This window comes from Azospirillum sp. HJ39, from assembly GCF_041507355.1.
GTDB classification, from domain to species: Bacteria; Pseudomonadota; Alphaproteobacteria; order Azospirillales; family Azospirillaceae; genus Azospirillum; species Azospirillum thiophilum.
The window spans coordinates 2,860,902-2,969,927 of the sequence record NZ_CP167911.1; the positions used below are offsets into that span (position 1 = coordinate 2,860,902).

Annotated in this window: 112 protein-coding genes, 1 tRNA gene and 2 pseudogenes (2 of these 115 running past the window's edge); 44 read left to right on the forward strand and 71 right to left on the reverse strand. The window is 67.9% G+C overall.

All coding sequences use genetic code 11. The features are described from left to right. Nucleotides 1-525, forward strand: the end of a protein-coding gene (locus tag ABMY26_RS26930) for a helicase HerA domain-containing protein (RefSeq protein WP_372397629.1). It extends 1,032 nt beyond the left edge of the window; only the last 525 of its 1,557 coding nucleotides appear in the window; the start codon falls outside the window, past its left edge; the stop codon is at nt 523-525. A 7-nt stretch (nt 526-532) separates the two neighbouring features. Here ABMY26_RS26930 and ABMY26_RS26935 read toward each other — a convergent pair whose 3' ends face one another. Next, nucleotides 533-1,054 carry a substrate-binding domain-containing protein gene (locus ABMY26_RS26935; protein ID WP_372397630.1) on the reverse strand — a complete coding sequence of 174 codons (522 nt, stop codon included), beginning with the start codon at nt 1,052-1,054 and terminating at the stop codon, nt 533-535. Nucleotides 1,055-1,234: 180 nt separating this feature from the next. Between ABMY26_RS26935 and ABMY26_RS26940 the strand changes: the two genes are divergently transcribed. Next, nucleotides 1,235-2,146 (forward strand): LysR substrate-binding domain-containing protein, encoded by a 912-nt coding sequence (locus ABMY26_RS26940; RefSeq protein ID WP_372397632.1) that lies wholly within the window; start codon nt 1,235-1,237, stop codon nt 2,144-2,146. A gap of 26 nt (nt 2,147-2,172) precedes the next feature. Here ABMY26_RS26940 and ABMY26_RS26945 read toward each other — a convergent pair whose 3' ends face one another. Both ABMY26_RS26945 and ABMY26_RS26950 read right to left on the reverse strand, forming a co-directional pair. After that, complete coding sequence (locus ABMY26_RS26945; RefSeq protein ID WP_372397634.1) at nt 2,173-3,198, reverse strand: zinc-binding alcohol dehydrogenase family protein; 1,026 nt, start codon at nt 3,196-3,198, stop codon at nt 2,173-2,175. Continuing rightward, on the reverse strand, nt 3,195-3,416 hold the full coding sequence (locus ABMY26_RS26950; RefSeq protein ID WP_372397636.1) for a hypothetical protein: 222 nt from the start codon (nt 3,414-3,416) through the stop codon (nt 3,195-3,197). The genes ABMY26_RS26945 and ABMY26_RS26950 overlap by 4 nt, the downstream gene beginning before the upstream one ends. On the opposite strand from ABMY26_RS26950, the gene ABMY26_RS26955 reads away from it, so the two are divergent. Beyond that, the gene (locus ABMY26_RS26955) at nt 3,415-3,732 is read left to right on the forward strand and encodes a hypothetical protein (protein WP_372397638.1); all 318 of its coding nucleotides are present in this window, start codon (nt 3,415-3,417) and stop codon (nt 3,730-3,732) included. The two genes, ABMY26_RS26950 and ABMY26_RS26955, sit on opposite strands and share 2 nt — an antisense overlap. 7 nt (nt 3,733-3,739) lie before the next feature. Here the strand turns inward: ABMY26_RS26955 and ABMY26_RS26960 are convergent, their stop codons facing one another. The 6 genes from ABMY26_RS26960 to groES form a co-directional block, all read right to left on the reverse strand. Beyond that, nucleotides 3,740-4,918: a hypothetical protein gene (locus ABMY26_RS26960; RefSeq protein WP_372397640.1), complete on the reverse strand. Its 1,179-nt coding sequence runs from the start codon at nt 4,916-4,918 to the stop codon at nt 3,740-3,742. A 154-nt stretch (nt 4,919-5,072) separates the two neighbouring features. Beyond that, nucleotides 5,073-5,759, reverse strand: a complete 687-nt coding sequence (locus ABMY26_RS26965; RefSeq protein ID WP_372397642.1) for a response regulator transcription factor — start codon at nt 5,757-5,759, stop codon at nt 5,073-5,075. Between the two features lie 451 nt (nt 5,760-6,210). Continuing rightward, the gene (locus ABMY26_RS26970; protein WP_372397644.1) at nt 6,211-7,128 is read right to left on the reverse strand and encodes a DMT family transporter; all 918 of its coding nucleotides are present in this window, start codon (nt 7,126-7,128) and stop codon (nt 6,211-6,213) included. Between the two features lie 14 nt (nt 7,129-7,142). Next, a complete protein-coding gene (locus ABMY26_RS26975) occupies nt 7,143-7,487 on the reverse strand; it encodes a hypothetical protein (protein ID WP_045581144.1) in 345 nt (114 codons plus the stop codon). Nucleotides 7,488-7,757: 270 nt separating this feature from the next. Then, nucleotides 7,758-9,401 carry a chaperonin GroEL gene (gene groL, locus ABMY26_RS26980; RefSeq protein ID WP_045581145.1) on the reverse strand — a complete coding sequence of 548 codons (1,644 nt, stop codon included), beginning with the start codon at nt 9,399-9,401 and terminating at the stop codon, nt 7,758-7,760. A gap of 50 nt (nt 9,402-9,451) precedes the next feature. Further along, the gene (groES, locus tag ABMY26_RS26985; RefSeq protein WP_045581146.1) at nt 9,452-9,742 is read right to left on the reverse strand and encodes a co-chaperone GroES; all 291 of its coding nucleotides are present in this window, start codon (nt 9,740-9,742) and stop codon (nt 9,452-9,454) included. A gap of 410 nt (nt 9,743-10,152) precedes the next feature. Here groES and ABMY26_RS26990 point away from each other — a divergent pair, with 410 nt between their 5' ends. The 3 genes from ABMY26_RS26990 (at nt 10,153) to ABMY26_RS27000 (ending at nt 12,294) form a co-directional block, all read left to right on the forward strand. Beyond that, nucleotides 10,153-10,347 carry a hypothetical protein gene (locus ABMY26_RS26990; RefSeq protein ID WP_372397648.1) on the forward strand — a complete coding sequence of 65 codons (195 nt, stop codon included), beginning with the start codon at nt 10,153-10,155 and terminating at the stop codon, nt 10,345-10,347. 160 nt (nt 10,348-10,507) lie between these two features. Continuing rightward, nucleotides 10,508-11,002, forward strand: a complete 495-nt coding sequence (locus tag ABMY26_RS26995) for a lysozyme (protein WP_372397650.1) — start codon at nt 10,508-10,510, stop codon at nt 11,000-11,002. Nucleotides 11,003-11,220: 218 nt separating this feature from the next. Continuing rightward, nucleotides 11,221-12,294, forward strand: a complete 1,074-nt coding sequence (locus ABMY26_RS27000; RefSeq protein WP_372397652.1) for a COX15/CtaA family protein — start codon at nt 11,221-11,223, stop codon at nt 12,292-12,294. A 46-nt stretch (nt 12,295-12,340) separates the two neighbouring features. On the opposite strand, the gene ABMY26_RS27005 is transcribed toward ABMY26_RS27000, so the two are convergent. From ABMY26_RS27005 to ccoN, 8 genes are all read right to left on the reverse strand, one after another. Continuing rightward, entirely contained in the window at nt 12,341-13,003 is a 663-nt protein-coding gene (locus tag ABMY26_RS27005) for a cyclic nucleotide-binding domain-containing protein (RefSeq protein ID WP_082108967.1), read from the reverse strand. Between the two features lie 182 nt (nt 13,004-13,185). After that, entirely contained in the window at nt 13,186-13,389 is a 204-nt protein-coding gene (gene ccoS / locus ABMY26_RS27010; RefSeq protein ID WP_082108843.1) for a cbb3-type cytochrome oxidase assembly protein CcoS, read from the reverse strand. Continuing rightward, nucleotides 13,295-15,817 (reverse strand): heavy metal translocating P-type ATPase metal-binding domain-containing protein, encoded by a 2,523-nt coding sequence (locus ABMY26_RS27015; protein WP_372397655.1) that lies wholly within the window; start codon nt 15,815-15,817, stop codon nt 13,295-13,297. Before ABMY26_RS27015 ends, ccoS begins: the two co-directional genes overlap by 95 nt. A 42-nt stretch (nt 15,818-15,859) precedes the next feature. Next, nucleotides 15,860-16,390, reverse strand: a complete 531-nt coding sequence (locus ABMY26_RS27020) for a FixH family protein (protein ID WP_372397657.1) — start codon at nt 16,388-16,390, stop codon at nt 15,860-15,862. A 342-nt stretch (nt 16,391-16,732) separates the two neighbouring features. After that, entirely contained in the window at nt 16,733-17,623 is an 891-nt protein-coding gene (ccoP, locus tag ABMY26_RS27025) for a cytochrome-c oxidase, cbb3-type subunit III (RefSeq protein WP_372397659.1), read from the reverse strand. Nucleotides 17,624-17,626: 3 nt separating this feature from the next. Next, complete coding sequence (locus tag ABMY26_RS27030) at nt 17,627-17,788, reverse strand: cbb3-type cytochrome c oxidase subunit 3 (RefSeq protein WP_045581154.1); 162 nt, start codon at nt 17,786-17,788, stop codon at nt 17,627-17,629. A gap of 15 nt (nt 17,789-17,803) precedes the next feature. After that, the gene (gene ccoO / locus ABMY26_RS27035) at nt 17,804-18,544 is read right to left on the reverse strand and encodes a cytochrome-c oxidase, cbb3-type subunit II (RefSeq protein WP_372397661.1); all 741 of its coding nucleotides are present in this window, start codon (nt 18,542-18,544) and stop codon (nt 17,804-17,806) included. Nucleotides 18,545-18,565: 21 nt separating this feature from the next. After that, nucleotides 18,566-20,062, reverse strand: coding sequence for a cytochrome-c oxidase, cbb3-type subunit I (gene ccoN, locus ABMY26_RS27040; RefSeq protein WP_372397662.1), 1,497 nt, complete (start codon nt 20,060-20,062; stop codon nt 18,566-18,568). A 409-nt stretch (nt 20,063-20,471) separates the two neighbouring features. Here ccoN and ABMY26_RS27045 point away from each other — a divergent pair, with 409 nt between their 5' ends. Beyond that, on the forward strand, nt 20,472-20,855 hold the full coding sequence (locus ABMY26_RS27045) for a hypothetical protein (protein WP_372397663.1): 384 nt from the start codon (nt 20,472-20,474) through the stop codon (nt 20,853-20,855). A 59-nt stretch (nt 20,856-20,914) separates the two neighbouring features. Next, complete coding sequence (locus tag ABMY26_RS27050; RefSeq protein ID WP_045581158.1) at nt 20,915-22,126, forward strand: class I SAM-dependent rRNA methyltransferase; 1,212 nt, start codon at nt 20,915-20,917, stop codon at nt 22,124-22,126. Nucleotides 22,127-22,153: 27 nt separating this feature from the next. Here ABMY26_RS27050 and ABMY26_RS27055 read toward each other — a convergent pair whose 3' ends face one another. Both ABMY26_RS27055 and ABMY26_RS27060 read right to left on the reverse strand, forming a co-directional pair. After that, nucleotides 22,154-23,509 (reverse strand): class I SAM-dependent RNA methyltransferase, encoded by a 1,356-nt coding sequence (locus ABMY26_RS27055; RefSeq protein ID WP_372397664.1) that lies wholly within the window; start codon nt 23,507-23,509, stop codon nt 22,154-22,156. 36 nt (nt 23,510-23,545) lie between these two features. Continuing rightward, nucleotides 23,546-23,968: an acyl-CoA thioesterase gene (locus ABMY26_RS27060; protein WP_372397665.1), complete on the reverse strand. Its 423-nt coding sequence runs from the start codon at nt 23,966-23,968 to the stop codon at nt 23,546-23,548. Nucleotides 23,969-24,148: 180 nt separating this feature from the next. Between ABMY26_RS27060 and ABMY26_RS27065 the strand changes: the two genes are divergently transcribed. Beyond that, nucleotides 24,149-24,394 (forward strand): hypothetical protein, encoded by a 246-nt coding sequence (locus tag ABMY26_RS27065; RefSeq protein WP_045581161.1) that lies wholly within the window; start codon nt 24,149-24,151, stop codon nt 24,392-24,394. 2 nt (nt 24,395-24,396) lie between these two features. Here ABMY26_RS27065 and ABMY26_RS27070 read toward each other — a convergent pair whose 3' ends face one another. From ABMY26_RS27070 to hemA, 5 genes are all read right to left on the reverse strand, one after another. Continuing rightward, the gene (locus tag ABMY26_RS27070) at nt 24,397-25,224 is read right to left on the reverse strand and encodes an ABC transporter permease (protein ID WP_372397666.1); all 828 of its coding nucleotides are present in this window, start codon (nt 25,222-25,224) and stop codon (nt 24,397-24,399) included. A gap of 10 nt (nt 25,225-25,234) precedes the next feature. Next, nucleotides 25,235-26,119, reverse strand: a complete 885-nt coding sequence (locus ABMY26_RS27075) for an ABC transporter permease (RefSeq protein ID WP_372397667.1) — start codon at nt 26,117-26,119, stop codon at nt 25,235-25,237. 131 nt (nt 26,120-26,250) lie between these two features. Then, nucleotides 26,251-27,027 carry an Hpt domain-containing protein gene (locus ABMY26_RS27080; protein WP_045581163.1) on the reverse strand — a complete coding sequence of 259 codons (777 nt, stop codon included), beginning with the start codon at nt 27,025-27,027 and terminating at the stop codon, nt 26,251-26,253. Nucleotides 27,028-27,154: 127 nt separating this feature from the next. Continuing rightward, complete coding sequence (locus tag ABMY26_RS27085; RefSeq protein ID WP_045581164.1) at nt 27,155-27,700, reverse strand: transcriptional regulator; 546 nt, start codon at nt 27,698-27,700, stop codon at nt 27,155-27,157. 178 nt (nt 27,701-27,878) lie between these two features. Further along, a complete protein-coding gene (hemA, locus tag ABMY26_RS27090; protein ID WP_372397669.1) occupies nt 27,879-29,093 on the reverse strand; it encodes a 5-aminolevulinate synthase in 1,215 nt (404 codons plus the stop codon). Nucleotides 29,094-29,577: 484 nt separating this feature from the next. Here hemA and ABMY26_RS27095 point away from each other — a divergent pair, with 484 nt between their 5' ends. Next, complete coding sequence (locus ABMY26_RS27095) at nt 29,578-30,687, forward strand: DUF2235 domain-containing protein (RefSeq protein ID WP_372397670.1); 1,110 nt, start codon at nt 29,578-29,580, stop codon at nt 30,685-30,687. A gap of 74 nt (nt 30,688-30,761) precedes the next feature. On the opposite strand, the gene upp is transcribed toward ABMY26_RS27095, so the two are convergent. From upp to ABMY26_RS27125, 6 genes are all read right to left on the reverse strand, one after another. Beyond that, nucleotides 30,762-31,412, reverse strand: coding sequence for a uracil phosphoribosyltransferase (gene upp, locus ABMY26_RS27100; RefSeq protein ID WP_045581166.1), 651 nt, complete (start codon nt 31,410-31,412; stop codon nt 30,762-30,764). A gap of 113 nt (nt 31,413-31,525) precedes the next feature. Then, on the reverse strand, nt 31,526-32,434 hold the full coding sequence (locus ABMY26_RS27105; protein WP_045581167.1) for a diguanylate cyclase: 909 nt from the start codon (nt 32,432-32,434) through the stop codon (nt 31,526-31,528). 105 nt (nt 32,435-32,539) lie between these two features. Continuing rightward, nucleotides 32,540-33,184, reverse strand: coding sequence for a phosphoribosylanthranilate isomerase (locus tag ABMY26_RS27110; protein WP_372397671.1), 645 nt, complete (start codon nt 33,182-33,184; stop codon nt 32,540-32,542). Then, nucleotides 33,181-33,906, reverse strand: a complete 726-nt coding sequence (gene pyrF / locus ABMY26_RS27115; protein WP_372397672.1) for an orotidine-5'-phosphate decarboxylase — start codon at nt 33,904-33,906, stop codon at nt 33,181-33,183. Before pyrF ends, ABMY26_RS27110 begins: the two co-directional genes overlap by 4 nt. Before the next feature lie 110 nt (nt 33,907-34,016). Further along, nucleotides 34,017-34,586 carry a biliverdin-producing heme oxygenase gene (locus ABMY26_RS27120; protein WP_372397673.1) on the reverse strand — a complete coding sequence of 190 codons (570 nt, stop codon included), beginning with the start codon at nt 34,584-34,586 and terminating at the stop codon, nt 34,017-34,019. 16 nt (nt 34,587-34,602) lie between these two features. After that, nucleotides 34,603-36,471 carry an ABC transporter ATP-binding protein/permease gene (locus tag ABMY26_RS27125; protein WP_372397674.1) on the reverse strand — a complete coding sequence of 623 codons (1,869 nt, stop codon included), beginning with the start codon at nt 36,469-36,471 and terminating at the stop codon, nt 34,603-34,605. Nucleotides 36,472-36,742: 271 nt separating this feature from the next. Here ABMY26_RS27125 and ABMY26_RS27130 point away from each other — a divergent pair, with 271 nt between their 5' ends. After that, nucleotides 36,743-39,253, forward strand: a complete 2,511-nt coding sequence (locus ABMY26_RS27130; RefSeq protein ID WP_372397675.1) for a methyl-accepting chemotaxis protein — start codon at nt 36,743-36,745, stop codon at nt 39,251-39,253. A gap of 105 nt (nt 39,254-39,358) precedes the next feature. Next, on the forward strand, nt 39,359-39,538 hold the full coding sequence (locus tag ABMY26_RS27135) for a hypothetical protein (protein WP_045581172.1): 180 nt from the start codon (nt 39,359-39,361) through the stop codon (nt 39,536-39,538). A 26-nt stretch (nt 39,539-39,564) separates the two neighbouring features. On the opposite strand, the gene ABMY26_RS27140 is transcribed toward ABMY26_RS27135, so the two are convergent. Together ABMY26_RS27140 and ABMY26_RS27145 are read right to left on the reverse strand one after the other, a co-directional pair. Beyond that, entirely contained in the window at nt 39,565-40,143 is a 579-nt protein-coding gene (locus ABMY26_RS27140; protein ID WP_045581173.1) for a tyrosine phosphatase family protein, read from the reverse strand. 344 nt (nt 40,144-40,487) lie between these two features. Continuing rightward, nucleotides 40,488-41,195: a tRNA-uridine aminocarboxypropyltransferase gene (locus ABMY26_RS27145; protein ID WP_372397676.1), complete on the reverse strand. Its 708-nt coding sequence runs from the start codon at nt 41,193-41,195 to the stop codon at nt 40,488-40,490. Nucleotides 41,196-41,544: 349 nt separating this feature from the next. On the opposite strand from ABMY26_RS27145, the gene ABMY26_RS27150 reads away from it, so the two are divergent. Further along, nucleotides 41,545-41,715 (forward strand): hypothetical protein, encoded by a 171-nt coding sequence (locus tag ABMY26_RS27150; protein ID WP_167543365.1) that lies wholly within the window; start codon nt 41,545-41,547, stop codon nt 41,713-41,715. 7 nt (nt 41,716-41,722) lie between these two features. On the opposite strand, the gene ABMY26_RS27155 is transcribed toward ABMY26_RS27150, so the two are convergent. Continuing rightward, entirely contained in the window at nt 41,723-42,616 is an 894-nt protein-coding gene (locus ABMY26_RS27155; RefSeq protein WP_372397677.1) for an ImuA family protein, read from the reverse strand. Between the two features lie 123 nt (nt 42,617-42,739). Continuing rightward, nucleotides 42,740-43,180, reverse strand: a complete 441-nt coding sequence (locus ABMY26_RS27160; protein WP_372397678.1) for an SH3 domain-containing protein — start codon at nt 43,178-43,180, stop codon at nt 42,740-42,742. Nucleotides 43,181-43,509: 329 nt separating this feature from the next. Between ABMY26_RS27160 and ABMY26_RS27165 the strand changes: the two genes are divergently transcribed. After that, a complete protein-coding gene (locus ABMY26_RS27165) occupies nt 43,510-44,334 on the forward strand; it encodes an EF-hand domain-containing protein (protein WP_372397679.1) in 825 nt (274 codons plus the stop codon). 114 nt (nt 44,335-44,448) lie between these two features. Here ABMY26_RS27165 and hemN read toward each other — a convergent pair whose 3' ends face one another. The 3 genes from hemN to nhaA all read right to left on the reverse strand — a co-directional run bounded on the left by hemN (nt 44,449) and on the right by nhaA (nt 47,743). Beyond that, nucleotides 44,449-45,876 (reverse strand): oxygen-independent coproporphyrinogen III oxidase, encoded by a 1,428-nt coding sequence (gene hemN / locus ABMY26_RS27170; protein WP_372397680.1) that lies wholly within the window; start codon nt 45,874-45,876, stop codon nt 44,449-44,451. Nucleotides 45,877-45,944: 68 nt separating this feature from the next. Next, on the reverse strand, nt 45,945-46,382 hold the full coding sequence (locus ABMY26_RS27175) for a DUF4112 domain-containing protein (RefSeq protein ID WP_372397681.1): 438 nt from the start codon (nt 46,380-46,382) through the stop codon (nt 45,945-45,947). 140 nt (nt 46,383-46,522) lie between these two features. Then, the gene (gene nhaA / locus ABMY26_RS27180) at nt 46,523-47,743 is read right to left on the reverse strand and encodes a Na+/H+ antiporter NhaA (protein WP_372397682.1); all 1,221 of its coding nucleotides are present in this window, start codon (nt 47,741-47,743) and stop codon (nt 46,523-46,525) included. Between the two features lie 305 nt (nt 47,744-48,048). On the opposite strand from nhaA, the gene ABMY26_RS27185 reads away from it, so the two are divergent. Together ABMY26_RS27185 and ABMY26_RS27190 are read left to right on the forward strand one after the other, a co-directional pair. Next, nucleotides 48,049-48,258, forward strand: a complete 210-nt coding sequence (locus tag ABMY26_RS27185; protein ID WP_372397683.1) for a hypothetical protein — start codon at nt 48,049-48,051, stop codon at nt 48,256-48,258. A gap of 183 nt (nt 48,259-48,441) precedes the next feature. Beyond that, on the forward strand, nt 48,442-49,161 hold the full coding sequence (locus ABMY26_RS27190; RefSeq protein ID WP_372397684.1) for a TerC family protein: 720 nt from the start codon (nt 48,442-48,444) through the stop codon (nt 49,159-49,161). Between the two features lie 59 nt (nt 49,162-49,220). On the opposite strand, the gene ABMY26_RS27195 is transcribed toward ABMY26_RS27190, so the two are convergent. Together ABMY26_RS27195 and ABMY26_RS27200 are read right to left on the reverse strand one after the other, a co-directional pair. Continuing rightward, complete coding sequence (locus tag ABMY26_RS27195; RefSeq protein WP_372397685.1) at nt 49,221-49,631, reverse strand: cyclic nucleotide-binding/CBS domain-containing protein; 411 nt, start codon at nt 49,629-49,631, stop codon at nt 49,221-49,223. Nucleotides 49,632-49,767: 136 nt separating this feature from the next. Further along, nucleotides 49,768-50,997, reverse strand: coding sequence for a YbfB/YjiJ family MFS transporter (locus ABMY26_RS27200; protein WP_372397686.1), 1,230 nt, complete (start codon nt 50,995-50,997; stop codon nt 49,768-49,770). A gap of 180 nt (nt 50,998-51,177) precedes the next feature. On the opposite strand from ABMY26_RS27200, the gene ABMY26_RS27205 reads away from it, so the two are divergent. The 5 genes from ABMY26_RS27205 (at nt 51,178) to ABMY26_RS27225 (ending at nt 55,762) form a co-directional block, all read left to right on the forward strand. Next, complete coding sequence (locus ABMY26_RS27205; RefSeq protein ID WP_372397687.1) at nt 51,178-52,146, forward strand: LysR substrate-binding domain-containing protein; 969 nt, start codon at nt 51,178-51,180, stop codon at nt 52,144-52,146. Nucleotides 52,147-52,273: 127 nt separating this feature from the next. Next, nucleotides 52,274-52,612 (forward strand): ferredoxin FdxA, encoded by a 339-nt coding sequence (gene fdxA / locus ABMY26_RS27210; RefSeq protein WP_045581181.1) that lies wholly within the window; start codon nt 52,274-52,276, stop codon nt 52,610-52,612. A gap of 368 nt (nt 52,613-52,980) precedes the next feature. Beyond that, on the forward strand, nt 52,981-53,481 hold the full coding sequence (locus tag ABMY26_RS27215; RefSeq protein ID WP_014248912.1) for a CarD family transcriptional regulator: 501 nt from the start codon (nt 52,981-52,983) through the stop codon (nt 53,479-53,481). A 187-nt stretch (nt 53,482-53,668) separates the two neighbouring features. Next, nucleotides 53,669-54,589, forward strand: a complete 921-nt coding sequence (locus ABMY26_RS27220; protein WP_372397688.1) for a hypothetical protein — start codon at nt 53,669-53,671, stop codon at nt 54,587-54,589. Between the two features lie 276 nt (nt 54,590-54,865). Further along, on the forward strand, nt 54,866-55,762 hold the full coding sequence (locus tag ABMY26_RS27225; protein ID WP_372397689.1) for an RNA polymerase factor sigma-32: 897 nt from the start codon (nt 54,866-54,868) through the stop codon (nt 55,760-55,762). 194 nt (nt 55,763-55,956) lie between these two features. Here the strand turns inward: ABMY26_RS27225 and purH are convergent, their stop codons facing one another. The 4 genes from purH to ABMY26_RS27245 form a co-directional block, all read right to left on the reverse strand. Then, entirely contained in the window at nt 55,957-57,561 is a 1,605-nt protein-coding gene (gene purH, locus ABMY26_RS27230) for a bifunctional phosphoribosylaminoimidazolecarboxamide formyltransferase/IMP cyclohydrolase (RefSeq protein ID WP_372397690.1), read from the reverse strand. Between the two features lie 275 nt (nt 57,562-57,836). Then, nucleotides 57,837-59,489, reverse strand: coding sequence for a heparinase II/III family protein (locus ABMY26_RS27235; protein ID WP_372397691.1), 1,653 nt, complete (start codon nt 59,487-59,489; stop codon nt 57,837-57,839). A gap of 200 nt (nt 59,490-59,689) precedes the next feature. Beyond that, nucleotides 59,690-60,985, reverse strand: coding sequence for a 16S rRNA (cytosine(967)-C(5))-methyltransferase RsmB (rsmB, locus tag ABMY26_RS27240; RefSeq protein ID WP_372397692.1), 1,296 nt, complete (start codon nt 60,983-60,985; stop codon nt 59,690-59,692). Nucleotides 60,986-61,157: 172 nt separating this feature from the next. Further along, nucleotides 61,158-61,232 (reverse strand) — tRNA-Gly (locus ABMY26_RS27245). Between the two features lie 208 nt (nt 61,233-61,440). Here ABMY26_RS27245 and ABMY26_RS27250 point away from each other — a divergent pair. From ABMY26_RS27250 to ABMY26_RS27260, 3 genes are all read left to right on the forward strand, one after another. After that, nucleotides 61,441-62,256 (forward strand): enoyl-CoA hydratase-related protein, encoded by an 816-nt coding sequence (locus tag ABMY26_RS27250; protein ID WP_372397693.1) that lies wholly within the window; start codon nt 61,441-61,443, stop codon nt 62,254-62,256. A 182-nt stretch (nt 62,257-62,438) separates the two neighbouring features. After that, complete coding sequence (locus ABMY26_RS27255; protein WP_372397694.1) at nt 62,439-63,896, forward strand: DHA2 family efflux MFS transporter permease subunit; 1,458 nt, start codon at nt 62,439-62,441, stop codon at nt 63,894-63,896. A 269-nt stretch (nt 63,897-64,165) separates the two neighbouring features. Next, the gene (locus tag ABMY26_RS27260; protein WP_045581189.1) at nt 64,166-65,056 is read left to right on the forward strand and encodes a LysR family transcriptional regulator; all 891 of its coding nucleotides are present in this window, start codon (nt 64,166-64,168) and stop codon (nt 65,054-65,056) included. A gap of 335 nt (nt 65,057-65,391) precedes the next feature. On the opposite strand, the gene ABMY26_RS27265 is transcribed toward ABMY26_RS27260, so the two are convergent. Beyond that, nucleotides 65,392-65,580 (reverse strand): hypothetical protein, encoded by a 189-nt coding sequence (locus ABMY26_RS27265; protein ID WP_372397695.1) that lies wholly within the window; start codon nt 65,578-65,580, stop codon nt 65,392-65,394. Between the two features lie 106 nt (nt 65,581-65,686). Here ABMY26_RS27265 and ABMY26_RS27270 point away from each other — a divergent pair, with 106 nt between their 5' ends. The 4 genes from ABMY26_RS27270 to ABMY26_RS27285 all read left to right on the forward strand — a co-directional run bounded on the left by ABMY26_RS27270 (nt 65,687) and on the right by ABMY26_RS27285 (nt 69,003). Next, on the forward strand, nt 65,687-65,953 hold the full coding sequence (locus ABMY26_RS27270) for a ribbon-helix-helix domain-containing protein (RefSeq protein WP_372397696.1): 267 nt from the start codon (nt 65,687-65,689) through the stop codon (nt 65,951-65,953). Between the two features lie 123 nt (nt 65,954-66,076). Further along, complete coding sequence (locus tag ABMY26_RS27275; RefSeq protein WP_372397697.1) at nt 66,077-66,724, forward strand: hemolysin III family protein; 648 nt, start codon at nt 66,077-66,079, stop codon at nt 66,722-66,724. An 87-nt stretch (nt 66,725-66,811) separates the two neighbouring features. Beyond that, entirely contained in the window at nt 66,812-68,347 is a 1,536-nt protein-coding gene (locus ABMY26_RS27280; RefSeq protein ID WP_372397698.1) for a lysozyme inhibitor LprI family protein, read from the forward strand. 167 nt (nt 68,348-68,514) lie between these two features. After that, nucleotides 68,515-69,003, forward strand: a complete 489-nt coding sequence (locus tag ABMY26_RS27285) for a MarR family transcriptional regulator (RefSeq protein WP_372397699.1) — start codon at nt 68,515-68,517, stop codon at nt 69,001-69,003. Nucleotides 69,004-69,068: 65 nt separating this feature from the next. Here ABMY26_RS27285 and ABMY26_RS27290 read toward each other — a convergent pair whose 3' ends face one another. Further along, nucleotides 69,069-70,058, reverse strand: coding sequence for a 2-hydroxyacid dehydrogenase (locus tag ABMY26_RS27290; RefSeq protein ID WP_372397700.1), 990 nt, complete (start codon nt 70,056-70,058; stop codon nt 69,069-69,071). A 251-nt stretch (nt 70,059-70,309) separates the two neighbouring features. Between ABMY26_RS27290 and ABMY26_RS27295 the strand changes: the two are divergent. The 3 genes and pseudogenes from ABMY26_RS27295 to ABMY26_RS27305 all read left to right on the forward strand — a co-directional run. Further along, nucleotides 70,310-70,615, forward strand: a pseudogene (locus tag ABMY26_RS27295) (SH3 domain-containing protein); the annotation flags it as partial. A 63-nt stretch (nt 70,616-70,678) separates the two neighbouring features. Further along, a pseudogene (locus ABMY26_RS27300) lies at nt 70,679-70,837 on the forward strand (SH3 domain-containing protein); the annotation flags it as partial. Nucleotides 70,838-70,931: 94 nt separating this feature from the next. After that, entirely contained in the window at nt 70,932-72,167 is a 1,236-nt protein-coding gene (locus ABMY26_RS27305) for an argininosuccinate synthase (RefSeq protein ID WP_045581196.1), read from the forward strand. Between the two features lie 81 nt (nt 72,168-72,248). Here ABMY26_RS27305 and ABMY26_RS27310 read toward each other — a convergent pair whose 3' ends face one another. Continuing rightward, nucleotides 72,249-72,803 carry an NADPH-dependent FMN reductase gene (locus ABMY26_RS27310; RefSeq protein ID WP_372397701.1) on the reverse strand — a complete coding sequence of 185 codons (555 nt, stop codon included), beginning with the start codon at nt 72,801-72,803 and terminating at the stop codon, nt 72,249-72,251. A gap of 297 nt (nt 72,804-73,100) precedes the next feature. On the opposite strand from ABMY26_RS27310, the gene ABMY26_RS27315 reads away from it, so the two are divergent. Beyond that, the gene (locus ABMY26_RS27315) at nt 73,101-73,298 is read left to right on the forward strand and encodes a hypothetical protein (protein ID WP_045581198.1); all 198 of its coding nucleotides are present in this window, start codon (nt 73,101-73,103) and stop codon (nt 73,296-73,298) included. Between the two features lie 154 nt (nt 73,299-73,452). On the opposite strand, the gene ABMY26_RS27320 is transcribed toward ABMY26_RS27315, so the two are convergent. After that, entirely contained in the window at nt 73,453-74,214 is a 762-nt protein-coding gene (locus ABMY26_RS27320; RefSeq protein ID WP_372397702.1) for an SDR family NAD(P)-dependent oxidoreductase, read from the reverse strand. Between the two features lie 195 nt (nt 74,215-74,409). Here ABMY26_RS27320 and ABMY26_RS27325 point away from each other — a divergent pair, with 195 nt between their 5' ends. Beyond that, on the forward strand, nt 74,410-74,868 hold the full coding sequence (locus ABMY26_RS27325) for a YkvA family protein (protein ID WP_372397703.1): 459 nt from the start codon (nt 74,410-74,412) through the stop codon (nt 74,866-74,868). Between the two features lie 98 nt (nt 74,869-74,966). Here ABMY26_RS27325 and ABMY26_RS27330 read toward each other — a convergent pair whose 3' ends face one another. The 7 genes from ABMY26_RS27330 to ABMY26_RS27360 all read right to left on the reverse strand — a co-directional run bounded on the left by ABMY26_RS27330 (nt 74,967) and on the right by ABMY26_RS27360 (nt 82,349). Continuing rightward, a complete protein-coding gene (locus tag ABMY26_RS27330) occupies nt 74,967-75,920 on the reverse strand; it encodes a DMT family transporter (RefSeq protein WP_372397704.1) in 954 nt (317 codons plus the stop codon). Nucleotides 75,921-76,085: 165 nt separating this feature from the next. Next, a complete protein-coding gene (locus ABMY26_RS27335) occupies nt 76,086-77,867 on the reverse strand; it encodes a sensor histidine kinase (protein ID WP_372397705.1) in 1,782 nt (593 codons plus the stop codon). 190 nt (nt 77,868-78,057) lie between these two features. Next, the gene (locus ABMY26_RS27340; RefSeq protein ID WP_372397706.1) at nt 78,058-79,017 is read right to left on the reverse strand and encodes an ornithine cyclodeaminase family protein; all 960 of its coding nucleotides are present in this window, start codon (nt 79,015-79,017) and stop codon (nt 78,058-78,060) included. A 55-nt stretch (nt 79,018-79,072) separates the two neighbouring features. Then, complete coding sequence (locus ABMY26_RS27345; RefSeq protein WP_045581202.1) at nt 79,073-79,468, reverse strand: lipopolysaccharide assembly protein LapA domain-containing protein; 396 nt, start codon at nt 79,466-79,468, stop codon at nt 79,073-79,075. A 70-nt stretch (nt 79,469-79,538) separates the two neighbouring features. After that, the gene (ihfB, locus tag ABMY26_RS27350; protein WP_012972825.1) at nt 79,539-79,820 is read right to left on the reverse strand and encodes an integration host factor subunit beta; all 282 of its coding nucleotides are present in this window, start codon (nt 79,818-79,820) and stop codon (nt 79,539-79,541) included. A 288-nt stretch (nt 79,821-80,108) separates the two neighbouring features. Continuing rightward, nucleotides 80,109-81,377: a pentapeptide repeat-containing protein gene (locus ABMY26_RS27355; RefSeq protein ID WP_372397707.1), complete on the reverse strand. Its 1,269-nt coding sequence runs from the start codon at nt 81,375-81,377 to the stop codon at nt 80,109-80,111. Nucleotides 81,378-81,383: 6 nt separating this feature from the next. Continuing rightward, the gene (locus ABMY26_RS27360; protein ID WP_372397708.1) at nt 81,384-82,349 is read right to left on the reverse strand and encodes a hypothetical protein; all 966 of its coding nucleotides are present in this window, start codon (nt 82,347-82,349) and stop codon (nt 81,384-81,386) included. A 257-nt stretch (nt 82,350-82,606) separates the two neighbouring features. On the opposite strand from ABMY26_RS27360, the gene ABMY26_RS27365 reads away from it, so the two are divergent. After that, nucleotides 82,607-83,728: a Do family serine endopeptidase gene (locus ABMY26_RS27365; protein ID WP_372397709.1), complete on the forward strand. Its 1,122-nt coding sequence runs from the start codon at nt 82,607-82,609 to the stop codon at nt 83,726-83,728. A gap of 88 nt (nt 83,729-83,816) precedes the next feature. Next, nucleotides 83,817-84,578 (forward strand): hypothetical protein, encoded by a 762-nt coding sequence (locus ABMY26_RS27370; RefSeq protein ID WP_372397710.1) that lies wholly within the window; start codon nt 83,817-83,819, stop codon nt 84,576-84,578. An 18-nt stretch (nt 84,579-84,596) separates the two neighbouring features. Here the strand turns inward: ABMY26_RS27370 and ABMY26_RS27375 are convergent, their stop codons facing one another. Continuing rightward, entirely contained in the window at nt 84,597-84,848 is a 252-nt protein-coding gene (locus ABMY26_RS27375) for a hypothetical protein (protein WP_082108848.1), read from the reverse strand. A 174-nt stretch (nt 84,849-85,022) separates the two neighbouring features. Then, the gene (locus ABMY26_RS27380) at nt 85,023-85,256 is read right to left on the reverse strand and encodes a hypothetical protein (RefSeq protein WP_372397711.1); all 234 of its coding nucleotides are present in this window, start codon (nt 85,254-85,256) and stop codon (nt 85,023-85,025) included. A gap of 341 nt (nt 85,257-85,597) precedes the next feature. Between ABMY26_RS27380 and ABMY26_RS27385 the strand changes: the two genes are divergently transcribed. Together ABMY26_RS27385 and ABMY26_RS27390 are read left to right on the forward strand one after the other, a co-directional pair. Continuing rightward, nucleotides 85,598-85,888, forward strand: a complete 291-nt coding sequence (locus ABMY26_RS27385) for a hypothetical protein (RefSeq protein WP_372397712.1) — start codon at nt 85,598-85,600, stop codon at nt 85,886-85,888. A 138-nt stretch (nt 85,889-86,026) separates the two neighbouring features. Further along, nucleotides 86,027-86,233: a hypothetical protein gene (locus tag ABMY26_RS27390; protein ID WP_372397713.1), complete on the forward strand. Its 207-nt coding sequence runs from the start codon at nt 86,027-86,029 to the stop codon at nt 86,231-86,233. Between the two features lie 10 nt (nt 86,234-86,243). On the opposite strand, the gene mtnA is transcribed toward ABMY26_RS27390, so the two are convergent. Beyond that, the gene (mtnA, locus tag ABMY26_RS27395) at nt 86,244-87,341 is read right to left on the reverse strand and encodes an S-methyl-5-thioribose-1-phosphate isomerase (protein ID WP_372397714.1); all 1,098 of its coding nucleotides are present in this window, start codon (nt 87,339-87,341) and stop codon (nt 86,244-86,246) included. Between the two features lie 174 nt (nt 87,342-87,515). Between mtnA and ABMY26_RS27400 the strand changes: the two genes are divergently transcribed. Next, complete coding sequence (locus ABMY26_RS27400) at nt 87,516-89,159, forward strand: sensor histidine kinase (RefSeq protein WP_372397715.1); 1,644 nt, start codon at nt 87,516-87,518, stop codon at nt 89,157-89,159. Nucleotides 89,160-89,253: 94 nt separating this feature from the next. Here the strand turns inward: ABMY26_RS27400 and ABMY26_RS27405 are convergent, their stop codons facing one another. The 3 genes from ABMY26_RS27405 to ABMY26_RS27415 form a co-directional block, all read right to left on the reverse strand. After that, entirely contained in the window at nt 89,254-89,721 is a 468-nt protein-coding gene (locus ABMY26_RS27405) for a Dps family protein (protein ID WP_045581209.1), read from the reverse strand. A 174-nt stretch (nt 89,722-89,895) separates the two neighbouring features. Beyond that, on the reverse strand, nt 89,896-91,608 hold the full coding sequence (locus ABMY26_RS27410; protein WP_372397716.1) for a methyl-accepting chemotaxis protein: 1,713 nt from the start codon (nt 91,606-91,608) through the stop codon (nt 89,896-89,898). A gap of 79 nt (nt 91,609-91,687) precedes the next feature. Then, on the reverse strand, nt 91,688-92,167 hold the full coding sequence (locus ABMY26_RS27415) for a cache domain-containing protein (protein ID WP_372397717.1): 480 nt from the start codon (nt 92,165-92,167) through the stop codon (nt 91,688-91,690). A 662-nt stretch (nt 92,168-92,829) separates the two neighbouring features. On the opposite strand from ABMY26_RS27415, the gene ABMY26_RS27420 reads away from it, so the two are divergent. Next, the gene (locus tag ABMY26_RS27420; RefSeq protein ID WP_372397718.1) at nt 92,830-94,869 is read left to right on the forward strand and encodes an elongation factor G; all 2,040 of its coding nucleotides are present in this window, start codon (nt 92,830-92,832) and stop codon (nt 94,867-94,869) included. 146 nt (nt 94,870-95,015) lie between these two features. After that, nucleotides 95,016-95,222, forward strand: a complete 207-nt coding sequence (locus tag ABMY26_RS27425) for a molybdopterin-binding protein (protein ID WP_372397719.1) — start codon at nt 95,016-95,018, stop codon at nt 95,220-95,222. Between the two features lie 84 nt (nt 95,223-95,306). Here ABMY26_RS27425 and ABMY26_RS27430 read toward each other — a convergent pair whose 3' ends face one another. Further along, on the reverse strand, nt 95,307-96,512 hold the full coding sequence (locus ABMY26_RS27430; protein ID WP_372397720.1) for an aspartate transaminase: 1,206 nt from the start codon (nt 96,510-96,512) through the stop codon (nt 95,307-95,309). A 389-nt stretch (nt 96,513-96,901) separates the two neighbouring features. Here ABMY26_RS27430 and ABMY26_RS27435 point away from each other — a divergent pair, with 389 nt between their 5' ends. After that, nucleotides 96,902-97,339 (forward strand): cytochrome c, encoded by a 438-nt coding sequence (locus tag ABMY26_RS27435; protein ID WP_372397721.1) that lies wholly within the window; start codon nt 96,902-96,904, stop codon nt 97,337-97,339. A 65-nt stretch (nt 97,340-97,404) separates the two neighbouring features. On the opposite strand, the gene ABMY26_RS27440 is transcribed toward ABMY26_RS27435, so the two are convergent. Continuing rightward, on the reverse strand, nt 97,405-98,505 hold the full coding sequence (locus tag ABMY26_RS27440; protein WP_372397722.1) for a cytochrome-c peroxidase: 1,101 nt from the start codon (nt 98,503-98,505) through the stop codon (nt 97,405-97,407). Between the two features lie 220 nt (nt 98,506-98,725). Continuing rightward, on the reverse strand, nt 98,726-99,436 hold the full coding sequence (locus ABMY26_RS27445; protein WP_372397723.1) for a cytochrome b/b6 domain-containing protein: 711 nt from the start codon (nt 99,434-99,436) through the stop codon (nt 98,726-98,728). 237 nt (nt 99,437-99,673) lie between these two features. Here ABMY26_RS27445 and ABMY26_RS27450 point away from each other — a divergent pair, with 237 nt between their 5' ends. Then, on the forward strand, nt 99,674-99,910 hold the full coding sequence (locus ABMY26_RS27450) for a DUF4170 domain-containing protein (RefSeq protein ID WP_045581218.1): 237 nt from the start codon (nt 99,674-99,676) through the stop codon (nt 99,908-99,910). 154 nt (nt 99,911-100,064) lie between these two features. Here the strand turns inward: ABMY26_RS27450 and ABMY26_RS27455 are convergent, their stop codons facing one another. The 7 genes from ABMY26_RS27455 to ABMY26_RS27485 all read right to left on the reverse strand — a co-directional run bounded on the left by ABMY26_RS27455 (nt 100,065) and on the right by ABMY26_RS27485 (nt 107,516). Next, nucleotides 100,065-101,252, reverse strand: a complete 1,188-nt coding sequence (locus ABMY26_RS27455) for a glycosyltransferase family 9 protein (protein WP_372397724.1) — start codon at nt 101,250-101,252, stop codon at nt 100,065-100,067. Between the two features lie 193 nt (nt 101,253-101,445). After that, nucleotides 101,446-103,776 carry a putative bifunctional diguanylate cyclase/phosphodiesterase gene (locus ABMY26_RS27460; RefSeq protein ID WP_372397725.1) on the reverse strand — a complete coding sequence of 777 codons (2,331 nt, stop codon included), beginning with the start codon at nt 103,774-103,776 and terminating at the stop codon, nt 101,446-101,448. Between the two features lie 240 nt (nt 103,777-104,016). Further along, nucleotides 104,017-104,811 (reverse strand): hypothetical protein, encoded by a 795-nt coding sequence (locus ABMY26_RS27465; RefSeq protein WP_372397726.1) that lies wholly within the window; start codon nt 104,809-104,811, stop codon nt 104,017-104,019. A 42-nt stretch (nt 104,812-104,853) separates the two neighbouring features. After that, nucleotides 104,854-105,132, reverse strand: a complete 279-nt coding sequence (locus ABMY26_RS27470; RefSeq protein ID WP_372397727.1) for a hypothetical protein — start codon at nt 105,130-105,132, stop codon at nt 104,854-104,856. Beyond that, on the reverse strand, nt 105,125-106,681 hold the full coding sequence (locus ABMY26_RS27475; protein ID WP_372397728.1) for a portal protein: 1,557 nt from the start codon (nt 106,679-106,681) through the stop codon (nt 105,125-105,127). The genes ABMY26_RS27470 and ABMY26_RS27475 overlap by 8 nt, the downstream gene beginning before the upstream one ends. Before the next feature lie 14 nt (nt 106,682-106,695). After that, nucleotides 106,696-107,103 (reverse strand): hypothetical protein, encoded by a 408-nt coding sequence (locus ABMY26_RS27480; RefSeq protein WP_372397729.1) that lies wholly within the window; start codon nt 107,101-107,103, stop codon nt 106,696-106,698. Then, nucleotides 107,100-107,516: a hypothetical protein gene (locus tag ABMY26_RS27485; RefSeq protein ID WP_372397730.1), complete on the reverse strand. Its 417-nt coding sequence runs from the start codon at nt 107,514-107,516 to the stop codon at nt 107,100-107,102. The genes ABMY26_RS27480 and ABMY26_RS27485 overlap by 4 nt, the downstream gene beginning before the upstream one ends. 170 nt (nt 107,517-107,686) lie before the next feature. Between ABMY26_RS27485 and ABMY26_RS27490 the strand changes: the two genes are divergently transcribed. Beyond that, entirely contained in the window at nt 107,687-108,319 is a 633-nt protein-coding gene (locus ABMY26_RS27490; RefSeq protein WP_045581224.1) for a helix-turn-helix transcriptional regulator, read from the forward strand. Between the two features lie 139 nt (nt 108,320-108,458). After that, nucleotides 108,459-108,764, forward strand: coding sequence for a hypothetical protein (locus tag ABMY26_RS27495; RefSeq protein ID WP_372397731.1), 306 nt, complete (start codon nt 108,459-108,461; stop codon nt 108,762-108,764). On the opposite strand, the gene ABMY26_RS27500 is transcribed toward ABMY26_RS27495, so the two are convergent. Next, nucleotides 108,740-109,026, reverse strand: partial view of a branched-chain amino acid aminotransferase gene (locus tag ABMY26_RS27500; RefSeq protein WP_045581226.1) — the final stretch only. 562 nt of this gene lie beyond the right edge of the window; the window shows 287 of its 849 coding nt (coding positions 563-849); its start codon lies beyond the right edge, outside the window; it ends in the stop codon at nt 108,740-108,742. The two genes, ABMY26_RS27495 and ABMY26_RS27500, sit on opposite strands and share 25 nt — an antisense overlap.

Genomic DNA, 109,026 nt, shown 5'->3' on the forward strand with positions numbered 1-109,026 from the left:
CGCGAAGCGCACTATGAAGCGGTGCTGGCCGAGGTGCTGGCCGATCCGGAGGCGTCCTACCGCTCGCTGGCCGTTCTGTACCAGGATTTCCTGGTGCGTTGCCGCGGCCACGGGGTGGACGGCGATCGGCTGACCCTCTCCGCCTTCCGCCGCCGGCTGGCCACCGCCCGCGCCGGAGCCGGCAGCGGCGACGATCCCGCCTGGCAGCGCGCGACCGAGGTCGCCGCCACGCTGGCCGAGGACATCCAGCCGGTCTTCCTGCTGCTGGCCCGCGCCGCGCTCGACCATGCCCCGTGCCCGTCCGACGCCGACGTCGCGCGCGCCTGCGGCAGCCGGTCCAAGGGCCGCGGCCGCAGGCTGCTGACCTATATGGAACAGCGCGGCTTCATCGCCAGCCGCAGCGGCCTGGGCAACACCCGCGCCATCGGCCTGCCCGCCTTGGGATGGGAAACCGCGCTGGGCGACCCGAACGCCGACGATGCGGCGGATGCCCCCGAGCCGGGCGGGCTGTTCGCCGCCGGCTGAGCGGCCGTCAGCTTCCGGCGGTGGGTGCGCTCACCGGCTTGCCCCTCCGGCCCCAGCTGTCGACGAACTCGCTCACGCCGGGGACCGCCATCATGTGGGAGTCCTTCACGTAGACGAAGCGCTTCGGACCGAAGCCGTATTCCGTCAGCGTGATGCCGCCGCTGCGGCAGCGCTGGTATTCGGCGGCGCCGATCGGACGGTCGGATGCCACCATGTCGGGATGGTCCAGCCCCACCCCGGCGCAGAAGGCCCGGAAGCCGGCGGCGGTGCCACGGGCGTCGAGATGCGGCTTGCTGTCGGGGCCGCCGTCGAATTTGGCCGCCGCCTGTTCGATGGAGCCTCGCAGCGCCGAACTTCCGACGATCCAGATGCCCCGTGTCTCCGGCGGCGGCTTGGGCAGTGCCGGCGGCGGCAGGGTGGCGGTCTGGGTCGGCGGTGGCGTGAAGCCCGGCATCTGGCAGCCGGCGAGCAGCGCCGCGGCAGCCAATGCAAGGACCAGGGTGCCGGCCGGTGCGAAGGAACGGGTCATCGGGCGTGTCTCTCCAAGGTTCATCCGGCATCCGGGCCGCAAGGCCCGGAGGCGTGACAATGAGAACGCCCCCGCCCCAGTTCAACGGCCCGGCCGACGCTTGTCCCAATGGGCCACTGGCCATCCATAACGGCATGCGATAGGATTGTGGAAATCAATCGATATCCGGAATGCTTCACCGTGTCATTGCCCGATCTGGAGATCGACGCGCTCCGTGCCTTCGTCACCGTTGCGGATGCCGGCGGCTTCACCGCGGCGGCCGAGCGGCTGGGCCGCACCCAGTCGGCGATCAGTGTGAAGATCAAGAAGCTGGAGGATCTTCTGGGGCGCCGGGTGTTCGAGCGCACCAGCCGCTCGCTGGCGCTCACCCATGACGGTGAGTTGCTGATGGGCTATGCCCGCCGCCTGCTGGACCTGAACGACGAGACGGTGCGCCGATTCGCCGAGCCGGCGGCGGAAGGCGACTTGCGGCTGGGCGTGGCGGAATATTTCCTGACCGACCATCTGCCCCATGTGCTGGGCCGCTTCGCCAAGCTGCACCCGCGCCTGCACATCGATGTGCGGGTCGGCCTGTGCAACGATCTGGTGACGGCGCTGGACGGCGGCGAACTCGACCTCGTCATCTCCCGCCGCGATGCCGGGGACAGCCGGGGCCGCGGCATCTGGACCGAGCCGATGCGCTGGGTGGCAGCCCCCGGGCTGGAGATCCCCACCGAAGGCTCCCTGCCCTTCTGCACCCTGCCGGCACCCTGCGTCTTCCGCAACCGCGGCCTGGCGGCCCTGGGCGAGGCCGGGCGGGCATGGCGGGTGGTCTACACCAGCGGCAGCGTCATGGGGGTGCAGGCCGCCGTCCGCGCCGGACTGGGAGTCGCGGTGCTCAGCGAGTCGTCGGTGCCCGAAGGCGTGCGGCGGCTGGGGGTGGAGGACGGGCTGCCTGAACTGGGCGACGTCGAAATGGCGATTTTCGGCGAGACGCCGCGCAACCGCCGCCTCGCCGAACCGCTGGTCGGCTTCATCCTCGACAGCCTGTCGGCGATGCGCCCGCTCCGCCCGCCGCTTGCGCTGGCGGGCGGGACGCGGGACGCGGCCTGACCCAAGCGGTCGAACCGGACGACAGGTCAGAAGCCCTCCAGCACGATCTTGCCGCGGGCCTTGCCCGACTCGATCAGGGCATGGGCCTTGCGCAGGGTGGCGGCGTCGATGCGGCCGAGGGTTTCCGTCAGGGTGGTGCGCAGGGTGCCGGCATCGACCAGCCGCGACACCTCGTTCAGCAACTCGTGCTGGGCGATCATGTCGGCGGTCTGGTAGAGCGGCCGGGTGAACATCAGCTCCCAATGGAGCGAGACGCTCTTGCGCTTCAGCAGGCGGATGTCGATCGGCTCCGGATCGTCGATCAGGCCGATGCGGCCCTGCGGCGCCACCAGCTCGACCAGATCCAGGAAATGGCGGTCGGTCGCGGTGGTGGAGAAGACATAATCGACCCCCGCCACGCCCAGCGCCTTCACCTGCTCCGCCATCGGGCGGCTGTGGTCGATCACGTCATGGGCGCCCAGTTCGCGCACCCAGTCGGCCGTCTCGGGGCGCGACGCGGTGGCCAGCACGCGGACCCCGGTCAGCTGCCGGGCCAACTGGATGGCGATGGAGCCGACGCCGCCGGCCCCGCCGACGATCAGCAGCGACCTGCCCTCGCCCCCCTTCCGGCCATCGGCATCCAGCGGCAGGCCCAGTCGGTGGAACAGCATCTCCCACGCGGTGATGGCGGTCAGCGGCAGGGCGGCGGCCTCGGCGACGTTGAGGCTGGCCGGACGGGCGCCGACGATGCGCTCATCCACCAGATGGAACTCGGCATTGGTGCCGGGACGGTCGATGCAGCCGGCGTAGAAGACTGCGTCGCCGGGACGGAACAGGGTCGCGTCGGGACCGACCGCCTCGACCACGCCGGCGGCGTCGAAGCCCAGCACGCGCAGCGCGCCATCGGCCGGCGCGGCGTTGCGGCGCAGCTTGGTGTCGACCGGGTTGACCGACACAGCCTCCACCCGGACCAGCAGGTCGCGGCCCACGGGGACCGGGCGGTCGATCTCGACGTCGACCAGCGAGTCGGCGTCGGCGATGGGCAGGGATTTGCGGTAACCGATGGCTTTCATGATGGCTTCGCCTTCAGGATCTTGAGGAAGTCGAAACACAGGATGGCGCCACCGCCTGGATTTTTGAAATTCATAGTTCTTGTTTCATCCATCCCGATTGGTGATGAATCGGCGCGGCTGCCGGATGACACCAAAGGGGTATGGAATAGCCGGGCAGGCTGGGGTGTTTCTACCGATGAGCGTTTCCGCCGTCCGCCAGCCAGGAAGTCGAAGGCCATGAGCACCAGCCGCCCCGCCATCCTGACCGCCCTGCTCCTGGCCGCGGCCGGCGCCGCACTGTCGGGCTGCGTCGCCTATGAGCCCTATTATCCCGCTTATGGGGAGCCGGTGCTGGTGCCGCCGCCGACAGTCTATGCGGTGCCGCCGCCGTTGGTGGTGCAGCCAAGCTACCGCTATCGGGCATGGCGCGATAACGGGTGGTATGGCAATGGATGGCGAGGCGATGGATGGAGGGGCGACCGCGGCTGGCACGGCCGAAACCACCACCATGGCTGGGGACATGGCGGCCCCCATGGTCCGCGGGGCTGGCGCTGATCCGAGGTCAACCGGCGGAGGCGGACACGCGGTCGATGCGGTTGCGCAGCACCAGGACGGTATGATCGTCGTCTCGCACCACGCCATCGCGCAGCAGGACGAGCGCCGCCAGCGTCGGTTCGACCTCGTGCAGATCGCGGTGGATGAACAGGGCGGGCAACCGGGCACAGCCGCCGGTATGCAGAACCACATGTTCGCCCGGCCCCCACAACAGATGGACCGAGGCGGGTGCCTGCGGGTTGAAGCCGACCATTGCCCAGCGGGCGCCGAGCGCCAGGATCTCGTGCCGGCGCACGACGGCACCGGCCAGGGTGCCGAGCGCGGTATAGTCCACCGCCGTCCCGTCGAACCGCAAGACCGCAAGGGCGCTGCGGCCGATCTGCGTGAGTTCCCGGTCATGGGAAAGCCCGAGTTCCGGCCGTCCCATCAGGTCGCGGCGGATGGCGTTGACCACCATCGGTGCCGGCAGGCCGGGAACCGTGGCGGCGACAATCGCCTCCACCTGCCGGACCACGGCCGGGGTCATCGCCGTGGCCGGTTCCACGCCGTTCCCGGACCCGGTTGCGGTCCCGTCGCCGGCAGCCTTGCCGTCGACCGCAGCATCGCCAGGCAGCTTATCGCCAGCCACCGCATCGCCGTCGATCAGCAGCGCGATTCCACAGGGACCGTCCTGCCCGCGGGCGGGAGCACAGCCGACGAACCAATGGTCGATGAAGGGGCCGCACCGCGCGGTCTCGCCGCCGGTCCGTTCGATGGTCACCGCACCGACCTGCGCCATGGCATCGGCCGGCGGCGCGTCGGTCGCACCGGGCCGCAGCACGCGGGCAAGCAACGCCGACCCGATGCCCGGCGTGACGTGGATGTGGAAGCGGTCGGCCAGCGCCCGCACGGCTTCAAGCCCGGTCCCCGGCGCGCGGGGTGTGGCTGCCGGCAGGTCGGTCGTGCCGGGATCGCGGTCGTAAGCCAGGCACTCGATTCCGGCTCCGCTGCGCATGCGGGCGATCAGCAGCGTACCGTCGGGGCGGTCCAGCACATGGCCGGCGAGTGCCGCGACGAGGCTGTCCAACCGGGCCGCCTCATCCGCAGCCAGGACTCCATCGGCCCGTTCCTCCGCAATTCGTCGTGCCGTGGCGATATCACCGGGCGACGCCACGGCAATGCGACGGTGACCATGGTCGGGGAACATCTGGCCGCTCCTGTCCGCGTTCCGGTTGCTCTTTTCCGGAACTTTACAATCCTCTGCCGGCCGAACCCAACGATAAGGACTCGGCCGACGTCACTTTTCAACGAGATAGTCCCTGCAACATCGCATACCGGAAGGTTCCACGTCCCGAGCGATGTCAGGATGCGACGGCTTCCATCATCGCCGGCCGGCGGACCATCGGTGGCCTCGGCATCTCGCGCCCGCGCAGCATCTCCGCAGCTTCCCACAGGCGGCCAAGCCCGACGATGGACCGGCTCCCGGTCTTTTCCATGATGCGGGCGCGGTGGACTTCCACCGTCTTGATGCTGATGCCGAGTTCCCAGGCGATGGTCTTGCTCTGCTTGCCTTCGACGATCAGTTCGAGAACTTCCGACTCGCGGCGGCTCAGCAGGGTCAGCCGGCGGACGGCATCGCGGCTGCGGTCGCGCTGTTCGGCTTGGGGGCTGCCATCGGACAGGCAGGCACGCAGCCGTTCCAGGAAGGCGGGGACGGCGAAGGGAGAGGCGATGCAATCCGTCGCCCCGGCCTTCATCGCGGCCACCGCGGCATCGACGTCACCCTGTTCGGTGACGACCAGCACCGGCAGGTCATGGCCATGCAGCGAGGCTTCGGCCATGAACTCGATGGCGGTCATGTCGGGCAGGTCGTTGCGCACGACGAGACAGGAGGACGCGGTGCCCAGCACGGCCAGCGCATCGGCGCCGGTGCTGTGGACGCGGCAGGCGATGCCGACTGCGCCCAGCGCCCGCGCGAGCGTACTGCGGGACAGCAGGTCGCCGTCGACGATATGGACGAGGCAGGCGGTTTGCGTGGAAACGGGCATGGACATTTGCAGGAGCATTTGGGGACCTCCACCACAGCGGGCCGGCGAACAGCGCCGGCTCCTTATGGCGACCGATCCGTGACCGAACCGCCGCCATGCCACGCATTTTAGCGGTCATTCCCTATTGACCGCCGCAGGCGCGAGGGATAGCGGCGCTGTCTAAAGGGATATCGGGGATAGTATCCGCGCGAAGAAATCCGCAAGAAATCTAGTCTGATAACCACTACACAGCAAATTGAGAAACCAAATGGCGAATTGCAAAAGTATTTTTGCGAATTGAAAACCATCCGGCTCAATTCAATTGCCGATGTTTTGCTTTTTGTGTTGCCAGAATGAAAACAACATCCAGGTTGATATATTATTTCATGGCGATGGATGGAAAATAACTCGCCCTTGGATTTTCCATTCCCCTGCTTTCCACCATCCCGACTCATGTCCAGGAACCGGCCTGTCAGGCCCGGCGGCGGGTCGCCAGGAGGATACCGGCGGCGATCAGGGCGATGCCGATGCCATGGTAGATGTGCAGCTGTTCGCCCAGGAACAGGATCGCCAGCAAGCTGCCGAAGACCGGCACCAGATGGATGGCGAGGCCCGCCGTGTTGGCGCCGAGCAACTCCACCGCCCGGTTGAAGCAGAGATAGGCGGCGATGGACGGGAACAGCACGGTATAACCGACTGCCAGCAGCGTGAGTCCGCTGACCTGCACCGGATGGCCGCTCAGGCTTTCCCATATGTAGAAGGGCAGCAGTTCCACCGCGCCGATGGCGAAGGTGACGACGACGAAGCTCAAGCCATGGATCGCCGGCCGCCGGCCCAGCAGCGTGGTGTAGGCGGCGTAGATCACCACCGCGGCCAGCATCCAGACATCGCCCGTGTTCAGTTCAAGCCCCAGCAGGGTCGCCGGGTCGCCGTGGGAGATCAGCGTCATCGCCCCCATCAGCGACACGACGATGCCGAGCCCCTGCATCGCCCCCACCTTGTCGCGGAACAGGATGAGGCTCATCAGGACGATCATCACGGGCATCGACGACTGCAGCATCACGCAGTTCAGCGCGGTCGTCGTGTTGAGCGCGATGTATTGGAAGGTGTTGTAGATTCCGATGCCGAGCGTACCCAGCAGCAGCACGCTTTTCCAGCGCGCCAGGATCGGCGTCACATCGTGGCGCAGATGCGGCCAGGCGAAGGGAAGCACGATCAGCATCCCCAGGAACCAACGCCAGAATGCCAGCCCGATGGGCGGAACAGACCCGGCGACCGCGCGCCCCAGGACCGCGTTGCCTGCCCAGAACAGCGGCGGCAACATCATCAGCAACCAAGCCTGATCGGCGAGGCGGAATCCTTTGGCGGGAGCGGCGCGGTCGGTGGGCATGGCTCGGCGCGTCCTCAGCTGCGACGGCGCGGCGAGGCGAAGACCTCGGCCGCGGCGGCGGCGGCACTGCGCTCGCTGCCGCCGTCATCGGCACGGAAGACGCTGGGCCTGGATTCGCGGCGGGGGGGACGCGGCGCATCCTCGCGACCTTCCCGGCCCTCGCGGGGCGGCTTGGCGGGCTGGCGCAGTTCGGCGTCGAGTTCGGCGATGCGCTTGACCAGCGCTTCACGAATGGCGGGGGCCGCGTGGGCTTTCAGCGTCGCCAGCTGCTCCTTGAGCTGAACCAGCTGACGCTGCTTCTGCTCGCGGGTGCGCTTGATGGCGACGTTGTCGGAATGCTGGCCCTCGAAGGAGCGCATGGAACAGGCCCTCGTTCAAAAATACGGAAGACAGAGGCCGGCCCCCAAATGGAGGGGCCCGGCAAGAGGGGCGGATTATTGGGAGGCGCCCGCCCCAAAGCAAGGCGGAGTTCACCTTGACTTTTCGGGCTCGCCGCGGATGTGCGAACCGTCGCGTCCACCGGCTCCGCCGCTGCGCCCGACCAAAAGAAGAAGGGCGCCTCCCTGCGGAGGCGCCCCTTTCCGAACCGTCAGACGGCGAACCGCAAGACGGGGGGAACGGACGGGCTATCAGAAGCCCATGTCGTCCATGCCACCCATGCCGCCCGGCATGCCGCCCGGAGCAGCCTTCTTCTCCGGCTTCTCGGCGATCATCGCCTCGGTGGTGATCAGCAGGCCGGCGATCGAGGCCGCATCCTGCAGGGCGGTGCGAACCACCTTCACCGGATCGATGATGCCGGCGGCGACCAGATCGGTGAACTCACCCTTCTGGGCGTCGTAGCCGTAGTTGGGATCGTTCTGGTCCAGCAGCTTGCCGACCACGATCGAGCCGTCGGTGCCCGCGTTGTAGGCGATCTGACGGACCGGAGCCTGGAGGGCGCGGCGGATGATGTCGATGCCGACGCGCTGCTCGTCGTTGACCGGAACCAGCTTGTCCAGCGCCTTGCCGGCATACAGCAGGGCCGAACCGCCACCGGCGACAACACCCTCTTCCACCGCGGCGCGGGTGGCGTGCATGGCGTCGTCAACGCGGTCCTTGCGCTCCTTCACCTCGACCTCGGTCGCACCGCCGACGCGGATGACCGCGACGCCGCCGGCCAGCTTGGCCAGACGCTCCTGCAGCTTCTCGCGGTCGTAGTCCGAGGTGGTCTCCTCGGCCTGGGCGCGGATCTGGCCGCAACGGGCCTCGATGTCGGCCTTCTCGCCGGCGCCGTCGACGATCGTGGTGGTCTCCTTGGAGATCACGACCTTCTTGGCGGTGCCCAGCATGTCGAGCGTGACGTTCTCGAGCTTGATGCCGAGGTCTTCCGAGATGACCTGGCCGCCGGTCAGGATGGCCATGTCCTCCAGCATCGCCTTGCGGCGATCGCCGAAGCCCGGGGCCTTGACGGCGGCGATCTTCAGGCCGCCGCGCAGCTTGTTGACGACGAGGGTGGCCAGGGCCTCGCCCTCGATGTCCTCGGCGATGATCAGCAGCGGACGCGACGACTGCACGACGGCCTCGAGGACCGGCAGCAGCGGCTGGAGGCCCGACAGCTTCTTCTCGTGCAGCAGGATGAACGGGTTTTCGAGGTCCGCGATCATCTTGTCGGCGTTGGTGATGAAGTACGGCGACAGGTAGCCGCGGTCGAACTGCATGCCCTCGACGACGTCCAGCTCGGTGTCCAGGCTCTTGGCCTCTTCCACCGTGATGACGCCCTCGTTGCCGACGCGCTCCATCGCCTGGGCGATCATCTTGCCGATTTCGACTTCGCCGTTGGCGGAGATGGTGCCGACCTGGGCGATCTCGTCGTTGGTCGTGACCTTCTTGGCGCGGGCCTGGATGTCGGCGACGACGGTGGCGACGGCGATGTCGATGCCGCGCTTCAGGTCCATCGGGTTCAGGCCGGCGGCGACCTTGGTCACGCCTTCGCGGACGATGGCCTGGGCCAGGACGGTCGCGGTGGTGGTGCCGTCACCGGCCAGGTCGTTGGTCTTCGAGGCGACCTCGCGGACCATCTGGGCGCCCATGTTCTCGAACTTGTCGGACAGTTCGATTTCCTTGGCGACCGACACGCCGTCCTTCGTGATGCGCGGAGCGCCGAAGGACTTCTCGATCACGACGTTGCGGCCCTTCGGACCCAGCGTGACCTTCACGGCGTCGGCCAGGATGTCGACGCCACGCAGCAGCTTTTCGCGCGCGGAGGGGCCGAACTTGACGTCTTTGGCAGCCATGTCTCAATTCCTCTGAATATCGAATGTCGAAGGGAAATGGGCGGAGGTCTTCAGGCCTCGACGACGCCCATGATGTCGGATTCCTTCATGATCAGGTAATCGACGCCTTCGATCTTCACTTCGGTGCCCGACCACTTGCCGAACAGGATACGGTCGCCGGCCTTGACGTCGAGCGCCACGACCTTGCCGGACTCGTCACGAGCGCCGGGGCCGACAGCGATGATCTCGCCTTCCTGCGGCTTTTCCTTGGCCGTGTCGGGGATGATGATCCCACCCTTGGTCTTGGTGTCGGACTCCAGACGCTTGACGACGACGCGGTCGTGCAGCGGGCGGAACTTCATGGGAATGCCTCCTTGGATCAAGGCTTGGTTCTGACTGACGAGAATTGGCGCGGGTCGGATGCTGTTAGCACTCACGCCCGGCGAGTGCCAGACAGCTAATCGAAGCGGTTTTCGGATTCAAGAGGCTCGTTTCGGAATTTGTCGGGGCCGCAGGAGACGTTCACGCAAGATAGCGTTTAACTTATTGAAAAACATCATATTTCTTCCAGGCGCCCCGCATCGCTCCTGCGCAGAAATTCATCAAGCGGTCACAAGGGGGCGAAGGGTTCCGGCCGCAATTCGGGTGGAAAAGGCCGCTGAACGATACTGCCGCCCCTTCCAGCCGCGGTCCTGTGACTGGCGTCACAGCGTCCGCACGGCGGGATCGCTAAAGCTTTATCGAATACCCCTGAAGGAATGCGAGGAGCACAATGACGGCAAAGCGCGGGGCTGAAAGTTGGAAGAATGAGGCTATCCGGCACGTATCGGCGCGGCGCTCCATCTGGCGCGGACGCACGGCCAAACTGGTTGAAGCGTTGTTGGAGTACACCACCTTGGCTGGACTGTTGGCGCTTCTGTTCGCGCTGTTCGTCCTGTTCGACGCGACGCAGGATCAGTCTCGCTGACGTCGTCCGCCCATGCCATGCTCCACCGACGATGGCGGTTTTCGTCTGCTTTGGACATTTTGCAACAAAATATTCCCGCATAGGGCGTGCATGACATAATAGCGTGCACAAGGAGGGCGGAAATGGTCCGCCCCGCGCGTCATCCGGGAGCTTTCGATCCATGACCACCCAGCCGGTCTGCCAAGCCGCGGTCGATCTCGTGAAGCATTTCGAGGGGCTGTATCTCAACGCCTACCTGTGCCCGGCGGGCGTGCCGACCATCGGCTACGGTCACACCGCGGGCGTGAAGATGGGCCAGACCATCACCGCGGACCAGGCCGATGCCTTCCTCGCCGCCGACCTGACCGAAGCCGCCGGCCATGTCGACACTCTGGTGACGGTGCCGGTGAATGACGACCAGCGTGGCGCACTATCCTCCTTCGTCTTCAATCTCGGTGCCGGCTCGCTTGCCGGCTCCACCCTGCTGAAGCTGCTGAATGCCGGCGACTATGAAGGCGCCGCCGGTCAGTTCGGCCGCTGGGTCTATGCCACCGTCAACGGCAAGAAGACGCAACTGCCGGGCCTGGTCGCCCGCCGCGCGGCGGAGGCGGCGCTGTTCCAGAGCCAGACCGCTCAGGCGCACGGCGATGTGGGCACCGGCGGCGACAGCGCTTGACCCGTTTCCCGGAGTTTGGCGCCAAGCAGGTTATCCGAACTCCACCCACGAATGGACGAACTCGGAAAACCTGCAAAACCATGGAGTCCTCAGGTTTCTCCAGGCCGGGCACGTGGCCCGATCTGGAGAAACCTGCTTGGGCGCAACAGGCGTTTGACGCGGCGGGATGTTCACCCCACATTGGCGAGCATCCTACCGCTGCGCTCCGGAATGCCGCCTTGACCGCCTACGCGACCGACAGCCTCGCCACCGCCTCCCACCCCAACCCGAACCGGCCCATCGCCGTCTGGCTTCTGGTCTGCGCAGCCATGGTGCTGGCGATGGCCGTGATCGGCGCCATCACCCGGTTGACCGAATCCGGCCTGTCGATGGTGGAATGGAAACCGCTGATCGGCATCCTGCCGCCATTGAGCGAGGCGGAGTGGAACCGGGTCTTCGACCTCTACAAGGGCACGCCCGAGTTCCGCATCTACAACAGCCACATGGATCTGGCCGGCTTCCAGTCGATCTTCTGGTGGGAGTGGTTCCACCGGCTGTGGGGCCAGTTGATCGGTGTCGTCTTCCTGGTTCCCTTCCTGCGGTTCTGGATGCAGGGCCGAATCGCGCCCGACCTGTGGCCGAAGCTGGCCGGTCTGTTCCTGCTGGGCGGGCTGCAGGGCGGCATCGGCTGGTTCATGGTGAAGAGCGGTCTGGTCGACGCGCCGAATGTCAGCCATTACCGGCTGGCGCTGCATCTCGGCACCGCCATCGTGATCTACGCCCTGCTGCTGCGCACCGCGCTGGGGCTGCTCGACCCGTTGCCGCTGGCCGGCTGGCGGCCGGAGACGGCGGCACTTCGCCGCCATGCCCGCTGGTCGCTGACCCTGGTCGGCCTCACCATCGTCTGGGGCGCCTTCGTCGCCGGATCGGATGCAGGCCTGGCCTACAACACCTTCCCGCTGATGGCCGGCCACTGGATTCCGCCGGAGGTGGGCACGCTGATTCCCTGGTGGGTCAATCCGTTCGAGAACACCGCCGCGATCCAGCTGATCCACCGCGCGCTGGCAATGCTGACCGGTCTGGCGGTGCTGGCCCTGGCCGGCCGCGTCCTGCACGCCCGGCTGCCCGGCCGTGCCGGCCGTGCCGCCCTGGCCTCTGCCGCCATGATGCTGGCGCAGATCGCCCTGGGCATCGCCACCCTGCTGAGCGTGGTGTGGATTCCCGTCGCCGCCGCCCATCAGGCCGGGGCCATCCTGGTGGTGTCGATGCTGGTGTGGCTGATGTTCGAGCTGCGGCCGGTGGGGCGGGGGTAGAGCGTGAAGCGGAGGCGCGGTGGCTTGTTGCCCGCCTCCCGTCTTCTCAGGCGCCTTCGGCCAGATCGTACATCGCATCGAGGTCGGCGATCATGACCTTGTTGCCTTCCTGGAGCGAGATCACGCCGACGGTCTTCAACTGGGTGAAGGTCCGGCTGACGGTTTCGGTGGTCAGGCCGAGATAATCGGCGATGTCGGCACGGCTCATCGGCACGAAGACCGGATTTTCCTTGTGTCCGCGCCGGGCGGCACGCTGGGACAGCATCAGCAGGAAGGAGCAGATCTTCTCCTTCGCCGTCTTGCGCCCCAGCAGCAGCATCTGGTCCTGCGCGGCCGCCAGCTCGTTCGACGCCATCGAGAACAGGCGCCGCTGCATCTTTGGAAACTCCTCCAGCAGCGCATCGATCTTCTTGCGCGGGAACCGGCAGAGCGAGGCGCTGGTGACGGTTTCCGCGGTGTAGGCGTAGCTGTCGTTGACGGCCAGCCCCAGGAAGTCGCCGGTGACCAGGAAGCCCGTGATCTGCCGGCGTCCGTCGGGCAGCAGCTTGTACAGCTTCACGGTGCCGGAGGTGACGTTGTAGAGCGCATCCGCCGCATCGCCCTCGGCGAACAGGGTGTGCCCCGAATCGACACGAACATTCTGCAGAATGTCGGCAAGACGGCGCAACTCCTCCGGCTCCAGCGCGGCGCACACCGTCAGGCTGCGCACGGGACAGGCCCCGCAGGGATTCATTTCCGTCATAGCGCTCTTATCGCGAGCGCGGACCATATCGAAGGGTGGCATGGACGAACCCAGCCTTTCATTCCGCATGGGCTCATATTGGTGGCAATCGCCGAGAATCGCAACCTCGCACGCATACAACCTTTTCTTTGCCCATACGGCATTTGGCACTATTGTCGCCGGCCGCCCTCCGGCGCGGCAACCGCGTCGGTGCCGGGGCGGACGGGCTGGGCCGGATCGTCGTCGAACAGGACGCGGTGAGCCGCTCCGTCCAGATCGTCAAACTGGCCGGATTTCAGCGCCCACAGAAAGGCCGCCAGCCCCAGACCGCCCAGGCTGAGAGCAATCGCGATCAGATAGAGAAGTTCGTCCATCACCCGAATCCTTGCTCGGCAGGTCCCGGACCGGCGTATCCCGGACGGGAAGATCCTTGATCACGGCGCCGCGGGCCAGCCGCAGCGCGTTCAGAATGACGATCAGCGACGACGACGACATCGCCAGCGCGGCCAGCAGCGGCGTCAGCATCCCGCCCATCGCGAGCGGCACGGCGCAGAGATTATAGACCAGCGCGATGCCGAAATTCTGCTTCACCAAGCGGCCGGACCGGCGGGAAACCTCGACCGCCTCGACGATCGGGCGCAGCAGGCGGCCCTGGAACACCACGTCGGCCGCGGTCTGGCTGACATCCATCGCGGTCGACGGCGACATCGACACCGCAGCGGCGGCCAGCGCCGGTGCATCGTTCAGCCCGTCGCCGACCATCAGGACGGTGCGGCCCTGTGCCGCCAGCTCGGCCAGTGCCGCGGTCTTGTCGGCCGGACTCTGCTCGGCCCGCCATTCGGCAATCCCCAGCCGCTCCGCCACAGCCGCCACAGCCCCCTTGCGGTCGCCCGACAACAGCCGCACCTCCAGCCCACGCGCCTTGAGTGCCGACACCACCACGGCGGCATCCGGACGGGGCGCGTCGAGGAAGGTGAGTCGCAGCGGCTCCGCACCCGGGCGGGCCAGCCACAGCTCCGGCCCTGCCACATCCCCGGCCTCCAACGGAGCGCCGGTGAAGCGGCGGCTGCCCAGCCGAACCTCGCCGTCCGGCGTCTCCAGCATCAGGCCGGCGCCGGCGACCTCGCGCACCCCGGCGGCAACCGGCACCGCCGGCACGGCGGCGGCAAGCGCACGGGCCAGCGGGTGGCGGCTTGCCGCCGCCAGCGAGGCGGCAAGCGCCAACTCCTCCGCCGCCACACCGTCCAGCTGCGGCACGGGCCGCCCTTCGGTCAGGGTGCCGGTCTTGTCGAACACCACGGTGTCGATGGTGGCGAGCCGTTCCAGCGCGGTCGGGCTTTTCAGCAGGGTGCCCTGGCGCATCAGCCGCCCGCTGGCGATCACCTGCACCACCGGCACCGCCAGCGCCAGCGCGCAGGGACAGGTGATGATCAGCACGGCGATGGCATTCATCAGCGCATCCTGCCACACCGCCCCACCCAGCAGCATCCAGCCGGCGAAGGTGGTCAGCGCGGTCAGATGCACCACCGGGGCGTAGAGGCGCGACACCCGGTCGGCAACGGCGACATACTTGGCGCGGCCCTGCTCCGCCACCTCCATCAGCCGGACGATCTCGGCCAGCAGCGTGCCCTCCCCCACCGCGGTGACGGTCAGGCGCAGGGGAGCCGTCAGGTTGAGGGTGCCGGCAAAGACCTGATCGCCCGGCCGCGCGGTCCCCGGCACCGTCTCGCCGGTGATCAGCCCGGTGTCGAGGTCGGATACGCCGTCGGACACCCGGCCGTCGACCGGGATGCGTTCCCCCGCCGCGACCAGGATGGTGTTGCCGGCGGCGACCTGTTCCGGGGCCACCACGGCACTGCTCCCGTCCTCGCGCAGCACGGTGACGGCGTTGGCGCGCAGCCCCAGAAGCTGCTCCGCCGCGGAGCGTGCCCGGCCGCGCGCCCGCTGGTCGAGGTAACGGCCGATCAGCAGGAAGAACAGCAGCATCACGCCGCCGTCGAAATAGGCGTGCTCGCCGCTGTTGATCGTCTCGAACAGGCTCATGCCGGTGGCGAGCAGGACGCCGATGGTGATCGGCACATCCATGTTGGTACGGCCATGGCGCAGCGCGCCCAGTGCCGAGCGCGCGAAGGGACGCAGCGCATAGGCGATGGCCGGCATGCAGATCAGCGCCGATACCCAATGCATCAGGTCGCGGGTCGCGGTGCCCATGCCCTGGCTGTGGCCGGCCCACACCGACACCGACAGCAGCATGACGTTGCCCATGGCAAAGCCCGCGACCGCCATGGCACGCAGCAGTTCCTTCTCGCTCTTGGCCTGTGCGCCGCCCAGCCGGTCCGGATCGAACGGGACGGCGCGGTAGCCGAGCTGTGCCACGGTGCCGACCACGGCGTTGGCGTCGGTCGCCGTCGGATCCCAGCGCACCGTCAGCCGGCGCGTGGTCATGTTCATGCGCGCCAGCCCGATCCCCGCCTGCCGGCTGAGCGCCGATTCGATCAGCCAGACGCAGGCCGCGCACTGCATGCCGTCGACCATCAGATGCAGGCTGCGGGTGCCGTCGGCCTCGTCACGCGCATGCGGCTCGTAATCCACTGCCGGAGCATCGTCGGGGCGCAGCGGACGCGCGGTGGGATCAACGCTGCGGCGCTCGTAATAGCGCTCCAGCCCCAGCCCGCGGACAAGGTCGTAGGCGGCGGCACAACCGGTACAGCAGAAGGGGCCCGCGCCATCCGTGGAGACGGTCGCAGCAGAGGTTTGCCCGCTTTCGCCCAGGTCTTGTCCGCAATGGAGGCAGGCGGTCATCTCACATCACCCCGGAGGTCTCGATCCGCAACCCGCGCCCCGTCACTGGATCCAGACGCGCTTCTGGTCCTGATAGTCGCCGGTGGCATGGGTGATGACGAACCGCATGTCCCACTGGCCTTCAAGATCCAGTTCCACCGGAGCGCCGAAGCGGCCTTCGCCCAGATAAGGCAGCGACAGGGTCTTGTCGTGCCCTTCGGCGGTGGGACGGATCATCCTGACGGTGACGGTGGCGTCCTTCAGGACACGGCCTTCCTTGTCGCGGGCGGTGATGGCGATCACGGCCTTGCGCGGTTCGGTGCTGGTGAAGTCGGCCTGCACCTGCCAGCCGCGTTCGGCCTGGGCGCGGGCGCCGGCGAGATCCCGATTGTAGCTGATGCCCTTGAGGAAGTGATTCTCGGTTTCCACCCCGGTCCAGCTCGACACCGCGAAATGGACCATGATCGCGTTCACCGTCAGCACGACCATGAAGAGGCCGACGAAGATCCAGGGAATGTACCATCCCTTCTGGCGGGGCTGCCTGGCGCGCTTCGGAGCGGCGGCGCGGTTTCCGGTGGTCGAGCTGATCGTCATGGTCGGCGGCTGCCCTTTGGCTGGTCGGCGGCAGGAGACGCGTGCGGAACGGCCGACGGCCGGTCGCGCGTTCCCCGGGCCGGGAACGGGGTGACGGTAAATCGGTGCGGCCCGCGGTGCAAAGCATTGCGGGGCGCGGCCGAATATCTGCCGGCGGAGGCCACTATGGCGACCGATTGCCGCAGGCACATTGCGCTAAATCAAATGACAGGAAGTTCACGAACCGGCACCGGAGCCGCAATCCCTCAAGAGAAAAAGGCCTGAAAAGACAAGGGCGCCGGGGAGTTTCCTCCCCAGCGCCCCATCCGGCCGGTTCCCGTATCGGGCTTTCGGGTCGGAGGCTTACTTGCCGCCGCCCAGATTGTGGACGTAGACCGCCAGCGACTTGATCGTCGCGTCGTCCAGACGCTTCGACCAGGCGGGCATCACGCCGGCTCGGCCGTTGGTCACGGTCTCCACCAGCGTGGCCTTGTCGCCGCCATAGAGCCAGTTGGCCTGCTTCAGCGGCGGAGCGCCGACGCCGTCGAGACCGGCAGCAACCGACCCCTGGCCCACGTCGCCATGGCAGGCGGCGCAGTTCTCCTCATAGACGGTCTTGCCCTTGGCGACCTTGCCGGCATCAGCCGGCTTGGCGTTCAGCGACAGAACATACTCCGCCACCTGATCGATCTGGTCGCGGTTGAGGATGCCGTCCTTGCCGAAGGCGGTCATGCCGGTGCCCGGCGTGCCGCGGGTATCGCCGTCGTCGGACCGGATGCCGTGCTGGATGGTCTTGTAGATGTCGGCCGAGGAACCGCCCCACAGCCACACGTCGTCGGCCAGCGTCGGGAAGCCCTTGGCTCCCTGGCCACCGGCGCCGTGGCAGGCGGCGCAGTTCTCGTTGAAGTAGGAACGGCCGCCGGCCATGGCAAAGCCCAGAAGGTCCTTGTCCTTCTGGATTTCGTCGACCGACTTGGCGGCGATGGCGGTCAGGTACTTGGCCTGACCGGCCTTTGCCTCCGCCATCCTGGTGTCCAGCTCTTCGCGCTGGGAATATCCCAGAATGCCCTTCGTGTAGGTCTTGCCCAGCGGCCAGGCCGGGTAGAACACGTAGTACACCATCGCCCAGGCGATGCAGACGTAGAAGAGATACAGCCACCATTTCGGCAGCGGATTGTTCAGCTCGCGCAGTCCATCCCACTCGTGGCCGGTGGTCTCGACGCCGGACAACTCGTCCTTGTAATTCTGTGCCATGGCCTAAAGCTCCTGACCATCATCCTTGAGCGGGATCTGGGCGGCGTCGTCGAATGAGCGGCGGTTGCCGGGCCACATGGCGTAAACCAGGATGCCCGTCAGCAGCAGCATCAACCACACCGTCCAGAACGACCGAAGCATCACCGTGATCGAATCCAAGTCCATGGATTCCTCCCCCGATTACTGCTGAAGCTGCTTCGGCGACTGGTACTTGGTGAAATCCACCATGGTGCCCAGCACCTGCAGGTAGGCCACGAGAGCGTCCATTTCGGTGACGGTCTTGTTGCCGGTGAAGTTCGCGACCACGGCCTTCGGGTAGCGCTTGGCCAAGCCGGCGGTGTCGCCGTCCGGGTTCTTCTGCGCTTCGAGGTCGGCCTTGGCGTTGGCGACCTGCTCGTCGGTGTAGGGAACGCCGACGATCTTCAGGGTCTTCAGGTGATCGGCGATGTCGCCGTAGCTCAGCGGACGATCCTTCATCCAGGCATAGCCCGGCATGATCGACTCCGGCACGACCGCGCGCGGGTTCACCAGATGGGCGACCTGCCAGTCGTTGGAGTATTTGCCGCCGACGCGGGCCAGATCGGGACCGGTGCGCTTGGAGCCCCACTGGAACGGATGGTCGTACATCGACTCCGCCGCCAGCGAGTAGTGGCCATAGCGCTCGACCTCGTCACGGAACGGACGGATCTGCTGGCTGTGGCAGTTGTAGCAGCCTTCACGGTAATAGATGTTCTGGCCGGCCAACTCGAGCGGCGAATAGGGACGGACCCCCTCCACCTTCTCGATGGTCGATTCGATCGTGAAGAGCGGGACGATCTGCACCAGACCGCCGATCGACACGGTGATCAGCACGAGCACGATCAGCAGAAGGGTGTTCCGCTCGATCAGGTCGTGGCTGAAGCCCTTTTTTTCCTGAGCCATTTCTCGCATCCTTCCCTAGCGTCAGGCCGCGCCGACCGTCGCCTTGTGCGGCGTGGTGACATAGGGCTTCTCGATGCGGACATCGCCCTTCGCCGTGCGCCACAGGTTGTAGACCATGATCAGGGCGCCGGTGACGAACAGAACGCCGCCCATCGCGCGGATCACGTAGAACGGGTGCATCGCCGCCACGGTCTCCACGAAGGAGTATTGCAGGAAGCCCAGGTTGTCGTAGGCACGCCACATCAGGCCCTGCATGATGCCGGACACCCACATGGCGGTGATGTACAGCACGATGCCGATGGTGGCGGTCCAGAAATGGTAGCTGACCAGGCGCAGGCTGTAGAGCTGCGAGCGCTTCCACAGCACCGGAACCAGATAGTAGATCGCGCCGAAGGAGATGAAGGCGACCCAGCCGAGAGCGCCGGAATGCACGTGGCCGACGGTCCAGTCGGTATAGTGCGACAGGGCATTGACCGGCTTCACCGACATCAGCGGACCTTCGAAGGTCGACATGCCGTAGAAGGCGACCGAGGTGACCAGGAAACGCAGGACCGGGTCGGTGCGCAGCTTATCCCAGGCGCCCGACAGGGTCATGATGCCGTTGATCATGCCGCCCCAGGACGGCATCCACAGCATGACCGAGAAGGTCATGCCCAGCGTCTGCGCCCAGTCCGGCAGCGAGGTGTAGTGCAGGTGGTGGGGACCGGCCCAGATGTAGAGGAAGATCAGGGTCCAGAAATGGACGATCGACAGACGGTAGGAATAGACCGGCCGCTCGGCGCGCTTGGGCACGAAATAATACATGATGCCCAGGAAGCCGGCGGTCAGGAAGAAGCCGACCGCATTGTGACCGTACCACCACTGCACCATCGCGCTCTGCACGCCCGACACGGCGCTGTAGGACTTCATGCCGAACAGCGACACCGGGATGTTGACGTTGTTGCCGATGTGCAGGATGGCGACGGTCAGGATGAACGCCATGAAGAACCAGTTCGCCACATAGATGTGCGACTCGCGCCGCGTCATCACGGTGCCGATGAACTGGACGGCATAGAGCACCCAGGTGACCGTCAGGTAGAGATCGAGGATCCACTCGGGCTCGGCGTATTCCTTGCCTTGGGTATAGCCCAGGGCGTAGCTCAGCGCAGCGAGCACGATGAAGACGTTGTAGTTCCAGAAGACGAACTTCGCCAGCCCTTCGCCCCCGAAGAGATGCTGACGGCAAGTCCGTTGAACAGAATAAAGCGAAGTGGCGAACAGCACATTGCCGCCGAACGCGAAAATCACCGCCGAAGTGTGGACCGGGCGCAGGCGCCCGAAGCTCGTCCACTCCAGCCCGAGATTCAGCGCCGGGAAGGCCAGCTGCAGAGCGATGAAGGTACCGGCCAGGAAACCGATCACGCCCCAGAACACTGCAGCGATAACGAAGAGTCGGATGGCGTCCTCATGGTAACGCACGTCTTCCGACACCCGCTGGCTGCCCAGGGTGGCCCCTGAAGTCAGAGTCGCTGATGTCATACAATCTCTCCCGTTTGCCCCGGTCGGCCGTGAGGCCGCGCCGTCTGGGTTGCACCACCACTGGGTACGTACTGTTAAGGAGCGGGACAGGTTGCAGCCGGCAATGCCGAGCGGACGCCGGACGCGCCTGTCTCCAATGCGCACACTATGTGTAGGGGGGGCCGCAGCAACATTGATCTACGTCAACGACCCTTGCGGCCCCGGGCTGCCATCGTTCAGTGTCCTCGCAATCGGCCGGACTGAAATGGACGACTGTTTCATCGCGAAACCCCTTGGTCGACGCCAGATCGACCAGGCCTACCCATTGGTCTGCGCCATCGCCCCCGGTCTGGAGGTGGACCGGTGGCGCGCATTTGCCGCAGCCATGCTGCAGGGTGCAACCGACGGAGGAAGCGCCAGGGGGAGCGCCGTGCCCGCGACCACCGGGATCATGACGGTGCAGAACGCGCAAGGTTACCTGCACGGCCTGTTTTCCTATGCGGTCGAGCCGCATCTGCGCCACGGCCGCATCCTGAGCGTGGACAATTTCGTGGTGCTCGACCTGTTCGACATCGCCGGCATCGCCGAAACGCTGCTGCGGGCGATGGAGGGGCTGGCGCGCCGGCTCGGCTGCGCCGCCATCCACACCACTCTGCCGGAGCGCTACATTCCCGTCGATTCCCGCCGCAACCCGATTCCGGACTGCTTCCTGAGCGAAGGCCACCGGCAGGAGACGGTCCATTTCTGCAAGAACCTGGCCGTGGTCAACGACAACGCCCCGGCGGCGCCGGAGGGGCGGCGCGAGGCAGAGTAGCCGGGCGCCGCGACGCGATGCCATTGCGCGCCGGCGATTTGCCGCTAGGATGCGGCTCCATGAGCGACACCGGCACCAAACCCGTCAAGAAGTACCCGGCGATCCACCTTCAGGCAGGCCGCCAGCGGCGCGTCATGCTTGGGCATCCCTGGGTCTATTCCAACGAAGTCCAGATGGACGCCACCGCCAAGGCGGTGGAGCCCGGCAGCCCGGTGCGGCTGCTGGATCCCGGCGGCACGCCGCTGGGCATCTACACCTTCAACCCGCACACGCTGATCGCGGCAAGACTGCTGTCGAACGACCCGGCGACCGTTGTGGAACACGGCTTCATCGCCGGCCGGCTGCGGCGTGCGGTGGAACTGCGCGAGCGGCTGTTCTCCCGCCCCTTCTACCGCGTCGTCCATGCCGAGGCCGACGGACTGCCCGGCCTGATCGTCGACCGCTTCGGCGACGTGGTGACGGTGCAGGCCAACTCCGTCTTCATGGACCGGCGGATCGACGACATCCTGGCCGCCATCGACGACGTGCTCGCTCCGCGCGCGGTCATCCTGCGCAACGACGGCACCCAGCGCGCGCTGGAAGGGCTGGCGGAGGAGACCCGGCTGGCGAAGGGCGAGATCGACGGACCGATCCGTCTGGAGGAAAACGGCGCGACCTTCTTCGCCAACCCGCTGGACGGCCAGAAGACCGGCTGGTTCTACGACCAGCGCGACAACCGCGCTTTCATCGCCTCGCTGGCGAAGGGCGGCCGGGCCATCGACTTCTACAGCTACAATGGCGGCTTCGGCATCCAGTGCGCCGTGGCCGGCGCCACCCAGGTCGTCGCCGTCGACCGGTCCGCCCTGGCGCTGGAAAATGCGACCCGCGCCGCCGAAGCCAACGGCGTCGCCGACCGCTTCGAAGCCCGCCGCGCCGACGCGTTCCAGGAGATGGAGCGGCTGAACGCCGCCGGCGAGACCTTCCAGGTCGTGGTCGCCGACCCGCCGGCCTTCGTGAAGTCGAAGAAGGATCTTGCCGCCGGCAGCCGCGCCTACCGCAAGATGGCCCGGCTCGCCGCGAAGATCACGGCACCGGGCGGCTATCTGCTCTGCGGCTCCTGCAGCCACAACGTCGACCCGCCGACCTTCGCCGAGCAGGTCGCCCGCGGCCTGACCGACGCCGGCCGCACCGGCCGCATCCTGCGCAGCGCCGGCGCCGGCCCCGACCACCCGGTGCATCCGCATCTGCCGGAGTCGGCCTATCTCAAGGCGATCGTATTGCAGCTGGATTGAGACGGGGGCAAGCGGGAGCCCCCTACCTCACCGCTCGAACAGGCCGACCAGTTCCACATGGGACGACCACAGGAACTGGTCGACCGGCCACAGCTTGACCAGACGATAGCCGCCATCCACCAGCACCCGCGCGTCGCGGGCGAAGCTGGAGGGGTTGCAGGAGACGCCGACCACGCGCGGCACCTTGGCCGCGGCGAGTGCCGCCGCCTGGGCCGCGGCACCGGCGCGCGGCGGGTCGAACACGACCGCGTCGTACCGGTTGAGCTCCTTGGCGGCCAGCGGGTTCTCGAACAGGTCGCGCCGCTCCACCGTCAGCCGCAGCCCCTGCACCGAGCGGCCGAGCGCCGCCACCGCCGCCTCGTCGCTTTCCACTGCATGAACTGCCGCTCGTTGCGAAAGCGGAATGGAAAAGGTGCCGATGCCGGCGAACAGGTCGGCGATGCGCGTCGCCTGCCCCACCCCGTCCCGGACCGCTGCGAGCAAGGCCTCCTCCCCCTCCCGGCTGGCCTGCAGGAAGGCGCCGGGCGGCGGCTGGAGCGGAACGCCGGCAAATCGAACGAAGGCCGGACGGCGGTTCGCCACCGGCTCCGGCGCGGCGCGGTCGGTGGGCTGCCAGGAGATGCGGGCCACCCGGTCCGGCTCGAAACCGACCAATGCCTCGCGCCCGGCGCGATCCAGGCTGCGCGGCCCGACCAGCAGCAGGTCGACGCCGCCCTCAAGGTCGGTCAGCACCACGTCCGCATCGCCGCCATCGGGAAGCAGGTCGGCCAGAAGACCGCGCAAAGGCCCCACCAGGGCGAAGAGGCGGGGCGTCAGCACCGGGCAATCTTCCAGATCGACCAGCCGATGGCTCTGGCGCTCGTTGAAGCCGAACCAGACACGGCCACCGCGCTTCAGTGCCGCCAGACGGGCACGTCGGCGGGCGGCGTCGGGTGTCCGCGACAGCGGCTCCAACGGCGTATCGCCCAGCCCGACCCGCTCCAGTGCGCCACGCACCATCCCGACCGTCCAGGCCGCATACGTCCCGTCGTCCATATGCTGGAGCGTACAGCCGCCGCAGCGGCCGAAATGACGGCAGGGCGGCGTTTGCCGTCCGGGACCGGGCTCGAGGATTTCAAGGATTTCAGCCCGTACGTCCTCCCCCTTGCCATCGGTGTCGGCGACACGTACACGCAGGCGATCCCCCGCCACGCCGTAGGGCACGAACACCCGAAGGCCATCGGCAAGCGCCAGCCCGTCGCCACGGGCGCCGACGTCGGTGACGACGACCTCCAACTCCCGTGTGTCGGCGGGTGCATGGGGGTTCTTGCGGCCGGGGGAGCGGCCGGGGGAGCGAACTGGCTGGCGTCCCTTCGGGAAGGGACGTTTGGCGGGGCGCGTCATGACAGGCGTCCAGTGCGGAGGAAATGCGGTCCCCCTTTACGCCTCCAGCAGCTTGGCGCGCAACGGTTCCGGAATCGGGGTGGGGCGGTGGGCGGCCCGGTCGACGACCACCGCCACCGCCTCCTGCGTGGCGATGCAGCGGTCGCCCAGGAAGATGCCGCATCCCAGCGTCAGCGAACTGGTCCCGACGCGCAGCATGCGCACGCCGATCCGCACAGTGTTGGGGTAAAGCAGTTCCGCCTTGAACTCGATGACACTGCGCGCCAGCACGACGGTCCAGGGATCGTCCTCGCGGAAACCGCCCTCACCATGCAGCAGGGCGATGCGCGCCTGCTCGAAAAACACGCCGATGGCGTTGTTGTTGACATGGCCCAGCGCGTCGAGGTCGTTGAAGCGCACACGCTCCTCCCACCAGAAACGATAGCCGTCGGGGCTGGTCAGGTCGGGCATAGCGGTCATGCCGTGTTCCTTGCCGTATAGGTCAATGCAGGTCCGGACTGTGGCGTATGGTCCGGGGCGGCGCAAGCCCGGCCCTGCTTTCCGCGGCCTCTATTTGTGGGCTGGACGGCGAATTCCCGCGCCAATCGCCGATTGGGCATGTTATTGGAGTCGGACCAACCCTCCGCAACGGACCGGACGATGAGCAAGGACACCACCAACCAGACGGCCGAGGCGCTGTTCGAAAAGGCGCTGTCGATCGCCGAGAAGCACCTGGACGAGGCGATCAAGGAAGGTGGCCCGCTCGGCCCCTACATCGCCGTCGCCATGATCGAGGCCGCGGTGAACTCCGCCGTGGATGAAACCAGCCATGAAGATGTGATCGACATGCTGCGCGACCTCGCCGCCCAGATCGAGGCGGACGCGGACGAGGCGGAAGAGGACTGATCTCAGGCCGGTGCGAGACCTGACTGCCGGCGCGCCTCGCGCCGGCGCAGGATCTCGTAGACGACGGCGCCCAGGATGGTCAGTGCTATCAGCACCAGCGACAGGGCGTTGACCGCGGGCGTCAGGCCGGTACGCACCTTGGTCGCGATGTAGACGGTCAAAGTCGTGTCCAACCCGCGCACGAACAGCGTGGTGTTGTAGTTTTCGAAGCTCTGCAGGAAGGCCAGCAGGGACGCCGACAGGATCGCCGGCATCAGGTACGGCAGGGTGATGCGCCGGAACACCTGACCATGACTTGCGCCGAGGTCGAGCGCGGCCTCCTCCAGCACCGGGTCGAAGCGCTCCAGCCTTGCAGAGAACAGCAGCATGGCATAGGCGGCGATGAAGCTGGATTGCGCCACCACGGTCAGGAACAGTCCGCCGCCGACCCCGAACCATTCCCGCCAGAACACCAGCGTCGAGATGCCGACGATCACCCCCGGCGTCAGCAGCGGCGACACCATCAGCGCATAGAGGAAGGTCTTCGCCCGGCTGTGCAGCCGGTCGAGCAGCAGGGCAGCCGCCAGCCCCAGCGGCACCGCCAGCGCGATCACCCCCGCCCCCACCGCCAGGCTGGTGCCGAGCGCCGCCCACATGCGGCCGTCGTCCCACAGGGCCTGGAACCAGTTCAGCGTGAAGCCCATCCAGGGCGTCACGGTGGGAAAGCGGCTGCTGTTGAAGGTCGCCGCCGCCATGATTCCCAGCGGCAGGAACAGATAGGCGAAGAACAGCACCAGATAGGCGCCGGTCAGCAGGCGGCGGAAGCGGGCGGCGGTCATGACGGTCATCATGGGCAACGGCTCATTTCGCTATATCCGTCAGCCCGACGCGGAACAGCCGCATCGCGCCGAGGATGAAGCCGATGCACAGCACCAGCAGGATGAAGGCGTAGGCCGCCCCCTGGTTCCAGTTCCCACCCTCGAAGAACCAGTTGTAGATGATCTCGGTGAACCAGCGGCTGTTCGGCCCGCCCAGCAGCGCCGGTACCGCATAGCTGCCGGCCGCCAGCATGAAGGTCATGATGCAGCCGACGGCGATGCCGGGCTTGGCATGCGGCAGCACGATCCGGCGATGGATGCGCAGCCAGCCGGCCCCGAGGTCGCGCGCCGCCTCGATCTGGTTGCGGTCCAGCGATTCGATGGCGTTGTAGAGCGGGAACACCATGAACAGGATGTAGACATAGACCATGCCGACGATCACGCCGGCATCGCCGCCCAGGAAGCGCCGCGGCTCGTCGATGATCCCCAGCCCCAGCAGCAGCGCGTTCAGCGGTCCGTTGAAGGCGAGGATGATGTACCAGGAGAAGGTGCGCAGCAGTTCGTTGATCCAGAACGGCACCACCAGCATCAGCACCAGCAGCGGCAACCGCCGCTTCGGCGCCACCTGTGCCAGATAGAAGGCGACAGGGTAGCAGACGGCCAGCGTGGTCAGCGTGACCAGCGCGCTGGCCCAGATCGTCTTCAGGAAGATCGCCAGATGGATCTGGTTGGTCCACAGCGTCAGGTAATTCCTGACCGTGAACACGTCCTCCGGTCCGCCGAGCTTCGACGGCGGCAGCGACGGCCGGAAGGAGAAGCCGATCATCATCACCTGCGGCAGCACCACCAGCAGCGCCAGCCACAGCGCCACCGCCAGCAGGATGGCCCCGGTCAGGACCGGGCCGTACCGGCGAAGAACCTCCGTCATGCGGGCGCTGCTCCAGTCTGTGGGACCGGTTCGACGCCTATCACGGGGATTCCTGCCGGCGCAAGCGCGGCTGTATGACGATGACCTTCAGGCGGGCCTTGCCAGTCGATTCTTTTTCCGGCCCGTCCTGTTCAGCCCAGATTGTGCTTGGCCACCACCGCGGCGAAGTCCTCGCCGAAATGCTCGCCGACGCGGATGACGGAGACGCCGTAGGGGATCTCCTTCAGCGACGGGTGGTCGAGGTTCAGCGAGGTCAGCAGCGCCATCGGCACATGATGGGTCACGCTCATGGCCCGCAGGCCGCGGATCAAGTCCAGGCCCGACAGCCCGTCCATCACCATCGAGGCGATGACCATGTCCGGCGGCACGCGCACGGCAAGGCTGATCGATTCGATGGGGTCGGTCACCGTCATGGTGCGGAAGCCGCAGGCCGCCAGCTCCGCCCCCAGCTTCTTGGCGACGACCTTCGACGGGGTCACCAGCATGATCTCGACGTTGTGGACCTCGACATCGGTGACCTGGAACTCGTAGCGCACCGGAAGCGCGCGGATGATCTTGTTGGTTTCGGCCAGCAGCGGCTGTTCGGCGCGGTCGACCAGTTCGGCGATGCGGTCGATGAAGACCTGGGCGTCGATCAGCTGCTTTTCGTCCAGCCGCTTCAGGCCGCTGAGGTAATCCTCGAGCCGGTGGGCGACCAGGCTGACGGTCGGATAGCCGAAGCTGGTGCCCATGCCCTTGAAATTATGCGCTTCCAGCCGCAGGACACCGATGGTTTCGGCATCGGTGCGCAGAGCCTTGACGCGGTCGGCCAGCGTGGCGTTCATCAACTCCAGCCGGTCGCGCGCGTCGTCCACGAACTCCATACGCAAGCGGTCTTCGAGGTCGTCGGTCGACAGATACGAGGCCATGGAGTGGCATCCGGCTGGTGAAAGGGGTACCCCGAACGTACACCAAAACCGAACGCCGAAACAGACGCGGCGCGCCCTTATCGTCAAGGACGCGCCGCGGGATGAAACCGACTGTGCCGCAGTGCGGTCAGAGGCGGGCCAACAGCGCCTGGAACCAGGCGAGCCGGTCTTCGGCCTGGGCGATGTCCCGGTCCAGCCAGGACGCGAAATGTCCGTCGCTGCCGACGTCGGCCCGCTTCAAATCGCCCAGCCGGGCCAGTTCGGTTTCGCTGAGCGCCACGAGATTGTCGATCTGCTCCCGCTGCGACTCGGCATCCAGCAGATGCAGGAAGCGCAGCTTCAATGCGGTGACCAGCTTGTTCAGCCCGTCGGCCGACGGCGCGCGGACATTGGCGCGCATCAGCGTGTCGAACTCCACCTGTCCGGCCGCGGTCGGCCCCAGCAGGGCATTGTCCTCCATGCCGCTGCCGTCCAGCGCCTCGATCAGCCCCTCGTACCGCAGCATCTCCAGCGAGGTGCCCATCAGGTCGAGGGACGGCCCCATCATGCGGTCGAGGAAATGACGCACGGCGCCGGCCAGTTCGGCATAGCGCAGCGGCCCGCCCTGGATCAGCGTGCCCAGGACGACGAGGCGCACAGCCTCCTTCGGCATCAGCGAGTTGTCACGGTACATGGCGAACCCCCTGGGCGAAGCCCTGGAAAGACGGAAAGGACGGCACGGCCACAGCCAGTCCGCAGCATGGAAACTGCGAACCGGTCGCAACAGCCCTCTTAAAGTAGGGGCGCATACCGCTTCTGTCCAGAGGGCAAAATGCCCTTACCGAAGAAAGGGCTTTTCCGGGGGCTTGCTGTCAGGCGGCGAGCCGCAGTTCCAGCCGGCTCCAGACGTCCAGCAGGGCATCGACCAGCATACCCATCTGCGCATCGGTGTGCAGCGGAGTCGGGGTGAAGCGCAGCCGTTCCGTTCCGCGCGGGACGGTGGGGTAGTTGATGGGCTGGACATAGATGCCATGCCGTTCCAGCAACTCGTCCGATGCGCGCTTGCAGCGGTGGGCATCGCCGACCATCAGCGGCACGATGTGGCTGACCGACGGCATCACCGGCAGACCGGCGTCGGCGAACATCCGCTTCAGCGTGGCGGCGCGCTCCTGGTGCCGCGTGCGCTCGGCCTGGCTGGTCTTCAGGTGGCGGATCGAGGCCAGCGCCCCGGCCGCCAGAACCGGAGACAGCGAGGTGGAGAAGATGAATCCGGCGGCGAAGCTGCGGATGCAGTCGATGAGCGCGGCGGATCCGGTGATGTAGCCGCCCTGCACGCCGAAGGCCTTGCCCAGCGTGCCTTCGACGATGGTCAGCCGGTCGACGGCACCGTCGCGCTCGGCCACGCCGGCGCCGCGGGCGCCATACATGCCGACGGCGTGCACCTCGTCGATGTAGGTCATGGCGCCGTGCTTGTCGGCGACGTCGCAGATGTCATGGATGGGGGCGATGTCGCCGTCCATCGAATAGACGCTCTCGAACGCAACCACCTTCGGCCGGCCGGGGGCGATGCCCGACAGCAGCTCGTCCAGGTGCTTGGGATCGTTGTGGCGGAAGATGTGCTTTTCGGCGCCGGAGTTGCGGATGCCGGTGATCATCGAGTTGTGGTTCAGCGCGTCCGACAGGATCACGCAGTTGGGCAGGACCTTGCCAAGCGTGGTCAGCGTCGCATCGTTCGAGACATAGCCCGAGGTGAAGAGCAGGGCCGCCTCCTTGCGGTGCAGGTCGGCCAGCTCGCGCTCCAGCAGCACATGGTAGTGGTTGGTGCCGGAGATGTTGCGCGTGCCGCCGGCACCGGCGCCGACCTGGTCGAGCGCATCGTGCATCGCCTTCAGCACGTTCGGGTGCTGGCCCATGCCGAGATAGTCGTTCGAGCACCAGACCGTGACCGGACGTTCATGCCCGTTGGAATCGCGGAAGGTCGCCGTCGGGAAATTGCCCGCGTGGCGTTCCAGATTTGCGAACACCCGGTAACGGCCGTCCTGCTTCAGGGTGGCAATCTGGTTGCGGAAGAAGGTTTCGTAATCCATCGCGCGTTCCCGTTCGCGTTCGTCCACACGGTCGGTTGCGCCGCCCGGTAACATATGGGCTAGGCCATTGGAGCGGCGCATCGAGAGAATGGCATGATCCTTACCGGCACGCTACCCGGCATTGATCGAAATCAAGCCATTCCCGCATGGGACCTTCGCATAATCAGCAGGTGCTTGTCCTGCGGAACGGTCGTATCGGCTTCGCGCTGACCATTCTTCCTGCCCTCTTTCAGGCTGCCGTGACTTGGTTGCGATACCATAAATATGGGAAATGCCTCTGGCATGACCATGTGATTTCTCCGGAGATACGAATCCTGGCCGTGCTGTTCCACTGACGGTCGGGATGGGTTGTGCTGGCTCCTCTGGCGCACCGCCGGGCTGCCCGGTTGCCAGCTGCCGCAGCGTTTTTGATAAAATTCCTTTATGAGGTAATAATTCCTTATTAATCATCCCCTGTATGCATGGCCACGACGGGGGATGGAGGATGGCGAAACGGATCGTCCTGTGCTTCGACGGCACCTGGAACAGGCCGAACAGCGGCGACCGGCCGGACGGTAACGAGACGTCGACCAATGTCTGGAAATTCTACAGATCCATCCTGCCCAACGCTCCGGACGGCACGGTCCAGACCGGCTATTATGAGTCCGGCGTCGGCACCGACGACAAGGGCGGGACAATCCACAACTGGTTCGACAAGATCTTCGGCGGCGCCTTCGGCCTGGGACTCGACGAGAAGATCAAGGACGGTTACCGCTTCCTCGCCTCCCGATACAGGGATGGCGACCATGTCTTCGTCCTGGGCTTCTCGCGCGGCGCCTACACCGCCCGCAGCCTCGTGGGGCTGATCCGCAATGCCGGCCTGCTGCCGGCCGCCAAGGCCGACCTGACCGACGAGGCCTATGCGCTGTACCGCAGGCGCGACGGCGGCCCGGACGTGGAGGCGGCGAAGCGGTTCCGCGATGCCAACGGCTCCAGGCCGATCCCCATCCATTTCCTCGGCGTCTGGGACACGGTGGGTGCCCTCGGCGTGCCGCTCGGCATCTGCAGGCAGCTGGACGAGGAATTGTACGGCTTCCACGACACCGAACTCAGCAGTCTGGTCCGCAACGCCGTCCAGGCGCTGGCGATCGACGAGCACCGCAAGGCCTTCGCCGCCACCCTCTGGGATCCGAAGGCGAAGCCGGCCCAGCGGATGGAACAGCGCTGGTTCGCCGGCTGCCATTCCAATATCGGCGGCGGCTATGCCGACGACACGCTGTCGAACATCGCGCTGAAATGGATGATGGACCATGCCGCATCCTGCGGGCTGGCCCTCGACCCGATCCGGGTGCCGGAGGTGACACCCGCCGACGCGCTGGGCACCATCGTCGATTCCTACGCCCGCTTCCTGGACGGTTTCGGCAGACTGGCGGAGCCGCGCCATTACCGCCCGGTCTGCGTGCTGCCCTACAGCGGGGAGAAGCTGCACGACTCGGTGCCATACCGCGCGGCCAACGATGCGCGCTATGCCCCGCCCAACATCGGTTATCGCAAGGCGCTGGTGGAGGTCGGAACGCTGCACCAGGAGGAGCAGGCCCCCGCCACGGACAGGTGACGGCGAAAGCGTGACGGCAAGCGGAGCGGGCAGCGGCCGTGCGGCGCCCGCCCCGCCTCCGTGGACAGGCCCCCTTACTTGGTGCCGAACATACGGTCGCCGGCATCGCCCAGGCCGGGGACGATGTAGGCGTCCTCGTTCAGATGGCTGTCGAGCGCCGCGGTGAAGACCTTCACGTCCGGATGAGACTGGTGGAACCGGAGCACGCCCTCGGGCGCGGCGACCAGCGCCATGAAGCGGATGTTCTGGTCCTCCACGCCGTGGCGGTTCAGGACGTCGCAGGCATGGGCGGCGGAATTGCCGGTCGCCAGCATCGGGTCGACGACGATGAACAGGCGCCCTTCGGCCGGCGGCAGCTTCACCAGATATTCGTGCGGCTGCTTGGTTTCATGGTCGCGGTAGAGGCCGATATGCCCCTCGCGCGCCGACGGCACCAGTTCCAGCAGCCCGGCCGACATGCCGAGCCCGGCGCGCAGCACCGGCACCACCGCCAGCTTCTTGCCCAGGATCACCGGGGCGTCCATCGGCTGCAGCGGCGTCTCGATCCGCTCGGTGGTCAGCGGGATGTCGCGCGTCAGCTCGTATCCCATCAGCAGCGAGATCTCGCGCAGCAGGGTGCGGAACCCGCCGGTCGACCGCTCCTTGTTCCGCATATGGGTCAGCTTGTGCTGGATCAGCGGATGGTCGAGGATGAACAGGTTGGGAAATTCGGGCTGGGTGCGCATGGAATCCGGATCGCGGCTGACGGTTGGGTTGGCCGATCCTACCCCGCCCGGGGTGCCGGGGCCAAGGGCGCTGACCGGAGCGGGAAGGCGGAACGCGATGGTTGCGCTCCCCGCTATCCCCGCACCGCCGTCTTCGGCACGGGTTTCTCTTCCGGCCGGTCGACGCCATAGCGGATCACGCGGTTGCGGCCCGAATTCTTGGCCTGATAAAGCGCGCGGTCGGCGCAGACCACCAGATCGTCGACGGTCAGGTCGGGCACCGCCTCCACCAGCCCGAAGGATGCGGTGACGGGAACCATCCGGCCGTCGGGCAGCACCACCGGCGAGCGCATCAGGTCGACGCGCAGCCGTTCGATCACCGCATAGCCCTCGTCCAGGCCGGTTTCCTTCAGGCAGACAAGGAATTCCTCGCCGCCCATGCGGAAGGCCTCGTCGAAGCTGCGGACGCCGCGGCTGATGACGGCTGCGGTGGCGGCCAGCACGCGGTCGCCGATGTCGTGGCCGTAGCTGTCGTTGATGCCCTTGAACTTGTCGATGTCGCACAGCGCGACACAGAAGGGCTCGCCGGCGCGGCGATAGCGGTTGTGCTCGCGCTCCAGCGCCTCGGTCATGCCGCGGCGGGTGCGCAGGCCCGTCAGCGGGTCCAGGCCGGAGGCGGCGGCGGCGAAGGCACGCTCCATCCGGCGCAGATGCAGCATGAACTCCTCGAACCGGCCGACCACTCCCTCATACTCGGCCTCCGTCGGCAACTCGCCGCCCGACGCCTTCAGCAGGATCAGCCGGGCCTGACGGTGCATCTGCTCGTGCAGGTTCGCCAGCTTCTGCACGGCCGGCTGCTGCAGCAGGTCGTCGTGGCTGGCCGCCCGGCACCAGGTGGCGAAGGAGGCGGGCGCGGAAGCCCGTTCCCCGCCGCGGCCGTCGCGGTAGAAGACGGCGCGCTGCCACTGGCCGATCCAGCGCAGGTGCTCGTCCAGCACTGCGCCGAGCGCCTCGGTCGTGGACGGGGTGGACGAATCGCTCATCAGCGCATCCTAACCGATGGCGCGGGATCCCGCCATGCGACCAAGATAAGCCGAAGCATTCGCCTAAAACAGTCCGCTTTCACATGGCCCCGCGCATCCGTGCCCCTACAGCCCGGCAACCGTCGACAGGAAGGCGCGGACCAACGCCGGATCCTTGTGGCCGGGGCGGTCCTCCACCCCCGACGAGACGTCGACCTCGGTGGCGCCGGTGACGCGCACCGCCTCCGCCACATTGTCCGCCGTCAGGCCGCCCGACAGCATCCAGGGGCGCGGCCAGCTGCGGCCGGCCAGGATGGTCCAGTCGAAGGCGATGCCGTTGCCGCCGGGCAGCGCCGACACCTTGGCCGGCGGCTTGGCGTCGAACAGCAGCCGGTCGGAAACCTCCGCCGCCTCCAGCGCGGCGGTCAGGTCCTCCGGCCCGCCGACCCTGATCGCCTTCATCACCGGCAGGGCGTAACGGCCCTTGATCTCGGCGATGCGGCGCGGCGTCTCGCCGCCATGCAGCTGGATCAGGTCGAGCGGGACCTGTCCGGTCACATGCTCCAGGAACTCGTCGTCGGGATCGACGAACAGCCCGACGGAGCGCACCCCGGTAGGCAGCAGCCGCGCCAGCTCCGCCGCCATCGGCGGAGCGATGGCGCGCGGGCTGCGCGGATAGAAGACGAAGCCGACATAGCGCGCCCCGCCGGCAACGGCGGCACGCAGGCTTTCCGGCTCGGTCAGTCCGCAAATCTTGGCAGCGACGGTCATGCGGCCCCCCCTGAAGCGGCTTCGATCTCGGCGACGATGCGGCGGGCGGCGGCGGCCGGATCCGGCTCGGCGGTGATCGGACGGCCGATGACCAGATGGTCGGCACCGGCGGCCAGCGCCTCCGCCGGGGTCATGAAACGCTTCTGGTCGTTGGTGGCGGCCCAGGCCGGGCGAATGCCGGGCACCATCAGGATGAAGTCGGGGCCGCAGGCCGCGCGCACCAGCGCCACCTCGGCCGGCGAGCAGACGACGCCGTCCACCCCGGATTCCTTGGCGAGCCTGGCCAGCCGGACAACCTGTTCGGCCACCGGAACCGACTGCCCGACGGCGCCCAGATCGCCCTCGTCCAGGCTGGTCAGCACGGTCACGGCCAGGATTTTCGGCCGGCTTGCACCGGCGGTTGCTGCCGCCTCGGCCGCCGCGCGCATCATCGCCGGCCCGCCGGAGCTGTGGATGGTCATGAAGGCCGGCTTCAGCGGCAGCGCCGCACGCACGCCGCCCGCCACCGTGTTGGGGATGTCGTGCAACTTTAGATCGAGGAACAGTGGCGGTCCATCCTCCCCCACCACCGCGCGGACGCCGGCCGGTCCCTGGGCGATGAAGAACTCCAGCCCCAGCTTGATGCCGCCGACGGCACCGGCCACCTGCCCGGCAATGCGGCGGGCGGCGTCGATTTCAGTGGTGTCGACGGAGCAATAGATGCGCGAGGCTGGCGCGGTCATGGGAAGGCGGTCTCCAGAATCGGGATATGAGTGGTCCGGCACCCTATCAAGGGACGCGGCGGCACGCCAGATTCAAGCCCCCCGCTCCGGCGGACGTTTCTCCCGCGGTCCTATGCAGGGGTCCATTCCAGGATCCAGCGCTCCAGCGCCGCGAACAGGGCGGCCGCGGCGGCGCAGGCGGTCGCCAGATCGGCGGGGTCGGCCAGTTCCACCTCCAGCCGGACCATCAGGGACTTCCAGGCCGTTGCCATGTCCAGCCCGTCCGAGGCGAGGAAGCGTGCGCCGCGCCGGGCATCGAACCCGAGGGCACGGGTGATCCCCGGCAGCATCGCCCGCCCGCCATGGGCAGAGCCGTCCAACACATAGCGCGCCGCCAGCCGGGCCGGCGGACTGTCCAGCGCCGGCAGGCCGTTCGGCCCGGTCCCGGTCATCTCCGGCAGCGCGTCCGGATCGGCGCCCAGCTCGCGCAGGTCGGCGCGCAGCAGGCCCAGCCGGGCGGCGCCTTCGTTGCCGAGCGCCCGCTCGACCGGCGCATTGAAGCCGTGGAGCACGGCCAGCGCGCGGGCATACTGCTCCCTGGTGATGTCCGGCCGGACCAGCGGCTGCAGCACCGCCGCCTTGTCCAGCCGCTCGTGACTCTCCTGCGTCGCGGCGCGCAGCGCCTGCCGTGCCGGTCCCATGTCTCTCCCGCCCCGGTCAGGTCGGCGCCAGAACGCCGGGCAGCGGCGTCGGCCCCTGGCTCGATTCCTGCTGCCGCGCCCACAGTGCCGCATAGGCGCCGCGGGCGGCCAGCAGGTCGGCATGCCGGCCGCGTTCGATCACCCGGCCGGCTTCCAGCACCAGGATCTCGTCGGCGTCGATCACGGTGGACAGCCGGTGCGCGATCACCAGCGTGGTCCGGCCGCGGCTGACCTCGCGCAGGTTGGCCTGGATTTCCCGTTCGGTGTGGGTGTCGAGCGCGCTGGTCGCCTCGTCGAACAGCAGGATCGCCGGATCCTTCAGGATGGTGCGGGCGATGGCGACTCGCTGCTTCTCGCCGCCGGACAGCTTCAGCCCGCGTTCCCCCACCGTGGTCTGATAGCCGTCGGGCAGCGCCATGATGAAGTCGTGGATGTGGGCCAGCCTCGCGGCCCGCTCCACCTCCGCCGGGCTGGCCCCGGTGCGGCCATAGGCGATGTTGTAGAAGACGGTGTCGTTGAACAGCACGGTGTCCTGCGGGACGATGCCGATGGAGGCGCGCAGCGACGCCTGGGTGACGTCGCGGATGTCCTGCCCGTCGATCAGCACCCGGCCGCCATTGACATCGTAGAAGCGGAACAGCAGCCGGCTGATGGTCGACTTGCCGGCGCCCGACGGGCCGACGATGGCCACCGTCCGCCCGGCCGGCACGGTGAAGCCGACACCCTTCAGGATCGGCCGGCGCGGGTCATAGCCGAACTCGACATCCTCGAAGCGCAGCTCCGCCCCCTCGACGGCCAGCGGCCGGGCATGGGGGGCGTCGGCCACCTCGCGGTCCACCGCCAGCAGCGTCACCATCGATTCGATGTCGATCAGCGACTGCTTGATCTCGCGGTAGACGACGCCGAAGAAGTTCAGCGGCTGGTAGAGCTGCAGCAGATAGGTGTTCACCAGGACGAAGTCGCCCAGCGACATGGTGCCGTCGACGATGCCCTTCGCCGCCATGCCCATCACCACCGCCAGCCCCAGCGAGATGATCGCCGACTGCCCGACATTCAGCAGCGACAGGCTCTGCTGGCTGCGCACAGCCGCCTTCTCGTAGCCCTGGAGCGCACCGTCGTAACGCCGGGCCTCATGCTCCTCGTTGCCGAAATACTTGACGGTCTCGTAGTTCAGCAGGCTGTCGATCGCCTTGGTGTTCGCCTTGCTGTCGGTGTCGTTCATCTGGCGGCGGAACTGGATGCGCCATTCCGACACGAAGAAGGTGTAGAGGATGTAGCCGACCACCGTGACGAAGGTGGCGAGAGCGAACCAGACGCTGAACAGCTTCCACAGCACGGCGCAGACCAGCGCGATCTCCACCAGCGTCGGCACGATCGAGAACAGGGTGTAGCGCAGCAGCGCCTCGATGGCCCGCGTGCCGCGTTCCAGCGAACGGGTCAGGCCGCCGGTCTGGCGTTCCAGATGGAAGCGCAGCGACAGCGCATGCAGGTGCCGGAACACCGACAGCGCCACCTTGCGGATGGTCCGCTGCGCCACCGCGGCGAAGACCGCGTCGCGCAGTTCGGCGAAGACCAGCGAAGTGACGCGGGCAAGGCCGTATGCGACGATAAGTCCCAGGGGGATCGCGATGGCCGCATCGGGGATGGAGCCCGCCGCGGATGCGGGGGTCAACGCGTCCACCGCATGCTTGTAGAAGATCGGCACATAGACGTTGGCGATCTTCGACCCGATCAGCAGGATCATGGCGAGCACCACCCGCACCCGCGTTTCGGTCGAATCCCGCGGCCAGATGTAAGGGCCGAGCGAGCGGATCGCCGCGCTCAGCTCTCCGGTCGGGCGGGTGAAGGCGCGGTCGTCGGGACTGGGCGGAAGGCTGCGGCGCATCGGTCTCTATCGTTCGCGGGGGGGCGCGGGGCGGACGGCTGCATCGGCGAACCGGCCCGAATTGGCGGAAGTCCGCCGGTCAGGCGACGTAACCTAGGGATCCATGCAGCGCCGTCAAAGGGGCCCGTCACGACATTGGCCCGATTTTGGCGCGGCCCTGACAAGCCTTCGGCGCATTTCCCGACATTCTGGCAACGGACTGGAAACCATCTTCCACTACCCTCCCGGGCGTATCGCGTTCGATCCGCACCGCAGACCAAGGCATTTGACCATGCAGAACGCCAGCTTCGCCGGCCGTTTCAAGGTGGGCACCCGCATCCAGGTGGGCTTCCTGCTGATTCTCGCCCTCCTTGTCCTGGTGGCCGCGTTGGGCATCCGGTCTCTGTCGACGGTGGAAGGGGGCTTCGCCCGCTACGCGTCGATCTCCGACAACTCGCTGAAGCTCGCCGATATCGACGGCACGGTGTCGGACGTGCGCCGCAACGCGGTCAACTACTCCTTTTCCGGCAACAGCGCCCTGATCGAGCCGGTCCGGGCACAGCTGAAGACACTGGGCGAGACGCTGCGCACCGTTCGCGACGCCACGCAGGATCCCGGCCGCCGCAGCAACATCGACCGTATGATCCAGCAGCTCGACGGCTATGCCGCCAATTTCGCCAAGCTGATCACGCTGCGCGAACAGCGCGACCGGCTGGTATCGGAGGAACTGGTTCCGCTCGGCCTGAAGGCGCGCGAGGGGCTGGGGCAGGTGCTCGCCACCGCCACCGCCGCCGGCGATTTCGAATCGGCCGCCCATGCCGGCCAGTCGCTGGAACTGCTGGTCCTCGCCCGTCTCAGCGCCCAGCGCTTCCTGACCGACCCGACGCCGAAGTCGGTCGAGGAGGTCCGCACCCGCATGGACGGCTTCATCAAGTCGGCCGCCGCACTCGCCACGCGCCTGGCCGACCCGGCGCAAAAGCGCTCCGCCGAGGAGTCGGTGCAGATCGCCACCCGCTATCTTGAAGGCTTCAACCGCCTGGTCGCCGCGGTCGGCGATGCCCAGACGCTGGCCTTCGTCACCATGGTCAAGGAGGCGGAGGAGTTCGCCGATCTGGTGACCAAGACCATCGCCTCGCAGGCCGACGCGCGCAATGCCACGCTGACCGGTGCGCAGGCGGATATGGAAAACACCTCCGCCCTGCTGATCGGCATGGCGGTGGGCGCCTTCGCCATCGGCATCCTGATCGCGCTTGTCACCGCGCGCTCCATCGTCCGCCCGGTGGTCGACATGACCGGGACCATGACCGAGCTGGCCGCTGGCAACCTGACCGTCGACGTCCCGGCGCTGGAGAACCGCGACGAGATCGGCCTGATGGCCAAGGCGGTGCTGGTGTTCAAGGAGAACGCCGTCGAGAAGAAGCGGATGGACGAGGCGGAACGCGAGCGGCTGGAGGCCGAACGCCGTGCCGCCGAGGCCCAGCGCGCCCGCGAACAGGCCATCGGCGAGGAGATCGCCACGCTGATCGACGCGGTGTCGAAGGGCAACCTGGAGCGCCGCATCGATCTGGGCGGCAAGGACGGCTTCTACAGGACGATGTCGGAGGGCATCAACCGCCTGACCGACACGGTGGAATCGGTCATCGCCGACCTGGGTGAGGTGCTGAGCGCGCTGGCCCAGGGCGACCTGAACCGCCGCGTCAACCGCGACTACCAGGGCGCCTTCGAGCGGGTGAAGACCGACGTCAACGCCACCTCCACCCGGCTGGCGGACATCGTCGGCCAGATCACCCAGGCGGCGGAGACCATCGCCGCCGCCGCCGCCGAGGTGTCGCTGGGTTCCTCCGACCTCGCCGACCGGACCGAGCAGCAGGCCTCCTCGCTGGAGGAAACTGCGGCCAGCATGGAACAGCTGGGGGCGACGGTGCGCTCCAACGCCGACAACGCCCAGCGCGCCAACGTGATGGCGACCCAGGCCCGCAGCTCCGCCGAATCCGGCGGCGGCGTCGCCGATTCGGCGATCGAGGCGATGCGCCGCATCGAGGAATCGAGCCGCAAGATCACCGACATCATCGGCGTCATCGACGAGATCGCCTTCCAGACCAACCTGCTGGCACTGAACGCGGCGGTCGAGGCGGCACGGGCCGGCGACGCCGGCCGCGGCTTCGCCGTGGTGGCGCAGGAGGTGCGGCAGCTCGCCCAGCGCTCCGCCCAGGCGTCGAAGGAGATCAAGGGCCTGATCCTGGACAGCGACGCCCAGGTCAAGGACGGGGTCGAGCTGGTCAGCAAGGCCGGTCAGGCACTGGATGGCATCGTGTCCGGCGTGCAGCAGGTGGCGACCCTGATCGCCGAGATGGCGTCCGCCTCGGCCGAGCAGGCGACCGCGCTGGACGAGATCAACTCGACCGTCGCCAACATGGACGAGATGACGCAGAAGAACGCCGCCCTGGTGGAGGAGACGACCGCCGCCGCCCAGGCGATGAGCGGACAGGCCGGCGACCTGAAGTCGCTGGTCGGCTTCTTCAAGTTCGATCAGGCGGTGGGTGCCGGCTATGCCGCCCCGCGCCCGACGACGGCCACGGCAACCGCCCATCAGCAGGCCGCCCCGGCCCGTCGCGCCCCGGCCCCGGTCCGCGGCACGGCCGCCAAGCCTGCGGCGAAGCCCGCCGCCCGCGGCAACGGCACGGGCCACACCACCGCCGCAAAGCCGGCCGGACGCCCGGACGCCGCGGCGCGCGGCGGTGCGGCGGCGGTCCCGGTGCTGAAGCACAGCGTCAGCGACGACGACGATTGGAAGGAGTTCTGAGCGGACGCCCGGCGAAGCCGGCCTTTTCGCTAAAAGCCTGAATTAACGAATCGGTGGGAATTGCGTGCTGCAATTCCCACCGATTTCGTTTCAGGAGCACGTTCCATGTCCCGCCGGTCCCCGTTGCGCCACCTTCTTCCCTGCCTTTCCCTGCTGCTGCTGGGCGGCTGCGGCGCCGTTACCGGCGTGGCCAGCGGCGTCGCCAGCCTCGCCGGCACCGCGGTGGATGTCGCCGGCACGGTTGCCGAAACCTCGGTCGACGTGGTGACCGCGCCGCTGCGCTGAGTCGAAGAAAAATCGACGGAGGATTTTCAGTCGATCAGATCCTCGACTTCGCGGATGCGGCCGTTGTCGATCATGAACTGGACCAGCTCCGGCCGCTGCTTGCCCAGCGTGAAATGGCGGCGGCGCACGGCGGCGACCAGTTCGCCGCGGCGCCCGAGGATGTCGTCGGCGAATTCGATCATGCGCAGGTTGGGCCAGGTCTTGTCGCGGATGGCGACCACGGCGGCCACCGCGTCGGCTGCCGGGCGCTCGGGCCGGGCCTGGGCCAGGATCATGGTCAGCGCGGCGGTGGAACGCGACACCCCGGCATGGCAATGGACCAGCAGGTGGCGGCAGTCCACCGGGTCGGCCAGCAGGTCGCGGCCGAAGGCCAGGATGCGTTCGACGTCGGCCCGCTCCGGCGCGATCTGGCCGCGGGTCGGCTCGATCACGTCATGGAAACGCAGCTCCAGCCGCTCATGCTCGCCGTAATCGCCGAAGTCGCTCGGCTCCGCGATCTCGGGGTCGAGGATGGACAGCACATGGCTGACCTTGCCGCCGCCGAAATTGCAGAGCTCGCTGAGACCGCAGACGGTCAGGCCGAAGGGAACGAAATCGCTGGCCATCTCTACTCTCGTCCGGTTGCAGGGGGAAGCGCGGGGGATGGGGCCGCATTTGGCACCCCGCGCCGCGCCCCCGTCAACCGTTCGCAGACGATCATTCGCCGGCAATCATTCGTCGGCAATCATTCGTCGGCAGCCGCGATCAGAAGACGTTGAACAGGTACAGCAGGATGATGATGGGGATCGGGATACCGACCAGCCACAGCAGAATGCCTCGCATGGCGCGTCTCCTTCCATGTTGCGCGGTGTTTCGGCCGGTTCGGCACCGGCCTCTCACCCACATCAACGGCGCAGCCGCCGGTTGGTTGCAGCCGCGCCACCGATCGAAGGAGGTGCGCCGAAGGAGGTCAGCCCTCGCCGCCGCCGGTCTCCTCGCCGTCCCCCTCGCCCCCGGCGGAGTCGCCCGACGGTGCCGGACGCGGGCGGGGCTGGCGCAGCTTCTTCAGCAGCAGTGAGAAGGGCTTCAGCGCGGTGTCGAGGATCGTCTTGTCGCTCTCCAGCCGCGACAGCAGGAAGGCCCCGGCCTCCAGGGTGGAGACGCTGTCGCGCCGCGGCTCCTTGCGCGCCTGGCCGTAGAGCGAGCGGAACTGCGGGTTCAGCACGATGCGGCGGCATTTCAGCAGCCACGCATTGCGCCACCACAGGGTCTTGGCCTGGCTCCAGGTGCCGTCCAGGACGATGACGCCCTCCAGGTCGTCCAGGATCTGGGCGCTGTCGCGCAGCGGCACGCCGTCCCGGTCGACCGCCGCCACCTCCGGCCGCGGACCGCCGCCCTCCTTCACCGGGCCGAGATAGAGCACGCCCCAGCGCTTGGGATCGACCTCCCGCCCCAGGATGCGCTTCAGGCCCGGCCAGCTCAGCCCGACCTTCACCATCGAATTGGCGAACTGCAGATGGGCGATCTGGGCGGTGCCCAGATTCTCCCGCTTTTCCTGCGGGTGCTGCAGGATCAGCAGGAAGACGCCGTTGTCGATGGGTTGAACTGCCTCGCAAATGCACAGGTGCTCAGGTTTCAGGCAGTTCGGGCAGAGGTCGGGTGCGGGGGCACTGTGCATGGGAGGTACGCATTCCTTGAAGAGGATTGGCCGCGAATATGGGTTGGAACGGCGCGGAAGGAAACACATCTCACACTAAGGACGACGATCGCGGATCGGAATGCGGTCGCCGCCACGGCGCGTACGACAGATCCCCCCCGTGTCATCCGAGTTCATGTGGGTTCAAGTGTGTTCGTATAAACCGTTTGTAGAGAGTTAGTCGTGTGTCATGGACCTCGTGTGACGCGTTTAACAGCTGGCCTGGAACTTGCGTATCCATAATCCAGGCAAACAGGACGACGGGTGGGCTCGGGAACGGCCTTGTCAGGCTGCCCCACGGTGCCATCCGGCGCTCAGAAGGAGACCTGCCATGCTGCCCGCCCACCTTGCCGACCGCCTGCTGAAGCAGCGCCGCGATGCCGACAGCGCGGAATTCGCCCGCCAGCTGCCGCTTCACGCGGACGATCCGCGCTGGATGACCGACCCGGAGGGGTCGGAACAGCCGGCCCGCCGCGAACCCGACTGGGCCGCCAGCTACTGACCGGCTCCTAGCGGCCGGCAGCCGCCGGGCGGAGATCCGACACAGGATCATGTCGCTTGTCGGACGTCGGCCAAAGGATCCGCCGGTCTTCGCCGCTCCGCCCGAGGTCGTCTCCGGCCTCGTGCCAGCCCTCTCCATCCCAGGCGAGGGTCCAGCGGCCCGGCCGGCCGCCCCGGCAGCGCTCCAGCGCGACGGTCCAGCGCGGCTCCCCCAATCCCGGCAGGCCGCCTCCGGCCGGGCGCGGGAACGCATCATCCTCTTCATCCAGGCTGGGTGCGGTGTCCAGACGCCAACGGGTGACGGCGGCGCTCAACCCTTCCGGCCGCCGGCCATCCCCCCGACTGCCCGATACTCCCCCTGCGCCCAAATCCAGCAGGAGGCCGGTCACGCCCGACGACTCGGCGGCGAGTTGCAGCCGACGGCTCGCGGTCAGGCTCAGCCCCGACAATTCGCCCAGCACCACCGACAGGGCGGAGCAGCGCAACGCCTCCTCCATCGCCCACAGCGCGTCGGCCGTCCGCACCGCCCGCACCGCCAGCAGCCGGTCCGGCGTCAGCCCATAGACCGCCAGACCGGGGGCATAGAGGTCGCGCCCACGCAGAATCCACAAGGCCGGCGCCTTCGGCGTCGCCAGCCGGGCCAGCAGGACCGCGGCGAAGCCGGTACCCGCCCCCGGTTCCTCCGACGCCACCGCATGCAGGCAGCCCAGCGGCAGGCCGCCATCGGGCAGATGGGTGTCGATCGACCCGATTCCGAACGACAGGGTCCGCCCCCCCTCCCCGCCCGCCCCTTCCATCCGCCGGATGCGCGCCCGCAGATCGGCCAGCACACCGGCACGGTCGCGCGGCGCAACCTCCGCGGGGATGGAAGAAGGCGGCAGGGCAGGCATGACCAGGCTCATGACCCAGCTCCTCTCGACAGGCATATGTTCCTGATATGTTCTATCACGAAGCCTTGCCGAGGGGGAGTCTGAGACTCCTGTCCCGTTGGATGCCCGGAAGCGGCCGGATCGGTTGGCGCCCGATCAATTGGCGATCGGGGTGGCGCCGATCTTGCCGCGCGGGGCGGCCTTGATGGTCGGGCCGGCATTGTCGGCCGGCTTCGCCAGGGTGGTGGAGGTACCGCGGCTGCCGCGCGGCGTGCTGCCCTTCAAGCTCAGCAGATGCAGCCGGACATAGGCGGTGGAGCCGCCGGCCTTCACCGCGACCCAGTCGCTGTTGCGCACCCTGCCCAGCGTGGTCACCGCCTGCCCGGTCCCCAGCGTGGCAACGACCCCCGACCCGGCGGAAGGCTGCGCATGGAGCGGGGTCGGCTTGTCCACCTGCCATTCCCCATAGATCGGCTCCAGCCCGGTCCCGGTGTCGGGTGCGGTGCGCACGGCCGGCGGATTGGGGATGCGCTGATACGGCATGCAGCCGGGGACCGCCAGCACGGTCAGGGCCACCATCAGCGGAAGGGTACGCACACGCCGGATCATCGCTCACCTTGAAGGGATCGGTGCTTGGCAGAAGGCCGAAGGGGGCCGGGGAAAGGCCGCGGACCTTCGGCGCGACCATACAGGAGGCGGGGACCTCTTCGCCACCGCAGCGCAACCAGGGTCGCCATGCGCTTTTTGGGACGGGCGGCCCGGGTCTGGAAATTTGCCGGAAACCCGATCTTTTCCACATCCGCCCCGCGCAGGACTCCGCCCCGGCTCCGCGTATCTTGACCATCGAGACGCCCGAGACAGTCGCAGGACGTCCGCGCCAAGACGGCAGTCCATAACGACCGCGCACCTCACGGGGACATCCGGCCATGATTTCCTCCCTCGGCAGTTCCAGCAGCGCAGCGACGCTCCAGAAATTCTTCTCCAAGGCGGATGCCAACAGCGATTCGTCGCTGTCCAAGGACGAACTGCTGAGCGCGCTCGAAGGCACTTCGGCCTCGTCCGACAGTTCCAAGCTCTCCTCGGCGGTCGACAGTCTGGTCGGCAGCCTGGACAGCGACAAGGACGGGTCGCTCAACGCGACGGAGTTCAGTTCCTTCTCCAGCCAGTTCGACTATGGCAGCGGCAGCGCCCTGCTGGCGGCACAGGAGCAGGCGGGCGCGATGCAGCAGCAGTTCGCGCAGAACCTCTATTCCAGCCTGGACAGCGACAGCAGCGGCGGCATCGGCGCGGACGAACTGTCCTCCGCCCTGACCTCCGCAGGGCAGACCGACACCGACGCCTCGTCGCTGTTCAGCAGCCTCGACAGTGACGAGGACGGATCGATCTCGGAAGACGAGCTGACCAGCGCGCTGGAAGAGGCCGACGCCAACCGTCCGCCGCCCCCGCCGCCGCCCGCCAACGACAGCGGGACGGCCGCGGCTTCGGACAGCGAGTCCACCGCCGCCGCCACGTCGACCACGTCCTCTTCGACATCCTCGTCGTCGTCGGCCTCGGGCGGCACGGCGGCTGCGGGCGGCACGACCAGCTACGACCCGCTGGACACCAACCAGGACGGCTATGTCTCGGAAGAGGAGAAGAGGGCTGCCTATGGCGGGAACACGCAGCAGCAGACGGGCGGCGTGACCTCCAACCGCCTCAGCGGCGACATGCTGCGGACATTGATGCAGGGCATCAACGAGGTTGCCGCGTAGCCTTGTGGGTTCGGATGCGCGGCACGGGGAAAGGCGGTCGGCGGGTGGCGCCGGCCGCCTTTTCTTTTCAGGGATACCGGCGGAGAGGCCCCGCCGTCTTCAAATCAACCGGCCTCACACCGCCCGGCTGTGCCGCCCGGCGCCCTTGGACAGGTGGGTATCGAAACGGGCGGCGACGATGCGCATCAGCGGACGGGCGCTTTCCGGCACATGGACGCGCCGCCCCTCCACCACCGCGACGCCGTCGGCGACCAGATCGGCCATGCCGGCCAGCTCCGGCTCGAAGGCGTCCTCGCTCAGCCCATGGGCGCGGGCAACGGCGGCGGTGTCGACCGACAGGTCGCACATCAGCCGCATGATCAGGTCGCGGCGCAGCCGGTCGTCGTCGGTCAGCGCGATGCCCTTGCCGGTGGGCAGGCGTCCTTCCTCGACGGCGGTGGCGTACTGGTCGAAGGGGACGGCATTCTGGACATAGCCCTGCGGCAGCGCGCCGATGGAGGACGCGCCGAAGCCCAGCAGCACCTCGGCGTCGTCGGTGGTGTAACCCTGGAAGTTGCGGCCCAGCCGCCCTTCCTCCTGCTGCACCGCCAGCTCGTCGCCGGGACGGGCGAAATGGTCGAGGCCGATGGCGCTGTAGCCGGCGGCCGACAGCGTGTCGGCGATGGCGGCGAACTGCTCCCAGCGGCCGAGCGAGTCGGCCAGCACCGACTCGTCGATCTTCTTTTGATGGGTCTTCATCCATGGCACATGGGCATAGCCGAAGACCGACAGCCGGTCGGGCGCCATCTCCAGCGCGATTTCGGCGGAACGGGTGACGCTCTCCACCGACTGGTGCGGCAGGCCGTACATCAGGTCGAGGTTGACGCTGGCGATGCCGGCCTCCTGCAACCACGCCAGCGCCTGTTCGGTCACGGCGCGCGGCTGGACGCGGTTGATCGCCTCCTGAACGGTGGCGTCGAAATCCTGCACGCCCAGCGAGGCGCGGTTGACACCGGCGCGGCCCAGCGCCGCCGCCATCTCCGCCGTCAGGGTCCGGGGATCGATCTCCACCGCCAGTTCGGCGGCGGCGGCGACGTCGAAGCGCGAGCGCAGCAGCGCGATCATCGCCTCGAAATCGTCGGGCGCCATCATGGTCGGGGTGCCGCCGCCGAAATGGATGTGGCGCACCGCCAGCCGGCCGGGGATGCGGTCGGCCACCATGGCGATCTCGCGGCGCATATGGCCGAGATACTCGGCGATTGGGGCATAGCGCGCGACGATTTTGGTGTGGCAGCCGCAGTACCAGCACATCTTCTGGCAGAAGGGGACATGCAGGTAGAGCGAGCCGGACCGCGTCGGCTCGACCGCTTCCAACCAGCCGCCATAAACGTCGCCGGTCACCTCGGGCGTGAAGTGCGGCGCGGTCGGGTAGCTGGTGTAACGCGGCACCCGCAGCCCGTCATATTTGGCGAGCAGCGCGGCATCGACACCATGGATACGGGACGGGGCGGCGGGGGCCGGCGAAACGGCCGCGCGAGCCAGGGGGGCGGAGATGGCGTTCATGAGCGACAGAGTGCCGCAGCCTCTCCGCCCCTGCCTTGATCCACGTCAAGACCGCAGATGCCGCGGCCTTACCGCCTCGCCGCAGCACCGGCAAGACGCTGCTCCAGATGCTCGTGCAGCAGGTCGAGGTTCATCCGGTTGGCCTTGAAGGCGACGTCGAACACCGTGCCGATCACCGGGACGGAACCGAGCGCCCAATCCACCGCGACGTTGAAGGCCATGCGGGCCAGAAGCGTCTTGGGCAGGTCGAAGCGGGCGGCCTCCAGGATGATGTAGGCGGATACCACCGCGGTCGCCGTGTCGCCCGCCACCGGCACCAGGCTGGCGATGCCGTCGAGGCCGACCGGTATGCGGGTGAAGGGAATGCGCCAGCGGCTGTCCATCAGGCGAGACAGGCGGCGCAGCCGCTCCAGCCGCTGGAAGTCGATGGGGACCGAGCCGCGGGCTTCGCCCGGCGGGGGAGGTTCCGTGACGCTGCGTCGGCGTGTGCGGATGGCGTCGATCATCGCGTGTCCCCCGATCTGTCGGTCCCGCGCCGGCCGCGCGAATTCCCGCAAGGGAAGAACCCGCCACGGCCCCGCGGGTTCCACGGCCCAAAGCAGGTTTTCGGACTCCGCCCACAGATGGGCGGGCTGGAGAAACCTGCTCAGCGCACAGCCACCGCCGCCCGCGCCCGTCTCGTGCCGGCGACATGCAGCAGCGCGTAACCGACCAGCGCCGACGCCAGCGAGCCGGTGAGCACGCCCAGCCGCACCGCGACCGCGTGCTCCGGATCGGCGAAGGCGAGTGTGCCGATGAACAGGCTCATGGTGAAGCCGATGCCGGTCAGCACGGCGACCCCATAGACCTGGCCCCAACTGGCGCGGGCCGGCCGCTCGACCACCCCGACATGCACGGCGATCCAAACCGCCAGGAACACCCCCGCCTGCTTGCCCAGGAACAGGCCCAGCGCGATGCCCAGCGGCACCGGCTCCAGCAGGCTGGCTGGGGTGATGCCGTCCAGCGGCACGCCGGCATTGGCCAGCGCGAAGACCGGCATGATGAGAAAGGCGACCCAGGGATGCAGCGCATGCTCCAGGCGATGAAGCGGCGCCTCCTCCTCCGTCCGCCCGGCTTCCCTCTGTTCGCCGGCGGGACCGGCACCGCGGAGCGGGATGGCGAAGGCCAGCACCACGCCGGCCAGCGTGGCATGGATGCCCGATTTCAGCACGCACACCCACAGCACCAGCCCCAGCACCAGATAGGGCGCCAAGGATCGCACACCCGCCCGGTTCAGCAGCCAGAGCCCCAGCGCGGAGGCCGCCGCCAGGGCGAGCGCCAGCGGCACCAGCCCGTGGCTGTAGAAGATGGCGATGATCACGATGGCGCCCAGATCGTCCATGATCGCCAGCGCCAGCAGGAAGACCCTCAGGCTGCCCGGCACCCGGTTGCCCAGCAGGGCCAGCACGCCGAGCGCGAAGGCGATGTCGGTCGCCGCCGGAATGGCCCAGCCCTGCAGGGCACCCGGCTCCGCCTGCGCGAACAGGCAATAGACCAGGGCGGGGACCGCCATGCCGCCCAAGGCCGCGATGCCCGGCAGCATCGCCTTGGCCGGGCTCGACAGTTCGCCGTCCAGAACCTCCCGCTTGATCTCCAGCCCGACCAGCAGGAAGAAGATCGCCATCAGCCCGTCGTTGATCCACAGGATCAGCGGCTTGTCCAAACCGATGCCGCCGGCCGTCACCGCAACCTTCATCGCCAGGATCGCATCATACAGCGGGGCCGCCGGCGAATTCGCCCACAGCAGGGCGAGGACGGCCGCAATCATCAGGACCACGCCGCTGGCGCTTTCGGTCTGCAAGAAGGTGGCGAGGCGTCTCAGCGTCATCGCGTCTCGTCTTTCCGGATTATGGATCAAGCGGAAGAGATAAGCCCGCAACGCCACCTTTGAAAGACGCCAGCCCCGCCGCCAGCGTCGAATTGACGCGTTTTCGTCGCTAAACGATTGCATCCGCAACGGTTTCGCGGCTCCTGCAGGCCCACGGCCCGCCGATCGTGTCTTTTTACCGCTGGCGGAGGCCGCGCACGGCCGACACAATGAAACCAACAGCGACAAAGCCGCGGGGCCGGTTCCACCCGGCGGCTTGGGGCAAGGCCGGATCGAACGGCCGCCCTTTTGCGGAGGAAACGCCCATGACCACCCTCTATTGCGCCTGCTGCGGCCGGCCATTCATCCGCACATCCACGCGCGGCCCGGCGCCGCGCTATTGCTCGCAGGACTGCCGGCTGCAGATGGCCGTGCGACGCCGCGCCTGGAGCGCGCGGGACGGCACCGGCCGGGGCGCCTTCGGCCGAACGCCCGCCACGGCGGACGGGCGGCGGGACTTCGCCTCCTTGATCTGACCGGAGCCGACCGGCCCAAACCCGGCCGAACCGCCTATGACTCGATTTCCATCGGCAGCGAACCTTTTCCCCTCTTGCAGCGGGGCAGCTTCGATCTCATGTGGTCGCGATCAAGCTGGTGCCCCGCGGCGCCGGCACCTTTCCCTTTGACCGCGTCCACAGACCGCCGGAGTTCCGCCCTTCATGCTCGACCTGCTTGCCGACCCAAATATTTGGGCCAGCCTCCTGACGTTGACCGCGTTGGAGATCGTGCTGGGCATCGACAACATCATCTTCATTTCGATCATGGCGTCGAAGCTGCCGCCCGAACGGCAGCAAAGCGCCCGCCGCATCGGCCTGGCGCTGGCCTTGCTGACCCGGCTGATGCTGCTGGCCTCCATCGCCTGGGTGGCGCAGCTGACGCAGCCGCTGTTCACCGTCTTCGGCTGGGAGGTGTCGGGCCGCGACCTGATCCTGATCCTGGGCGGCATGTTCCTGCTGGCCAAGGGCACACTTGAGATCCACCACACCGTGGAAGGCCATGAGGAGACGGGGACGGCGCCCAAGCACGCCACCTTCACCTCGGTCGTCGTCCAGATCATGTTCCTGGACATCGTCTTCTCGCTCGACAGCGTGATCACCGCCGTCGGCATGTCCGACCACCTGCCGGTGATGATCGCCGCCGTCGTCATCGCCATGGCGGTGATGCTGTTCGCCTCCGGCCCGGTCGGCGACTTCGTCAACCGTCACACCACGGTGAAGATGCTGGCGCTGTCCTTCCTGCTGCTGGTCGGCGTGGCACTGGTCGCGGACGGCCTGGGCTTCCACATTCCCAAGGGCTACCTGTACTTCGCCATCGCCTTCTCCGCCCTGGTCGAGGCGCTGAACCTGATGGCAAGGCGCAAGCAGACCGTGGGGCACTGAACGGGACTGCACTGAGCGAGGAGGGACGCCGCGCCGACACGCGGCGTCCCCTTATCCCCTCACGCCCCGGCGCGTTCGGCCATCATATGTTCGTAGGCGACCTTGAACAGGTCGCGGATCGACACGATGCCGACCGCGCGCTTGCCCTGGGTGACGGGCAGGTGGCGGTAATGCTTGTCATGCATCAGCTTCAGCGCATCGACCGCGTCGGCATCGGGCGGCAGGCTGTCGGGGTTGCGGGTCATCACCGAACCGACCTCGACCGACGACGGGTCGACATCCTTCGACAGCACCTTGTTGTTCAGGTCGCGCTCGGTGACGATGCCGATCAGGGCGCCGTGGTTCACCACCAGCACCGCCCCGATGTTCTTCTCGGCCATCATCTTCGACACGGTGGCGACGGAGGTATCCTCCGGCACCAGGATAAGTTCCTGCGACCTCACCACGTCCGGAACCAGCTTGCGTTTCATGACTCCCCCGATCTGCTTGTTGTGGCAAGACTGTAGCCAAAGCGGACGATCAGGGAAAACAGCAGCATTCGCAGCGGCGGGGCGCCGATTGTCGCAGGTATCTGCAACGTCCGGCGCAGCCAATCCCTATGAATACCTACGAAACATTTGGCGAGGCCAGCGCAGCGTCAGCCGAGGCCTGCCGTCCGGCGATCACCATGCCGAACGCCAGCAGCACCGCGCCCAGCACCACCGCGGCGGCGGCGCCCAGCAGGGCGGCGTTGAAGCTGCCGGTCTGCGTCACCGCCAGCCCGGCCGGCAACGGCCCGATGATCTGGCCCAGCCCATAGGCGGCGGTCAGCGCACCGACCACCCGGGCCGAGGCGCCGGCCGACAACTGCCGACCCAACGCGAAGGCCTGCGACACGATGCCGACGAAGGTCGCACCGAACAGCAGCGCCGAGGCAACGGCGACGGTCGGCGAGCCGGTCATCGGCAGCAGGATGGTGGCCGCCTGGGTCAGATGGGCCAGGATCAGCGCCCACCAGCTGTTGGTCCTCCGGGCGACCGCCGCCCAGAACACGCCGGCCCCGATCGCCCCCAGTCCCGCCACCATCCAGGCGGCCTCGCCCACCGCCGCGGTGCCGGGATCGGTCTTGAGGATCGAGACCAGGAAGGTGGCCGACACGATGTAGCCGCCCCCCTCCAGGAAATAGGCCAGTGTCAGCAGCAGCAGCGGCGCCGACAGACCGCCGCCGGCCCGCGCCGGGCCGCTTGCCGGCCTCGCAGAAGCCTCCCCGGCGGCAGATGCGGAATGCCGCGGCGGCGGATCGGTCACCCACAGGCCGGGCAACAGGCCCAGCACGGCGCAGATCGCCCCCAGCGCCAGCCAGTCGCCAGCCCAGCCGAGCCGGCCGCCGGCCAGCGCCACGAACAGCCCGGACGAGGCGATACCCAGCCCGACCCCGGTATAGAGCCAGCCGGCAAGGCGTTCGCCGCCGCCGCGGGACAGCGTATCCAACACCATGGCGATGCCCAGGATGAAAATGCCCGCGCTCGACAGGCCGGAGAGGAAGCGCAGCACCAGCCAGACCGGCATCGCCTGCCCGGCATCGCCCAGATCCAGCCCCATTGCCGCGGTGGTGGCGACGCTGAGCAGCAGCGACAGCCGGAAGACCGCGGTGCGCCTGGCCCCGTGCGGCACCAGGCCGGCGGCCAGCGCGCCGACGAAATAGCCCAGATAGTTCAACGACGCGAGCAGCCCCGCCCCGTCGGTCCCCAGTCCGGTCGCCGCCTGCATCGCCGGCAGGATCGGAGTGAAGGCGAAGCGCGCCACACCCATTGCGATGGCAAGCCCGATCACGCCTCCGACCAGCACCCGAACCATGATCCACGCCCTCCCGGTTTCCGCCGGCTCTTTCGACTGCCCGGCTGGCGGATTGATTGTCCTGGCGATTGCCCGGCCGTCATGATGGCCGGGCCAAACCCTCATTTCCAATGAATTGTTCCGATGATAAGCTCCACTCCTGGTGATGGGTGCCATGCGCATGGATCGGGAGGCGTCTTGATGGATCTGGCCGGTTTGCGGGTGGTGAAGGCGGTCGCCGACACCGGCAGCGTCAGCCGCGCGGCAGAGTCCCTGCATTGCGTCCAGTCCAACGTCACCGCACGGATCAAGCGGCTGGAGGAGGATTTGGGCGTCGACCTGTTCCTGCGGCTGAGCCGCGGGATGGAGCCGACGCCGGCCGGGCGCGTGCTGGCCGGCTACGCCGACCGGGTGCTGCGGCTGGTCGCCCAGGCCCGCGACGCGGTGGCGGAGGCGGCGGGCCGCGGCGGACGGCTGGCAATCGGCAGCATGGAATCGACCGCCGCGGTGCGGCTGCCACGGCTCCTGGCCCGCTTCCACCGAGACCATTCCGATGTGGAACTGACCATCACCCCCGGCCCGAGCGAAACACTGCTGGGCGAGGTGCTGGCCGGACGGCTGGACGGCGCCTTCGTCGGCGGCGAGGTGGCGCACCCCGACCTGACCGCGCAGCACGTCTTCGACGAGGAGCTGGTGCTGGTCGAACCCGCCGCCGGACTGACCACCGACTCGGCCCGCCGCACCCTGATCGCCTTCGGCCGTGCCTGCGCCTACCGCGGCCGGGCGGAGATGGCGATGCGCGAAGCCGGGCGCGTGCCCTTCCGGATCATGGAGTTCGGTGCGCTCGACGCCATCCTGGGCTGCGTCGGTGCCGGCATGGGGGTGACGGTCATGCCCCGCTCGGTGGCCGAGCGCGATCCCTGGCGCGACCTGCTGGCCGCACGGCCGCTTCCCGACGGCCTCGCCCGCATGCCGACCCGCTTCGTCCGCCGGACCGATGCCATCGAGACCGCCAGCCTGCGCGCATTCGTCGAAGCGGTGTCCGACGAGACGGCGAAGGACGGGGCGGCGAAGGGCCGGCAAATCGATCCGGCAATGAATTCGCTTGCCCCTGCGACAGGGACGCCCACATCACGCACGGGGTTGAACGGGTTGTCCGCGGCGTGCTAGGCAGGCCCGGGTTGGCCATCCGGCCCGGCGCAACGCGCGTGCCCGTTTCGGGATTCGGCTCCGACATGCGAGGCCGTGACAGCGACGCGCGGCTGACGCCGCCAGCCGGAACAGCGGAGAATGAATCATGCCCTACGTCGTCACCGACGGCTGCATCAAGTGCAAGTACACCGACTGCGTCGAAGTCTGCCCCGTGGATTGCTTCTACGAGGGTGAGAACATGCTGGTCATCCATCCGGACGAGTGCATCGACTGCGGCGTGTGCGAGCCGGAATGCCCGGCCGAGGCGATCGTCCCGGACACCGACGACCGCGCGACCAAGTGGCTGGAGATGAACCGCGACTATTCCGGCCAATGGCCGAACATCACCCGCAAGAAGGACGCGCCGGCCGACGCCGACGAGTTCAAGAACGTCGACGGCAAGTTCGAGAAGTTCTTCTCTCCCAAGCCGGGCGGCGCAGGCTGATCCAGCGGATGCGGCCCGCAAGGCCAGGGACCGTCCCGCCGGCTTTTTCGAGTCGGGCCGCATCAACCGATTGCACCCGCCGATGTTGCCATGCAAAATCGACGGGTCGGCCATGGCCGGGGATGGATGTTTTCCGCCCGGGGGCTTGCGCGTTCCCTTTGTAACTCGGGCGTAACATCGCTATAATGCGCGCCCGGAGCCGGCCTCCGCGCTATTGCCGGTTTCCCTTTCGTTCAAGGACTCGTGGCTTTTGTGATCGTCGTGGATGGACCCCATCCCCACGGCGCCATAACTGTCCGGGGTCCTTTTTCGTCCCTTCCACCGGGACGGCAAAATGGCGTGATCGCGAGAAGTGAGAGCCAATCCACATGTCGAACAAGCTTGACTTCGAAGCCGGTGACTTCGTCGTTTATCCGGCTCATGGCGTCGGTCGGGTCGAAGGGATCGAGACCCACAGCATTGCCGGACTCGAGGTTCAACTCTACGCGATCACGTTCGAGAAAGAGCGCATGACGCTCAAGGTCCCCGTCACCAAGGCCCGCAACGCCGGCCTGCGCCGCCTGTCGTCCAAGGACCGCATCAAGGTCGCGCTGGAGACGCTGCAGGGCCGTTCGCGCGTCCGCCGCACGATGTGGAGCCGCCGCGCCCAGGAGTATGAGGCCAAGATCAACTCCGGCGACCCGGTGTCCATCGCCGAGGTGGTGCGCGACCTGTACCGCGGCGCCGACCAGTCCGACCAGTCCTACAGCGAGCGCCAGATCTATCAGGCCGCCCTGGAGCGTCTGGCCCGCGAACTGGCCGCCGTCGAGAAGATCGACGAGACCAAGGCGACGGAGCGTCTGGAATCGGTGCTGTCCAAGGCGGCCTGATGCCCGCCCGATAGGGCTCCGACACTCCGTCCGTGTCACGACCGGGCGCGCGGCTGCTACGTCTGGCCGCGCGCCCGTTTCGTTTTTTCGCCTTTGTGTCCATGCACGACACGCCTACACTCCCCGCCGCCCTCCGGCTGCCGCCTTTGGGCCGTCATCGTCGGATCGACGTTGAAGGAGTTCGAGTTTGGGCCTGCCGCCCCGCCTTGCACATCCCCGCCCCGGCCAGACGCCGCACCATGCCGCGGCGACCGAGGACGATGGCCGCTTCGCGCCGCTCGGCCGGCCGCGCCGTGTCTGGGCGGTGGGAGCGATCCACGCGCAGCCCGACCGGCTCGACGTGATCCACCACGCCATCGGCCAGCGTTTCCGGCCCGGCGACCGGTTGGTCTATCTCGGCAACATGATCGGCTTCGGCAGCCAGGTGGTGGAAACCATCGACCGGCTGCTGGCCTTCCGCATCGCGCTGCTGGCGATGCCCGGCATGATCGCGTCGGACATCGTCTATCTGCGCGGGCAGCAGGAGGAGATGTGGCAGAAGTTGCTGCAACTCCACTTCGCACCCGATCCCCGCACCGTGCTGGACTGGATGCTGCACCAGGGCGTGGCGCCGACACTGGCCGCCTATGGCGGCGTCACCGACGCCGGCATGGCGGCGGCGCGCGGCGGGGCGGTGATGCTGGGCCGCTGGACCCGCGAGTTGCGTCAGGCGGTGGCCCGCCGGCCGGGGCACGAGGCGCTGTTCAATGCGCTCCGCCGCGCCGCCTACACCGGCACGACCGTGGACGGCCTTCCCGACGCCGGCATGGCCGGCCGGGGCGGCGGCAGCCTGCTGATGGTCAGTGCGGGCATCGATCCCAAGCGCCCGCTGGGCGGCCAGGGCGACGCCTTCTGGTGGGGCGGCGCCGCCTTCGCCCGCCTGGAAGACCCCTATTGCGGATTTCGCCGGCTGGTGCGCGGCTACGATCCCGCCTGGACGCCGGGCAGCCCTGGCGTCGATGCCGGCCCGGTGGCGGTCACGCTGGACGGCGGCTGTGGCCGGGGCGGGCATCTCGTCTGCGCCTGTTTCGATTCTTTCGGCGAGATGCTGGACCTTTTCCAGGTCTGACCCACCCTTATCCCCAGCCCGTGCCTTCCAACCGTCCGAACGATCCCCGGCCCCATCCTCCCCACAGGCGGCTTGGAATAAACCGCCTGGAAAATTCGTCTGACCATCGTGATCCGCCGACCCTACACCTGCGTATGATTCCGCAACAGGGCACGCCCATGCTTGTTGTGTAACCCGACGGCATCGACCGGGGACAGGCGGCAGAGCGGCGAAGACCCACGAGTACGGGGATATGCGAAGGAACACGACGCCGCCCAGACGGGAAGGAAGGGACGGATGGCATATATCGACGATCCGGAGACTCAGCGTGCTAACCTGAGCTTCATCAAGGCGTCCATGCGCGAACCTCTGTTGTCGCGCGATCATGAATTCGAGCTCGCCCGCAAATGGCGCGAAGGCTCCGACGAACGGGCGCTTCATGAGTTGGTCCGTGCCTACACCCGTCTGGTGGTGGCGACCGCGTCGCGCTTCCGCAACTACGGCCTGCCGATGGGCGATCTCGTCCAGGAGGGCAATGTCGGGCTGATGCAGGCGGCCGGCCGCTTCGAGCCCGACCGCGAGGTGCGTTTCTCGACCTACGCCGCCTGGTGGATCCGCTCGGCCATGCAGGACTACATCCTGCGCAACTGGTCGATCGTGCGGACCGGCACCACCGCGGCGCAGAAATCCCTGTTCTTCAACCTGCGCCGCCTGCGCGCCAAGATCGACAGCGCGACCCAGAACGGCAGCGGCGCCCCCCTGACCCAGGAAGGCCGCGAATGGATCGCCGGCGAACTCCAGGTCGAGGTGGCGGAGGTCGAGGCGATGGAGATGCGGCTGTCCGGCGCCGACCAGTCGCTGAACACGCCGGTGGCCGACGGCTCCGACGACGACTGGCAGGACTTCCTGGCCGACCAGCGCCCATCGCCCGAGGACGTGGTGATCGGCATGCGCGATGCCAACACCCGCTCGCAATGGCTGGCCGACGCGCTCGGCGAACTCAGCCCGCGCGAACGCACCATCATCCGCGAACGCCGCCTGCGCGAGGAAGGCGCCACGCTGGAACAGCTGGGCCGCGAACTGGGCGTCAGCAAGGAACGGGTGCGCCAGCTCGAGCACCGCGCCCTGCTGAAGCTGCGCCAGTCGATGCTGAAGCGGGTCGAGGATACGGACGATCTGCTGGCGGAGGCGTGAGGAGTTCGCGCCGCTTGCCCCCTCCCCATCCCTCCCCCGCTCTCGGCCGGCCGAAGGCCGGTCCGATCGCGGGGGAGGGGGCAGGACGCTTGCAGGGGATCTCGACAACGGAGCGGCGGCAGTCCCCTCCCCCACCGGAGGTGGGGGAGGGTTAGGGAGGGGGCAACAACCAAGCGCTCCCCCCCATCAACACCTCAATGCCGGAAATGCCGCATTCCGGTGAGCACCATCGCCAGTCCCTTCTCGTCCGCGGCGGCGATCACCTCGTTGTCGCGGATCGAGCCGCCGGGCTGGATCACCGCGGTGACGCCGGCTTCCGCCGCAGCCAGCAGGCCGTCGGCGAACGGGAAGAAAGCGTCGGACGCGACCACCGAACCCTTGGTCAGCGGCTCGGCCAGACCGGCGGCCTTGGCGGCCTCGGCCGACTTGATGGCGGCGATGCGGGCGCTGTCGACGCGGCTCATCTGGCCGGCACCGACGCCCACCGTGGCGCCGTTCTTGGCATAGACGATGGCGTTCGACTTGACGTGCTTGGCGACGCGGAAGGCGAACAGCAGGTCGGCCAGCTCCTGCTGGGTCGGCGCGCGCTTGGTCACCACCTTCAGCTCGGCCGGATCGACGCGGCCGCTGTCGCGGTTCTGCAGCAGGAAGCCGCCCGACAGCTGCTTGATCATCATGCCCGGCTCGGCCGGGTTCGGCACGTCCCTGGTCAGCAGCACGCGCAGGTTCTTCTTGGTGGCGAGCAGGGCGCGGGCGGCCTCGTCGGCGTCCGGCGCGATCACCACCTCGGCGAACAGCTTGGAGATCTCCTCGGCGGTCTCGGCGTCCAGCGACCGGTTGACGGCGATGATGCCGCCGAAGGCGCTGACCGGATCGCACAGCAGGGCCGAGCGGTAGGCCTCCAGCAGGTTCGCCCCTTGCGCCACGCCGCAGGGGTTGGCGTGCTTGATGATGGCGACGGCCGGCTGCTCGAACTCGGCGACCAGCTCGAAGGCGGCGTCGGTGTCGTTCAGGTTGTTGTAGGACAGCTCCTTGCCCTGCAACTGCACGGCGGTCGCCACACCCGGACGCTTCTCGCCGGTGACGTAGAAGGCCGCCTGCTGGTGCGGGTTCTCGCCGTAGCGCAGGGTCTGGACCAGCGAGCCCGACAGGGTCGCGCGCGGCGGGAAGGTTTCGCCCAGCTGCCCGGCCAGCCAGGTGGAGATGGCGGCGTCATAGGCCGCGGTGCGGGCATAGGCGCGCTGGGCCAGCTTGCGGCGCAGCGCCAGCGTGACGCAGCCGTCATGGGTCGCCAGCTCGTCCAGCACCGCCGCATAATCGGACGGCTCGGTGACGATGGCGACGAAATCATGGTTCTTGGCGGCGGCGCGGATCATCGCCGGCCCGCCGATGTCGATGTTCTCGACGCAATCGTCATAGCCGGCGCCCCCGGCCACCGTCGCTTCGAACGGGTAAAGGTTCACCACCACCAGATCGATGCCGGGAATGTCGTGCCGGGCCATCGCGTCGGCATGGATGTCGCGGCGGGCCAGGATGCCGCCATGGACGCGCGGGTGCAGCGTCTTGACGCGGCCGTCCATGATCTCGGGGAAGCCGGTGTGGTCGGAAACCTCCTTGACCGACACGCCGGCCTCGGCCAGCCGCTGGGCCGAACCGCCGGTCGACAGGATCTCGACGCCGCGGTCGGCGAGCGCCTTGCCCAACTCAACCAGACCGGCCTTGTCGGACACGGAAATCAGGGCGCGGGCGATGCGGACCTTGTCGGGGGCGGGGGCGTGGTTGGCTTTGGGCGGGCTCATGAGGGGGGCTTCCTGATCGCTGGCGTTGTCGATGCCGCAAGCGGTCAGGGAAAACAGCGGACAAGCACGGGAAGAAGAAAAGCACGGACGGCCACGGAAATGCCGTTCAACCGTGCTTATCCCTGCCCGCCGGGCGGCATGGCGCCGTCGCGGACATGGATAAGCACGGCATGAAGAGTCCCGTGGTCGTCCGTGCTCGAAAATCCCGTGTTCATCCGTGTTTCCACACCCCTGCCCATGGAGGAAGGGGCCCGGCCACCGCGGATGGGCGGGATTTACGCCGCCTTGCGTTCGCGGCGCAAGGCCCATTTCACCGTGATGCCCTCGGGGCCGCATTGTCCCTGCATCATGATCTGGCGGGTGCGGCGCGGCTCGTCCCCGCTGCCGAGATAGACGCTCTCCGCCACCTCAAGCACGGCGCCGGTGACCCGCATGCGCCAGGAATTGCCGCTGGGCAGGCGCAGAAGCATTTGGTCGTTCCCCTGGACCGGCACCACCTCGACCTGCGGGTGCAGGTGGAAACGGATGGCATAGGGCTGAGGCTGCGGCGTGGCACCGATCACCGGTTCCAGCGTGTCCTCGCCGCGCAGGTCCTCGCCGTTGTCGGCCAGATAGACACGGCGGCGGTGCAGCAGGCCGAAGCCCTTGCTGTAGCCGTTGTGGGTGGCGACGACCAGCACGGCACCGTCGGATTCCTGCCGTTCGCACCCGACATGGGACGGCCGGCGCCCCAGCCCGCCCTTGTCCAGCACCTCCGACGAGTTGGTGTCGGCGACGACCATGGTCGAATGGGCCGACGTCCCGGCAAGGGCAGCGCGCCAGGGGCCGCGCTGGGACGGGTGGCTGCCGCAATTGACGATCAGCCGCTCCTTGTTGACGGAAACCTCAATCGACAGGGTGCCGGCATGGGCGGAGCGGTCCAGTCCGGCCGGCGGCGGCGCGCCGGTGTCGAGCAGCACCAGGGTGCGGCCGGCGATCAGCCGCTCGAAGCCGGTGTGCGGCGCGCTCTTCAGCGGACGGCCGCGGGCGTCGGCCTGGGCCAGCACCGTATCGATCAGCGCCTGGTCCTCCTCCTGCCCACCGTTGAACAGGGCGAGCCCGCCATCCACATGACGGAAGAAGCGAAGCGCCGGCGTCATGCGGTCGATGGCATGCTGGAGGCTTTCCGGCACCTCCTCCCTGGCGACGCGCAGCACCGCGCGCATGTCGATCAGGTCGCGCAACACCCGCATCTGGATCGACGGGTTGCGCTCCACATGGCCGCCGTCGGGCAGGATCTGGCGCGGCAGCTCGCGGTCGAGCAGGCGCAGCGCCTCCCGCGCCGCCCTGTCCTGGTCGGGCAGGCAATAGCCGCCATAGAGCAGCCCCTTGACGGCGCCGATCAGCCGCTCGCCGTCGAGCTTGGCCGGCGCCACCCGCAGCAGATGGCGCAGCTGACGGGCCATGCTCTCGAACACGCGGGCACGGAACTCGTCGTCGGCCGAGGCGCAATAGAAGTCATGCAGGCCGATCCAGCTGGCCAGCCGCACCCCCAGCACGTCCGGCGCCCAGCTCTGCGCATGCCAGCCGCCATTCTGGTCGAGCCACGACCACACCAGCACCCGCGCCCGGCGCCGTGCCATGTCGCCGCCGACCGCACGCAGGTCGCGCAGCCATTCGAAGCCATGGGCGGTGCGCAGCCAGCCGGACGTCGCACCCTGCGGCCGCCAGTTCGGCGCACCGGCGGGATCGACGGCGATCTCCTGACCGGCGAACCTCATCCGGCCAGCCAGGATGGCGTTGCCGCTGTCGGTATCGCCCGGCCAGGGATCGGGAGGGACCACCGCCAGCGCCCCCGGCGCCTTGCCCCCCAGCATCAGGGCGTAGAGGGGGTTCCCATAGGCAAGGCGTGCCATGCCGCTGCGAAACCGTCCATTCCCGTCGCCCATCAGCGCCGACTCCTTCAGGACCGCGAGCGGCGTCGGCAGCCGGCGGAGGGTGATGATGCGGTGCGGGAGAACGCGGACGAAAGCATGGACCGTGTGGTATCAATTCGCCGTCCGCATCGCAAGACGGGCCTGGGTCTTATCCCCGGGTCCGAACCGGCCTTTCGGCCCAGCCTTTCGTATGCGAAGTCCGGAACCCCCGCTTAGTCCAGGCGTCTGCGCAGCCGGGCCACGAAGAAGCCGTCGATGCCGCCCAGATCGGCCAGCATGCCCGGCAGGGAGCGGACCTCCCCCGCCTCGTTGACCGCCTCGGACAGCCCGCCCAATTCGTCGGCGGCAACCGGCCAGCGCTCCATCCTTTGGTCCTGCCGCAGCAGGCGGGCGATCTGCACCTCTCCCTCCTCCGGCTGGATGGAGCAGGTGCAGTAGACCAGCGTGCCGCCGGGCTTCAGCAGCTCGACCGAGCGGGCGAGCAGCCGCGACTGGGCACGGGCCAGCTTGGCGATGTCGTCGGGCGTCTTGACGCGCAGGATATCGGGATGGCGGCGGATCGCTCCGGTGGCCGAACAGGGAGCGTCGAGCAGCACGGCATCCGCCGGCGCCTCCGGCTCCCAGGTGGCGGCGTCGGTGGCCAGCACCTCGGCCTCGAGAGACAGGCGCTTCAGGTTCTCCGTCACCCGCTCCAGCCGGCGGGCGGAACGGTCGATGGCGGTGACCTGGGCGCCTTGCACCACCAACTGCGCCGTCTTGCCGCCGGGGGCGGCGCAGAGGTCGAACACCCGCTTGCCGGCCAGATCGCCGAACAGCTTGGCCGGCAGCGAGGCGGCAAGGTCCTGGACCCACCATTCCCCCTCGTCGAAGCCGGGAAGCTCGGTCACCGAACCGCCGGCCGGCCGGCGCAGGGAGCCGGTCGGCAGCACGGTGGCGCCCAGACGCTCCGCCCACCCCTCCGGGTCCGACTTCACGGTGATGTCCAGCGGGGCCTCGTGCAGATGCGCCTCGACGATGCCGCGGGTGCGGGCGGTGCCGTAGGCCGAGCGCCAGGACAGCCACAGCCAGTCCGGCGTGTTCAGCCGCCCGGCGTCCTGCTTCTCCGCCATCGCCGCCCCTTCGCGCCCGATGCGGCGCAGCACGGCGTTGATCAGCCCCTTGTAGGGAGCGGCGTTGCGCGCCGCGGCCAACTCCACCGCGGTGTCGACCGCGGCATGGGCGGGGGTGTTCAGGAACACCAGCTGCGCCGTGCCCAGCCGCAGCATGTCGTGGATCGCCGCCTTGGGCAGGCCCGGCTTGGCGAGGCTGGACTGGATCAGCTCGTCGATCTGGCCCAGCCGGCGCAGGACGGTGGCGACCAGCATACGGACGAAGCCACGGTCGCGCGGCTGCAGCGACGCGAGTTCGGGATGCGCATCGAACGCATCGTCGAAGGGAACGGACTTGCGCAGCACGTCGCGCAGCAAGTCGAGCGCGACGCCGCGGGCGGCGAGGGAGGTGTCGGTCATGGGTTAAGGATCTAGCGCGCCGGACGGCCAGTGTCGATACGGGATGCCCGGCCTTCCGTGGAATGGGAGTGTTTTGCAGAAGACGGGTCGGGGAACGGGAAGGCCCACCCCGGAAAAAGCGAAGGGCCGGTGCGTTGCCGCCCGGCCCTTGGTCTTCGCTGTACCGGAGAACTGGAGCGGGCGAAGGGATTCGAACCCTCGACCCCAACCTTGGCAAGGTTGTGCTCTACCCCTGAGCTACGCCCGCGCTCCCGTCGTCCGGGAGCCGCTTTCTACGGAAACACGACCTCCGCCGCAAGAGAAAAATTCACCCCGCCGTCACTTTTTCCAACATCCCTTTCCCCCCCCTGTCGACCCCTGCCGCCTCCCTGAGGCAACATCGCTCCGGATGCCTTGCGTCCCGTCATCGGAAGGTTATGGTGTCCGGCCATACGGCAACGGATGGAGATTGCGGCATGGCCGGCACCATCACTCTCGGGCGCGACGACAGCGGCGACGACCACGACGACGGCGGCGTCGCCACCCTGACCCTGTCCAACCCGGACAAGCTGAACGCCTTCGACAAGCCGATGTGGCATGACCTGATCGGCCATCTGGAGACGCTGGAGGCCGATGACACGGTCCGCGTCGTGGTGATGCGCGGCGGCCCCGGATCCACGGGTGCACGCAGCTTCTCCCCCGGCGCCGACATCTCGGAGTTCGAGAGCGAACGCAACAGCCCCGAACAGGGGGCGGCCTACGGCGACCTGATGGACGAGGGGTTGGAGGGCTTGCGGTCCTTGCGCCATCCGGTGCTGGCCGCCATCGACGGACCGTGCTGCGGCATCGGTCTGGCGGTCGCCCTGGCCTGCGACCTCAGGGTCTGTTCGGAAAGCAGCCGTTTCGGCGTGCCGGTGAGCCGGCTCGGCATCTCGATGGGACCGACCGAGCTGAAGCTGGTCGCCGACGTGGCCGGCGGCCCGGCGGCCCTTGAAATCCTGCTGGAAGGCCGGGTCTTCGGCGCGGCGGAGGCCAAGGACAAGAATCTGGTCCACCGCGCCGTTCCCGACGAAGACTTCGAGGCGGAGATCGCCGCCACGGCGCGGCGCATCGCCGCCGGCGCGCCGCTGGCCGCCACGCTGCACAAGCGCTACGTCCATCGCCTGTCCGACCCGGCTCCGTTGAGCGAGGTGGAGATCGCCGAGTGCTACCGCTGCTTCGGCACCCGGGACTTCCGCGAGGGCTACCGCGCGTTTCTGGACAAGCGCAAACCGGTGTTCACCGGGCGGTGATCCTGGAAGGCCGTGCCGGGATAGCTTGCAGGAACTGCTCGGACATCAGGGAGCCCCCCGAACCTCCCGGGAACCGGCGGGGCCTTCCAACTTACGCATGGCAGGGCTTTCGCATGTGCGATGGTCATGGCGGCGGAAGGCCTCACATTCGTAGGGTTCCGCTTCCTGCCTGACGGTCCGTCATGTCGCGCGTCACCCCGCTGATCATCGCCTGCGCCCTGTTCATGGAAAATCTCGACTCGACGGTCATCGCGACCGCCCTGCCGGGGATCGCGCACTCGATGGGCGAGGATCCCTTGCGGCTCAGCCTGGCAATGACCTCCTACATGCTGGCGCTGGCAGTGTTCCTGCCGGTCAGCGGCTGGGCGGCCGACCGCTTCGGAGCGCGCACCGTCTTCGCCAGCGCCATCGGCGTCTTCACGCTGGGCTCCATCGCCTGCGGCCTGTCCAACGGTCTGGCGGAGCTGGTGGCCGCCCGCATCGTCCAGGGGATCGGCGGGGCGATGATGGTGCCGGTCGGACGGCTGATCCTGCTGCGCACGGTGCCGAAGGACCAGCTGGTGACCGCGATGGCGCGGATGACGCTGCCGGCGCTGATCGGGCCGGCGCTGGGGCCGCTGGTGGGCGGCGCCATCACCACCTATGCCTCCTGGCGCTGGATCTTCTTCATCAACGTCCCCATCGGGCTGATCGGCATCGGGCTGGTGCTGGCGCTGATCCCCAACCTGAAGGAGGAGCAGCGCGACCCCTTCGACGCCCGCGGTTTCCTGTGGAGTTCGCTGGCGCTGGCCGCCTTCATGTTCGGCTTCGAGAATATCGGGCGCGACCTGCTGCCGCCCTATGCCGTGGCCATCCTGCTGGCGGTGGCGCTGGTGGCGACGACGGCCTATCTGCGCCATGCCCGCCGGGTGGTGCGGCCGGTGCTCGACCCGGCGCTGTTCCGGCTGCAGACCTTTCGCGCCTCGGTCCTGGGCGGCACGCTGTTCCGCATCGGCATCGGCGCCGTGCCCTTCCTGATGCCAGTGATGCTGCAGATCGGCTTCGGCCTGACCGCCTTCGAGTCGGGCGCCCTGACCTTCGCCGGGGCGGCGGGGGCGCTGACGATGAAGGCGCTGGCCGGCCCGATCCTGCGGCGGTTCGGTTTCCGCCTCGTCCTGGCGGTGAACTCGCTGGTCAGCGGCGCGATCCTGGGCAGCTACGGCGCCTTCCGCCCCGACACGCCGCATCTGGTGATCCTGGGCGCCCTGCTGCTGGGCGGCTTCTTCCGCTCGCTGCAGTTCACCGGCATGAACACACTGAGCTATGCCGAGGTGCCGCAGCCGATGACCAGCCGCGCCAACACGTTGGCCAGCGTGATGCAGCAATTGTCGCTGAGCCTGGGCGTCGCCGTCGGCGCAACGGCCCTGCACCTGACCGTGCAATGGAGCGGCGCGCTGACCCCGGCCTCCTTCGTGCCGGCCTTCCTGACGGTCGGCCTGATGGCCTGCGCCTCCAGCGTCTTCTTCTGGCGCCTGCCCGCCGGAGCCGGAGACGAGATCAGCGGGCATGTCACCGGACCTGCCGGCGGCCGGATGCGCAAGCCGTCGGTATCCCTGCCGGACGATGAGCGCAGGGCCGCCCTGCCCGATGCCGCGGATTAGCAAAGCGGATTAGCTAAGTCTGGGCGAACCCGGGGACTCCTCCGTTGGCGAGCACCGGGAACACCCCTATCCCGTCTGCGGATATCTGAAAACCGCTGCATCTTCGGATGAGAATAATTCCGGCGATCATGATTAATTTTCGTGCGAGTCAGGGTTGGTAGCGCGTGCGTTCCGGGCGCGTTCCCGCTATAAACATGCATGGCGGCCATGCGCCGTCCTCAAGAAAACGGGAGGCTCCGGGCGGTTGCGCACTGGGGCGGGACAGCATGATGGATTGGGACAAGCTTCGGGTTTTCCATGCGGTGGCCGAAGCCGGCAGCTTCACGCATGCCGGCGAGACGTTGAACCTCAGCCAATCGGCGGTCAGCCGACAGATCAGCGCGCTTGAGGAAAGCCTGGGCGTTCCATTGTTTCACCGGCATGCCCGCGGGCTGATCCTGACCGAGCAGGGCGAGTTGCTGCACCGCACCGCCCGCGACGTCTTTGCCAAGCTGTCGATGACGGAAGCGATGCTGACCGAAAGCCGGGAGCATCCCAAGGGCCCGCTGCGGGTGACGACGACCGTCGCCTTCGGTTCGACCTGGCTGACTCCGCGCATCAACGAGTTCATGTCGATCTATCCCGACATCCAACTGACGCTTCTGATCGACGACGACGAGCTGGATTTGGCGATGCGCGAGGCGGACATCGCCATCCGCATGAACACGCCGCGCCAGCCGGACCTGATCCAGCGGCACCTGATGTCGATCCGCTTCCACCTCTACGCCAGCCAGAGCTACCTGAAGAAGCGGGGCACGCCCAAGACGCTGGCCGAGCTGGACAGCCACGACCTGATCACCTACCCGCCCGACGTTCGGGCGCCGATCCCCAACGTCAACTGGATCATGGAGATGGGCGACCCGTCGCCCGCACGCAAACCGATCCTGCAGGTCAACAGCGTCTATGCCATCTACCGGGCGGTGGAAAGCGGGCTCGGCATCGGCGCACTGCCCGATTTCCTGGTCGACAGCTTCTCCAAGGACGTCACCCGCATCCTGCCGGACGTCGACGGGCCGAAGGTCGACGCCTACTTCGTTTATGCCGAAGAATTGCGCCATTCCAAGCGCATCGCGGTCTTCCGCGACTTCCTGGTCAAAAAAGTGGCAGAAACCCCGTTCTGATCCGGGACAGTTTTCAGCAATTTGTAACAGCATTGCCGAAATCGACCGCGCTGCACCATCTTTCCGGAGCAGCCCGGCCGATTTCGGCATTTTTATTAGCCGTCTAAGCGACAGTTTTAGCCATGCGTGGCTTGCATGGTAGATTTATTCATTTATGCCTGGAAAGTTGGCAGCGGAATGGTCAAATTTTGATCGTTGGATGCTGCGACGCAGCACCCGATGTTTCGTCCCGGAGGTCTCCCCTCCGGGGTTGGGTCCTCGGACCCAGCGTCTCCCAGACGTGAAGCCTCCCTGTTCAACTCGCCGCTAATCCAATGGGTTAGCGGCGGTTTTTTTTATGGGCGGGATCCGGAGTGCGAGAGCGGAGCAACGTCCGGGCTCTGTTCTTCGAGCGCTGCCCGCGCAATCGCCAGGATGTTGTCCAGTCGGATGACCAGTTCATTCTCGCACAAGGCGGAGCGCGCCGCGGCAGCCTCCTCGATGATCGCGCGCAGGGCGTCACCATAACCGTCGCCATCCGTCATCCCTGCCTCCGATCCGGTTGGGCAGACGATATCCTATGTGAAGAACTTCACAGCATGTCCCTCGTCACTTCGCATACCTGTTTATGCGACAGGAATGGAGGTTCCCATGCTCATGCGTAACGTCAGGGTGAACGGCAAGCGGACCAGCATGAAGCTGATGCCGGTCGAGTGGGAGTCCCTCGAGGAAATCTGTGCCCGCGAGCGAATGACGATGAGCGAGCTGGTGACGTTGATCGACGCCGAGCGCTACGACAGCGACAACCTCACGGGCTGCGTCCGCGTCTACGCCCTATGCTATTTCCGGCGGGCGGCCGCCTTGACCGAACCGATGCCGCGGCACCGGGCACAGTCCCTTTCCGTCGCCGCCGAGTAACCGGCCCGGCTCCACCATCGGACATCACCCGTGGCGCGACTGCGGCCGGCACCCCATGTTCGTACCTGAACGAACAGCGGTGGCGGTTTTGCCGCAGGCCTTCTTCACGCGTCGGATGCGCCAATGCCGGATGCCCAGGATTTTCCCGTCTACAGCGCCGGCGAGCGACGGGCCGATGCGGTCGTCCATGCCGTCGGGGTCGTTGCCGGGGTCGCCGGCTTCATATGGCTGCTGGGCAGCGCCGTGTTTTCCGACGCGGTCCCGGTGCGGACCGCCCTCGCCCTGTCGATCTATGGGCTGGGGCTGGTCGGCATGCTGTCGGCGTCGGCGGCCTACAATCTCGCTCCCCCCGGTTTCGGCAAGGCGCTGCTGCGCCGGGTCGATCATGCCATGATCTTCGTGATGATCGCCGGAACCTACACGCCATTCACGCTTGGGCTCGGTCAGGGCGCCGGGCTGGGAGGTGCGGTGTGGAGCGGGGCGGCGGTCGGCGCTGCGCTGAAGCTGCGCTTTCCGGGGCGGTTCGAACGGCTCGGGCTGGTGCTTTATCTCGGGCTCGGCTGGGCGGTCGTCACCGCACTGGAGCCGCTGGGCTCGGCGCTGCCACCGCTGGCGCTGTGGCTGCTCGTCGCCGGCGGCCTGCTCTACACGGTGGGGGTCGTCTTCCACCTGATGGAGCGGATGCCCTACAACAACGCAATCTGGCACCTGCTGGTGCTGGCCGCCGCCGCCTGCCATTTCACGGCCGTCTCGGCGGCCTTCCTGCCGTAAGCCCCTTTCCTGCCGCACGCCGCATGTCGGGCAGGGACAAGCGGTCGCGAATTCCGTATCTTCCGCGGGTCACAACCCCGGGGAGACATGATGGGACCGTCGATCCGCCTGCCGGTACCGCCGCATGGGCGGGCGGCGCTTGCCGGTGCGGCACTGATCTGCCTGCCGCTGATGCTTCCCGCCGGCACCGTCCGGGCGGCGCCGTCCTTCGACTGCAAGGCGGCCTCCACCCCGGTCGAGAAGGCGATCTGCGCCGATCCCAAGCTGGCCGACGCCGACCAGGAACTCGCCGACAGCTACAAGACCCTGCAATCCCTGTCCGGCAATGCCGACCGGGAACGCCTGCGGACCGAGCAGAAGGCGTGGCTGGTCCAGCGCAACCAATGCGCTTCGGCGGGGTCCGTTACCGCCTGCCTGGGCCCGGTTCTCGATGCCCGTCGCACCGCCTTGGCCGAGTCGCTGCCGAAGGCGGTCGCCGCCGTCGCCACCATCGTCGACGGCATCGCCGGGGACCCGGCCGGCGCCGCGAAACGGCTGGCGGACATCCGTGGCGGGCTGGGCAAGGGATGGACGGCCTATCTGCTGCGCTTCGGCCCCTCCCCCGACCGCAAGAAGGCCGAGGCGCTGCTGCGCGAGGCCGTCGAAGGCATCGGCGATTCCTTCGCCCGCGAAGTCGCCGCCAGCGTCGATCCCGCCACCGACGAGGGGTTCCTGACCGCCCTGCGCGTGGTCAGCGACGATGTCGAAATGGCCTGGCCCTGTTCGGTGATGGAACAGCGCGGCACGCCGGCCTGGAAGGCGATGGAGCCGCTCTATGGCAGCAGCCGCGACAATTTCGGTGCCCCGCCCGCCTGCCCGGACGACGGTGCCCTCCTCGCCACGCCGGCCTGGAAGACGGTGGAGGACATGCTGGCCCCGATGCTGGAGGCCGCATCCAACCGCACCGGGACCATCCGCTTCGCCAGCTACCGCCAGATGGGCATCGACCGGTTGAAATCGGCGGTCGATCCGCGCCTGTTCCTGGGCGAGGCGCCGGAACTGGCTCCGCTGGTCAAGGACGCCGCAGGCTGGACCAACCCGCGCTGGATCGCGCCCGGCTGGGGCGAACGCCTCGGCAAGGCGGTCGATGCGGCGGTGGCGTCCTGGACTCCCCAACTCGCCAGCCGCTATGGCATGACCGCCGCCGAGGCCCGCCGTCTGGCCCAGGCGGTGGCCGCCCAGGGGCTGGGCAGCGGCATCGGCCTGATCGCCGACAATCTGGACCTCCAAAATGACACCCGCATCCCCGACTGGCTGCGCGGATCCTGGAGCTGGAGCGGCGGTGCGGCCGAGGGCACGCCCTTCGCCACCCCTGCCGGCAAGGCGCGCATCGACGCCACGACGATCTGCGTCGGCAGCGAATGCGACGGCTACGACGTGACAGGACAAGGCGAGGATGCACCCTTCGACCCCAAGGAGGTCAAGGCGGCGGGCGTCGCCCCGGCACCAGATGCCGCCGCGCGGGCGATCAGCCTCGCTGCGGTCGCGGCCGGCGGCAGCGTCACCCTGGTTCCGCTCGCCGGCGGCGGCGTGCTGGCCAGCGGCTACGGCAAACCGGCGGTGCTGAAACGGGAAGCCCGGTAACGGAAGGCAGGGCGCCCGTCCGGCTGGAAGGACCTGCGGTGCGCCCTTGTCCGTCGGCGGCCTTAAGTCGGCGACCTTGAAAGGCTTGCCTGCATCGTTCGGGTAAGCGACACTTCGGCGTCGCCTGTTCCGGTTGCGGGACCGGACGCGGCTTTCCGGGGGGAGGCATGGCACGGAACCTCAAGGCGCTTGGGTTGTGGCGCACAGCACTGGTCGCCAGCGTGCGTCAGGATGGCCCCGACCTGTCGGCGCGCCAACTGGCGATCCTCCTCCAGGTCTATCTGACCGACCCGCCACACACCGTTCGCGGTCTGGCATCCCTGCTGAACATCTCCAAGCCCGCGGTGACCCGCGCGCTCGACCGGCTGTCGGTGCTTGGCTTCGTCAAGCGCAAGCGCGATGCGGAGGACAAGCGCAACGTGCTGGTCCAGCGCACCGTGAAGGGCAGCGTCCATCTCTCCGACTTCGCCGAGTTGGTGATCGCCGCCGGTGCCGTCACGGACGAGGACATGGCGCAGATCCGCACGGACGAGGCCGTGGCCGCGGCCGCCAAGGCCCGGCTGGAGGCTGAATTGCAGGGTGCCCCCTCACCACCGGCGGGGACTGCCTTGGAGGCTCCCGTCCTGTCTCCAGCCCTGGCGGCTTCCCCCCCCTGAAGTCTCCCGTGTCCCGTTGCCCCCTCCTCCGGTGGGCCGGAAGAGGAGGAACGGGAAGCGGTTCCCTAAAGCAGCGCTTCCAGCACGCGGTCGGGCGGCGTGTGGCCGTCGATGAAGGTCTTGATGTTGATCACCACCTTCTCGCCCATGTCGATCCGGCCCTCGATGGTGGCGGAGCCCATGTGCGGCAGCAGGACGACATTGTCCAGCCGCAGCAGCTTCGGGTTGACCGCCGGCTCATGCTCGAACACGTCCAGCCCGGCGCCGGCGATCTCGCCCTTGGACAGCATGCGGGTCAACGCCACCTCGTCGATCACTTCGCCGCGCGAGGTGTTGACGATGTAGCAATGCGGGCGCAGCAGCTTCAGCCGGCGTTCCGACAGCAGGTGATAGGTGGCCGGCGTGTGCGGGCAGTTGATGGAGATGATGTCCATCCGCGCCAGCATCTGGTCAAGGCTGGCCCAATAGGTCGCCTCCAGCTCCTGCTCCAGCTCGGGATGGACGCGGCGGCGGTTGTGGTAGTGGATCGACATGCCGAAGGCGCGCGCGCGCCGCGCCAGAGCCGAGCCGATGCGGCCCATGCCCAGGATGCCCAGCCGCTTGCCGCTGATGCGGTGCCCCAGCATGGTGGTCGGGCCCCAGCCGGTCCATTGGCCGGACCGGACAAGCCGCTCGCCCTCCGCCACGCGGCGCGCGGTGGCCAGCAGCAGCGCCATGGTCATGTCGGCGGTATCTTCGGTCAGGACGCCGGGAGTGTTGGTGACGATGATGCCGCGCTCGCGCGCCGCCTTCAGGTCGATATGGTCGACGCCGGTACCGAAGGAGGCGATCAGCCGAAGCTGCGGCCCTGCCGCCTCGATCAGCGCGCGGTCGATGCGGTCGGTCACGGTCGGCACCAGGACCTCGGCGATGGCCATGGCGTCCTGCATCTGGGCGGGCGTCAACGGAACGTCGTCCGGATTGAGCCGGGTGTCGAACAGCTCCATCATCCGCGTCTCGATGACGTCCGGCAGCTTGCGGGTGACGACAACGAGCGGCTTCTTCTTGTCGGTCATCGGTGCTGGTCCTCCCCTGCCCCGCCCGTTTGCGAGGCTCATCCGGTCCATGGTTGCCATACCAAGCGGTCGTGGGGCTGTCCAGTTGTCCGTCGCGAAAGCCCGCCCTGCGACAGGGATATCGGCGGATATCGGCACGCCCGCCGGGTCAATCGGGAGTGGCGGCGGGGGCGGCGGCGCTTGCCCTATCGAACGGGTGGTCTCTATAGTGCCGCCCGATTTCCGCTTCCTCTGCCAACTCCGGTGCCGCCATGCTCGTCCGCCGCTCAGTCCTTGCCGCGCTGGCCCTGCTCGCCGGGCTCGGCGCGGTCTCCGGCAGTGCGGCGCAGGGACGCAGCGAAAGCCGCAAGGATCCGACCCATGCCTCGGGCCTGCCGATCCCCCGCTTCGTCACGGTGCGCGTCGGCGAACTGAACCTGCGCTCCGGCCCCAACGGCAACTACCCGATCGAATGGGTCTTCCGACGCAAGGACATGCCGGTGGAGATCGTCCAGGAGTTCGACACCTGGCGCCGCATCCGCGATTGGGAAGGAGCCGAGGGCTGGGTGCACCAGAGCGCCCTGTCGGGCCGGCGCGGCGCCCTGATCGTCGGCCAGACCCGCACGGTCCATGAGGCGCCACGGGCCGACAGCGCCATCGTGGCGCGGGCCGAGCCGGGGGTCGTCGGCTCGCTGAAGAAGTGCCGCGACGACTGGTGCGAGGTGGAGTTGAAAGGCTATCGCGGCTGGATGAAGCGCGCCGATTTCTGGGGCACCTATCCCGGCGAGAAGATCGAGTAGGCACAGGGCGCTTCGCCAGGAACCGGGGCTTGAAGGCGGACGGGAAAGGCCGTACGGTCGCGGCCTTACCTTTCTCTTCTGCAAGAGCAGTCCAATGAGCGGCGCGTCCGGCAAACAGATCAAGAAAGTGGTGCTCGCCTATTCGGGCGGCCTCGACACCTCGGTCATCCTGAAATGGCTGCAGGAAACCTATTCCTGCGAGGTGGTGACCTTCACCGCCGACCTCGGCCAGGGCGAGGAGCTGGAGCCCGCCCGCAAGAAGGCCGAGCTTCTGGGCATCAAGCCGGAAAACATCTTCATCGACGATCTGCGCGAAGAGTTCGTGCGCGATTTCGTCTTCCCGATGTTCCGCGCCAACACGCTGTACGAGGGCACCTACCTGCTCGGCACCTCGATCGCCCGGCCGCTGATCGCCAAGCGCCAGATCGAGATCGCCAACCTCGTCGGCGCCGATGCCGTCGCCCATGGCGCCACCGGCAAGGGCAACGACCAGGTCCGCTTCGAGCTGGGCTACTACGCGCTGAAGCCCGACATCACCGTCATCGCGCCGTGGCGCGAGTGGAGCCTGAACAGCCGCACCACGCTGCTGGACTACGCCGAGAAGAACCAGATTCCGATCGCGAAGGACAAGCGCGGCGAGGCGCCCTATTCGACCGACGCCAACCTGCTGCACATCTCCTACGAAGGCAAGGCGCTGGAAGACCCGTGGGTCGAGCCGGACGAGGACATGTTCACCCGTTCCGTCGCCCCGGAGAAGGCGCCGGAAACCCCGACCTACATCGAGGTCGAGTTCAAGAACGGCGACGCGGTCGCCATCGACGGCAAGGCCCTGTCGCCGGCGGCATTGCTGACCGAGCTGAACCGGCTGGGCGGCGAGAACGGCATCGGCCGCCTCGACCTGGTCGAGAACCGCTATGTCGGCATGAAGTCGCGCGGCGTCTACGAGACCCCGGGCGGCTCCATCCTGCTGGTCGCCCACCGCGCCATGGAGAGCATCACGCTCGACCGCGGCGCCGGGCACCTCAAGGACGAGCTGATGCCGCGCTACGCCGAGCTGATCTATTGCGGCTACTGGTGGAGCCCGGAGCGTCTGGCCATCCAGGCGCTGATCGACCAGACCCAGTCGCTGGTCAACGGCACGGTCCGCCTGAAGCTGTACAAGGGCAACGTGACGGTCGTCGGCCGCCAGTCGCCCAACTCGCTCTACCGCATGGACTATGTGACCTTCGAGCAGGACAGCGTCTACAACCAGAAGGACGCGGAAGGCTTCATCAAGCTGAACGCGCTCCGACTGCGCCTGGGCGCGATGGCCAAGCAGAAGATCGGTTGAACGCAGGCTTCCTCGAAGCGGCCGGCTTGAAAGGAAGGGGACGCCACCGCCGTGGCGTCCCCTTCTTGCATTGCCGGGCTTCTACTTGCCGGATGCCGCGATCAGCTTGTCGACCATGCCGAGCGTGAATTTCAGCACGGCCTCGTCGACCAGCCTGCCATCCTTGATCTTTTCGCCGACCGTACCGATGACGACCTGCGGGCCGCCCACCAGATTGGCCGACACCGCCAGCAGCGTGTCGTTCACCTGCTGGTGCGCACGCACGCCGCCGGTGAAGGCGGGAGAATTGCTGACGACCAGAACCGGCTTGCCGATCAGCGCCGATTTGCCGTAAGGGCGCGAGGCCCAGTCCAACGCATTCTTCAGCACGCCCGGCATGCCGTAATTGTATTCCGGCGTGACGATGACGACGCCGTCGGCCTCCGCGATGGCCTGGCGGAAGGCATGGACCTCCGCCGGGGCGTCGGGGCCGTCGATGTCCTGATCGTAGAGCGGCAGGCGGAGATCGCGGATATCCATCCCGACATCGGCCGGCAGGGCGCCCTGAAGCCCGCGCAGCACAGCAAGGGAGTTGGAGTTGCTGCGCAGGCTGCCGGGCAGCCCAAGCAATTTGGCACGCACCGTTGCGTCGGTCATAAGGCGGTAGTCCTTTCTTTCACGGGTGACGGGTCTGCTTGCGCGCGGGCCACGACGATATCCTACCGCCATCGACATGGTCGGGCGGAGTAGCTCCGGCAATGGCTCCGGCAACGGCTCCGGTCGTTGGCCCCCTCCCCGATCATCGCTGTGACCATCTTGGGCCCCGACTTTTGGTGGAGGGGACTGCTACCCAATTGGAGGGTACACGAAGATTGGCGCAGAGTGGGCCGGGGAACAAAACAGCCCGGATTCGATTTGCCCTCAGGATCGATCGGCAAGGGAAGGAGAAGCGACATGGCGACGCGACGCCTCGACCGGGAAGACCATGTTCGGAAACATCTGGCGCTGATGCTGCGGGATTGGCAGGAACAGACCGGCCGCGACATGGCGACCGCGACCGCCGACCTGCGGCTTCAACACTGCACCACGCTGCTGATCGACCTGCTGGGCGAGGCGGAGCGGGCGGACGAAGCCGCCATGGCGGAAGGCTGAGGGCGCAAGGCCGGCGGAGCGGTCCCGGCACGCAAAAGCGCTTATACCAGCGGCTCCCGATCCTGACCTGTCAGGATCGGGAGCTTCGGCGGCATGGGCCGTCGCCGCGCCGGTCGGCGCGGATGCCAGCGGTCATCGTCAATGACCGATGGTATTACTGCGGAGCCATGCGGATGGCGCCGTCCAGCCGGATGACGTCGCCGTTCAGCATCTCGTTCTCCAAGATGTGCTGGACAAGGCGGGCGTACTCCTCCGGCGTGCCGAAGCGCTTGGGGAAGGGGACGGTGGCGGCGAGGCTGTCCTGCACCTCCTGCGGCATGTTCAGCAGCATCGGCGTCCCGATCAGGCCGGGAGCCACGGTCATCACACGAATGGCGTTGCGGGCAAGGTCGCGCGCCGCACAGATGGTCAGGGCGACGATTCCGCCCTTCGACGCGGCATAGGCGGCCTGCCCGATCTGTCCCTCATAGGCGGCGACGGAGGCAGTGTTGACGATCACGCCGCGCTCACCGCTCGGCAGCGGCTCCAGCTTCGCCATGTCGGCAGCAGCCAGCCGCAGGATGTTGAAGCTGCCGATCAGGTTGACCTCGATCACCGCGCGGAAGCTCTCCAGCGGCATCGGACCGTCGCGGCCGACGATGCGCTGGGCCGGTGCGATGCCGGCGCAGTTCACCGCGATGCGGGCCGGGCCATGGACGGAACGAGCCTGATCGAACGCCCGCTCGGCCGAGGCGCCGTCGGTGACGTCGCAGACCAGGCCCAGCCCGCCGATCTCGTGCGCGGTCTTCAGCACCGCGTCCTCGTTGACGTCCAGCACGGTCACCCTGGCACCGAGCCCGGCCAGATGGCGCGCCGTCGCCGCCCCCATGCCCGAAGCGCCGCCGGTGACGATGGCGGACAGACCCTGGATGTTCATGGCATCTCCTCCTTAATTGCAGCCGATCGGCCCATGGCGCCGGCCTTGTGTCCAACAGGGAACGATCGCACTTGTTGTTTACCAGATGGCCGGCGAACCATACCACACCGTATGGTGAGGAAACATCGACGTGACGGTATGCGTTGCACCGGCACCGGCTGCACCATCTGCAGATTTGAGGGGATCCGAGCCTCCATGACCGTATCGTCCGTCCCCCCCCATTCCGCCGCCGGCCTTCCGTCCCCCGGCACTGCGCTGGCGATTCCCGATCCCGTGCGGGTCGAGCGAAACGAACGGCTGGTCCGCCGCCGCTTCTGGCAGAAGCTGCGCGCCAACCTGCATCGCGTCCCCTTCCTGGAAGAATTGCTGGCCGCCTATTTCTGCGCGACCGATCCCGCCACTCCCTACCGGGCGAAGGCGATCCTGCTGGGGTCTCTGGCTTATTTCGTGCTGCCGGTGGACGCCGTGCCCGACTGGCTGCTGATCGCCGGCTTCACCGACGACGCCGCGGTGCTGGCCGCCGCCATCCACACGGTGCGCACGAACCTTACCCCGGCACACTGGGACCGGGCGAAACAGGCCCTGCGGACGGAAACCGCGCGCAGCGAAGCAGGCAGCGGGACAGGAGACGAGGCAGGCGCCGATAGCCTCTAGAGTTTCGTGCGTTTCAGTTTAAACGCACGAAACTCTAGCCTTGGGTTTTGGCGATCGGATTCACGCTTCAAATCGATGCCGATTTTACGCGATCCGATCTAATCGGCCTGTGCCGATCCCAGCGCCACAGCCTTGCGCTCGTCCGCCACGTCACGGTGCATGGTATAGAGCGCCGATGCGGCGATCACCGCAGCCCCCACCCAGCCCCACAGATCCATCGTCTGGTCAAAGGCCAGCCAGGCGACGAACGCGGTGAAGGGCAGACGGGCATAGTCGTACGGCATCATCGCCGAGGATTCGGCCAACGCCAGCGCGCGGGTCATCGCCAGTTGCCCCAGCGTCAGCAGCCCGCCCAGCAGGGCCAGCGCGCCCAACACGCTCCAACTCGGCCAAGTCCAGACGAACAGCGCCGGCACCAGAGCCATCGGCGTGACCAGCAGTCCCAGGAAGGTGACGACCACCATCGCCCCATCCCGGCGGCTCAGCACCCGCATCTGCAGGACGGTGGTGGCGGCGGCGATGCAATGGACGAACAGCGCCGTGAAGGCCAGATCGACCGGCGTTCCGCCCGGCCGCAGGACGATCAGCACGCCGGCGAAACCGGCGCACACCGCAGCCCAGCGCCGCAGCCGCACCCGCTCGCCCAGAACCAGCGCAGCCCCGGCCGTGACGAACAGCGGGATGGCGAAGCTGACCGCCGTCGCGGTCGGCAGCGGCAGATGGGCTATGGCGTAGAACCAGGCCGCCATCGCGCAGAGGCTGGTCGTCGCCCGCGTCAGATAGGGGAGCAGCCGCCGTTCCGCCAGAACCGCCCGGCAGGCGGGCGCCCCCGCCGTCAATGCCCAGGGCAGCATCCACAGGAGGCTGAACAGGTTGCGGAAGAACACGACCTCCAGAGGGTCCATGACGGTGGATGCCCATCGCACCGCCGCATTGCCGATCCCGAACAGCAACGCCGAAAGCAGCATGAAACCGGCCCCCAACAGCAGCCGGTTCGTCGGTGCCTGCAGGTGCGGGCTGGTGCCCATTGGCGGAGAGGCGAAAACGGTCACGGTCGGTCGTCCCTCGGCAAGGCGATCAGGGGGGTCTGTCGGGTCTGTTGTCCGTGGCGTTAGCGCGAACATCGGGCCGCGCCACCCGGCCGCTCCCAGGGCCGCAGCGACGATCCTCCAGAGAAAATCGGGCCTGTGCAAGGAAAATACAACCTAGGTAAGCAGTCATACTCCCGTATGACGTGTATTCCTCCCGTTCCCCGCGGTCCGATATGGCAGGCGGATGGTGAAGCAAACGCCGGGGTCGGTGTTCTCCACCGTCAGGGTGGCACCCAACTGCTTCGACAAGGTGTGGATCATCCGCATGCCCAGGCTGCGGCTGCGGCGCCAGTCGAAATCGGCCGGCAACCCGATGCCGCGGTCGCACACGCTCATCCGCAAGATATCGCCGTCGGCATGCAAGGCGACGGCGATCATATTGTCCCCGCCGGATTCCTTCTCCTGCCGGCCTGCGGCGGAGCCGAGCGTGGCGGGGGTCGGTCGATAGGCATGCTTGATGGCATTCATCACCAGTTCGTTGGCAAGCAGCCCCAACGGCACGGCATGGTCGGTCGACACCTCGACCGGCTCCACCGCCAGTTCCAGCCGCCACCCCCCGCCCTCGGACTGGGCGGAATGCTCCAGTTCCCGGCACAGCTCGGTCAGATAATCGTGGAAGGGGATGAAATGGATGTCGTCGACCCGGTAGAGCAGCCGATGGATGTCGGCGATGGCCTGGACGCGCCGCCCGGCCTCCAGCAGATGGCCGCTCAGCCGCGGATCGCCGACCGCCTGCCCCTGCAGGCCCAGCAGGCTCGACACCACCTGCAGGCTGTTCTTGATGCGATGGTTGACCTCGCGCATCAGCAGGTCCTTCTGGGCCAGCGCCGCGTCGCGCTCGCCGATGGTCCGCTCCAGCGAGGCCGTGCGTTCGCGGACCCGCCATTCCAGATCGCGCTGCACCCGGCGGGCGGCTCGCGCCTGCCGGAAGCCGAAGATCGACAGGGCCGCCAACGCCAGTGCGGCGGCGGCGGCCAGCCCGGCATAGGGGGCGATCAGCCGGCGCCACGAGGCCAGCACCGGGGCCAACTCCAGTTGCACCACCACATGGACCGGCCAACTGTCGACCTGCCGGTGCGCGACGATGACCGCGTCGTCGCGCGCAACGCCGCCAGCCGGTGCCGCCATGATCGCCCGCCGGACCGGATCGTTCGGCGGTATCGGGCCGGCCTCCATGCCGGCTGCCTCGCCTGGTTCGCGGACCAGCACGTCGAGGTCGTTGGCACGGAGCAGGATCGTCACCGGCTCGTGCGGGACGTCCAGCTCCTTGTAGAAGCCCGACAGATAGGACGGATCGATGGTCACAGACGCCATGCCGCGGAAGCGGCCGTCCGGCTCCGACAGCCGGCGGCTGAGCAGGAAGGTCGCCCTGTTGGTCACCCGGCCGATGATGCGCGGCCCGATATGAGGCCGGTCCACACCGCTGCCGGGCGTCGGGTCATGGCGATGGAACAGGAAGGCCTCGCGGTCCGATGCGTCGGAATGGGGGGCCGGGAAAGCCACCGTCGTCAGCCGCAGCAACCCCGATCCGTCGTTCAGCCAGACCGCGTCCAGAAAGGGCAGCCGCGCGCGCTGCGCATTCAGCTTGTCCCACAACCCGTGCGACCGGGCGATCTCGTCCCATGACCGGCCCGCCGATTCCTGGGCTGCATATTCGACCAGCAGGTCGGCGGCATCGAACAGGCGCGCCGCATGTTCCGCCAGGACACGGACCGCCGACTGGGCGCGGTCCTGCGCCCCGCTCACCGCCCGTTCGCGCGACTGCACGCCGACGATCGCGGTGACGGCAGCCAGGAACAGGAAGCCGCAAGCGGCCAGCCAGCCGATGGCGGCCTCCAGTCGCGGAGTGCGGAAGGACTGGGCGCCGTCCATCATGGGATCGTCAGGACGCTGGGCGGGCAGGAGCATGCAAGTCGCTGTTCCTTTCCCATCGGCGCGCTCCGCCGCGCCGAACGACGGGCACGGCAAGGATGATCGCGCAACAGTAGCTCAGGACGACGCGTGCCGTAACACCGTTTTTTGGCGATGCGGGGCTGCGACTCCGGCCTATCGAACCGGGGTGCCGCCAAATCCTGTCGCCGGTGCCCAAACCCTCTCGCTATCTGATCGAATCGTTGTGCAGGACCATCTCAATCACCAGTTGAGCGGCACAGAGATCGGCCAGCGCGGTGCCGACCGACTTGAACAGGGTGATCTGGTCGTAGAAGCGGCGTCCCGCGCGTTCGCCGCGGCTCAGGTCGAACAGATCGCCGGCGATATCGCCCGGGCTCAATTGACCGGATGAAACCGGCAGCGCGATGTCACCCGCTTCGGCCGGCGTCCGGTCGCGGGCATCGACGAAGACGCGCGCACGGCGGACGCAGCCGTCGTCCGCCTCGCGCATCTCCGGCGTCACGCCTCCCAGCAAATCCAGATGCTGGCCGGGCTGCAGCCAGTCGCCGCGGATGACCGGTTCACAGGCCGCGGTGGCACAGGCGACGATGTCGGCGCCACGCACCGCGCCCTCCAGGTCGGCAGTCGCCTCGATCCGGAATTTGGGACGGTGGAAACGGGAGGCGAGGCGCTTGGCCTTCTGCGGATCGCGGCCCCAGACCAGCACATGGCGGATCGGCCGGACCGCGGTATAGGCCTCCACCAGTTCCAGCGCCAGCGGGCCGGTGCCGACCACCAGAATCCGCTCCGCATCCGGCCGGGCCAGATAGGAGGCGGCAAGCGCCGAAGCCGCAGCCCCGCTGCGCCGGCCGAGAGCCGCGGAGGACTCCAACACTGCCTGCGGCACGCCGGTCTTGCCGTCGGCCAGCAGGTAGACGCCCTGGGTCTGCGGCAGGTCGCTGCCGGCATTGCCGGGAAAGACCGTGTCGATCCTGACCCCGATCGACTGGTTGACCTGCCAGGCCGGCGCCAGCAGCAGGGCGCCGTCGCTGGCCCCATAGGTCTCGACCCGATGGCGGTGGGCCGGAGGAGCCGCCACGCCGGCGCGGAAGCTCTGCCGCAGCCGCTCGATCAGCATGCGGTGGTGCAGGACGGATCGAAGCTCGGCGCCGCTGACGGTGCGCATGGGACCTCCCGCCCGGTCGCCCCCCTCTCCCCGGCCGGAGAAGGGAGCGGATCGATCAATGAACCGTCGGGGCCGGGTTTTCGGCCGCCGGTACCGGCAGGCCGCCGGAGGAGCCCGGCAGCGGGCCGGACACCGGGCGGGTGCTCTCGGCCAGACGCTTTTCGGCGGCGGCGGCGCGAGCCTGCGCCTCCTTCAGTTCACGCTCCAGGAACAGCACGCGGTTGCCCTCGCGCCGGGCGCGGCGGCGATGGCGTCGCTGGCTGTTCCAGACGATGAAGCCGCCGGCCAGGAAGCCCAGCACCAGCGCCAGCAGCGCGGCCAGATAGACCGGCGTGTCGAGCGTGAAGGGCAATGGCCACAGCGACAGGGTCACGATGCCGCGGTTGGAGATCGCGAACAGGATCGCGACGAGGGCCACGGGAAGGGTGACGATCCAGGAAAGATGGCGCAAGGCGAAGGTTCCTCAGAAATCCGGCGGGAAGATACGACGGAGCGAAGGTCGGCGATGGCCGGCCCGGCGTTCAGTCCGTGTTCAGGCGCTCCCGAAGCTGCTTGCCTGTCTTGAAGAAAGGGATGCATTTCTCGCCGACGTCAACCGATTCCCCGGTCCTGGGGTTGCGACCGGTGCGCGCGTCCCGCTTCTTGATGGAGAAGGCGCCGAACCCCCGCAGTTCCACCCGGTCGCCGCGCGCCAGCGCTTCGGTGATCTCGTCGAAGATGGTGCCGACGATCTTCTCGATGTCGCGCTGGTACAGGTGCGGATTGCGTTCCGCCAACCGTTGGATCAGTTCCGACTTGGTCATGACCGTCGACGTTCCCCCAATTCGATGCGGGCGCCTTGGTTCGCGATGCGCCGCGCTTGGTTAGCAGCGTGCCACCGGGCATGGGAGGCGTCAAGCCCCGCCCGCGGTGCTAAGCCGTTACGGTGCAACCCTTTTTCCGCACTATGGCCGGAATGCCGAAAGGGCGCCGCTCCTCCGGCAACCGAAGCGCCCACGGCCTGCACGGCAATCTCCGGCACGGTTCGTGACGAAAATTTGAAAGCAATCAACGGCTTCGCGCAAGACAGCAGGAGCAGGGGCGCCTGGAGGTCAGGCCCCGCCCAGCCGCGTCCCCTCCAGGATGGCGCCCTCCAGCACCGCCGACGACCGGTCGCAGCCCGTCAGGTCGGCCAGCGTCAGGTCACTGCCCTTCAGGTTGGTCTGGCTCAGCGAGGCGCCGGCCAGACGCGCCCGCACCAGCGACGCGCGCATCACCTTCGCACCGGAACTGACCAGCAGCATGCCCAGGTTGGCGCCGTCCAGCCGGCTGTCGATCAGGATGGCGCGGTCCAGCTTCACCCCGCGCAGATCGGCCCGGCTGAGATCGGCCGAGCGCAGGTCGGCACCGTCGAACTGGGCCGCCTGCAGCTGCGCGCCGTTCAGCCGGGCGTGACGCAACCGGGCGCCGGTGCCCTTGGCCAGCGTCAGGACCTTGCCGGTCAGGTCGGCCCCCTCCAGGTTCAGCCCTGTCAGGTCGAGCTGGCAGCCCTGCTTGCCGCTGGTGCCCAGCCAGATCATGTGCTGTCGCAGCATGCTGTCGAGTTGCTCGCCCGGCAGGGCCGGCAGTTCGGCCGCCACCGTCTCCTCGGCCTCCGGCTCCTGCTCGGCCGCCGAGGCCTGCGAGGCGGCGCGCGCCTGCTCGTCGGTGCGGATCGCCTGCTCCAGCCCACCGTCATCCAGGCTGGCCCCGTCCAGGATGGCGCCGCGCAGGTCGGAACCGTTCAGGTCGGCCCCGCGCAGGTCGGCGCCGGAGAAGTTGGCGTCGCGCAGGTCGGTGCGGTCGAGCCGGGCGCCGGACAGCCGCGTGTTGGTAAAATCGGCCGCCCGGGCGAAGCTGCCGGACAGCTTGGCCCGGGCCATGTCGGCATTGGTCAGCCGCGCGGACGCCATGTCGGCCGGGCCGGGGTCGAAGCCGACCACCTTCAGTTCGCCGACACTGTTGCGGTTGACCATGCTGCCGTCGCGCAGGTCCACCTCGACCATGACGGCACCGTCCAACCGGGCGCCGCGCACGTTGGCGCCGCGCATGTCGGTCCGGAACAGCCGCGCTTCCGACAGGTCGGCCCCGCGCAGGTCGGCGCCATAGAGGTCGGCATGGTCCAGCACGGTGCCGCGCAGGTCGGCGTCGCGCAGGATGGCGCCGGCCAGATGGGCCCCCGTCAGGTTGCGTCCGGCCAGCGACAGGCCCGACAGGTCGAAGAAGGGCAGGTTGGCGCGGGCGCCGTTCGGCCGTCCCTCGGCGAATCGGACATGGCGCTCGCACACTCGGTCGAGCTGGTCCTGGGTCAGGCGGATGCGGGATTTGCCGTCTTGCGCCATTGCCGGTCACGCGAACAAGGCGTCGATGTCGGCCTGGGAGATCGAACCGCCGCCACCGCCGTCGCCCGTCTCCTTGGGCGGCGGGGGTGGGGGCGGCGATGCCGGCTTCGCGACGGGAGGAGGAGGAGGAGGAGGCGGTGGTGGTGGCGGCGGCGGCGGTGCCACGGCGGCCGGCAGCGGCTCCGCCCGTTCGGCCACGTCGGGAATGCTGTCGAACAGCGCGTCGATGGCGTCCTGGCTGACCTCCGGCCCGCCCAGTTGCGGACCGTTCAGGAGATGGGCGTCGGGGCGGGTGTCCCCCATCTTGCGGTGCGAGGCGACATCGCCCGACGCGTGGTGGTCGGCGGCGACGGACAGCCTGTCGACGCCCCAGATCTCGATCATCGTGTTAACGCGCTCTTCGATGTAGCGCAGCGTGTTGACGACCTTAGTGGTGCGCTGGCCGGTGATGTCCTGGAAGGAACAGGAGGTCATGATCTCGATGCACCACGCCTCGATCGCATCGATCCGTTCGGCCAGATCGGCGTCGTCCCGCGGCATCGACATGGTGATTTCCTGGATCTTCTCCGTCGCGTTCAGGATATCGGTGGTCGCGCGCTCGGTGGCCGCGACGATCTCGTCCAACTCGCCGGTCGCCGCCTCGATCCGGTTCGATCCGGTGTCGGTCGCCTTCAGCGCGGCGATGTCGCTGCGCGCCTCGCGCACGACCTGGGTGATGGCGGTCAGTTCCTGCTGGATGCGCGGATCCTCGCCCGGCCCGAAGGCGGTGAACGCGCCGGGAGATGCCCCGCCCAGGCGGTTCACCTGCGTTTCCAACTGGCCGACCAGCCGGTGGAAATCGTCGGAGGCGACGACACGACAGCGCCGGTCGCGCATGCGCAGGAAGGCACGCCCCCGCGCCGTCTGCGACAGGGCCTCCTCCATCTGCAGATACTCTTGCTCGGTCAGTTCGAGCAGTGACCCGCCGCTCATAGCGCCCAACCCGTTTCCATCGACCGCGCGTCCCCGGCATGCCCGAAGCCCGTCCCGGTCCTGTCCTATAGCACTGAATTTCTTTACCGGGAGTTTCCGCCGCCATCGGGCTATCATATGGCTGCCGGGATTCTCGGGCTAAGGGTTTCGGGGATGGGGGAGCGCCGGACAGGCTTGAACCGCCTCCGCTTTTGTCCCAAATCAGCCCGGTCGACGAAGCGACTCGAACAAACTCCCCCTCGAGAAAGGAAGACTCCATGAAGTCGGTGGCGCGCCCGGTGATGTTTGCGGCGGTTGTCGGGCTGGCGGCGCTGACCGGCGGCGCGCTGCTGCCACCGTCCGGCCCGGTGCCGGGCCTGGGCGCATCGCCGGCGGCGGCGGCGCTGCCGCTGGGTGCGGTGGGCGGCGGAACCATCGCCCCGATGCTGGAGCAGGTGACCCCGGCGGTGGTGAACATCTCGGTGCTGAGCCAGGCGCCGCAGGCCGAGAACCCGCTGCTGCGCGACCCCTTCTTCCGCCGCTTCTTCAACCTGCCGGACCAGATGCCGCAGGGCCGCCCGCAGGTCAGCGCCGGGTCGGGCGTGATCGTCGACGCCCGCAACGGCTATGTCGTCACCAACAGTCACGTGGTGGAGAACGCGCAGGAGATCGCGGTCACGCTGAAGGACCGCCGCCGCCTGCGCGCCAAGCTGATCGGCCGCGACGCCGCCACCGACATCGCGCTGCTGCAGATCAAGGCCGATGGGCTGACCGCCCTGCCGCTCGGCGACTCGGACCGCTCGCAGGTCGGCGACTTCGTCGTCGCCATCGGCAACCCCTTCGGCCTGGGGCAGACGGTGACCTCGGGCATCGTCTCGGCGCTCGGCCGCAGCGGGCTGAAGATCGAGGGGTACGAGGACTTCATCCAGACCGACGCCTCGATCAACCCCGGCAACTCCGGCGGCGCGCTGGTCAATTTCCAGGGCGAGCTGATCGGCATCAACACCGCCATCATCGGTCCGGCTGGCGGGTCGGTCGGCATCGGTTTCGCCGTGCCGGTCACCATCGTTCGCTCGGTGATGGAGCAATTGCGCGAGTTCGGCGAGGTTCGGCGCGGCCGGCTGGGCGTCGCGATCCAGGATCTGACGCCCGACCTGGCGGAAAGCATGAGCCTGAAGGGCGACGAGGGCGCCCTGATCGCCAAGATCGAGCGCGGATCGCCCGCCGACAACGGCGGCCTGCGCAGCGGCGACGTGGTGGTCGCGGTCGACGGCCGGCCCATCCGCAGCGCCACGGACTTCCGCAACCGCATCGGCCTTCTGCGCGTCGGCACGCCGGTGCAGTTGACGGTGGTGCGCAGCGGCGGGCAAAAGTCGGTCACCGTCCGCACCGAGCGCTGAGGCGCGAGTTGCTGTATCAAGCGCTGAGGCGCGCGTTGCTGAACCGAGCGCCGAGGCGCGACCCGTCTAGGAGCCACCCCGTACCGGCATGATGCGTTCCAATCCACCCCGCCGCCCGGCCGCCCCGCCGGCGCCCTCGCCCGGCCGCAGCGCGGCCCAGCGCCAGCGCGAGATCGCGACGCTGCTGATGCGGCTCGACGCCATGCTGAAGCAGTCGGCGGAGCTGGCCCAGGCGGCGCGCGAACGGGTATCGGTCGGCGGGCTGGCCCGCTACCGCCGCTTCAGCCGGCGGGTGCGCGACTTCTTCGCGCTCGCCGCCCTGGCGCAGGAGCGGCTGGACGCCGCGCCGGAGGAGTTGGAGGACCTGATCGGCCCGATGACCACCGCGCTGGAGCGTCTGCATGCCCGCATGGTGGTCCAGTTCGTGGAGGGCAGCGCCGCCTTCTTCGCCAGCTTCGCGCGGGTGAAGGCCCTGCCCATCGGGACCAATGAGATGTGCGGGGTGGAGTTGCGCGGCGTGCTGGAAATCCGCAAGTTTCTCGACGATCCGCTCTATGAAGGGGAGCGCGGGCAGGCGTTGCGCGCCGAGGCCGACCGCATCACCGGATTGATCCGCCGGGTGATGGACCGCATCCCACCCCTGCCCGACTTCGGCGACGAACCCAGCATCGGCCCGCGCGGCACGGTCAACAGCCCCCTCAAGGGTCCCAACGCCCATCTGCCGCCCGGCCGCGCCACCGGCCGCCCATCCCCGTCCGCGGCTCCGCGCCCGGCCACACCCGCGCCCTCCCCCAGCACGGAAGTCCGTTCCCTCAGTCTCGACCAGTTCGAGGACGACGAGGAGGAGTGATCATCCCGTCACCTCCCCTCACCTGCGATGCCTTCCCTCATCCGCCGTCAGGGCGCCGACGGCCGCACCGGCCGCACCGCCGAGCAGGCCGCCATAGATTGCACTGCCGCCGGTGACCGCACCGATGGCGGCTCCGCCGGCCGCACCGATCGCACCGCCTGTGAGGGCGCGGTTCTCGCGATGGTTCATGTTCGAACAGCCGCCGAGCAGCGTCGCACCGATCAGCAGTGCCATCGCCCCGGCCGTGTGTATCCGCATGGTGGTCTTCATCGGTCTCTTCCTTCAAACATAAGCGTGGCCGCCGGATGCTCCGTCTACGGGATGCCTCCGGCGGCCACGCTTATGTTTGGGGATCGGCGCGGAATGCTGCCGTGACAATTCCGGGGTATCTCCCACCTCGAATGCCGACAACCGCCTCCCTTCGCGCCTGACCGAACGACAGGCTCAGCGCTTCAGTTGCGGATCTTCGCCCTTGGCGTGGCTCTTGCCGGCTTCCTCGGCCTTGCGCAGGTCTTCGCCTTCCGGCCCGTCGACCGCTTCACGGGCGCGGGCGGCGTCGCCCTGAACGTCGTGATTCCTGACGTGGTCGGCCACGCCGCGGCGATATTGCGCGTCGGCTGTCCGATTGCCCTCTCCCTCATTCTTCGGTTTGTCTGCCTTCGGTTTATCGGCGGCCATTGGGCTCCTCCATCGTCATGGTTTGCATTGCGGCGGCCGATGCCTCTGCCGGCTCCCGGCCCCGACGCAGAGGACAACAGAACCGGCATGCCAAGGTTTCCCCGGATGAAGCCAAACTTTATATCCATATAATAATTATGGTTACAAAATCTTTGGGAAGACCTGATCAATTGTATCCGGCGAATAACAAATAATTACAAATTTTCGAATGAAATCCAGCGGCGTCTTGGTTAGTACGTTTCCTCTCCTCCCAAAGCGTCGATGCCAGGGAAAAAATATCGGCTTCTGCCGCGGGCACGCTGCCATTCCGCAGTCAAATCCCGATCCGAGGGAAGACAGAGATGACGGTATCGGAAAACCCCCTTTCCTTCGCCACTCTTTCCGGAACAGCACCGGGAGACCATGATCTGGAAGGAAACCGCTCGCTCTCATCCGGCCTGCCCATGGGGCGGATCGTCGAAATGGCATTCAGCCGCATCTGGGTCATCAAGCGTCAGGGCGCATTGACCGAGGTCGCGGGCCGGCTGTACTGGCCGGACCGCAATTCGCTGGAGCGCGCGGCAGCCCGGGCCGGCATTCCGCTGTCGGACGTCGTGATCCACACCGGCCGTCTCGACACCAAGCACCGATAGAGATGAGTCCCCTCCCCTTCCGGGGGATGGAATCCCGACGAAGGAACAGTTGCGCAGGCGGCATGGGTCTTCCAATATCCGGAATGCAGGCCAACATATGGTATATGTCGGTCCACAATCTCCGCTTCATTGGGGCCTATGGAAGACATCGACCGCCAAAGAACGCTGGCTTATTTCGAACGGCTGGGGAAAAAGCGCGTGCGGCTTTACACCGCCATCGACTGTGACCGCTTCCTCGGCGACTGGCAGGTCCGCGAACTGGCCGATCAATGGCTGGACGCGAAGAATGCCGAAGGAACGCCGCAGCCGCTATGGCGACGGCTCGTGTCCGACCGCCGCCGCTGAACAGAGGGCCCTACCGTCGGGCCCGCTCCGGAAACAGCCCGAGCAATCCTTCCCGTGTCGCCGCGCAAACCCCGCGTTCGGTGATCAGGCCGGTCACCAGCCGGGCCGGCGTGACGTCGAAGGCGTAATTGGCGACCGGACTGCCGTCGGGGGTGACGCGGACCGTCTCGATCCGTCCGTCGGCAGTGCGGCCGGTCAGTTCGCTGACCTCGCGGCCGTCGCGTTCCTCGATCGGGATGTCTTGCAAGCCATCGGCGATGGTCCAGTCGATGGTCGGCGACGGCAACCCGACGTAGAAGGGTACGCCGTTGTCATGCGCCGCCAGCGCCTTCAGATAGGTGCCGATCTTGTTGCAGACATCGCCGGCCGCGGTGGTGCGGTCGGTGCCGACGATGCACAGGTCGACCTTGCCGTGCTGCATCAGATGACCACCGACATTGTCGGCGATGACGGTATGGGGAACGCCATGCTGTTTCAGCTCCCAGGCGGTCAGGCTGGCGCCCTGGTTGCGCGGCCGCGTCTCGTCCACCCAGACATGCAGCGGGATGCCCTGCTCGAAGGCGGCGTAGACCGGCGCCAGCGCCGTACCCCAATCGACGGTCGCGAGCCAGCCGGCATTGCAGTGGGTCAGCACATTGACCGGCCCGCCCGGCGCCTTCCGCCCGGCCGCGGCATGGATCAGGTGGGCGCCATGGCCACCGATGGCACGGTTGATCGCCACATCCTCGTCGGCGATGGATGCCGCCTCCGCATCGGCTGCGGCGAGGCGCTGCGACTCGGGGAGCGGCGCCAGCCGGGCGCGCATCCGCTCCAGCGCCCAGCGCAGGTTGACCGCGGTCGGCCGGGTCGCCAGCAGCGTGATGCAGGCGCTCTCCAGCCCGGCATCGCTTGCATCGGCGCGCAGCGCCAGCGCCACGCCATAGGCCGCCGTCGCGCCGATCAGCGGCGCGCCGCGCACCAGCATGGCCCGGATGGCGTGGGCGGCCTCATTCAGGCTCGTCAGCCGGACCAGGGCGAACTCATGCGGCAGACGGGTCTGGTCGATGATGGTGACGATGCCGTCCGCTTCCGGCCAGATGGTGCGGTAAGCCGTTCCGTCGATCCGCATAGGACCATCCTCCAAGCCGGCAAATGCCCGATGCCGTTGTCGGCACCCCACAATAGACGGTGGCGGCTGGCCCTTCAACGCGGGTAGCGTTCGGCGGAACCGTCACCCGCCGGACGGTGTTACCGTTTCCGGCCAATAATGAACTGGCCGTAATCCCACATGGCTCCCGATACGATGCCGTTGCGCGCACTGCGTTCCCAATCCTCCCCGCTCTACCGGCTCCCCGGTTCGGCGCTGGTCCTGATCGCCTGCACGGCCGCGGTTCTGCTGACCATCGGGCTGTCGGCCATCTTCGCCTGGCGCGACCGGGACGAGGCGATGCGGCAGGCCGCCGGAGTCGCCGGCAACATCGGCCTGCTGGCGGCCGAGCATGCCGCCCGGCTGATCGAGTCGGGCGACCTGCTGCTGACTCAGACCGCCTCGCTGGCCGGCCCGACCGGATCGCCGCTGCCCGACGATGGAACGACACGCGAGCGGATGGCCCTGCTGGCCGCCAGCGCCCCCCATGCGGTCGGGCTGGAGATTCGCGACCCAGCCGGTGAACTGGTCCTGTCGAGCCTGCCGGACGCGCCTCCCGGCGCCCCGCCCGGCCTGAAACCGGCCCTGAACCCGGAAGGCCGGGCCATCGGCGACGGCCGGATGGCCGGCCGGGCGGTGATCACCCTGGCCCAGCCCCTCCCCGGCGGACCCGGACGCGGCTGGGCCGTCGCCGGGCTGGATGCACGGGCCTTCCGCGACGTCTACCGCGCACTCGAGGTCGGTTACAGCCACAGCATATCGATCCTGAAACCCGACGGCACACCATTGCTGCGCGAGCCGGAGGGCCAGGGCACGATTGGCGGGAAGGGCAGCGGCGACGATGCGGCGAGCCATGCCGGCGACATCACCGTCTCCCGCCCGGTCGGCGACAGCGGACTGTCGGCCGCGGTGACGATCACCACCGGCAGCGTGCTGCGGCGCTGGAGCGAGCGGCTGTGGATCTACGCCGCCTTCGCCGCCGCCGCCTGCGCCACGGTGGCGGTGATCGGCGCGCTCGCCATCCAGCGCGCCCGGCGCGAGCGTGAGGCAGAGGACGCGCTTCAGCACGCCTACGATACGCTGGAGGAGCATGTCCACCAGCGCACCGTTCAGTTGGAGCGGGCCAATGCCCAGTTGGAAGCCGCGGTGACCGACAAGGAGGTGCTGCTGAAGGAGGTGCAGCATCGGGTGAAGAACAACCTTCAGGTCATCTGCAGCCTGCTGCGCCTGCAGGCGGCCCGCATCGACGAACGGGCCCGTCGCGGCTTCGACGAAAGCCTGCGCCGCATCCAGACCATGAGCCTGCTGCACGAACTGCTGCACCGGTCGCAGGAGCCGGCACACCTGAATTTTGCCGACGCGCTTCGCCAGATGTGCGACGGGCTGGTCCGCTCCGACAACCCGACCGCCGCCCGACTGGAGTTGGAGGCCGAGGACTGGATCGTCGACGCCGACCGCGCCACGCCGCTGGCCATCGCCACCAGCGAACTGGTGTCGAACGCGCTGCTGCACGCCTTCCCGCATGGACACCCCGGCACCGTCCGGGTGGTCCTGGAGCGGGCGGAGAATGGTATGCGGCTGATCGTCCGCGACGACGGCATCGGGCTGCCTGCCGGCATGCCCAGCCAGCACAAGCGACCCGTCCGCGGCGGGGCCAGCAGCGGGCTGGGCCTGAACCTGGTACAGGCGCTGTCGCATCAGGCCGGCGCCTCGCTCAAGATCGAGCGCGACGGCGGCAGCATCTTCACCCTGTCGATTCCCAACCAGCCGGTCCGCCAGCACGCCAAGAGCGCGGCATGACGATGGCGTCGGCATAAAGACGAGGGCGGAAACGAGTCCGTGAAGGCCGCCCGCCTCCGCCGGGAAGTCCGGCGAAGACAGGCGGCCGAAACGGCTACTCCAGCATGCTGCGCAGCATCCAGGCGGTCTTGTCGTGGATCTGCAGGCGCTGGGTCAGCAGGTCGGCGGTCGGCTCGTCGCTGCCCTGCTCGGCCAGCGGGAAGACGCTGCGGATGGTGCGGGCGGCGGCCTCGTGGCCCTCGACCAGCTGTCGGATCATGTCGTTCGCCTTGGGGACGCCCACCTCTTCCTTGATCGAGGCCAGTTCGGCGAACTGCGAGAAGCTGCCCGGCGCCGGATAGCCCAGCGCACGGATGCGCTCCGCGATCTCGTCGAGCGCGGTCCACAGCTCGGTGTACTGGGTCATGAACATGGTGTGCAGCGTGTTGAACATCGGCCCGGTGACGTTCCAATGGAACGAATGGGTCTTGATGTAGAGCGCGAAGGTGTCGGCCAGAACCTTGTTCAATCCTTCGGCGATGGATTTGCGGTCTGCGTCCGAGATCCCGATGTCGATCTTCATGGTTCGATCCTTCTTGTTTGGGTCCGCATCATACCCCAGCGCAGGCGCAGCCGTCACCGGCCGCGCCCCGCGGTCCGGGACATGAGCTTGGGCGCAGGCAAGTGGTTTCAAGGCTGATGCGACCAAACTTCGCAGAACGCATGGCAATCGGGCGCTCCGGACGGGGACCGGCACTCATCCCTGCCGCAGCCGCCCGATGAAGTGCTTGACCTCCCGGTTCAGCGTCACTGCCTGGCCATCCAGCAATTCGGCGGCGCGCAGCACCTCACCGGCGGCGGTTCCGGTCTCTTCGGCGCTGGTGGAAACGGTGGCGATGGTGCGTGAAACCTCCTGGGTGCCGGCCGCCGCCTCCTGGACATTGCGGGTGATCTCGTGGGTGGCTGCGGCCTGCTGTTCCATGGCACCGGCGATGGAGCCGACGATTTCGTCGATGCCGACCACCGTCTCCCCCACCCCCTTGATGGCGGTCACGGCGGCACCGGTCACCTGCTGCATGGCTGCGATCTGGGTGCCGATGTCCTCGGTCGCCTTGGCCGTCTGGGTGGCAAGGTTCTTGACCTCCGACGCCACGACGGCGAAGCCCTTGCCGGCCTCCCCCGCCCGCGCCGCCTCGATGGTGGCGTTCAGCGCCAGCAGATTGGTCTGCGCCGCGATGGAGTTGATCAGCCCGACGATCTCGCCGATGCGCTGGGCCGCGTCGGACAGGCCGACGACATGGCCGTTTGTCTCCTCGACCGCGCGCACGGCTCCCCGCACCATGTCGAACGAGCGGCGAACCTGCCCGCCGATCTCGGAAATCGAGGCCTGCATCTGCTCCGTCGCGGCGGCGGCGGTCTGGACGCCGGTGCCCGCCTGGGCGCTGGCGGCGGCGACGGTGGCGGCCTGCCGGTTGGCGCTGGTGGCACGCTCCAGCATGCCGGCGGCATTGCTGCGCACCTGATGGGCGCCGGCCCCGACCTGCTGCACCACCTCGGCCACGCGGGCTTCGAACAGGTCGGCCAACGCGTCGATGGCCCGGCGCTTCTCCGCCTCCGCTTCGGCCTTCTGGCGCTGCTGGTCGGCGGTCAGGCGCACCACCTCGCGGGCGTTGGTCTGGAACACCTCCAGCGCCCGGGCCATGGCACCGATCTCGTTGCGCATCCACCCGCCCTCGACCACGGCGTCGAGCCGGCCGGCCGCAAGCTCGGCGGTGCTCCGCGACAATTGCTGGAGCGGCCGGGTGATGGAGCGTGCGAACAGGAGGCCCGCCGCCATCATCGCCGCCAGCAGCCCGGCCATCACCAGCGCGAAGTCGCGCCGTGCGGCGGCGGCCACGTTGCGGGTGGCCTGGATCGCAGCGGCAGTGGACCGGCCGATGGCGGTCTGCGCCTCGACAACCTTGCCGGTCAGGGCGGCGAACTGGGCATCGGTGTGAGCCATCATCGGAATGCCGATCAGGCGATCGATCGCCGCCATCTGGTTCATCTCGTCGACCGCCTTGGCATAGGCGCCGAGGCGGGCCGACACCTCGTCCAGCATCGCCCGCTCCGCCTCGTCCAACTGCATGCCGCGCAGGTCGGCGACGGCCTTCCGCGCATCGCCCAGGTTGGCGGCGATGGCGTCGCGCATGACCTGCAGCCTGGCCTCCTCGATGCCGGAGCCGGACAGGGCGAGATGGCGGGATACGTCGCTGTGGATGACGTAGACGACGGCGACCAGCCGGTCGATCCGGCCCAGCCGCCCGGCCGCTTCGCGATGGATGCCGTCCACCGCGCTCAGCGCCCGTTCCGACTCCCGGTCGGCCAACGCCAGCGCCGCCACCGTCAGGACGATCCCCATCAGGGGCGCCGCGAACAGCCGGCCCGCCACCGACAGGCCCGACAGACGCGCAAAGACACCGTTGCCCATCCTCATCCCCTTCCCGCCGTCCCTACCGTCCTTGCCGCCTTCGCCTCCATCCCGAGGGCGCCGCGTCACCCGGAGGCCGTCACTTGTAGATGCCGACATAGGCGACCAGTTCCTGGCCGGGCACGCGCTTCACATAGGTGATCTTCGGCTCGATCCTGTTGCTGGCAGGATTCAGCCAGCGATATTCGACCCAGCCCTCGCCCTTGTCCTTGGCCACTGCCAGCACGTCCTGGACGATGTAGCGGCCGTCCGGGTCCTTGACGTTGATGACGCTCTGGCCGGCGCCGGCCGGGCGCGGCGGGTAGATCCTCCAGACGCCGGCGAAGTCGATGACGTTGACGTAGATCTCACCATGCTTGAACGGGCCTTCCGCATTGAAGACCTTGGCCGCCTCGTCCAGCCCCTGCGTGGCGATCAGGTCGACGGCCTTGATGGTGATGGACTTGGCGTCCTCCTGCGTCGGCTTGGCCTCTTCGGCAGCGGCGGGCGACAGCGGGACAGGGACGGCAGTCCCGACGGAGATCAGACCGGCAACCAGCAAACGGAACCACAGGCGCATGTGCTCTTCCCCAAGGGTTTCAGGGCCTGCCGGGAACCGCCAGCCAGCCCGTCGATTGTTGTCCAGCCGCCGTCGCCTTCAGCGTGCGGCCATTTTCAAGCCATCCTACTAGCAGAAGGTTTCATCCGTTTGTCCGTACCATTTCTTTGCGATCATATCGCATTGCAGTACGTCAATTTCCGTAACAATTGAGCGGCACACAATTCCAAAAGGCACATTCTTCCATTCCAACATCTTATCAAGGTTGTTCCTGCGTGCGCGGCCAGGGTGCCGGCCAATCGACCAGCCCTGCGACCGATCGCCGCGTCGTCCACCCCTCGGCATCGGTCGCCGCAAGCTGCGGTTCCAGCCGCCTGCGTGACGGTTTGCCGCCCCTTTTTTCCATCGACAGCCATGGCGTTCGGGTGGAGCATCGAAAGTCCGATGCGGGCGACTTTCGCCGGTGCCGGATCACGCGCCTTCCGACGCCCGTCCGCCGTCCGTCCGTCGCCTGCCGCTTGCAGCGGTCCCGTCGCCCACCGGCGGCCGGGCAAAGTACAAGGTCACGTTTCGAAGCCACATGCGAGCGGGCCGCTCCAACGGTCGGCGCCCCCTGTCCGGCCCCGGCAGCCCGGCTCCCACAATTCGGCCAGAACGGCCCGAAACTTCCACGGGAGGTGTGAATGCCGCATACGCAAATCCGGACGGCGCGCTGCGCGGCGCTGGTCGGCCCCTATCTCGCCGGCAAGACGACGCTGCTGGAAAGCCTGCTGTCCGCCGCCGGGGCCATCACCCGCAAGGGCAGTGTGCGCGACGGCAACGCCGTGGGCGACACGTCACCGGAGGCAAAGGCCCGGTCGATGAGCACCGAGCTGAACGTCGCCTCCTTCGACTATCTGGGCGAACGCTGGTCGATCCTGGACTGCCCTGGTTCGGTCGAGTTGACCGGCGAGGCGCAGGCAGCCCTGATGGCCGCCGACATCGCCGTCGTGGTGGCGGAGGCGGCGCCCGAGAAGGCGGTGCTGCTGGCACCTCTGTTCAAGATCCTGGACGACCACCGCATCCCGCATCTGCTGTTCATCAACAAGATCGACACGCTGGGCGACCTGCGCGTGCGCGATGTGGTCGCCGCCTATCAGGAGGTATCGGCCCGCAAGCTTGTCCTGCGCGAGGTGCCGCTGCGCGAGAACGGCCAGATCACCGGGCTGGTGGATCTGGTCAGCGAACGGGCTTGGCGCTTCAACCCGCACAAGCCGTCCGAGCCGGTGGCCCTGCCGGACGGCGAGCGCGACCGCGAGGCGGAGGCGCGGCAGGCGATGCTGGAGTCGGCTGCCGACTTCGACGACGCGCTGTTGGAAAGGCTGCTGGAGGACATGGCCCCCGACAGCACCCAGCTGTACGAGACGCTGGCGCAAGAACTGGCCGACGACCTGATCGTCCCCGTCTTCTTCGGATCGGCGGAAAACGACAACGGCATCCGCCGCCTGCTGAAGGCCCTGCGCCACGAGGGACCGGATGTTTCCGTCACCGCTTCCCGCATCGATATCCGGCAGGATACGGCGGTGGCGGCCCAGATCGTGAAGACGATGATGGGATCCCATGCCGGGAAACTCAGTCTGGCCCGCATCTGGCACGGCACCGTCACCGATGGCATGGCGCTGGGGGGCGAGCGGGTGTCGGGCATCTTCCAGCTGTTCGGACGCGACCAGACCAAGGTGCCGCAGGCGGTCGCAGGCGATCTGGTGGCGCTCGGCCGGCTGGAGAAGGCGGCGACCGGTGACCGGCTGACCGACAAGGCCAACCTGGGGCCCTCCGCAGACTGGCCGGCTGCCGCCCCGCCGGTCCACGGGCTGGCTTTGCGGGCCGAGAATCGCAACGACGAGGTGAAGCTGTCCGCCGCCCTCCAGAAGCTGCGGGAAGAAGATCCGTCCCTGACGCTCGACCAGTCGGGGGAAACCGGGGAACTGGTGCTGTGGGGCCAGGGCGACGTCCATCTGAAGCTGGCGATGGACCGGCTCCGCAGCCGCTTCAACGTCGCGGTGAAGGGCCAGCCGCCGCAGGTGCCCTATAAGGAGACGATCCGGAAGGGCACCAGCCACCATGCCCGCTTCAAACGCCAGACCGGCGGCCACGGCCAGTTCGCCGACATCCATGTCGAGATCCGGCCGCTGCCCCGTGGCTCGGGCATCCAATTCGAGGACGCGGTGGTCGGCGGCGCCGTGCCGCGCCAGTATATCCCGGCGGTGGAAGCCGGCGTGCGCGAGGCGGCGGTGCGCGGCCCGCTGGGCTTCCCGGTGGTGGATTTCGCCGTGGCCCTGACCGGCGGCCAGTTCCACGCCGTCGACAGTTCCGACATGGCGTTCAAGACGGTGGCGCGGCAGGCGATGGCCGAGGCGCTGCCGACCTGCGAGCCGGTGCTGCTGGAGCCGATCCTGACCGTCACCATCGCGGTACCCAGCGCCTTCACGCCCAAGGTGCAACGGCTGGTCAGCGGCCGGCGCGGCCAGCTGCTGGGGTTCGACGCGCGTCCGGGCTGGTCCGGCTGGGACGAGGTGAAGGCGTGCATGCCCCAGGTCGACATGCAGGATCTGATCGTCGAGCTGCGGTCGCTGACCTTCGGCGTCGGCAGCTACAACGCCGAGTTCGACCGATTGCAGGAGGTGGTGGGCAAGGCAGCCGACCGCGCCGTGGAAATCCGGCGCGACATGCTGGCCGCGCAATAGCCGTTCAGTGTCCCCCATTGCTCGCACCGCGAGCAGTGGGCTATGGCAAGCGTTGTTTCCATTTGGATATTGCGTTCGCTGCGCTACTCTTCTCCGGCTGCACCGTCGCGGTGCACGGTCTCCTCCGATTACAAGGATCACACCCTATGAAGCTCAGCGCGCGCAATCAACTGAAGGGCACCGTCATCGCCGTCGACAAGGGTCCGGTCTCGGCCAAGGTGAAGATCGACGTCGGCGGCGGCATCATCGTCACCTCCACCGTCACCACCGAAACGGTCGATGAGCTGGGGCTTGCCGTCGGCGACGACGTCACCGCGATCATCAAGGCGTCGGACGTGCTGATCGGCAAGTAAGCAGCCGCAACCCGATCCATCCCAGTGAAAAGGGCCGGCACCCTGCGGTGCCGGCCCTTTCCTTGCTCAAGACAGCAAGACCGATCAGTCGCGCAGGTTGCCGCAAGCCCGCTGGATGCGCCGGCAGGCCTCTTCCAGCGCTTCCGTCGAGGTCGCGTAGGAGATGCGGAAATGCGGGGCGAGGCCGAAGGCCGATCCCTGGACGACGGCGACGCCTTCCGACTCAAGCAGATAGGTGACGAAATCCTCGTCGGTACCGATCACCTTGCCGTCAGGCGTCGTCTTGCCGATGGTGCCGGCACAGGACGGGTAGACGTAGAAGGCGCCTTCCGGCTTCGGGCAGTGCAGGCCCTTGGCCTGGTTCAGCATCGACACCACCAGGTCGCGGCGCTGGCGGAACACCTCCGCACGCTCCTTGATGAAGTCCTGCGGACCGTTCAGCGCCTCGACGGCGGCGGCCTGGGCGATGGAGGTCGGGTTGGAGGTCGACTGGCTCTGGATCACGCCGATGGCCTTGATCAGATCCTTCGGACCGCCGGCATAGCCGATGCGCCAGCCGGTCATCGCATAGGACTTCGACACGCCGTTGACGGTCAGGGTGCGGTCGTACAGCGACGGCTCGACCTGGGCCGGGGTGACGAACTCCAGGCCGTCATACAGCAGGTGTTCGTACATGTCGTCGGTCATGACCCAGACATGCGGGTGGCGAACCAGCACGTCGGTCAGCGCCTTCATCTCCTCGCGGGTGTAGGCGGCGCCCGACGGGTTCGACGGCGAGTTCAGGATCAGCCACTTGGTCTTCGGCGTGATCGCCTTCTCCAGGTCGGCAGGCTGCAGCTTGAAGCCCTGCTCGGCCGGGCAGGAGACGGCGACCGGCGTGCCTTCCGCCAGTTCCACCATGTCCGGGTAGCTGACCCAGTAGGGGGCCGGGATGATGACCTCGTCGCCCGGGTTCAGCGTCGCCATCAGCGCGTTGTACAGCACCTGCTTGCCGCCGACGCCGACCGTGATCTGGTCCGGCGTGTATGTCAGGCCGTTCTCGCGCTCGAACTTGGCGCAGATCGCCTTCTTCAGCGCGGGCGTGCCGTCCACCGCGGTGTATTTGGTGTCGCCGGACTCGATCGCCTTGATCGCGGCGGCCTTGATGTTGTCGGGGGTGTCGAAGTCCGGCTCGCCGGCACCGAGGCCGATGACGTCGCGACCGGCCGCTTTCAGTTCACGGGCCTTGTTGGTCACGGCGATGGTCGGCGACGGCTTGATGCGCGAGAGACGGGACGCGATAATCGACATGGCGGCGGGCCCCCTCAGGGCTGTGATGACGGTGTGGCGGAGACGTCGTTCGACGCCTGCCCCTCCGGGTGGAAGGCGCGAGGCCGGACCTTACTTCCGCTACACCCCGCTTGCAAGGCCGGTCGGCCCGTCGAAACCGCCCGGCTCCGCGGATTTTCCGCCCTGTGGCGGCATGGTGCGGCAGGACGTCCGGCGGCCTTCCACGGGCAGTTCAGACTGTTTGTGGGGCTAGCTTTCGGCGCCGGCAATACCGAAATGGAGCGCCTCAGCATTATTTATTACTCTACAAATGAATACCGTACCGGAATCGCTCCGTTTCACCCGCTTCACTTGACAGTTTTGGCTCGACAGTGTGTAAGCGTTGCCCGGGGGACAAAACTCAGGAAGGGATGAGAACAGTGTTTTCCCGTATCGTGCTTGCGGCGTCGGCCGCACTGATGCTGACCGGCGGCGCCGCCTTGGCCCAGGACGTCATCCAGACCCGCAAGGCCGGGTTCGAGGACTACAAGAAGGCGATGGGCGAGATCAAGGATGCGGTCGGCAAGGGCGATCTGGCCGCCATCGGTCCGGTCACCGACCGTGTCGACGCCTTCGCCGCCAAGATCCCCGGCCTGTTCCCGCCCGGCTCCGACAAGGGCAGGACGGCGGCCAAGGAAGTGATCTGGGCGAATTTCCCGGATTTCACCGCCAAGGCGCAAGGGCTCCAGGCCTCCGCCCAGGCACTGAAGGTCGCGGCCTCCACTGGCGACAAGGCCGCGACGGCCAAGGCGTTCGGCGCGATGGCCGACAGCTGCAAGGCCTGCCACCAGCGCTACCGCTCCGAATAAACGCAGGCCTCACGAACAAGGCCCTTCCCCACCGAGGTGGGGAAGGGCCTTTTCCTTGATCGAGCCTACTTGAAGACCGGCTGCGGCGTGGCCGGCGTGCTGGCGGGCAGCAGCGGGTATTCGACGCGCGGCTGCTGGCCGGTCAATGCCGTCAGGAAAGCGGTGATCTTGTCGATCTCCTGATCGGTCAGGGTGGCGCCGAGTTGGCTCGACCCCATCACCGCCACCGCCTGGCGCAGATCCCACACCTTGCCGGAATGGAAGTAGGGGGCGGTCAGCGTCACGTTGCGCAGGGTGGGGGCGCGGAAGACATATTCGTCGTCGGCGGTCTTGGTGACGGCGAAGCGGCCCTTGTCGCCCGGCGGCAGGATCTCCGCCCCCGGCTTGGTGACGACGCCGAAGGGGAAATAATCGTGGCCGCCGACATTGACGCCGTTGTGGCAGCCGGCGCAGCCCTTGTCGATGAACAGTTCCAGCCCGGCCTTCTGCGTGTCGGTCAGCGCGTCGGCCTTGCCCTCCAGATACTGGTCGAAGGGGGCGGCCGGCGTGGTCAGCGTCGCCTCGAATGCCTCGATCGCCATGGCGACATTGTCGAAGGTGACCGGGTTCTTCTCGTTCGGGAAGGCCGCGGCGAACTTGACCTTGTAGGCGGGGATGCTGTTCAGCACCTCCATCACGCGGTCGGGCGTGCTGTTCATCTCGACCCCGGCCTGGATCGGACCCTTGGCTTGGGCCTTCAGATCCTCCGCCCGGCCGTCCCAGAACTGGGCGACGTTCAGCACGGCGTTCAGCACGGTCGGCGCATTGCGCGGCCCCTTCTGCCAGCCGTGACCGACCGAGGTCTCCAGCCCATCCACACCGCCGAGCCCCAGATTGTGGCAGCTGTTGCACGAGAAGATGCCGCTGGCCGACAGGCGCGGATCGAAGAACAGCATCTTGCCGAGGTCGATCTTCTCATGGGTCACCGCGTTGTTGCGGACCACGGGCAGGGTTGCCGGCAGCGGCTTGAACATCTCCCGCGCGCGGCCCATCAGGGCGTCCCCGGCCGGCGGATCGGCGGCCGCCGCGGTGCCGGCGGTTGCGGCAAGGACGCCGAGGACGGCGACGGTACCGACCAGCAGGCCTTTCAGCGCGGCGGTCGGACGGTATTTGGAGTGCGCGTGCATGGATGGCTGTCCCTCGGCGCGGCCGATGTCATCCACGACCGGTCATTGCGACCGGGCATGGCCGATCGATCCCGGAAATCGGGCCGCTCGTTGGTTCTGGCTTGGATCAATCTGGAGTCATTCTAGACAAGCCAATCTCCAGGCACAGACGACGCGTTGTCGCACACAACCAATGGCATATGCCGCCATGCAGGCAAGGCCCGCGGCCCGCAGGCGCAAGTCACCCGGCGGCGCGCAGAACCAACAGGACCAGCCCGGCCGACGCGGCGAGGACGGCCAGCGCCAGCGCCATCGGGGCGCGGCGCGGTTCCACCCACTGATCTCCGGCCACGACCCGGCCGGGCAGCGTCTTCCGGCCGGTGACCATCGGGCGGATCAGGTTGTCCTTCTTGACCAGCAGATAGAAGACCACCGCCAGCACATGCAGCCCGACCAGCACGAAGATGCCGTTGGCCAACAACCGGTGCAGCGAGCTCAACGCCGCGACCGTGGCGCCGGAGGCCAACGGAACCAACGGGCCGTCGACCAGGATGTCGTCGCTGGCGAACAGGCCGCTGGTCGCCTGGACCAGCAGCACCAGCAGCAGCACCACCACCATCAGGCCACCCAGCGGGTTATGGCCCAGGGAAAAGGCCGCCTCTCCGCCGGCGCGCGCCTTTCTCAGATAGTCCAGGACAGCGCGCGGCCCCTTCACGAACTGGACGAAGCGTGCGGTCTGGCTGCCAACAACACCCCAGACAAGACGGAACAGCACGAGGACCAGGACTGTTTCCCCGGCCAACATATGCAGGGAAAGCACACCCAGCTCGGCCGACAGAATCGCGACCGCCACCGTGACGACCAATGTCCAATGAAACAGGCGGGTCGGCAGGTCCCAGACCCGGACCTCGCGCCCATGTTTCTCCCGAGTCGCGGTATGACCACTTGCCATCGCTCGATCCTCGCAGTGTTTTGCCGTGTTCTGGGTGTCCGTCATCTGCGGCAATGAGACGGATTCTTTGCGCTGGTCCTGAAGATGCCTTACTCCCGTGGTGGCAAAGGTCGAATGCCGAGTCAACAGGCTTGATGCGCTGCCCGGCCGCCGGATATGAGAATGCGAAGCATCGGCCGGACAACCGGCGCAACGACAGCCTGACCTCCCCCTTCCCCCGGCGACAAGGACCTTGCCATGCCCGACAAACAGCTCCTCCACCTCGTGTTCGGCGGCGAACTCGTGCGTCCGGACTCGGACCAGTTCGTCGACCCGTCGAAGCTGCACATCGTCGGCATCTTCCCGAGCTATGAGGACGCCTACAAGGCATGGCGCGGTGCCACCGGCCAGACCATCGACGACGCCCACATCCGTTATTACATCGTGCACCTGCACCGCTTCCTCGATCCGGCGGCGGGCGACCACAAGCACTGATCCCGACTGCCGGCACGGCTGTGGGGCAATCCCTCCGCAGCCGTGCCGGCGGACTCGCCCGGAAAAGGCGAAGGGCTTCCCGTCAAAGTCCGTCCGACCGGAAAATCCCGAATGGCTCAGGGGTGTCGGCGCCGTGGAAAATGCGCCGCCGATGTCATCGCGACTCGTGAAGGACAAGGTGCCGCAACCGTCCGGAGATGGCGGAAAGGACGGAGGTCCACGGTTCCTCCCCGACTCGTCCGGCAGCATCCTGGCGGAACAGCGTGGCACTCGGATACCAGTCGCTCCCGGTGCCGTCATTGCCCCAGCGCCAGTCGCAGGCATGTGAGAGGCACATCCAGGTTTCCACGCCCAGCGCACCGGCAAGATGGGCAAGCCCGCAGTCGGGCGCGATGATCAGTCGCATGGCCTTCATGATGGCGGCCGTATTCTGCAAGTCATGCACCCCCAGATCAGTGAAATTATCGGGGAGCATCCGTTCATGGATCTGGCTTTTGTCCTTGTCGCTTTGCAGGCAGAAAAAGCGGATCCCGGATATGTCCATCAAACTGCGCAGTGCCGAAAACGGCAGGGAACGCAGGCTTCCGGCCCCACGGTCAGCCCAGATCAGACCAACCGGAATGCCGCCGTGAGCGGCAACGACATCGTGCCAAGGCCGGGTGCGGTTGGCCGGCGGGCGAAGGCAGGGGACCGGCATCGCGACCTCCTCCGGCCCCAGCCCCATCGCGAAGGGCAGGCAGACCAGTTCGCAATATCCTTGGACAGTACCTCGAACCACGCCTGCACTCCGCCTGTCGATCAGGGTGACGCCATGAAGCGGGTTGTCCTCGCGAATGAGCGGAGCGATCCCAGGCGGCACCTCGACATAGACATGGCCGGTTCGCCGCACGGCTTCGGGAATGAAGCGGAGGAATTGTATGAAGTCACCCAAGCCGTTCGAGTTCCTGACATACAACCCGTCGATCTTGCTGACGCCATCCCACATCAACGGATGCGCCGGTTGGAACGCCCGTTGCCAGACAGTCCGATCCCAGGCCTCCCTATAGGCCCGGCGGGCGAGCAGCAGGTAGGAGCGGTGAAGACCGATCAAATGGCTTTCCGGAAGAAGACGGGCAGCCTCGGTGGAGCAGGTCAGCGCAACATCGTGATTCCCGGCCGCATGGCATGTGAAGGAGAGATTGTGGAGCATGTTCGCGATGTCTTCCCTGAATCGGGAAGATGGATGATCCCCATCAGGCACAAATGCCGAAGCCAACCTCAGCACCCCGTCAGCATCCTGCGCTTCATAGAGCCTGTGGGCCTGGGCCATCAGGTCGAAGACGCTGTGATCGGAAGACTGCATGGTCATACGGTCCGGAAACGGAGTGAGTCCATATAAGGCCGTCGCATGGTCCGCAAAGCGGGCACTGGCATGGTCCGCATGCATGAGGCCGGATCCGGTCCCACATATGAAATGCCCGTTATCCGCCGGACGCGCACCGGGAAAAAGAACCGGACAAAGCTGTCATGCGGCCCGATTCATGCCGTTCCAAAATTCACGCGATCTCCCGCAACCGCTCCATCAACAGGCTGCAGGCGGCATCCGCCGGCACCGGGCGGCCGGTCAGCCAGCCCTGGACCTGGGTGCAATTGTGGTGGCGCAGGAAATTGGCCTGCTCGGTCTTCTCCACCCCTTCGGCCACCACATGCAGGCCCAGCATGTCGGCCATCGCGATGATGGTGGAAACGATGCCGGCATCCTCCCGCTCCTGCGGGACGCCGCTGATGAAGGAGCGGTCAATCTTCAGAGTGGTGATCGGCAGCCGCTTCAGATAGCTCAGGGAGGAATGGCCGGTGCCGAAATCGTCCACCGCCACCCGGATGCCCATCGCCTTCAACGCTGCCAGCACGGCAAGCGCATGGTCGAGATCCTGCATCACGGCGCCTTCGGTGATCTCCAGCTCGACGAGGTCGGGGGGCAGGCCGTGGCGGTCGATGATCCGGCGGAAATCCTCGGCGCTGCGGTTGCGCAGATGCTTCGGCGAGATGTTCACCGCGACCGGAACCGGTTCCATCCCGGCATCCAGCCATTCGCGCATCTGCCGGCAGGCCTCGTCCAGCACCCAGTCGCCGAGCGGCACGATGAAGCCAGTCTCCTCCGCCACCGGGATGAACTCACCGGGCGGGATCATGCCATGCCCCGGCTTTTCCCAGCGCAGCAGCGCCTCGAACCCCTCCAGCGAGAAATCGATCAGCGACACCTTGGGCTGGTAATGCAGGCGGAACTGCTTCAATGCCAGCGCCGCACGCAGGTCGCCGTCCAGCGCCAGCTGGCGCCGGGCCTGCTCGGCCAGTTCGGGGCGGAAGAAGGCATGGCGGCGCCCGCCCATCCGCTTGGCGGCATAGAGCGCGGTTTCGGCGGCGCGCAGCAACGCCTGCGGATCCTCCGCCTCGCCCGCCACGTCGTCCGGATAGACGGCGATGCCGACCGCCGGGCGGACGTAATGTTCGCAGCCGGGCAGCGTGACCGGTGCATCGAAGGAGTCGAGGATGCGGCCGGCGATGGCCGCCGCCTCGTCGGCATCGCGGATTTCCTCCAGGATGACGGCGAAGTCGTCGCTGCCGATGCGGCCGACCAGATCGGCTGCGCGGACGCTGGCGACCACCCGCCGCGCCACCTCCTGCAGCAGCGCATCGCCGGCCTGATGGCCCAGCGTGTCGGTGATCAGCTTGAAGCGCGACAGGTCCAGGCACAGCACGGCAAAATTGCGGTCATGGCGGCGGCTGCGCTCCACCGCCCGCTCCAGCACCGATTCGATCATCGCCCGGTTGGGCAGCCCGGTCAGCCGGTCGCGGGTCGCCAGCCGCATCAACTCGCGCTCGTGCCGCAGCCGGTCGGTCACGTCGGCCAGCGCGCAGACGAAGCCGCGCCGCCCCTGCACCACCAGCGGCGACACGCTGAGCGAGGCGTCGATGCGCTCGCCGCCATCGGGACGCTCGATCCCGAGGGCCTCCGCACGCACCGGCGCAGTCATATCCTCCCGCAGGTCCATGTCGGCCAGCAGCTCATCCACCCGCCCACGGTCGGGAGCGGCGAACAGGCTCGACAGCGTCCGCCCGCGCAGGGCATCGGCGGGAACGCCGAACAGCGCGACGGCGGCGGGGTTGTGCTCCTCGATCCGGCCGTGGGAGTCGACCAGCAGGATCGCCTCGCTGACATTGTTCATGATGCCGGCCAGCCGTTCGTCCCGCTCGATCAGGGCGATGGCGGCCCGGCGGAAGAACTCCATGGCGCGGGCCATCGCGCCGAACTCGTCGCGGCGGTCGCAACCGGGTATGTCGATGTCGGTGCGGCCCTGGGTCAGGAGATGCATGCGGACCGACAGGGCTTCCAGCGGACCGACCACATGCTGGGACAGGAACAGCGATCCCGGCCAGCTCAGCACCAGAAGGGCGCCCAGGAACAACAGGAAGCCGGATGCCTCCACCAGGAAATCGCGGTCGAGGTCGCCGATGTCCCCGGCGGCGCCGATCGCCCAGCCCCAGGGCTCGAACCGGCCGTTCGCCGTCACCGCGCGATCGAGGGCCGGCCAGCCCGGCGGGAGGATGCCGTCCGTGAAGATCGTGACATGGAAGGGCTTGGCCGACAGCGCCCGCAGCGCCTGCCGCGCCCGCTCGCGCGCCTCGTCGACGGAGATCGCCCCGGATGCCGCCGACCGGTCCAGATCGCCGAGCAGCCCTTCGGCAGACGAGACCAGGGCGGCCGCCACCTGTCCCCGTTCGGCGATCATGCCCTGCCGCAGCAGGAAGAGCGCGGGGATTGCCGCCATCAGGCAGCCTATCAGGCCGATCCAGGTCAGCCAGCGTATCTTGCGGCGCAGCGTCATCGGGGCCCGGCGTCGCTCTCTCGTCCGTTCGACAAACGGACGGTCAGTTGTATGAGGGGAAAGGTGGCGTCTTCATTTCAAACGCGCAATCGAATTTTTTCTTCGCACACGCAGCAGATAATTGTCCAACTGATACGAGGGGGGCGTGCTGCGACGGTTTGTCCTCTCTGGACCGGCGCTCCCCCTGCTTGACAGGGTGGGCCGCCGGTCCGGGGCGCGGTCAGGCGCCCCGGCAACGGATCAGCCCTGACCGGGATAGAGCCGCTGGAAGCCTTCGGTGACGCGGGCGATCACCGTCGGGTCGCGCTCCCGCCAATAGCGCGGGTCGCGCATCAGGGTGCGCAGCTCGGTCTCGCCATCGCCGACGCCGGAGCGGGTTCCCGCCATCGCAAGGGCCGACGGTTCGCTGCCGGTCATCATCGAATAGAGCGCCATGACGCCCTCGAAGGTGGTCGACAGCCCCTCCACCGCCGCCGCGGGCAGGGTCTTTCCGGCCCAGGCCAGGAGTTGACGCGACACCTCGCGCCAGCGCTCCTCGCCGCCGAAGCGGGCGACCAGCCGCTCGACCTCGCGCTCCGCCTGGAACTCGGCGGCGAGATGCTGGATCAGCGGCACCATCCGCTCGGCGGCGAGGTCGTAGAGAAGCTGGGCCTGGTCCGGGGTATAGCCGGCTTCGAACAGGCGGCCGTTGATCTCCGGGTCGGGCTGGAACATCCCGTGGTCGCAGGCGATCCTGTAGCCATCCGCCGAGTCCGGCGCTCCCAGCAGCCGGCGGAGCTGCGCCGGATCGAGCGTGGCCGGATCGAAAGGCGGCGGTTCGGAGGAGGCGAGGTCGGGAACCGGCTGGGGGGCCGGCGGCGCTTGCGTCGACAGGCGGCGTTCCAGTTCCAGATAGGATTTCAGCAACGCCTCGACACGCAGCGCGCCGGTCTTGGGATCGCGGAACTTCTCCGGGATCGCCGGCGGCTGGGCCGCATCGGACACGGGCGGCACGGCGGCGGGGGTGACGGGTGCGGTCAGCAGATTGTCGGCCATGATCGACTCCAGAAGAGAAGAAAAAGAAACGGACACCGTCGGTCAGCCGGTCCGTCCCCGCGCGACCAGGGCGAGGATGGCGGCCACCAGCTGGCGCTGGCCTTCGAGGTGGCGCAGCGCCGCCTCCGGCGCGTCGGGGCCGAGAGCGCGGTCGAGCGTCATCGCCCGCAGCACCGCGAGCACCCGCAACCCGTCAGCCCCGGCAAAGCAGCGGGCGAAACTGGGGGCCGGATCGGTGGGAACCTCGGCGGGAACCTCGGCGATGTCCGGACCGTCGGAGGGCAGAGCCTCCAGCCAGTCCCAGCCGCCGCGCTCAGCCATTGGGCACCTCCACGGGCGATGCAGCCGCCGCCGAAGCTGGAACGGAAGCGGGTGCGGCGGCCTCCGCCCGCATCAGCTTGGCGGGAACGCCGAAGGCCTCGCCCAGCCAACGGGCGGTCGCTGCGGCGTCCATCGCGGCCTCCGCCTGCGGCCCCAGCGCCTTGACGCTGTCGAGCCAGCGCAGGGTCGCCTGCACGTCGCGCTGCGCCTGGGCCTGGGCCAACGGCGAGCGGTGCTGCAACTCGACCAGCCGGCCGTCGACGGTGATGTCCGGGATCTCGCCGCGGCGGCGCAGGATGGACACCGCGCGCAGCAGCAGCGGGGTCATCAGTTCCGCCTGCAGGCGGCCATAGGTGGCGCCCAGCAGCCGTGCCATTTCGACGGACCGTTCCAGCACCTCGGTCGCGGTCATGCGCGCCGACTCCACCGGCCCCAGCCGGTCGATCAGCAGCGCATGGCGGATGCGTCCGCGCAGATCGTCCAGCACCAGCTGCGACACGTCGAAGCGGCCGGGATTGGCCAGCGGGGTCAGCCCGGCCGATCCCATCGCCTTGGGGATGATGGTGCCCGGCACCAGCCGGATGGTCGCCGGGTTCAGCACCCCGTCATCCTCCGCCTGCCAGATGCCGGTGACGGCGATGGAGGCGTTCTTCAACACCAGTTCCACCACCTTGTTGGCGGTCTTGATGTCGGGCAGCGCCTTCATCACCGGGGAGCGGCCGTAGGTCTCGCCCGGCGCCTTCAGCCAGCGGAAATTGAGGAAAGGCGACTGGGCGAAGCGCCCCTGGGCCAGCCAGGACGGCTCGGCCAGCCCGCTGTCCAGAACCACGGCCCAGCGATAGGCGGTGCCGTCGGGCAGCACCGCCTCGACCAGGGCAAAGCGGGTGTCGGGCATGTCGGCGGCCCGCTTGCGCAGCTCATCGGGCAGGTCGGCACCGGGAAAGCGCTGGAGGATCTGGGCAATCGTCGCCTCGCTGCGGCGGAAGGTGGCGTCGAGCCGGCCGTCCGGCCCCTCCTCCAGCACCGCTTCGGCCAGCGGCACGGCGGTGAAGCGCAGGCTGGACGGGGCACCGGGGGCAGCTTCCTCCATCAGCAGGCTGGCGGTGCCGACGGTGACGAGGTCGAGGAAGGCCTGATGGATCTCCACCGCGAAGTTGGAGCGGTCGAAATGGGCCTGGACGATGCCGGCCGTGCGGTCGAGCAGCGGAGCGACGCGGTCGCGCTCCGCCCCGGTCAGCGCCGGCCCGGGCTGGAAGCCGAACCAGCGCGACCAGGGGGGCGTCAGTTCCGACAGCAGGCTGGCGGCGAGCTGTTCCACCGCGTCGGGGGCGGTGCCGTCGAACAGCCGGTCGACGCGGCGCTCGCCGGGAGTGCCGTCGCCGCGGAAGGGCCGGCCATTGGGCAGCGCATGATCGTAGCACTCCTGCCAGTGGCGCTCCCACACGGCGCGGCGTTCGCGCGCGGCCCGGTAGCGCTCCAGCAAGGCTTCGGGCTCCGACAGCTCCTTCGCCTTCCGGGACGCCGTCTTGATGGCTGGGGATTGGGACATCGGCGGTCTCCGGATCAGGGTCGAACGGTGGCATGCCGCAGGGAGGAGCGGTTCAGGTGGCGATGCAGCTGCCAGGGGGTCAGCACCCGGCGGGCACGCAGGCCGATCAGGCGCTTGACCGCCTCGACGCAGGTGAAAGGCCCCCAGGGGGCGGCACCCGATGGGCGGCGCAGCGCAGCGGCATCGACCGTCAGCCCCTGCGCGCGATACCAGCCCGGCAGGTCGAAATCGGCGGGCAGGTCGAGCACCGCCACGTCGGTGAAGCCAGCCAGCGGATCGACCGCCACCCAGCGCCGCCCATCGTTCAGCAGGGCCAGGCAGTGGCGGAACCCCGGCTTCAACACGCGCAGCCACCACAGCGGCGCCTCCCCCCGGTAGACCACCCAGGCGGTCGCCGGCGCGCCTGCATTGGGTGTGCTCATCGTGCGATGCCCTTCTCGCGCAGGGCGGGACCGATGAGATCGAAGGCCTCGCACCACAGGGCGTGGGCGCGCTGTTCACGGAAGCGATCCGGTTCCGGCGCGCCCTGGCGGCGACCGTAATGGACCAGGACATGCAAGTGGTCGCGCAGCAGCTTTCGCGTCCGGTACAACCGGTCGACCACCCGCAGCACGTCCTGAGGTTCGCAGGGCCGCTCGATCAGCCCCCGTCCGGCGGCGACCCGCGCACCAGCCGCCTTGGCGTCCTGCGCCTGCACCGCCCAGAACCACGCCTCCTCCGCCCCGGCGAAGGGCTGGCCCTCGGCCATGTAGGGCTCGGCCCGGAGCGGAACGGCTCGGGTCGGCTGCCGGACAGGCGGAGAGGCAGACAAAGGGGTGGCGGCCGGACTCAGCATGCTGGTCTCCTTGCGGCTTCGGAATTTGAACGGGGGAAGTGCGGGAACCGCTGGAACCGGCCGGCGGTCGCGCCTTATGTTTGCGTTATGTTCCGGCCGCCACGCCCGGTCAATGGTTTTATGAAAAAGTTCCTAGGGACCGGATCGCATATCTATGAGACTATCGTCCCATGCTGAAACACACGGATATCTGGCGGGCCATCGACCGCCTCGCGGCGCAGCACGGGTTTTCCGCTTCCGGACTGGCGCGGCGCGCCGGACTGGATCCGACGACCTTCAACAAGAGCAAGCGCACGACCAGCGACGGCAAGCTGCGCTGGCCGTCGACTGAAAGCATCTCCAAGGTGCTGGACGCCACCGGCGCTTCGCTGTCGGAATTCGTCACTCTGGTCGGCGACGGCACCGGCACCAATCCGCTGCAGCGGGTTCCGGTGATCGGCTACGCACAGGCCGGGTCCGCCGGCTATTTCGACGATGCCGGTTTCCCCGCCGGCAGCGGCTGGGACGAGCTGCTCTTCCCCAGCCTGGGCGACCCCCATGCTTATGCGCTTGAGATTTCCGGCGACAGCATGGAACCGGTCTACCGCGACGGCGACACCATCATCGTCTCCCCTGCCGCACAAATCCGCCGCAACGACCGCGTCGTCGTCCGCACCAGGGGCGGCGAGGTGATGGCCAAGCAGTTGATCCGCGAAACCGCGACGAAGATCGAACTGCTGTCGATCAACCACGCCCATCCCGACCGCAGCATCCCGCTGTCGGACGTCGCCTGGATGGCAAGGATCATCTGGGCCAGCCAGTAAGGCAGACCACGGTCCGGCCGCCCCTCTCCCAGTCTTTTGCAAGATGGTGTCCTGGGGGGGAAATACCTTTTCCTGCAGCCACCTATCCTAGGAAAATTAGCCTTTACACCCCGATCCGGCAAGCGCTATCGTCCACGCCATGGACTGCGCCTCCCGCCTCGACGCCCTGCTCCGTATCCATGACGGCCGACCGTCGCAGAGCGACCTGCGGGTAGTCCTCCTCGGCGGAGAAAACCGCGCCAACGCCCTGCGCCGCGCTGCCGCCCTCCATCTGCATGAGTCGCTGGCGGCCGAGGCACGCCTCGCGGTCGCGGGCCGCCGCCGGACGCAAAGCGCCGCAACCGCCCGGGCCGACGCGTGGCTGGCCCGGCTGGCCGCCACGCTGGCCCATCACCGCCGGGCGGCGGTCGCGCTCCGCGATCAGCGGAAGGCATATTCCCAATAGAGCGCCCGCGCCCGCTCGAAACACGGCCCGGCGGCGAAGCTCCGGTCTTCCACCTTCGTCACCGGGACGCATTTGGCATGGTTGCCGGTGGAGAAGACCTCGTCGGCCTCCAGCACGTCATGCGGGGTGAGGGTGCATTCCTCCACGGTGAAGCCGTCGGCACGCAGCAGGGCGATGATGCGCTGGCGGGTGATGCCGTTCAGGAAGCAGCCGTTGGGCACCGGTGTGCGGACCACGCCGTTCTTGGCGATGAAGATGTTGG

What these genes read in the sequence shown, in the direction of transcription:
- ABMY26_RS26935 (WP_372397630.1), bottom strand. Translation starts at nt 1,054, where the DNA reads ATGACCCGTTCCTTCGCACCGGCCGGCACCCTGGTCCTTGCATTGGCT.
- ABMY26_RS26945 (WP_372397634.1), bottom strand. Translation starts at nt 3,198, where the DNA reads ATGAAAGCCATCGGTTACCGCAAATCCCTGCCCATCGCCGACGCCGAC.
- ABMY26_RS26955 (WP_372397638.1), top strand. Translation starts at nt 3,415, where the DNA reads ATGAGCACCAGCCGCCCCGCCATCCTGACCGCCCTGCTCCTGGCCGCG.
- ABMY26_RS26950 (WP_372397636.1), bottom strand. Translation starts at nt 3,416, where the DNA reads ATGGCCTTCGACTTCCTGGCTGGCGGACGGCGGAAACGCTCATCGGTA.
- ABMY26_RS26960 (WP_372397640.1), bottom strand. Translation starts at nt 4,918, where the DNA reads ATGTTCCCCGACCATGGTCACCGTCGCATTGCCGTGGCGTCGCCCGGT.
- ABMY26_RS26965 (WP_372397642.1), bottom strand. Translation starts at nt 5,759, where the DNA reads ATGCCCGTTTCCACGCAAACCGCCTGCCTCGTCCATATCGTCGACGGC.
- ABMY26_RS26970 (WP_372397644.1), bottom strand. Translation starts at nt 7,128, where the DNA reads ATGCCCACCGACCGCGCCGCTCCCGCCAAAGGATTCCGCCTCGCCGAT.
- ABMY26_RS26975 (WP_045581144.1), bottom strand. Translation starts at nt 7,487, where the DNA reads ATGCGCTCCTTCGAGGGCCAGCATTCCGACAACGTCGCCATCAAGCGC.
- groL (WP_045581145.1), bottom strand. Translation starts at nt 9,401, where the DNA reads ATGGCTGCCAAAGACGTCAAGTTCGGCCCCTCCGCGCGCGAAAAGCTG.
- groES (WP_045581146.1), bottom strand. Translation starts at nt 9,742, where the DNA reads ATGAAGTTCCGCCCGCTGCACGACCGCGTCGTCGTCAAGCGTCTGGAG.
- ABMY26_RS26990 (WP_372397648.1), top strand. Translation starts at nt 10,153, where the DNA reads ATGACGGCAAAGCGCGGGGCTGAAAGTTGGAAGAATGAGGCTATCCGG.
- ABMY26_RS26995 (WP_372397650.1), top strand. Translation starts at nt 10,508, where the DNA reads ATGACCACCCAGCCGGTCTGCCAAGCCGCGGTCGATCTCGTGAAGCAT.
- ccoS (WP_082108843.1), bottom strand. Translation starts at nt 13,389, where the DNA reads ATGGACGAACTTCTCTATCTGATCGCGATTGCTCTCAGCCTGGGCGGT.
- ABMY26_RS27015 (WP_372397655.1), bottom strand. Translation starts at nt 15,817, where the DNA reads ATGACCGCCTGCCTCCATTGCGGACAAGACCTGGGCGAAAGCGGGCAA.
- ABMY26_RS27020 (WP_372397657.1), bottom strand. Translation starts at nt 16,390, where the DNA reads ATGACGATCAGCTCGACCACCGGAAACCGCGCCGCCGCTCCGAAGCGC.
- ccoP (WP_372397659.1), bottom strand. Translation starts at nt 17,623, where the DNA reads ATGGCACAGAATTACAAGGACGAGTTGTCCGGCGTCGAGACCACCGGC.
- ABMY26_RS27030 (WP_045581154.1), bottom strand. Translation starts at nt 17,788, where the DNA reads ATGGACTTGGATTCGATCACGGTGATGCTTCGGTCGTTCTGGACGGTG.
- ccoO (WP_372397661.1), bottom strand. Translation starts at nt 18,544, where the DNA reads ATGGCTCAGGAAAAAAAGGGCTTCAGCCACGACCTGATCGAGCGGAAC.
- ccoN (WP_372397662.1), bottom strand. Translation starts at nt 20,062, where the DNA reads ATGACATCAGCGACTCTGACTTCAGGGGCCACCCTGGGCAGCCAGCGG.
- ABMY26_RS27050 (WP_045581158.1), top strand. Translation starts at nt 20,915, where the DNA reads ATGAGCGACACCGGCACCAAACCCGTCAAGAAGTACCCGGCGATCCAC.
- ABMY26_RS27055 (WP_372397664.1), bottom strand. Translation starts at nt 23,509, where the DNA reads ATGACGCGCCCCGCCAAACGTCCCTTCCCGAAGGGACGCCAGCCAGTT.
- ABMY26_RS27060 (WP_372397665.1), bottom strand. Translation starts at nt 23,968, where the DNA reads ATGACCGCTATGCCCGACCTGACCAGCCCCGACGGCTATCGTTTCTGG.
- ABMY26_RS27065 (WP_045581161.1), top strand. Translation starts at nt 24,149, where the DNA reads ATGAGCAAGGACACCACCAACCAGACGGCCGAGGCGCTGTTCGAAAAG.
- ABMY26_RS27070 (WP_372397666.1), bottom strand. Translation starts at nt 25,224, where the DNA reads ATGATGACCGTCATGACCGCCGCCCGCTTCCGCCGCCTGCTGACCGGC.
- ABMY26_RS27075 (WP_372397667.1), bottom strand. Translation starts at nt 26,119, where the DNA reads ATGACGGAGGTTCTTCGCCGGTACGGCCCGGTCCTGACCGGGGCCATC.
- ABMY26_RS27080 (WP_045581163.1), bottom strand. Translation starts at nt 27,027, where the DNA reads ATGGCCTCGTATCTGTCGACCGACGACCTCGAAGACCGCTTGCGTATG.
- ABMY26_RS27085 (WP_045581164.1), bottom strand. Translation starts at nt 27,700, where the DNA reads ATGTACCGTGACAACTCGCTGATGCCGAAGGAGGCTGTGCGCCTCGTC.
- hemA (WP_372397669.1), bottom strand. Translation starts at nt 29,093, where the DNA reads ATGGATTACGAAACCTTCTTCCGCAACCAGATTGCCACCCTGAAGCAG.
- ABMY26_RS27095 (WP_372397670.1), top strand. Translation starts at nt 29,578, where the DNA reads ATGGCGAAACGGATCGTCCTGTGCTTCGACGGCACCTGGAACAGGCCG.
- upp (WP_045581166.1), bottom strand. Translation starts at nt 31,412, where the DNA reads ATGCGCACCCAGCCCGAATTTCCCAACCTGTTCATCCTCGACCATCCG.
- ABMY26_RS27105 (WP_045581167.1), bottom strand. Translation starts at nt 32,434, where the DNA reads ATGAGCGATTCGTCCACCCCGTCCACGACCGAGGCGCTCGGCGCAGTG.
- ABMY26_RS27110 (WP_372397671.1), bottom strand. Translation starts at nt 33,184, where the DNA reads ATGACCGTCGCTGCCAAGATTTGCGGACTGACCGAGCCGGAAAGCCTG.
- pyrF (WP_372397672.1), bottom strand. Translation starts at nt 33,906, where the DNA reads ATGACCGCGCCAGCCTCGCGCATCTATTGCTCCGTCGACACCACTGAA.
- ABMY26_RS27120 (WP_372397673.1), bottom strand. Translation starts at nt 34,586, where the DNA reads ATGGGACCGGCACGGCAGGCGCTGCGCGCCGCGACGCAGGAGAGTCAC.
- ABMY26_RS27125 (WP_372397674.1), bottom strand. Translation starts at nt 36,471, where the DNA reads ATGCGCCGCAGCCTTCCGCCCAGTCCCGACGACCGCGCCTTCACCCGC.
- ABMY26_RS27130 (WP_372397675.1), top strand. Translation starts at nt 36,743, where the DNA reads ATGCAGAACGCCAGCTTCGCCGGCCGTTTCAAGGTGGGCACCCGCATC.
- ABMY26_RS27135 (WP_045581172.1), top strand. Translation starts at nt 39,359, where the DNA reads ATGTCCCGCCGGTCCCCGTTGCGCCACCTTCTTCCCTGCCTTTCCCTG.
- ABMY26_RS27140 (WP_045581173.1), bottom strand. Translation starts at nt 40,143, where the DNA reads ATGGCCAGCGATTTCGTTCCCTTCGGCCTGACCGTCTGCGGTCTCAGC.
- ABMY26_RS27145 (WP_372397676.1), bottom strand. Translation starts at nt 41,195, where the DNA reads ATGCACAGTGCCCCCGCACCCGACCTCTGCCCGAACTGCCTGAAACCT.
- ABMY26_RS27150 (WP_167543365.1), top strand. Translation starts at nt 41,545, where the DNA reads ATGCTGCCCGCCCACCTTGCCGACCGCCTGCTGAAGCAGCGCCGCGAT.
- ABMY26_RS27155 (WP_372397677.1), bottom strand. Translation starts at nt 42,616, where the DNA reads ATGAGCCTGGTCATGCCTGCCCTGCCGCCTTCTTCCATCCCCGCGGAG.
- ABMY26_RS27165 (WP_372397679.1), top strand. Translation starts at nt 43,510, where the DNA reads ATGATTTCCTCCCTCGGCAGTTCCAGCAGCGCAGCGACGCTCCAGAAA.
- hemN (WP_372397680.1), bottom strand. Translation starts at nt 45,876, where the DNA reads ATGAACGCCATCTCCGCCCCCCTGGCTCGCGCGGCCGTTTCGCCGGCC.
- ABMY26_RS27175 (WP_372397681.1), bottom strand. Translation starts at nt 46,382, where the DNA reads ATGATCGACGCCATCCGCACACGCCGACGCAGCGTCACGGAACCTCCC.
- nhaA (WP_372397682.1), bottom strand. Translation starts at nt 47,743, where the DNA reads ATGACGCTGAGACGCCTCGCCACCTTCTTGCAGACCGAAAGCGCCAGC.
- ABMY26_RS27185 (WP_372397683.1), top strand. Translation starts at nt 48,049, where the DNA reads ATGACCACCCTCTATTGCGCCTGCTGCGGCCGGCCATTCATCCGCACA.
- ABMY26_RS27190 (WP_372397684.1), top strand. Translation starts at nt 48,442, where the DNA reads ATGCTCGACCTGCTTGCCGACCCAAATATTTGGGCCAGCCTCCTGACG.
- ABMY26_RS27195 (WP_372397685.1), bottom strand. Translation starts at nt 49,631, where the DNA reads ATGAAACGCAAGCTGGTTCCGGACGTGGTGAGGTCGCAGGAACTTATC.
- ABMY26_RS27200 (WP_372397686.1), bottom strand. Translation starts at nt 50,997, where the DNA reads ATGGTTCGGGTGCTGGTCGGAGGCGTGATCGGGCTTGCCATCGCAATG.
- ABMY26_RS27205 (WP_372397687.1), top strand. Translation starts at nt 51,178, where the DNA reads ATGGATCTGGCCGGTTTGCGGGTGGTGAAGGCGGTCGCCGACACCGGC.
- fdxA (WP_045581181.1), top strand. Translation starts at nt 52,274, where the DNA reads ATGCCCTACGTCGTCACCGACGGCTGCATCAAGTGCAAGTACACCGAC.
- ABMY26_RS27215 (WP_014248912.1), top strand. Translation starts at nt 52,981, where the DNA reads ATGTCGAACAAGCTTGACTTCGAAGCCGGTGACTTCGTCGTTTATCCG.
- ABMY26_RS27225 (WP_372397689.1), top strand. Translation starts at nt 54,866, where the DNA reads ATGGCATATATCGACGATCCGGAGACTCAGCGTGCTAACCTGAGCTTC.
- purH (WP_372397690.1), bottom strand. Translation starts at nt 57,561, where the DNA reads ATGAGCCCGCCCAAAGCCAACCACGCCCCCGCCCCCGACAAGGTCCGC.
- ABMY26_RS27235 (WP_372397691.1), bottom strand. Translation starts at nt 59,489, where the DNA reads ATGGGCGACGGGAATGGACGGTTTCGCAGCGGCATGGCACGCCTTGCC.
- rsmB (WP_372397692.1), bottom strand. Translation starts at nt 60,985, where the DNA reads ATGACCGACACCTCCCTCGCCGCCCGCGGCGTCGCGCTCGACTTGCTG.
- ABMY26_RS27250 (WP_372397693.1), top strand. Translation starts at nt 61,441, where the DNA reads ATGGCCGGCACCATCACTCTCGGGCGCGACGACAGCGGCGACGACCAC.
- ABMY26_RS27255 (WP_372397694.1), top strand. Translation starts at nt 62,439, where the DNA reads ATGTCGCGCGTCACCCCGCTGATCATCGCCTGCGCCCTGTTCATGGAA.
- ABMY26_RS27260 (WP_045581189.1), top strand. Translation starts at nt 64,166, where the DNA reads ATGGATTGGGACAAGCTTCGGGTTTTCCATGCGGTGGCCGAAGCCGGC.
- ABMY26_RS27265 (WP_372397695.1), bottom strand. Translation starts at nt 65,580, where the DNA reads ATGACGGATGGCGACGGTTATGGTGACGCCCTGCGCGCGATCATCGAG.
- ABMY26_RS27270 (WP_372397696.1), top strand. Translation starts at nt 65,687, where the DNA reads ATGCTCATGCGTAACGTCAGGGTGAACGGCAAGCGGACCAGCATGAAG.
- ABMY26_RS27275 (WP_372397697.1), top strand. Translation starts at nt 66,077, where the DNA reads ATGCCGGATGCCCAGGATTTTCCCGTCTACAGCGCCGGCGAGCGACGG.
- ABMY26_RS27280 (WP_372397698.1), top strand. Translation starts at nt 66,812, where the DNA reads ATGATGGGACCGTCGATCCGCCTGCCGGTACCGCCGCATGGGCGGGCG.
- ABMY26_RS27285 (WP_372397699.1), top strand. Translation starts at nt 68,515, where the DNA reads ATGGCACGGAACCTCAAGGCGCTTGGGTTGTGGCGCACAGCACTGGTC.
- ABMY26_RS27290 (WP_372397700.1), bottom strand. Translation starts at nt 70,058, where the DNA reads ATGACCGACAAGAAGAAGCCGCTCGTTGTCGTCACCCGCAAGCTGCCG.
- ABMY26_RS27305 (WP_045581196.1), top strand. Translation starts at nt 70,932, where the DNA reads ATGAGCGGCGCGTCCGGCAAACAGATCAAGAAAGTGGTGCTCGCCTAT.
- ABMY26_RS27310 (WP_372397701.1), bottom strand. Translation starts at nt 72,803, where the DNA reads ATGACCGACGCAACGGTGCGTGCCAAATTGCTTGGGCTGCCCGGCAGC.
- ABMY26_RS27315 (WP_045581198.1), top strand. Translation starts at nt 73,101, where the DNA reads ATGGCGACGCGACGCCTCGACCGGGAAGACCATGTTCGGAAACATCTG.
- ABMY26_RS27320 (WP_372397702.1), bottom strand. Translation starts at nt 74,214, where the DNA reads ATGAACATCCAGGGTCTGTCCGCCATCGTCACCGGCGGCGCTTCGGGC.
- ABMY26_RS27325 (WP_372397703.1), top strand. Translation starts at nt 74,410, where the DNA reads ATGACCGTATCGTCCGTCCCCCCCCATTCCGCCGCCGGCCTTCCGTCC.
- ABMY26_RS27335 (WP_372397705.1), bottom strand. Translation starts at nt 77,867, where the DNA reads ATGCTCCTGCCCGCCCAGCGTCCTGACGATCCCATGATGGACGGCGCC.
- ABMY26_RS27340 (WP_372397706.1), bottom strand. Translation starts at nt 79,017, where the DNA reads ATGCGCACCGTCAGCGGCGCCGAGCTTCGATCCGTCCTGCACCACCGC.
- ihfB (WP_012972825.1), bottom strand. Translation starts at nt 79,820, where the DNA reads ATGACCAAGTCGGAACTGATCCAACGGTTGGCGGAACGCAATCCGCAC.
- ABMY26_RS27355 (WP_372397707.1), bottom strand. Translation starts at nt 81,377, where the DNA reads ATGGCGCAAGACGGCAAATCCCGCATCCGCCTGACCCAGGACCAGCTC.
- ABMY26_RS27360 (WP_372397708.1), bottom strand. Translation starts at nt 82,349, where the DNA reads ATGAGCGGCGGGTCACTGCTCGAACTGACCGAGCAAGAGTATCTGCAG.
- ABMY26_RS27365 (WP_372397709.1), top strand. Translation starts at nt 82,607, where the DNA reads ATGAAGTCGGTGGCGCGCCCGGTGATGTTTGCGGCGGTTGTCGGGCTG.
- ABMY26_RS27370 (WP_372397710.1), top strand. Translation starts at nt 83,817, where the DNA reads ATGATGCGTTCCAATCCACCCCGCCGCCCGGCCGCCCCGCCGGCGCCC.
- ABMY26_RS27375 (WP_082108848.1), bottom strand. Translation starts at nt 84,848, where the DNA reads ATGAAGACCACCATGCGGATACACACGGCCGGGGCGATGGCACTGCTG.
- ABMY26_RS27380 (WP_372397711.1), bottom strand. Translation starts at nt 85,256, where the DNA reads ATGGCCGCCGATAAACCGAAGGCAGACAAACCGAAGAATGAGGGAGAG.
- ABMY26_RS27385 (WP_372397712.1), top strand. Translation starts at nt 85,598, where the DNA reads ATGACGGTATCGGAAAACCCCCTTTCCTTCGCCACTCTTTCCGGAACA.
- ABMY26_RS27390 (WP_372397713.1), top strand. Translation starts at nt 86,027, where the DNA reads ATGGAAGACATCGACCGCCAAAGAACGCTGGCTTATTTCGAACGGCTG.
- mtnA (WP_372397714.1), bottom strand. Translation starts at nt 87,341, where the DNA reads ATGCGGATCGACGGAACGGCTTACCGCACCATCTGGCCGGAAGCGGAC.
- ABMY26_RS27400 (WP_372397715.1), top strand. Translation starts at nt 87,516, where the DNA reads ATGCCGTTGCGCGCACTGCGTTCCCAATCCTCCCCGCTCTACCGGCTC.
- ABMY26_RS27405 (WP_045581209.1), bottom strand. Translation starts at nt 89,721, where the DNA reads ATGAAGATCGACATCGGGATCTCGGACGCAGACCGCAAATCCATCGCC.
- ABMY26_RS27410 (WP_372397716.1), bottom strand. Translation starts at nt 91,608, where the DNA reads ATGGGCAACGGTGTCTTTGCGCGTCTGTCGGGCCTGTCGGTGGCGGGC.
- ABMY26_RS27415 (WP_372397717.1), bottom strand. Translation starts at nt 92,167, where the DNA reads ATGCGCCTGTGGTTCCGTTTGCTGGTTGCCGGTCTGATCTCCGTCGGG.
- ABMY26_RS27420 (WP_372397718.1), top strand. Translation starts at nt 92,830, where the DNA reads ATGCCGCATACGCAAATCCGGACGGCGCGCTGCGCGGCGCTGGTCGGC.
- ABMY26_RS27425 (WP_372397719.1), top strand. Translation starts at nt 95,016, where the DNA reads ATGAAGCTCAGCGCGCGCAATCAACTGAAGGGCACCGTCATCGCCGTC.
- ABMY26_RS27430 (WP_372397720.1), bottom strand. Translation starts at nt 96,512, where the DNA reads ATGTCGATTATCGCGTCCCGTCTCTCGCGCATCAAGCCGTCGCCGACC.
- ABMY26_RS27435 (WP_372397721.1), top strand. Translation starts at nt 96,902, where the DNA reads ATGAGAACAGTGTTTTCCCGTATCGTGCTTGCGGCGTCGGCCGCACTG.
- ABMY26_RS27440 (WP_372397722.1), bottom strand. Translation starts at nt 98,505, where the DNA reads ATGCACGCGCACTCCAAATACCGTCCGACCGCCGCGCTGAAAGGCCTG.
- ABMY26_RS27445 (WP_372397723.1), bottom strand. Translation starts at nt 99,436, where the DNA reads ATGGCAAGTGGTCATACCGCGACTCGGGAGAAACATGGGCGCGAGGTC.
- ABMY26_RS27450 (WP_045581218.1), top strand. Translation starts at nt 99,674, where the DNA reads ATGCCCGACAAACAGCTCCTCCACCTCGTGTTCGGCGGCGAACTCGTG.
- ABMY26_RS27455 (WP_372397724.1), bottom strand. Translation starts at nt 101,252, where the DNA reads ATGCAGTCTTCCGATCACAGCGTCTTCGACCTGATGGCCCAGGCCCAC.
- ABMY26_RS27460 (WP_372397725.1), bottom strand. Translation starts at nt 103,776, where the DNA reads ATGACGCTGCGCCGCAAGATACGCTGGCTGACCTGGATCGGCCTGATA.
- ABMY26_RS27465 (WP_372397726.1), bottom strand. Translation starts at nt 104,811, where the DNA reads ATGGCCGACAATCTGCTGACCGCACCCGTCACCCCCGCCGCCGTGCCG.
- ABMY26_RS27470 (WP_372397727.1), bottom strand. Translation starts at nt 105,132, where the DNA reads ATGGCTGAGCGCGGCGGCTGGGACTGGCTGGAGGCTCTGCCCTCCGAC.
- ABMY26_RS27475 (WP_372397728.1), bottom strand. Translation starts at nt 106,681, where the DNA reads ATGTCCCAATCCCCAGCCATCAAGACGGCGTCCCGGAAGGCGAAGGAG.
- ABMY26_RS27480 (WP_372397729.1), bottom strand. Translation starts at nt 107,103, where the DNA reads ATGAGCACACCCAATGCAGGCGCGCCGGCGACCGCCTGGGTGGTCTAC.
- ABMY26_RS27485 (WP_372397730.1), bottom strand. Translation starts at nt 107,516, where the DNA reads ATGCTGAGTCCGGCCGCCACCCCTTTGTCTGCCTCTCCGCCTGTCCGG.
- ABMY26_RS27490 (WP_045581224.1), top strand. Translation starts at nt 107,687, where the DNA reads ATGCTGAAACACACGGATATCTGGCGGGCCATCGACCGCCTCGCGGCG.
- ABMY26_RS27495 (WP_372397731.1), top strand. Translation starts at nt 108,459, where the DNA reads ATGGACTGCGCCTCCCGCCTCGACGCCCTGCTCCGTATCCATGACGGC.